At 55.2% G+C, this 115,343-nt stretch carries 106 protein-coding genes, 1 other RNA gene and 1 pseudogene (1 of these 108 running past the window's edge); 68 read left to right on the top strand and 40 right to left on the bottom strand.

Annotated elements, in window-relative coordinates:
- Both TH468_RS15890 and TH468_RS15895 read left to right on the top strand, forming a co-directional pair.
- Window positions 1–370 (top strand): annotated as a pseudogene (locus TH468_RS15890) (methyl-accepting chemotaxis protein); the annotation flags it as partial.
- Between the two features lie 354 nt (window positions 371–724).
- The gene (locus tag TH468_RS15895) at window positions 725–2,944 is read left to right on the top strand and encodes a methyl-accepting chemotaxis protein (protein ID WP_085645604.1); all 2,220 of its coding nucleotides are present in this window, start codon (window positions 725–727) and stop codon (window positions 2,942–2,944) included.
- Window positions 2,945–3,387: 443 nt separating this feature from the next.
- Here the strand turns inward: TH468_RS15895 and TH468_RS15900 are convergent, their stop codons facing one another.
- Both TH468_RS15900 and TH468_RS15905 read right to left on the bottom strand, forming a co-directional pair.
- On the bottom strand, window positions 3,388–4,266 hold the full coding sequence (locus TH468_RS15900) for a LysR family transcriptional regulator (RefSeq protein WP_085645605.1): 879 nt from the start codon (window positions 4,264–4,266) through the stop codon (window positions 3,388–3,390).
- 334 nt (window positions 4,267–4,600) lie between these two features.
- Entirely contained in the window at window positions 4,601–6,112 is a 1,512-nt protein-coding gene (locus TH468_RS15905; protein ID WP_210402254.1) for an aldehyde dehydrogenase family protein, read from the bottom strand.
- A gap of 529 nt (window positions 6,113–6,641) precedes the next feature.
- Between TH468_RS15905 and TH468_RS15910 the strand changes: the two genes are divergently transcribed.
- Together TH468_RS15910 and TH468_RS15915 are read left to right on the top strand one after the other, a co-directional pair.
- Window positions 6,642–7,523: a LysR family transcriptional regulator gene (locus TH468_RS15910; protein ID WP_210402255.1), complete on the top strand. Its 882-nt coding sequence runs from the start codon at window positions 6,642–6,644 to the stop codon at window positions 7,521–7,523.
- Window positions 7,524–7,844: 321 nt separating this feature from the next.
- Window positions 7,845–9,467, top strand: a complete 1,623-nt coding sequence (locus TH468_RS15915) for a GMC family oxidoreductase (protein WP_085645607.1) — start codon at window positions 7,845–7,847, stop codon at window positions 9,465–9,467.
- A 171-nt stretch (window positions 9,468–9,638) separates the two neighbouring features.
- Here the strand turns inward: TH468_RS15915 and TH468_RS15920 are convergent, their stop codons facing one another.
- The 4 genes from TH468_RS15920 to TH468_RS15935 all read right to left on the bottom strand — a co-directional run bounded on the left by TH468_RS15920 (window position 9,639) and on the right by TH468_RS15935 (window position 11,398).
- The gene (locus tag TH468_RS15920; protein WP_085645608.1) at window positions 9,639–10,454 is read right to left on the bottom strand and encodes a TIGR00282 family metallophosphoesterase; all 816 of its coding nucleotides are present in this window, start codon (window positions 10,452–10,454) and stop codon (window positions 9,639–9,641) included.
- Between the two features lie 110 nt (window positions 10,455–10,564).
- Window positions 10,565–10,725, bottom strand: a non-coding RNA gene (ssrS, locus tag TH468_RS15925) — 6S RNA.
- 59 nt (window positions 10,726–10,784) lie between these two features.
- The gene (locus tag TH468_RS15930) at window positions 10,785–11,126 is read right to left on the bottom strand and encodes a cell division protein ZapA (protein WP_085645609.1); all 342 of its coding nucleotides are present in this window, start codon (window positions 11,124–11,126) and stop codon (window positions 10,785–10,787) included.
- Window positions 11,127–11,131: 5 nt separating this feature from the next.
- Window positions 11,132–11,398, bottom strand: a complete 267-nt coding sequence (locus tag TH468_RS15935) for a DUF4164 family protein (protein WP_085645610.1) — start codon at window positions 11,396–11,398, stop codon at window positions 11,132–11,134.
- A gap of 478 nt (window positions 11,399–11,876) precedes the next feature.
- Between TH468_RS15935 and tkt the strand changes: the two genes are divergently transcribed.
- The 11 genes from tkt to TH468_RS15990 all read left to right on the top strand — a co-directional run bounded on the left by tkt (window position 11,877) and on the right by TH468_RS15990 (window position 23,805).
- Window positions 11,877–13,859, top strand: a complete 1,983-nt coding sequence (gene tkt / locus TH468_RS15940; RefSeq protein ID WP_085645611.1) for a transketolase — start codon at window positions 11,877–11,879, stop codon at window positions 13,857–13,859.
- Between the two features lie 112 nt (window positions 13,860–13,971).
- Window positions 13,972–14,979, top strand: coding sequence for a type I glyceraldehyde-3-phosphate dehydrogenase (gene gap, locus TH468_RS15945; protein ID WP_085645612.1), 1,008 nt, complete (start codon window positions 13,972–13,974; stop codon window positions 14,977–14,979).
- Between the two features lie 90 nt (window positions 14,980–15,069).
- Window positions 15,070–15,504: a hypothetical protein gene (locus TH468_RS15950; protein ID WP_085645613.1), complete on the top strand. Its 435-nt coding sequence runs from the start codon at window positions 15,070–15,072 to the stop codon at window positions 15,502–15,504.
- Between the two features lie 50 nt (window positions 15,505–15,554).
- A complete protein-coding gene (gene thiE, locus TH468_RS15955) occupies window positions 15,555–16,205 on the top strand; it encodes a thiamine phosphate synthase (RefSeq protein WP_085645614.1) in 651 nt (216 codons plus the stop codon).
- 195 nt (window positions 16,206–16,400) lie between these two features.
- The gene (gene efp, locus TH468_RS15960; RefSeq protein WP_037990860.1) at window positions 16,401–16,967 is read left to right on the top strand and encodes an elongation factor P; all 567 of its coding nucleotides are present in this window, start codon (window positions 16,401–16,403) and stop codon (window positions 16,965–16,967) included.
- 54 nt (window positions 16,968–17,021) lie between these two features.
- Window positions 17,022–17,831 carry an inositol monophosphatase family protein gene (locus TH468_RS15965; protein WP_210402256.1) on the top strand — a complete coding sequence of 270 codons (810 nt, stop codon included), beginning with the start codon at window positions 17,022–17,024 and terminating at the stop codon, window positions 17,829–17,831.
- A 264-nt stretch (window positions 17,832–18,095) separates the two neighbouring features.
- Window positions 18,096–19,355: an OmpA family protein gene (locus TH468_RS15970; protein WP_085645615.1), complete on the top strand. Its 1,260-nt coding sequence runs from the start codon at window positions 18,096–18,098 to the stop codon at window positions 19,353–19,355.
- 12 nt (window positions 19,356–19,367) lie between these two features.
- Window positions 19,368–20,552, top strand: coding sequence for a flagellar motor protein MotA (locus TH468_RS15975; RefSeq protein WP_085645616.1), 1,185 nt, complete (start codon window positions 19,368–19,370; stop codon window positions 20,550–20,552).
- Window positions 20,553–20,556: 4 nt separating this feature from the next.
- Window positions 20,557–21,720, top strand: a complete 1,164-nt coding sequence (locus tag TH468_RS15980) for a peptidoglycan -binding protein (RefSeq protein WP_085645617.1) — start codon at window positions 20,557–20,559, stop codon at window positions 21,718–21,720.
- Between the two features lie 151 nt (window positions 21,721–21,871).
- The gene (locus TH468_RS15985) at window positions 21,872–22,447 is read left to right on the top strand and encodes a hypothetical protein (protein WP_085645618.1); all 576 of its coding nucleotides are present in this window, start codon (window positions 21,872–21,874) and stop codon (window positions 22,445–22,447) included.
- 173 nt (window positions 22,448–22,620) lie between these two features.
- Window positions 22,621–23,805 (top strand): benzoate/H(+) symporter BenE family transporter, encoded by a 1,185-nt coding sequence (locus TH468_RS15990; RefSeq protein ID WP_085645619.1) that lies wholly within the window; start codon window positions 22,621–22,623, stop codon window positions 23,803–23,805.
- Window positions 23,806–23,860: 55 nt separating this feature from the next.
- On the opposite strand, the gene TH468_RS15995 is transcribed toward TH468_RS15990, so the two are convergent.
- Both TH468_RS15995 and TH468_RS16000 read right to left on the bottom strand, forming a co-directional pair.
- Window positions 23,861–24,301, bottom strand: coding sequence for a VOC family protein (locus tag TH468_RS15995; protein WP_085645620.1), 441 nt, complete (start codon window positions 24,299–24,301; stop codon window positions 23,861–23,863).
- 22 nt (window positions 24,302–24,323) lie between these two features.
- Complete coding sequence (locus TH468_RS16000) at window positions 24,324–25,082, bottom strand: hypothetical protein (RefSeq protein WP_085645621.1); 759 nt, start codon at window positions 25,080–25,082, stop codon at window positions 24,324–24,326.
- A 404-nt stretch (window positions 25,083–25,486) separates the two neighbouring features.
- Between TH468_RS16000 and TH468_RS16005 the strand changes: the two genes are divergently transcribed.
- Window positions 25,487–28,969, top strand: a complete 3,483-nt coding sequence (locus TH468_RS16005) for an indolepyruvate ferredoxin oxidoreductase family protein (protein WP_085645622.1) — start codon at window positions 25,487–25,489, stop codon at window positions 28,967–28,969.
- A 70-nt stretch (window positions 28,970–29,039) separates the two neighbouring features.
- Here TH468_RS16005 and TH468_RS16010 read toward each other — a convergent pair whose 3' ends face one another.
- The 8 genes from TH468_RS16010 to TH468_RS16045 form a co-directional block, all read right to left on the bottom strand.
- Window positions 29,040–30,230: a patatin-like phospholipase family protein gene (locus TH468_RS16010; protein WP_085645623.1), complete on the bottom strand. Its 1,191-nt coding sequence runs from the start codon at window positions 30,228–30,230 to the stop codon at window positions 29,040–29,042.
- A gap of 381 nt (window positions 30,231–30,611) precedes the next feature.
- Entirely contained in the window at window positions 30,612–31,076 is a 465-nt protein-coding gene (locus TH468_RS16015) for a cache domain-containing protein (RefSeq protein ID WP_085645624.1), read from the bottom strand.
- Between the two features lie 48 nt (window positions 31,077–31,124).
- The gene (locus TH468_RS16020; protein ID WP_085645625.1) at window positions 31,125–32,825 is read right to left on the bottom strand and encodes a methyl-accepting chemotaxis protein; all 1,701 of its coding nucleotides are present in this window, start codon (window positions 32,823–32,825) and stop codon (window positions 31,125–31,127) included.
- Between the two features lie 36 nt (window positions 32,826–32,861).
- Window positions 32,862–33,242: a hypothetical protein gene (locus TH468_RS16025; protein WP_085645626.1), complete on the bottom strand. Its 381-nt coding sequence runs from the start codon at window positions 33,240–33,242 to the stop codon at window positions 32,862–32,864.
- Window positions 33,243–33,498: 256 nt separating this feature from the next.
- A complete protein-coding gene (locus TH468_RS16030; protein ID WP_246832362.1) occupies window positions 33,499–33,972 on the bottom strand; it encodes an MmcB family DNA repair protein in 474 nt (157 codons plus the stop codon).
- A 55-nt stretch (window positions 33,973–34,027) separates the two neighbouring features.
- The gene (locus TH468_RS16035) at window positions 34,028–34,273 is read right to left on the bottom strand and encodes a DUF2312 domain-containing protein (protein ID WP_007090950.1); all 246 of its coding nucleotides are present in this window, start codon (window positions 34,271–34,273) and stop codon (window positions 34,028–34,030) included.
- A 125-nt stretch (window positions 34,274–34,398) separates the two neighbouring features.
- Window positions 34,399–35,568, bottom strand: coding sequence for a carboxylate-amine ligase (locus TH468_RS16040; RefSeq protein ID WP_085645628.1), 1,170 nt, complete (start codon window positions 35,566–35,568; stop codon window positions 34,399–34,401).
- Window position 35,569: 1 nt separating this feature from the next.
- Window positions 35,570–36,370 (bottom strand): N-formylglutamate amidohydrolase, encoded by an 801-nt coding sequence (locus tag TH468_RS16045; protein WP_085645629.1) that lies wholly within the window; start codon window positions 36,368–36,370, stop codon window positions 35,570–35,572.
- A 242-nt stretch (window positions 36,371–36,612) separates the two neighbouring features.
- Between TH468_RS16045 and TH468_RS16050 the strand changes: the two genes are divergently transcribed.
- From TH468_RS16050 to TH468_RS16070, 5 genes are all read left to right on the top strand, one after another.
- Window positions 36,613–37,362, top strand: a complete 750-nt coding sequence (locus TH468_RS16050) for a FadR/GntR family transcriptional regulator (protein WP_062952497.1) — start codon at window positions 36,613–36,615, stop codon at window positions 37,360–37,362.
- A 61-nt stretch (window positions 37,363–37,423) separates the two neighbouring features.
- A complete protein-coding gene (locus TH468_RS16055) occupies window positions 37,424–38,686 on the top strand; it encodes a glycerate kinase (protein ID WP_085645630.1) in 1,263 nt (420 codons plus the stop codon).
- A gap of 403 nt (window positions 38,687–39,089) precedes the next feature.
- Window positions 39,090–40,061 (top strand): XdhC family protein, encoded by a 972-nt coding sequence (locus TH468_RS16060; RefSeq protein ID WP_085645631.1) that lies wholly within the window; start codon window positions 39,090–39,092, stop codon window positions 40,059–40,061.
- Between the two features lie 62 nt (window positions 40,062–40,123).
- Window positions 40,124–40,576, top strand: a complete 453-nt coding sequence (locus TH468_RS16065; protein ID WP_085645632.1) for a (2Fe-2S)-binding protein — start codon at window positions 40,124–40,126, stop codon at window positions 40,574–40,576.
- Window positions 40,577–40,579: 3 nt separating this feature from the next.
- Window positions 40,580–42,808, top strand: coding sequence for a xanthine dehydrogenase family protein molybdopterin-binding subunit (locus tag TH468_RS16070; RefSeq protein WP_085645633.1), 2,229 nt, complete (start codon window positions 40,580–40,582; stop codon window positions 42,806–42,808).
- Between the two features lie 55 nt (window positions 42,809–42,863).
- Here TH468_RS16070 and TH468_RS16075 read toward each other — a convergent pair whose 3' ends face one another.
- The 3 genes from TH468_RS16075 to gcvA all read right to left on the bottom strand — a co-directional run bounded on the left by TH468_RS16075 (window position 42,864) and on the right by gcvA (window position 45,794).
- The gene (locus TH468_RS16075; protein WP_085645634.1) at window positions 42,864–43,775 is read right to left on the bottom strand and encodes an AraC family transcriptional regulator; all 912 of its coding nucleotides are present in this window, start codon (window positions 43,773–43,775) and stop codon (window positions 42,864–42,866) included.
- Between the two features lie 243 nt (window positions 43,776–44,018).
- Window positions 44,019–44,807 (bottom strand): 2-oxo-tetronate isomerase, encoded by a 789-nt coding sequence (otnI, locus tag TH468_RS16080; protein ID WP_085645635.1) that lies wholly within the window; start codon window positions 44,805–44,807, stop codon window positions 44,019–44,021.
- Between the two features lie 96 nt (window positions 44,808–44,903).
- On the bottom strand, window positions 44,904–45,794 hold the full coding sequence (gcvA, locus tag TH468_RS16085) for a transcriptional regulator GcvA (RefSeq protein WP_085645636.1): 891 nt from the start codon (window positions 45,792–45,794) through the stop codon (window positions 44,904–44,906).
- A 130-nt stretch (window positions 45,795–45,924) separates the two neighbouring features.
- Here gcvA and TH468_RS16090 point away from each other — a divergent pair, with 130 nt between their 5' ends.
- Window positions 45,925–46,626 carry an FMN-dependent NADH-azoreductase gene (locus TH468_RS16090; protein WP_085645637.1) on the top strand — a complete coding sequence of 234 codons (702 nt, stop codon included), beginning with the start codon at window positions 45,925–45,927 and terminating at the stop codon, window positions 46,624–46,626.
- Between the two features lie 17 nt (window positions 46,627–46,643).
- Here TH468_RS16090 and TH468_RS16095 read toward each other — a convergent pair whose 3' ends face one another.
- A complete protein-coding gene (locus tag TH468_RS16095) occupies window positions 46,644–48,002 on the bottom strand; it encodes an NAD(P)/FAD-dependent oxidoreductase (protein WP_246832364.1) in 1,359 nt (452 codons plus the stop codon).
- A gap of 194 nt (window positions 48,003–48,196) precedes the next feature.
- Here TH468_RS16095 and TH468_RS16100 point away from each other — a divergent pair, with 194 nt between their 5' ends.
- Window positions 48,197–48,625: an HIT domain-containing protein gene (locus TH468_RS16100; RefSeq protein ID WP_085645639.1), complete on the top strand. Its 429-nt coding sequence runs from the start codon at window positions 48,197–48,199 to the stop codon at window positions 48,623–48,625.
- A gap of 92 nt (window positions 48,626–48,717) precedes the next feature.
- Window positions 48,718–50,073, top strand: coding sequence for an oxygen-independent coproporphyrinogen III oxidase (gene hemN, locus TH468_RS16105; protein ID WP_085645763.1), 1,356 nt, complete (start codon window positions 48,718–48,720; stop codon window positions 50,071–50,073).
- Between the two features lie 1,039 nt (window positions 50,074–51,112).
- Here the strand turns inward: hemN and TH468_RS16115 are convergent.
- The 3 genes from TH468_RS16115 to TH468_RS16125 all read right to left on the bottom strand — a co-directional run bounded on the left by TH468_RS16115 (window position 51,113) and on the right by TH468_RS16125 (window position 54,248).
- Entirely contained in the window at window positions 51,113–51,937 is an 825-nt protein-coding gene (locus TH468_RS16115) for an aldo/keto reductase (protein WP_085645641.1), read from the bottom strand.
- Between the two features lie 76 nt (window positions 51,938–52,013).
- A complete protein-coding gene (locus tag TH468_RS16120; RefSeq protein WP_168177161.1) occupies window positions 52,014–52,949 on the bottom strand; it encodes a DMT family transporter in 936 nt (311 codons plus the stop codon).
- 117 nt (window positions 52,950–53,066) lie between these two features.
- The gene (locus tag TH468_RS16125; RefSeq protein WP_085645765.1) at window positions 53,067–54,248 is read right to left on the bottom strand and encodes an MFS transporter; all 1,182 of its coding nucleotides are present in this window, start codon (window positions 54,246–54,248) and stop codon (window positions 53,067–53,069) included.
- A gap of 160 nt (window positions 54,249–54,408) precedes the next feature.
- Between TH468_RS16125 and TH468_RS16130 the strand changes: the two genes are divergently transcribed.
- A complete protein-coding gene (locus tag TH468_RS16130) occupies window positions 54,409–55,332 on the top strand; it encodes a LysR family transcriptional regulator (RefSeq protein ID WP_085645766.1) in 924 nt (307 codons plus the stop codon).
- A 37-nt stretch (window positions 55,333–55,369) separates the two neighbouring features.
- On the opposite strand, the gene TH468_RS16135 is transcribed toward TH468_RS16130, so the two are convergent.
- On the bottom strand, window positions 55,370–56,365 hold the full coding sequence (locus TH468_RS16135) for a mitochondrial fission ELM1 family protein (RefSeq protein ID WP_085645642.1): 996 nt from the start codon (window positions 56,363–56,365) through the stop codon (window positions 55,370–55,372).
- Window positions 56,366–56,570: 205 nt separating this feature from the next.
- Here TH468_RS16135 and TH468_RS16140 point away from each other — a divergent pair, with 205 nt between their 5' ends.
- The 7 genes from TH468_RS16140 to TH468_RS16175 all read left to right on the top strand — a co-directional run bounded on the left by TH468_RS16140 (window position 56,571) and on the right by TH468_RS16175 (window position 65,638).
- Entirely contained in the window at window positions 56,571–58,610 is a 2,040-nt protein-coding gene (locus tag TH468_RS16140) for an ATP-binding protein (RefSeq protein WP_085645643.1), read from the top strand.
- 28 nt (window positions 58,611–58,638) lie between these two features.
- Window positions 58,639–59,994 (top strand): sigma-54 dependent transcriptional regulator, encoded by a 1,356-nt coding sequence (locus TH468_RS16145; RefSeq protein WP_085645644.1) that lies wholly within the window; start codon window positions 58,639–58,641, stop codon window positions 59,992–59,994.
- 411 nt (window positions 59,995–60,405) lie between these two features.
- A complete protein-coding gene (locus tag TH468_RS16150) occupies window positions 60,406–61,401 on the top strand; it encodes a TRAP transporter substrate-binding protein (protein ID WP_085645645.1) in 996 nt (331 codons plus the stop codon).
- 29 nt (window positions 61,402–61,430) lie between these two features.
- On the top strand, window positions 61,431–62,006 hold the full coding sequence (locus tag TH468_RS16155) for a TRAP transporter small permease (RefSeq protein WP_037989934.1): 576 nt from the start codon (window positions 61,431–61,433) through the stop codon (window positions 62,004–62,006).
- Between the two features lie 19 nt (window positions 62,007–62,025).
- A complete protein-coding gene (locus tag TH468_RS16160) occupies window positions 62,026–63,432 on the top strand; it encodes a TRAP transporter large permease (RefSeq protein ID WP_085645646.1) in 1,407 nt (468 codons plus the stop codon).
- Window positions 63,433–63,834: 402 nt separating this feature from the next.
- On the top strand, window positions 63,835–65,091 hold the full coding sequence (locus TH468_RS16170) for a multidrug effflux MFS transporter (RefSeq protein WP_085645648.1): 1,257 nt from the start codon (window positions 63,835–63,837) through the stop codon (window positions 65,089–65,091).
- 37 nt (window positions 65,092–65,128) lie between these two features.
- Window positions 65,129–65,638 carry a DinB family protein gene (locus TH468_RS16175; RefSeq protein ID WP_085645649.1) on the top strand — a complete coding sequence of 170 codons (510 nt, stop codon included), beginning with the start codon at window positions 65,129–65,131 and terminating at the stop codon, window positions 65,636–65,638.
- An 8-nt stretch (window positions 65,639–65,646) separates the two neighbouring features.
- Here the strand turns inward: TH468_RS16175 and TH468_RS16180 are convergent, their stop codons facing one another.
- The 3 genes from TH468_RS16180 to TH468_RS16190 all read right to left on the bottom strand — a co-directional run bounded on the left by TH468_RS16180 (window position 65,647) and on the right by TH468_RS16190 (window position 68,647).
- On the bottom strand, window positions 65,647–66,435 hold the full coding sequence (locus TH468_RS16180; RefSeq protein WP_085645650.1) for an enoyl-CoA hydratase/isomerase family protein: 789 nt from the start codon (window positions 66,433–66,435) through the stop codon (window positions 65,647–65,649).
- Window positions 66,436–66,547: 112 nt separating this feature from the next.
- Window positions 66,548–68,281 (bottom strand): SulP family inorganic anion transporter, encoded by a 1,734-nt coding sequence (locus TH468_RS16185; protein WP_085645651.1) that lies wholly within the window; start codon window positions 68,279–68,281, stop codon window positions 66,548–66,550.
- 78 nt (window positions 68,282–68,359) lie between these two features.
- Entirely contained in the window at window positions 68,360–68,647 is a 288-nt protein-coding gene (locus TH468_RS16190; RefSeq protein ID WP_085645767.1) for a helix-turn-helix domain-containing protein, read from the bottom strand.
- Between the two features lie 259 nt (window positions 68,648–68,906).
- Between TH468_RS16190 and TH468_RS16195 the strand changes: the two genes are divergently transcribed.
- Window positions 68,907–69,596, top strand: coding sequence for an orotate phosphoribosyltransferase (locus tag TH468_RS16195; protein ID WP_085645768.1), 690 nt, complete (start codon window positions 68,907–68,909; stop codon window positions 69,594–69,596).
- 82 nt (window positions 69,597–69,678) lie between these two features.
- Here TH468_RS16195 and TH468_RS16200 read toward each other — a convergent pair whose 3' ends face one another.
- A complete protein-coding gene (locus TH468_RS16200; protein ID WP_085645652.1) occupies window positions 69,679–70,299 on the bottom strand; it encodes an NAD(P)H-dependent oxidoreductase in 621 nt (206 codons plus the stop codon).
- Window positions 70,300–70,443: 144 nt separating this feature from the next.
- On the opposite strand from TH468_RS16200, the gene TH468_RS16205 reads away from it, so the two are divergent.
- The gene (locus TH468_RS16205; RefSeq protein ID WP_246832365.1) at window positions 70,444–71,010 is read left to right on the top strand and encodes a TetR/AcrR family transcriptional regulator; all 567 of its coding nucleotides are present in this window, start codon (window positions 70,444–70,446) and stop codon (window positions 71,008–71,010) included.
- 66 nt (window positions 71,011–71,076) lie between these two features.
- Here TH468_RS16205 and TH468_RS16210 read toward each other — a convergent pair whose 3' ends face one another.
- Both TH468_RS16210 and TH468_RS16215 read right to left on the bottom strand, forming a co-directional pair.
- Window positions 71,077–71,790 (bottom strand): glutathione S-transferase family protein, encoded by a 714-nt coding sequence (locus TH468_RS16210; protein ID WP_168177162.1) that lies wholly within the window; start codon window positions 71,788–71,790, stop codon window positions 71,077–71,079.
- A 55-nt stretch (window positions 71,791–71,845) separates the two neighbouring features.
- Complete coding sequence (locus TH468_RS16215) at window positions 71,846–72,316, bottom strand: VOC family protein (RefSeq protein WP_246832366.1); 471 nt, start codon at window positions 72,314–72,316, stop codon at window positions 71,846–71,848.
- A 15-nt stretch (window positions 72,317–72,331) separates the two neighbouring features.
- Here TH468_RS16215 and TH468_RS16220 point away from each other — a divergent pair, with 15 nt between their 5' ends.
- The 8 genes from TH468_RS16220 (at window position 72,332) to TH468_RS16260 (ending at window position 80,782) form a co-directional block, all read left to right on the top strand.
- On the top strand, window positions 72,332–73,225 hold the full coding sequence (locus tag TH468_RS16220) for a LysR family transcriptional regulator (RefSeq protein ID WP_085645656.1): 894 nt from the start codon (window positions 72,332–72,334) through the stop codon (window positions 73,223–73,225).
- Window positions 73,226–73,385: 160 nt separating this feature from the next.
- Window positions 73,386–73,931: a hypothetical protein gene (locus tag TH468_RS16225; RefSeq protein WP_085645657.1), complete on the top strand. Its 546-nt coding sequence runs from the start codon at window positions 73,386–73,388 to the stop codon at window positions 73,929–73,931.
- Between the two features lie 177 nt (window positions 73,932–74,108).
- Window positions 74,109–74,951, top strand: a complete 843-nt coding sequence (locus tag TH468_RS16230) for a universal stress protein (RefSeq protein ID WP_007090914.1) — start codon at window positions 74,109–74,111, stop codon at window positions 74,949–74,951.
- A gap of 209 nt (window positions 74,952–75,160) precedes the next feature.
- Entirely contained in the window at window positions 75,161–76,561 is a 1,401-nt protein-coding gene (locus TH468_RS16235) for an aspartate aminotransferase family protein (protein ID WP_085645658.1), read from the top strand.
- A 522-nt stretch (window positions 76,562–77,083) separates the two neighbouring features.
- Window positions 77,084–78,301 (top strand): 5-aminolevulinate synthase, encoded by a 1,218-nt coding sequence (gene hemA / locus TH468_RS16245; protein WP_007090912.1) that lies wholly within the window; start codon window positions 77,084–77,086, stop codon window positions 78,299–78,301.
- A gap of 785 nt (window positions 78,302–79,086) precedes the next feature.
- A complete protein-coding gene (rnk, locus tag TH468_RS16250; RefSeq protein ID WP_085645769.1) occupies window positions 79,087–79,506 on the top strand; it encodes a nucleoside diphosphate kinase regulator in 420 nt (139 codons plus the stop codon).
- 148 nt (window positions 79,507–79,654) lie between these two features.
- Window positions 79,655–80,194, top strand: a complete 540-nt coding sequence (locus tag TH468_RS16255; protein WP_007090909.1) for a hypothetical protein — start codon at window positions 79,655–79,657, stop codon at window positions 80,192–80,194.
- 75 nt (window positions 80,195–80,269) lie between these two features.
- Window positions 80,270–80,782, top strand: a complete 513-nt coding sequence (locus TH468_RS16260) for a GNAT family N-acetyltransferase (protein ID WP_085645659.1) — start codon at window positions 80,270–80,272, stop codon at window positions 80,780–80,782.
- Window positions 80,783–80,851: 69 nt separating this feature from the next.
- Here TH468_RS16260 and TH468_RS16265 read toward each other — a convergent pair whose 3' ends face one another.
- Window positions 80,852–81,565: an outer membrane beta-barrel protein gene (locus tag TH468_RS16265; RefSeq protein WP_139834739.1), complete on the bottom strand. Its 714-nt coding sequence runs from the start codon at window positions 81,563–81,565 to the stop codon at window positions 80,852–80,854.
- Between the two features lie 226 nt (window positions 81,566–81,791).
- Window positions 81,792–82,535 (bottom strand): SDR family NAD(P)-dependent oxidoreductase, encoded by a 744-nt coding sequence (locus TH468_RS16270; protein WP_085645660.1) that lies wholly within the window; start codon window positions 82,533–82,535, stop codon window positions 81,792–81,794.
- Window positions 82,536–82,719: 184 nt separating this feature from the next.
- Here TH468_RS16270 and TH468_RS16275 point away from each other — a divergent pair, with 184 nt between their 5' ends.
- A complete protein-coding gene (locus TH468_RS16275; RefSeq protein WP_085645661.1) occupies window positions 82,720–83,433 on the top strand; it encodes an SOS response-associated peptidase in 714 nt (237 codons plus the stop codon).
- A gap of 24 nt (window positions 83,434–83,457) precedes the next feature.
- Here TH468_RS16275 and TH468_RS21495 read toward each other — a convergent pair whose 3' ends face one another.
- Window positions 83,458–83,646, bottom strand: a complete 189-nt coding sequence (locus tag TH468_RS21495) for a hypothetical protein (protein ID WP_063095421.1) — start codon at window positions 83,644–83,646, stop codon at window positions 83,458–83,460.
- A 213-nt stretch (window positions 83,647–83,859) separates the two neighbouring features.
- On the bottom strand, window positions 83,860–84,717 hold the full coding sequence (locus tag TH468_RS16285) for a universal stress protein (protein ID WP_051682248.1): 858 nt from the start codon (window positions 84,715–84,717) through the stop codon (window positions 83,860–83,862).
- A 322-nt stretch (window positions 84,718–85,039) separates the two neighbouring features.
- Between TH468_RS16285 and TH468_RS16290 the strand changes: the two genes are divergently transcribed.
- Complete coding sequence (locus TH468_RS16290) at window positions 85,040–85,345, top strand: helix-turn-helix transcriptional regulator (RefSeq protein WP_085645662.1); 306 nt, start codon at window positions 85,040–85,042, stop codon at window positions 85,343–85,345.
- A 70-nt stretch (window positions 85,346–85,415) separates the two neighbouring features.
- Here TH468_RS16290 and pdxH read toward each other — a convergent pair whose 3' ends face one another.
- Window positions 85,416–86,036, bottom strand: coding sequence for a pyridoxamine 5'-phosphate oxidase (gene pdxH, locus TH468_RS16295; protein WP_085645663.1), 621 nt, complete (start codon window positions 86,034–86,036; stop codon window positions 85,416–85,418).
- 148 nt (window positions 86,037–86,184) lie between these two features.
- On the opposite strand from pdxH, the gene TH468_RS16300 reads away from it, so the two are divergent.
- The 4 genes from TH468_RS16300 (at window position 86,185) to TH468_RS16315 (ending at window position 88,547) form a co-directional block, all read left to right on the top strand.
- On the top strand, window positions 86,185–86,661 hold the full coding sequence (locus TH468_RS16300; protein ID WP_085645664.1) for an RT0821/Lpp0805 family surface protein: 477 nt from the start codon (window positions 86,185–86,187) through the stop codon (window positions 86,659–86,661).
- 169 nt (window positions 86,662–86,830) lie between these two features.
- A complete protein-coding gene (locus TH468_RS16305) occupies window positions 86,831–87,760 on the top strand; it encodes a DnaJ C-terminal domain-containing protein (RefSeq protein WP_085645665.1) in 930 nt (309 codons plus the stop codon).
- 107 nt (window positions 87,761–87,867) lie between these two features.
- Window positions 87,868–88,281: a DUF411 domain-containing protein gene (locus tag TH468_RS16310; RefSeq protein WP_139834740.1), complete on the top strand. Its 414-nt coding sequence runs from the start codon at window positions 87,868–87,870 to the stop codon at window positions 88,279–88,281.
- Window positions 88,281–88,547 (top strand): hypothetical protein, encoded by a 267-nt coding sequence (locus TH468_RS16315; RefSeq protein ID WP_085645667.1) that lies wholly within the window; start codon window positions 88,281–88,283, stop codon window positions 88,545–88,547. The genes TH468_RS16310 and TH468_RS16315 overlap by 1 nt, the downstream gene beginning before the upstream one ends.
- Window positions 88,548–88,569: 22 nt before the next feature.
- On the opposite strand, the gene slyA is transcribed toward TH468_RS16315, so the two are convergent.
- On the bottom strand, window positions 88,570–89,070 hold the full coding sequence (gene slyA / locus TH468_RS16320; protein ID WP_085645668.1) for a transcriptional regulator SlyA: 501 nt from the start codon (window positions 89,068–89,070) through the stop codon (window positions 88,570–88,572).
- A 214-nt stretch (window positions 89,071–89,284) separates the two neighbouring features.
- Between slyA and TH468_RS16325 the strand changes: the two genes are divergently transcribed.
- The 5 genes from TH468_RS16325 to TH468_RS16345 all read left to right on the top strand — a co-directional run bounded on the left by TH468_RS16325 (window position 89,285) and on the right by TH468_RS16345 (window position 94,887).
- Window positions 89,285–90,628: a mechanosensitive ion channel family protein gene (locus tag TH468_RS16325; protein WP_085645669.1), complete on the top strand. Its 1,344-nt coding sequence runs from the start codon at window positions 89,285–89,287 to the stop codon at window positions 90,626–90,628.
- A 99-nt stretch (window positions 90,629–90,727) separates the two neighbouring features.
- A complete protein-coding gene (locus TH468_RS16330) occupies window positions 90,728–91,426 on the top strand; it encodes a thermostable hemolysin (RefSeq protein WP_085645670.1) in 699 nt (232 codons plus the stop codon).
- Window positions 91,427–91,428: 2 nt separating this feature from the next.
- Complete coding sequence (locus TH468_RS16335) at window positions 91,429–93,447, top strand: AMP-binding protein (protein WP_085645671.1); 2,019 nt, start codon at window positions 91,429–91,431, stop codon at window positions 93,445–93,447.
- Entirely contained in the window at window positions 93,419–94,222 is an 804-nt protein-coding gene (locus TH468_RS16340; protein WP_246832367.1) for an SDR family NAD(P)-dependent oxidoreductase, read from the top strand. The genes TH468_RS16335 and TH468_RS16340 overlap by 29 nt, the downstream gene beginning before the upstream one ends.
- Window positions 94,219–94,887 carry a tetratricopeptide repeat protein gene (locus tag TH468_RS16345; RefSeq protein ID WP_085645673.1) on the top strand — a complete coding sequence of 223 codons (669 nt, stop codon included), beginning with the start codon at window positions 94,219–94,221 and terminating at the stop codon, window positions 94,885–94,887. Before TH468_RS16340 ends, TH468_RS16345 begins: the two co-directional genes overlap by 4 nt.
- 87 nt (window positions 94,888–94,974) lie before the next feature.
- On the opposite strand, the gene TH468_RS16350 is transcribed toward TH468_RS16345, so the two are convergent.
- A complete protein-coding gene (locus tag TH468_RS16350) occupies window positions 94,975–96,333 on the bottom strand; it encodes a YihY family inner membrane protein (protein WP_085645674.1) in 1,359 nt (452 codons plus the stop codon).
- Between the two features lie 201 nt (window positions 96,334–96,534).
- Here TH468_RS16350 and fabI point away from each other — a divergent pair, with 201 nt between their 5' ends.
- The 5 genes from fabI to TH468_RS16375 all read left to right on the top strand — a co-directional run bounded on the left by fabI (window position 96,535) and on the right by TH468_RS16375 (window position 101,107).
- Window positions 96,535–97,365 carry an enoyl-ACP reductase FabI gene (gene fabI / locus TH468_RS16355; protein WP_085645675.1) on the top strand — a complete coding sequence of 277 codons (831 nt, stop codon included), beginning with the start codon at window positions 96,535–96,537 and terminating at the stop codon, window positions 97,363–97,365.
- 80 nt (window positions 97,366–97,445) lie between these two features.
- Window positions 97,446–98,537 carry a chorismate synthase gene (gene aroC, locus TH468_RS16360; RefSeq protein WP_085645676.1) on the top strand — a complete coding sequence of 364 codons (1,092 nt, stop codon included), beginning with the start codon at window positions 97,446–97,448 and terminating at the stop codon, window positions 98,535–98,537.
- A gap of 162 nt (window positions 98,538–98,699) precedes the next feature.
- The gene (locus TH468_RS16365; protein WP_139834741.1) at window positions 98,700–99,824 is read left to right on the top strand and encodes a hypothetical protein; all 1,125 of its coding nucleotides are present in this window, start codon (window positions 98,700–98,702) and stop codon (window positions 99,822–99,824) included.
- A 162-nt stretch (window positions 99,825–99,986) separates the two neighbouring features.
- Window positions 99,987–100,592 carry a TetR/AcrR family transcriptional regulator gene (locus TH468_RS16370; RefSeq protein ID WP_085645678.1) on the top strand — a complete coding sequence of 202 codons (606 nt, stop codon included), beginning with the start codon at window positions 99,987–99,989 and terminating at the stop codon, window positions 100,590–100,592.
- A 47-nt stretch (window positions 100,593–100,639) separates the two neighbouring features.
- Window positions 100,640–101,107 carry a DUF2269 family protein gene (locus TH468_RS16375; RefSeq protein ID WP_085645679.1) on the top strand — a complete coding sequence of 156 codons (468 nt, stop codon included), beginning with the start codon at window positions 100,640–100,642 and terminating at the stop codon, window positions 101,105–101,107.
- A gap of 3 nt (window positions 101,108–101,110) precedes the next feature.
- Here TH468_RS16375 and TH468_RS21500 read toward each other — a convergent pair whose 3' ends face one another.
- Complete coding sequence (locus TH468_RS21500) at window positions 101,111–102,007, bottom strand: DMT family transporter (RefSeq protein ID WP_168177163.1); 897 nt, start codon at window positions 102,005–102,007, stop codon at window positions 101,111–101,113.
- A 232-nt stretch (window positions 102,008–102,239) separates the two neighbouring features.
- Here TH468_RS21500 and TH468_RS16390 point away from each other — a divergent pair, with 232 nt between their 5' ends.
- A complete protein-coding gene (locus TH468_RS16390) occupies window positions 102,240–103,169 on the top strand; it encodes a LysR family transcriptional regulator (RefSeq protein ID WP_085645681.1) in 930 nt (309 codons plus the stop codon).
- A gap of 96 nt (window positions 103,170–103,265) precedes the next feature.
- On the top strand, window positions 103,266–103,694 hold the full coding sequence (locus TH468_RS16395) for a heme-binding protein (RefSeq protein ID WP_085645682.1): 429 nt from the start codon (window positions 103,266–103,268) through the stop codon (window positions 103,692–103,694).
- Window positions 103,695–103,725: 31 nt separating this feature from the next.
- Here TH468_RS16395 and TH468_RS16400 read toward each other — a convergent pair whose 3' ends face one another.
- Both TH468_RS16400 and TH468_RS16405 read right to left on the bottom strand, forming a co-directional pair.
- Entirely contained in the window at window positions 103,726–104,466 is a 741-nt protein-coding gene (locus TH468_RS16400; RefSeq protein WP_085645683.1) for a TlyA family RNA methyltransferase, read from the bottom strand.
- A gap of 32 nt (window positions 104,467–104,498) precedes the next feature.
- Window positions 104,499–105,176 carry a GntR family transcriptional regulator gene (locus tag TH468_RS16405; RefSeq protein WP_085645684.1) on the bottom strand — a complete coding sequence of 226 codons (678 nt, stop codon included), beginning with the start codon at window positions 105,174–105,176 and terminating at the stop codon, window positions 104,499–104,501.
- Window positions 105,177–105,495: 319 nt separating this feature from the next.
- Between TH468_RS16405 and dctP the strand changes: the two genes are divergently transcribed.
- The 8 genes from dctP to TH468_RS16450 form a co-directional block, all read left to right on the top strand.
- Window positions 105,496–106,503, top strand: a complete 1,008-nt coding sequence (dctP, locus tag TH468_RS16410; protein ID WP_037990004.1) for a TRAP transporter substrate-binding protein DctP — start codon at window positions 105,496–105,498, stop codon at window positions 106,501–106,503.
- An 81-nt stretch (window positions 106,504–106,584) separates the two neighbouring features.
- Window positions 106,585–107,283, top strand: coding sequence for a TRAP transporter small permease (locus tag TH468_RS16415; RefSeq protein WP_037990007.1), 699 nt, complete (start codon window positions 106,585–106,587; stop codon window positions 107,281–107,283).
- Window positions 107,284–107,295: 12 nt separating this feature from the next.
- Window positions 107,296–108,612: a TRAP transporter large permease gene (locus tag TH468_RS16420; RefSeq protein ID WP_085645685.1), complete on the top strand. Its 1,317-nt coding sequence runs from the start codon at window positions 107,296–107,298 to the stop codon at window positions 108,610–108,612.
- 1 nt (window position 108,613) lies between these two features.
- Complete coding sequence (locus tag TH468_RS16425; protein WP_085645686.1) at window positions 108,614–109,930, top strand: malonyl-CoA decarboxylase; 1,317 nt, start codon at window positions 108,614–108,616, stop codon at window positions 109,928–109,930.
- 9 nt (window positions 109,931–109,939) lie between these two features.
- Window positions 109,940–111,481, top strand: coding sequence for a malonyl-CoA synthase (locus TH468_RS16430; RefSeq protein ID WP_085645687.1), 1,542 nt, complete (start codon window positions 109,940–109,942; stop codon window positions 111,479–111,481).
- A gap of 1,133 nt (window positions 111,482–112,614) precedes the next feature.
- Window positions 112,615–113,328: a YkgJ family cysteine cluster protein gene (locus TH468_RS16440; RefSeq protein ID WP_246832368.1), complete on the top strand. Its 714-nt coding sequence runs from the start codon at window positions 112,615–112,617 to the stop codon at window positions 113,326–113,328.
- 99 nt (window positions 113,329–113,427) lie between these two features.
- Window positions 113,428–114,210 carry a glucose 1-dehydrogenase gene (locus TH468_RS16445; protein WP_085645690.1) on the top strand — a complete coding sequence of 261 codons (783 nt, stop codon included), beginning with the start codon at window positions 113,428–113,430 and terminating at the stop codon, window positions 114,208–114,210.
- 262 nt (window positions 114,211–114,472) lie between these two features.
- Window positions 114,473–115,343: the beginning of a TonB-dependent siderophore receptor gene (locus TH468_RS16450; RefSeq protein ID WP_085645771.1), read on the top strand. It continues 1,391 nt past the right edge of the window; only the first 871 of its 2,262 coding nucleotides appear in the window; its start codon is at window positions 114,473–114,475; the stop codon falls past the right edge of the window.

Genomic DNA, 115,343 nt, shown 5'->3' on the forward strand with positions numbered 1-115,343 from the left:
AACCGAGGAAATTGCCGGTCAGATTTCCGGCATCCAGAAGGCGACCGGGGAATCCGTTACCGCCATCGAGGATATCGGTCGCATCATCGAAAACATCAACGAGATTGCCACCACCATTTCGGCTGCAGTCGAAGAACAGGGTGCGGCAACCGACGAGATCACGCGTAACGTCCGCAGTGCGGCTGATCGCACCCGCACCGTTTCGTCCTCGATCAATGATGTGGCAAGTGAAACCGGCAAAACCGGCGAACTTTCCGGTCAGGTTCTGGCAACCGCACAGACCGCATCCGAAAAGGTCGAAAATCTGCGCTCACGGATCAACGGCATCCTCGAAGACCTCCGTCAGCAGGCGCGTGATCGCGCCTCCTGATCAACAGGACTGCTTCTTGTGCAAAGGCCCGCCATATGGCGGGCCTTTTTTATTTGGCATAACAACCACAAGCTTTTGTACAAAAAGACTTATCCAGATGGACAAGGCTGGCAAATTAGCAGAACATTTAGGTTATTCCACACAGATGCCTGTGCTATAGAATTTCCCAACATAATAAGAATAACAGCTTCCGCCTTCAATTATCCGCATCCTTATCGTTCCTAACCGATATCGCGGATATCCCCGAATGCGGAAACCACAGGAAGGTTCCATCCAGGAAAATCAAACAGACGCGCGTTACCGGTATGACAGAAGCCGGTGCGCTGGTTATGCGCAATCGGGGTTAAGTGAGTAATGGGAAAGACTATCAAATCTGACAATCGCCAGAAGCTGGTCAGGAAGACCGCAAAGGGCTTCGGCGTTCAGGGGAAACTGGCAGCAGCATTTGCACTTGTCGGTCTGATGGCCGTCGTCGCGGCCACCGTTGCCGTGATATCATTTGGCAAATTCGGCACAGAACTTGCCAGCATCACGCATTCAAAGCTGCCGCCGATGTTTGCGGCACAACAGCTGGCGACCGACAGCGCAAAGATCGTGGCCATCGCGCCGCGTATTATAGCATCGAAAACCCCCGACGAAGAACAGATCGTCAAAGCTGAACTTGATACGCTGCTTGCCGGGCTTGATGACAATGTCGGGCAATTGCGCGAAACAAATCTTCAGCCAGAAATTCTCGATGGTATTGATACCAACAGTGCCAATCTGCGCGACGCCCTGGAAAATCTGCATTCAATGACCTTGAACCGGTTTGCCATCGCAGACGAGATCGCCGAGAAACTCAACAAGTTTCAGCAGCTAAGCGGGCGTTACAGCAGCATGATCACCCCGCTCCTGTCTTTCACCCAGACAACCATTGCCGGGATCAATGCCTCCGTCGAAGATCTGCGCAAATCAGGCGATCCCCTGCCCTACGAAGATCAGGTCCGCACGACCAAACTTCTTTATGACCTGAACGATGCCGTTGCCTCACGCAGCCCGGTTCTCGAACTCAGCCGGATGGGTGCTGATATCGTCAATACGATCCTGACATCAAGCTCGCTTGACGACCCGACCCGGCTTTCGGTCATCAGCGTGCAGGTCCGAGGCAACTTTAACTCGCTGCAGAAGCTGATCGAAGGGCTTGAGAACGAAAAACTCAAAAAGTTCTACACCAACATCGTCAATGACATGCTTGAACTCTCTATTGGCGATGGCAGTCTTCCTGACTTGCGGATCAAGTATCTTGAAACCGCCGCCGCCCAGCAGCAGATTGTCGATCAAAGCACCCAGTACGCCGCCGACATGGAAAGCAGCGTCAAGGCACTGGTCGAAAGCCTGCAATCGGATGTCGACGCGGCTGCCGGATCGGCCCAGACCCTGAACACGCAAAGCTCGCAGATCATGTATGCTGTTGCAGGTGCAGCCATCGTGATCTCGTTGATCATTTATGTGGTCTATGTCCGTGGCAACCTTCTGCGTCGTCTGGCCGGCCTTCAGACCACCATGGTCACATTGGCTGATGGCAACCTTGATATTGCAGTCCCAGTCAAGGGCAATGACGAAATCACCGCCATGGGTCGTGCCGTCGAAGTCTTCAAAGACAACGCCGTCAAGGTTCGTGAACTTCAGGCCGAAGAAGAACGCCTGAACCGTGAACGCAACGAAGCCCTTCGTGACGAGCTGCTTGGCCTTGCCGATACCCTGCAAAACGAAGTCGAAAGTGCGGTCGGTGAAATTGCTGCCCTCGCCGAACAGCTTCAGGGCGTGTCGGGTCAAATGAGCCAGAGTGCCGAACTGGTTTCCGGCCAGACCGAAGATGTCGCATCCTCGGCTCAGGAAGCCACCGGCAACGTTGAAACCGTTGCCGCCGCCACAGAACAGCTTTCGGCCTCGAATGCGGAAATCAACCGTCAGATGGCGGAATCGACCCGCATTTCCAGCAATGCCGCGGACCGCGCGCAGGAAACCAACCAGTTGGTGGTCAGCCTGTCGCAATCGGCAAACCGCATCGGCGAGGTCATCGCACTGATCACCGACATCGCCGAACAGACCAACCTTCTGGCCCTTAACGCCACCATCGAAGCGGCCCGTGCCGGCGATGCGGGCAAGGGCTTTGCGGTTGTCGCGGCCGAGGTCAAAAACCTCGCCAACCAGACCGAAAAGGCGACCGAAGAAATCGCCGGCCAGATTTCCGGCATCCAGAAGGCAACCGGCGAATCCGTTACCGCCATCGAGGATATCGGTCGCATCATCGAAAACATCAACGAGATTGCCACCACCATTTCGGCCGCGGTCGAAGAACAGGGTGCGGCAACCGACGAGATCACGCGTAACGTCCGCAGTGCGGCTGATCGCACCCGCACCGTTTCCGCCTCGATCAATGATGTGGCAAGTGAAACCGGCAAAACCGGCCAACTGTCGGGCGAAGTTCTGACCACCGCACAGGATGCCTCGCACAAGGTCGAAGCCTTGCGTGCCCGCATCAACGGCATCCTCGAAGACCTTCGCCAGCAGGCCCGCGACCGTGCTGCCTGATCTGCCAAACATCTCATTGCGCAAAGGCCCGCCATCCGGCGGGCCTTTTGTTTTTCCCGCCACATCAGATGCAAACGGGCAAGAATGACCCAACCCTTTTCCACGCATGGCCTCTAACATCAACATGTCTTTTTCCAGTATGCCCGGAGCAAAGCATGCGATTGAATGTAATATCCTCAACGCTGGTAACTGCGGTTTTTCTGTCTGGCGTCATCTCCACTGCCGCCAGATGCCGCAAAGATGAAACTTCCCGATAAACCGTTTGTAATTCCGCTGCCAATTACAGAACAAACGAAAGCGCAGGTACGACGCATAGAATTAGAATGAGCAGGTAATATTTTCTAAGTTAGACTCAGCTCTAAATAGATAAATTCTTATAATCTCGCGGCTTGGTACTCCGTACCAGTTTGCGGCCTGCAATCATCCCCTTCGAAATTTCTCTCTCAAAGACACCAATTTTGTTCAAGATACTCAATAAGTATTCCGGTAAGCACTTGAACTTTTCTTACAGGATGCTGGCTAGGTGGCCGGACAACATATACTGCTGCAGGTGGTGGGGGGTAATTTGCCATGACCGGAACCAGTGCTCCGGATTTCAAATATTCACAGACTAAACTCTCGGGAAGGTAAGCAACACCCAGCCCGGCTAATGCCGCAGCGGTGAGTGCGATACCGTTGTCAGATTTGAATCGCCCTTGTGGCTGGACAGTGATGATCTTGCCGCAATCCATAAATTTCCAGGACTCTGTCCCCTGCATAAGGGCCTGATGTTCCATGAGTGCTTCGGGGCTTTCCGGAGCACCATGAGCCTCGATGTAAGACGGGCTCGCAACAAGTTTCAAATAAACGGGGCTGATGCGCCTGGCGAGCAGGTTGGAATTTGGAAGGTACCCCACCCGGACCGCGCAATCAAAACCTTCGGCAATAAGGTCAACAAAGCGGTCACTATAGGAAGCGTGGAGCTGAAGCTGTGGGTAACGCTGTGCCATGTTCGCAAGCACAGGGGCAAAGTGTGTCGGCCCCAAGGAGAGTGGTAACGCAATTCGAAGGCGACCGCAGAGATCACCCGTTGGCATAATCCTGTCCCTTGCCAGTTCGATTTCTGCACTGATTCTTGCGGCGTGTTCTCGAAATGTAATGCCAGCTTCGGTGAGTGCGGCACCGCGTGTTGTTCGCGCAAGAAGCTGGACGCCAAGTGCTGCTTCAAGACGAAAGAGGCGCCGACTGACGATTGATTTGGATACACCGAACCGCCGTGCGGCGGAAGAAACGCCCCCCGCATCGGCAACTCCGACAAATGTTTCCAAGTCTTCTATATTCAATTTGGCACTCTCTATTTCACCACCGCCAACGGGTGTTTGTTTACCGCATACGAAACTGAGCGCGCCAACCTCACTGAGTTACAGCGGATGGCGGTTGTGATCTCAGAAAAAGACATTTTAAAATGAGCGTGAAAGCATGGTTAGATGTCCCTCTCAAACAACTGAATATGCGCATGAAGACAATTCACCAGAATGGTCTGTATTTCAGCATTGTGGCGAAGTACCGGAGGAGACGCGACACTTCAGATGCCATGCAGAAATAGAACAAAAACTCTGACGTTTATTGTTATGACATTGGGGCATACCCCAAATCATTGTCCAATCATGACGATAATCAGACCCTATAAAGCCCGGGTTTCAGAGCGATATGCTTGTATTCGATAAAGTCTTCGAGGGCGGCAAGACCGTTGAGACGCCCGAGGCCAGACTGCTTGAAACCACCTTCTTCGGTATTGTCATAGACTTTGGCCCAGTCATTGACCCATACGGTTCCTACCTCAAGCGCCTGCGCCACCTTGAAGGATCGGTCCACGTCACGGGTCCAGATGCTTGCGGCAAGACCAAATTCGCTATCATTCGCGAGACGTATTGCTTCTGCCTCGTCGCGAAACCGTTGTATTGTCAATACAGGTCCAAATGTTTCCTCCTGAAGGATCGACAGGCTGTTGTCGGTGACTTCCAGCAATGCAGGCCGGAAAAACGCACCTTTTGAAAGCGGCCCAGCGGAAATAGGACCGCCCCGCACAACAACATGCGCGCCTTCGGCAACGGCATTTTTGACCACCTGATCCACCCTCAACACATTTTCTCGATCAATCAGTGGCCCCATGTCACTCGAAGGATCACTTGCCGGACCAACTTTCACGTCGTTCAGTTGCTGGGCAAGCGTGTCGCGAACCCGATCAAAGATGCCGTCCTGAACAAGCAGGCGCGATCCGGTCATGCAGAATTGGCCGGAAAAGACCGTCAGTGCCTTCTCGATCACGGGTAAGGCAGCGTCGATATCGGCATCCTCGAACAGGATCATCGGCGTCTTGCCGCCAAGCTCCATACCGAAACGTTTCATCCGTTTGGCGCCAACGGCGCCGATGGCGCGGCCAGTGCCAGTGCTGCCAGTGAAACTAATCGCGGGAACATCCGGGCTTTCGACCAGATACGCAGATCCTTCCGGACCACTTTCAAAGAAAAGGTTGATGACGCCATTCGGTAGATCCTCGGCCTCGGCCATGATTTCCGCCATGACACTTGCAGTCTGCGCGATTTGTGCCGGAAGCTTGATCACAGCAGTACATCCAGCTGCGAGTGCTGGCGCCAGAGAGCGAATGGTCAGAACCGCAGGAGAGTTCCAGGGCGCAATAATGCCAGCGACACCCATCGGCTGTTTTAGAATTACAGACAGGCTTCCCGGTTTCGGTGTGACCGCCCGGCCGCTTTCCATCAGCGCTGTTGCCGCCGAATAGCGCAATTTGCTGGGGATCATATCGATTTCGAAAGCAGCTTCACCTTTCACCTTCCCGTTTTCAAGAGACAGGATTTTTATAAGGCGATCGCGGTTCCGCTCGAATGCAGCGGCAAGCTGATTTAGAACATGCGCCCGTAATTCGTGGTCATGCGCCCAAATTGTTTCCTTAAAGGCCTTTGAAGCTGCTGCAACCGCAGATTTCGCGGCCTCTATGCCATTTTCCGGGTAGTATCCAATGATATCGTAAGTGGCCGGATCAATGGACGGCTTTAATGTCCCGTTATTTTTTTGGACACCGTTGATCCAGTTAAATGCCGTTGCATGAACCGCCATGCTAGATTTTCCCGGCTCATTGATAGCGTCTTTGTCATCTTCGTTCGTCATTGAAGTTGTCCCTTCTAATTGTCTGATGGAGCGCAACGTTCAGTTGACGCGGTGTTGTTGACCAAAGGAGCGGTTTCGGAGTGAAGGTCCGGTTTGCGAAAGGTGCTCCCCAAATGGCAAAAGGCCTTTCCAACGAGGGGTTCAGTGACATTCGATACAATGATGACGACAACAAGTGTCGAGACGAGAACGCCCAGAGGAAACGGAAATTCTCTAAGCGCATCACCAAATACAGTTAAGAAAACAAGCACTGTTGGATAGACCGCGAACCATATCCGCGTGGTCTTTTTCAACCGCGCCATGAGGGAATGGTCAGGCTGGCTATACATTGAAGAAACTCCAATACGGATGGCCGTGACTGTGCAAATCTATTGATGCTGGAGGGGCAGCTAATGAGGTTCTCATCAATTTCCTCGTTGGCGACATAGATCTTGCGCCAACAACTATCCAACGAAGACCCCCTTGACGGAAGAGAGCTTTGTGTCTCATCATTGCGGACAATATGTCAGCAATAACTTCCTTGGAATCCTTGAGCGGTCTTGTGGCCTTTTCCGTCACGCTAGAGCTGGGAAGCTTTGCGGCGGCAGGGCGCAAGCTTGGTCTCTCAGCATCTGCAGTCGGCAAAGCGGTTGACCGGCTTGAGCAGAGGCTTGGCGTCAAATTGCTGACGCGAACGACACGGTCGCTCACTCTGACGGGCGAAGGAGAAATCCTTTACCGGTATGCCAGCCGTATCCTCAGCGACCTGCAGGAGGCGGAACTGGAGCTATTCAGCGCGCAAAACACGCCACAAGGTCGACTTAAGATCAGCGTCCCTACCGTCATGGGGCGGAGTATTGTCTTGCCTGCTCTGGGCGCATTCTCAGCCGACTATCCGGATGTAACGCTGGACATTTCGCTTGATGATATGAAAGTCGATCTGATTGAAGGTGGATATGATCTGGTGGTTCGTCTTGGAGAGCTTGAAGATTCCAACCTTCATGCCCGTCGGATCGGGCCGCACGCCTTCACCACCTGCGCCTCACCAAGCTATTTTGCGAAACGCGGCATGCCGCAAACGCCCGCAGACCTTGATCGTCACTGCTGCGTTTTATACCGCTTCCCGACAACGGGCCTCCCTGAAAAATGGGCATTTAAAGGCGAATATCGTGGGACAATCGTCAAGCCGGGGATTGTACTCAATGATGGGGGAGCTCTTGCCTCAGCCGCGCTGGCCGGGCTTGGAATAGTTCAGGCACCGCGTTACCTCGTTGCCGAGGATATCGAGGCTGGACGATTGGTATCCGTACTGGATGAATTCACAGACAATCGCGGCACTGTCTCGATCGTATGGCCTTCATCACGGACGAAAGTCGCTCGTGTGCGCGCGTTTGTTAATTTCATCTCTCAATGTCTGGCAGACAAGATTTAGATTATTTGCCACGCCTTACCGTGACCGCATTTGTTTGTCCATGCGCAATCCAGCGCTGGGTTGGGTCGCGGATAATCAACAATAGATTATCAATGCCATGGTGACAGCATACTGATCTCCTTGGCGAATTGTTGTTCTGTGGGGAACGCATAAATTCAAGACATATTGTCTGGAATGAAGCGACAGACAACCTTCTACAATACTCGCGTCAGTTGCAATATTTCTGAGGTGTCGGAAATTTATAACGCCGTCATTCGATAGGGATGCGCCTTTGGTCATGTCCTGCGAATTCGACAACGGTAAGGGCACGAGGATAAAATCATGAGCGACACTCAGGACAAGGCAGGTATTAATCGTCGGGAATTCATCATCGGGGCATCGAGCGCCGGTCTTGCAGCTGCGACTTACAGCGGTGCGTTTGCACAGACAAATGATAGCACGTATTCTTTTGATGTCATCATCGTCGGAGGAGGATCTGCTGGGGCTGTTTTGGCCAATCGTCTAAGCGAAGACTCTTCAAGACGTGTACTGCTTCTTGAAGCTGGCAAAGCATATGCGCCCGAAAGCTACCCGGACGCGGTTCGTCTGCAAAGCATCATTGGCGGGGATCCCGAACATGATTGGGGCTTTATCTCGGAACCGGGGTGGGCTGGTACGTCTTTGCCCGTACCGCGTGGAAAGGTTCTGGGCGGATCATCTGCAGTGAATGCAGGCGTTGCAATGCGCGCAACCTCCTCCGACTTTGACCGTTGGACAAAGGCCGGTCTTCCCAATTGGTCGGCTCCTGATGTCCTGCCATTTTATAAAAGAAGCGAACGCACGGTAAATGGTTCAGATGAATTTCACGGTCGCTCTGGTCCGTGGCCAATCCATCAGTTGCAGGACGATGAAATTTCAGACATGCAGCGTGCTTTTATAACATCGGCCCAGATGGCCGGTTTCCCCAAAGTCGATGACTTTAATGGGGACAAGCCCCTGGGTGTAGGCCCCTATCCAATGAACAATCGTATGGGACAGAGGCTTAATACCGGCATGACATATTTGTCGAAAGCGGTTCGGGCACGCACCAACTTGACCATCAGAAGCGAAGTACTTGTGGACCGGATAGACATCCAGAAAGGACGTGCCGAAGCCGTTATTCTCGAAAATGGTGAACGTATTGCCGGTAGTGAAATTGTCCTTTCGGCAGGTGCCTATGGGACACCGGCTATTCTGCTGCGATCCGGTGTCGGCCCTGCAAACGACCTGCACGCAATGGATATTCCTGTTATGGCCGATCTGCCGGTTGGACAACGGTTGCAAGATCATCCGTTTTTCTTCACGACTTGGGCGGCCAATCCTGAGCGTCTCGGGCTTCCTGTACCGCCTGTTGGTGCCATTCTCTGGGCGCAATCTTCAAAGGCAGCGCCCGGAGAAGGCGATTTTCATGTGAGCGCGGTGCATTATGGTGACCCGGCCTCTTCACCAACCGGTGCCATTTTCATGCTTGCATTGGCTTTAACACGCCCAAAATCCATCGGCACTGTAACCTTGCGAGACCGCAAGGCGACGACATCACCCCGTATCGACCTGAACGTTCTCGGTGAAGCCGAGGATCGGCAGAAAATGGTTGAAGGCATCGAGATGATCCGCCAAATTGCACGTCAGGGGCCGCTTTCTGATATTATTGTTCAGGAACTTGTTCCGGGGGCATCCCTTACTAGCTCCGCCGATCTGATGGCCGCGTTGCCAAAAGCTCTCGATATCTATCACCATCCAACATCGACGGCACCTATGGGTGGAAACAACTCACCACATGCGGTGACCGATTATCAAGGACGCGTGAACGGTGTTGGTAACCTAAGGGTTGCGGATGCATCCAGCTTCCCGGATATACCTTCGGTTGCCACAAATCCGACCGTTATCATGCTGGCAGAACGCATCAGTGCATGGATGCGGGCGTAAATTGATACAATCACCCTCCCGGCCCATCCAATCGCCTCCTTCCCATCATCGCTTGCCGATCTCACCGGCCCAAAACAGAAGAACAAATTTCAGGAAATTTGGAAATATCACGCCCAAAACAAAGCCCCGCCGGTACCGGCGGGGCTTTAAATCATTGAAAATATTCGGCTGTTACGCGCTAGGCCAGCTCCCCTTAAGCCGCCCGCCAATGCGAACCGGTTCGATCCGTTTGGCAAGGCCGGTGGCATCGTCGGTTTCGACATAAACACCACACACCGTTGCCGGTCCGTCTGCCGGTTCGAACCGGCCGGTCGGCATTTTGGTGATGAATTTACGGACCGAATTTTCCTTTTTCATCCCGATCACGGAATCAAAATCCCCGCACATGCCGACATCGGTCTGATAGGCCGTTCCACCCGGCAATATCTGGGCATCCGCCGTCGGCACATGGGTGTGGGTCCCCAGAACAAGCGATGCCCGCCCATCGCAATGATGGCCAAACGCCATCTTTTCCGACGTGGTTTCGGCATGGAAATCGATGATGATCGCATCGACATTCTTGCCCAGCTTATGCTTGGCAAAAAGTTTGTTTGCACCTTGGAAAGGGCACGAAAGCGGGTCCATGAATAGCCGCCCCATCATGTTAACAACACAAACTTTTTTGCCCGAACGGGTTTTGAAAACATAATCGCCCTTGCCCGGCGTGCCGTCGGGGAAGTTCCACGGGCGCAGCAGTTTTTCATCTTCATCGATATAGGCAATGATTTCGCGCTGGTCCCAGACATGGTTGCCCGTCGTCAGGACATCCGCACCGGCATCATAGAATTCCTTGCAGATTTTCGCCGTCACACCAAAACCGTGCGCCGAATTTTCCACGTTCACCACCGCGATATCGACCGAAAGACGGTCCCGCAGCATCGGTAACGCTTCAAGTGCTGCAGTACGGCCGGATTGGCCAAGAACGTCGCCGAGATGGAGTAAACGCATTGTATTTCCTGTTTCGTCGCACGCCCGAAATTCGGACATGACTGTAACCGATGCCCCTGTCAGACGCACCGTTTGATGCACAACATAAATGAGGTGGGGATATGAATTAAGTGGGAGCCACCGCTGCCGTTGGCCATGTGGTAATTCCTCGTGACCTGCGTGTGCAGGTGGGCGCCGTATAACGAGACCACGGCCTCGACAGGGACAGCTCCCTAGAGAAATGAGCATCGGCCCCGGGAATTAGCGAACCTGACGAACAGGGCAGCCCCCGAATTGCTGCTGCGCCCGATCGCCGCGAACGGCGCATCGAAAACAGTCAGCGTCCGGAACTTAGTCCTGCGAAAGCTTTTGCGCAATAGCTTCGATGCGAACAGCCATGCTTTCCATGTTTTCCGCAATCGCGTCACCTTCGGCGGCACTGACGCTGCCGGGCTCCGGTGCAACCATTGTCTGGCGACTGCGCAATTTTTCATGCACGTCGCCAAGCTCGTCGGCAATCAGAAGACTTGTCATCACCAAAAGGCGCTGTTCGCCAATCTGACCAACCGCTCCGGCAATCTCGCGAACACGCTCATCGACATATTGCGCAAGGTTCATCAGGCGCTCTTCCTGACCATCGTCGCAGGCAACATCATAGCTGCGCCCGTTAATTCGTACTGAAACCTGTGCCATGGAATTTATGCCTGCCTTTGTTCGCGATCATCATCAAGGACCAGACGCAACTGCCCCACCGCGCCATCAAGACGGGCAGAAACGGTCTGGGTTGCTGTTGCGAGCTTGTCATAATCCTGACGCAAGGCAGCCAGCTGGCTTTTCAGGGTTTCGACTTCACCGGCAGCATCGGACTGATTTCCGGTGTCCTTGGCCATACGCGACTCCACGGCAGCATCAAGACTGTCGATGGCCGCTTTTAGTCGGTTACTCGCTTCTAGCAAACGCGACATATTCAATATCCAGCTTTGTTAAACTACCCGGTCGGTACAGGTAAAACCTGTCCCTGATCGCAAGATTGGCCACCCTGCCAACCGACTTTGTCATGAAAAAGGCTGATTTGTTCCCGAACACACACGTGGCATCAAATATCTGCCCCACGGAATAATACCCGAAAACCGTATGGAAAAGCCCGTCATGACATGCGCAACGTTACCCGCCCCGTTCACCGAACCGAAAGGATACAGGGAACGCCGGGCCAAACGGCAACATAGGGGGCAGGATCAGGACGCGTCAACATGCACCTTGGCAACCCAGCATGTTTGTCATTTTCGTTAACCACAATTAGGACAATTGGCGCAGTTTTTCGACAGAAGCGGTTGACGGATGCCCCCCGTACGGGCATGTTCCGCGCGAATTCCGTTAACATGGAATACATGTATTAAAAGTGTTTTCATCGCCCGACCGCGAAACCCCCAGGAACCGCATCCAATGACGACGCAAACAGAACACAACCGCATGGCCAATGCCATCCGCTTTCTTTCGGCCGACGCCGTCGAAAAAGCCAATTCCGGACATCCCGGCATGCCGATGGGCATGGCAGACGTCGCGACTGTTCTTTATACCAAATTCCTGAAATTTGATCCGAAGCACCCGCACTGGCCCGATCGCGACCGTTTCATCCTGTCCGCTGGTCACGGCTCAATGCTGCTTTATTCGCTTCTGCACCTTACGGGTTACGAAGATTTCGATCTGGATCAGATCAAGAATTTCCGTCAGATGGGTTCGCGTACTGCCGGTCACCCGGAATTCGGCCATGGTGCCGGTATCGAAACCACCACTGGCCCGCTGGGTCAGGGCATTGCAACCTCGGTTGGTTTCGCGCTTGGCGAACGCATCATGAATGCGCGCTTTGGCAATGACGTTGTCGATCACTTCACTTACGTGATTGCCGGTGACGGTTGCCTCATGGAGGGCATCTCGCAGGAAGCCATTTCGATGGCCGGTCACATGAAACTGTCGAAACTGATCGTCCTGTTTGACGATAACGGCATTTCAATCGACGGCCCGACCTCGCTTTCGACGTCCGAAGATCACAAAAAACGTTTCGAAGCCGCCGGCTGGGACGTGCAGCAGATTGACGGCCATGATCCGGTCGCCATCGAAGCCGCCATTGCCAAGGCAAAAACCACCAGCACCCCCTCGATGATCGCCTGCAAAACCGTTATCGGTTTTGGCGCCCCGACCAAGGGTGGCACCTCGGCAACGCACGGATCCCCGCTTGGCGCGACCGAACTTGCCGGTGCGCGTGAAAAACTCGGCTGGACGTCTGAACCGTTCGACATTCCCGCCGACATTCTCGACGCATGGCGCAATGCCGGTGCACGCGGCAAGGCCGACTTCGATGCATGGGGTGCGCGTTTCGAAAATCTCGAAGCCTCCCTCAAAGACGAATTCGAACGCCGCGTCGAAGGCAAGCTGCCGGAAAACTGGGTCGATGCGTTTAACGACTACAAAAAGCAGATCACCGCTGAACTGCCGAAAGTCGCGACCCGCAAATCGTCCCAGAACGTTCTTGAAGTCCTCACCAAGGCAATCCCGGAAATGATCGGCGGTTCTGCCGACCTGACCGGTTCGAACAACACCAAAACCGGCGTTCAGGCCCCGATCACCGCTGATGGCGGCTATCATGGTGGCTATATCTATTACGGTATCCGTGAACACGGTATGGCTGCGGCCATGAATGGTCTCGCACTGCATGGCGGCGTTCTGCCGTATGGCGGCACCTTCCTGGTCTTCACCGACTATTGCCGCCCGGCAATCCGTCTGTCGGCCCTGATGAACCAGCGTGTTGTCTATGTCATGACCCATGATTCCATCGGTCTTGGCGAAGACGGCCCGACCCATCAGCCGGTCGAACATGTCGCATCGCTGCGCGCAATGCCGAACGTGACGGTCATCCGCCCGGCCGATGCGGTTGAAACCGCCGAAGCATGGGCAATGGCGATCACCAACGAAACCGGCCCGACCGTCATGGCGCTGACCCGTCAGAACCTGCCGACCCTGCGCACCGAATACCGCGAAGACAACCTTGTCGCGCGCGGCGGTTACGTGATTTCCGATTGCGACGGTGATCGTCAGGTCACCCTGATCGCGACCGGCTCCGAAGTCGAAATTGCCGTGAACGCACAGGCAAAACTCAAAGCCGACGGCATTAATGCTGCCGTCGTCTCCCTGCCAAGCTGGGAACTGTTCGACGCGCAGTCGCCGGAATACCGCAAGGAAGTCCTTGGCGACAAACCGCGTATCGCCATCGAAGCCCTGTCGGTCTTCGGCTGGGAAAAATACGTTGGCGACAACGGCAAAGTCATTGGCATGCACGGCTTTGGTGCCTCGGCACCGGCCGAAATCCTTTACGAGCATTTCGGCATCACCGCCGAGGCGCTGGTCAAGGCAGCCAAAGAACTCGTTTAATTCAAGGGGCCGGATCGGTAATATGCCGATCCGGCCTTTTTTCTATGGGGTTAAACCCCAAGCCGTGATTGATACTCCCCAGGTACCAATCATCATAATTTTGGAGGGATGAATGGCTATTCGCGTAGCGATTAATGGTTTTGGTCGTATTGGCCGTCTGGTTCTGCGTGCCATCGTTGAAAGCGGCCGTACCGATGTTGAAGTCGTGGCCATCAACGACCTGGGTGACGTCGCCACCAACGCACATCTTCTGAAATACGATTCCGTTCATGGCGTTCTTGCCAATGACGTCAAAGCCGAAGGCAACGACCTTGTCATCGACGGCAAGGCGATCAAGGTCTGCTCGGAACGCGATCCGGCGAACCTGCCGTGGGGCGCACTGAATGTCGATATCGCATTCGAATGCACCGGCATCTTCCTTGACGAAGCGGGTGCAGGCAAACACCTGACCGCCGGTGCCAAACGCGTTCTGATTTCCGCCCCGGCAAAGGGCGACATCAAAACCGTCGTTTACGGTGTCAACAGCGACAGCCTGACCGCATCCGACATCATCGTTTCGAACGCGTCCTGCACCACCAACTGCCTGGCACCGGTTGCAGACGTTCTGAACAAGACCGTTGGCATCACCAAGGGCTTCATGACCACCGTTCACGCCTTCACCGGTGACCAGAACACGGTCGACAGCCTGCACAAGGATCTGCGCCGCGCCCGTGCAGCATCGCTTTCGATGATCCCGACCTCGACCGGTGCAGCCAAGGCCGTTGGTCTGGTTCTTCCGGAACTCAAAGGCAAGCTTGACGGTACCGCCATCCGTGTCCCGACCCCGAACGTTTCGATGGTTGACCTGACCTTCGTTGCCGGTCGCGACACCACGGCTGATGAAATCAATGCCGCGATCAAGGACGCCGCAAACGGCCCGCTCAAAGGCGTTCTTGGCGTTTGCGATGCTCCGCTGGTCTCGATTGACTTCAACCACAACCCGAACAGCTCGACCTTTGACGTCACCCAGACCCAGGTTATCGGCGGCAACTTCGTCCGTATCCTGTCCTGGTACGACAACGAGTGGGGCTTCTCGAACCGTATGTCCGATACCGCCGTTGCAATGGCGAAGTTCCTTTAATCGGAACTTGAAACAACCTATTCGGATCAGGGCGGCCTTCGGGTCGCCCTTTCTGTTTGGCAAATCCCGACCCGGTGATATTTTGCCCCGATGAAAGACACCTCAAACCTTCTCATTCGCATCCATGGCATGGCAGGCGGCCAATCGGCCTGCCGCGTTGCAGGACGTGCGCGGATCAATCTGCTGTCGCCGGAAAATGCCGGGGCGTCGCTTGGTGCACAATGGTTTGCCACCCTGATCGCCAGATTACGAACCGACTTTCCTGATGCCCTAATCCACGGCATCCTTGATTGTCGCGGACGTCGCGCATCGGCCTTGGCCGCGATGGAGGCCGGAATTGATGCGGTCCTGATTGATGACGATCTGCCCGATGATCTGAAAGCCCGGCTTGAAAATCTCGGATCAAAGTCGGGATGCCGGATCATCACCACCCTGCCCGACCCGGATCGGATTTACGAAACCGGTGATGATCATCTGCCCGATGCGGAACTTGACCGTCGCCTTGCTGCGTTTTTGGCTGGGTGATTGCCAAAAGGGTGATGAAACGTTACATGATACTCAGTTTTTGATCAGGAATGACCATTGTGAACGCAGACGACCAAACCGGCCTTTATCTTCTGACACCGCCCAAAATCGATCTGGCCGTATTTCCGGACCGCCTGAAATCCGTGCTTGATACCGGTGCGATTGATTGTTTGCAGCTGCGTCTCAAAGACGTTTCCGATGATGAAATCCGCAAGGCAATTGATGCGATCCTGCCGCTGTGCTCGGACCGCGACATTCCCCTGATCCTTAATGACCGCCCTGATATTGCCAAAAAATCGGGCGCTGACGGTGTGCATGTCGGCGAAGAAGACGCCAGCTACGACGAAGCGCGTGCCATCATGGGCGAAGAACACATTGTCGGCGTGTCCTGCTATGACAGCCGCCATCGCGCCATGGAGCTTGGCGAAAAAGGGGCCGATTACGTGGCGTTTGGCGCGTTCTATCCGACCCAGACCAAAGAAGCCAAAACCAGCGTCACCCCCGAAATCATCGAAATCTGGACGACCTTTACCACGGTGCCCTGTGTCGCGATTGGCGGCATCACGGCCGATAACCTTGGCCCGATTGTCGAAGCCGGGGCCGATTTCATTGCCGTCACCGGCGGAGTCTGGAACCATCCGGACGGCGCTGAGGCCGGGGCAAAGGCGATCAAGGCCGCGATTGCCGCAGCTTCGGACTGAAATCCAGCCCGGTTTATCCCCTTTTTCCCACAGGGATTTCGCGACAGCCATGCGCGAATGACGGTTTGCCATGCACGCAAACCCTGATCAATCTGCTTGCAGCAAATTCGCCAAACTGGTAGTTAAGCCCGACTTTAATGGGACGGGTGTCCCGCTTACATCGTGAATCTGTGATCTGAAAGAACGGTTGGTGCCATGAAAATCAACGGCAACGAAATCCGTCCGGGTAACCTTATCGAACATAAAGGTGCCCTGTGGCGTGCGGTAAAATGCCAGGCTGTGAAGCCGGGTAAAGGCGGTGCGTTTAACCAGGTTGAACTCAAAGACATTCGTACCGGCACCAAGCTGAACGAACGTTTCCGGGCTTCGGAAACTGTCGAACGTGTTCGTCTGGAACAGAATGAATATACCTATCTGTTTGCCGATGGTGACATGATCACCTTCATGGACAGCGAAACTTTCGAACAGATCACAGTCAATGCAGAACTCGTCGGCGAACCGGCAGTATTCCTTCAGGATGGCATGGTTGTTACCATCGAATCCTTCGAAGGCGAACCGCTTGCCGTGACCCTGCCCGAACATGTTGTCTGCCAGATCGTCGAAGCCGACGCGGTTGTCAAAGGGCAGACCCAGTCTTCTTCCTTCAAGCCGGCCGTTCTTGATAATGGCGTTCGCATTCTCGTTCCGCCGCATATTGAATCGGGTACGCGCGTTGTCGTGAACACGACCGAATGCACCTATCTCGAGCGCGCCAAAGACTAAGGACATTCGTCCCTAGGCCTTCCTTTTTTACTTTCAAACACCGGGAGATGAGCCGTGCGTGGCGCCGCCCGTCGTTCAGCAAATATCAATGTCATGTTCAAGGCCGTCGAAAAGGCGGCCTATGGACTTAAACGCGACTTCGGTGAAGTCGAAAACCTTCAGGTATCGATGAAGGGCCCGGCAGATTTCGTATCTGCGGCCGATCATCGCGCCGAAAAACGCCTGCGCGAAGAACTTGAACGTTCCCGTCCGGGCTATGGTTTCCTTATGGAAGAAGGCGGCGAAATCAAGGGCTCCGATCCGGAGCACCGCTGGATCATCGATCCGCTTGATGGCACCACCAACTTCCTGCACGGCATTCCGCATTTTGCGATTTCCGTGGCCCTGCAAAAGGGTGACGAAATCATCGCTGGCATCATTTACGATGTCGCCAAGGATGAATTCTTCTGGGCCGAAAAAGGCGTTGGTGCCTATCTTGATAACCGTCGCCTGCGTGTTTCGGGCCGCCGTCGCCTGAATGAATGCGTTCTGGCATGTGGCGTTCCGCATATCGGACATGGCGATCATGCCGCGTTTGAAAAGCAGCTGCATTCTGTCATGGATCGTTGTGCCGGTGTGCGCCGTATGGGTGCCGCATCGCTTGATCTGGCCTATGTTGCCGCCGGTCGCTTTGACGGTTACTGGGAATCTCATCTTAACGCGTGGGATATCGCTGCGGGCCTTCTGATGATCACCGAAGCAGGCGGCTATGTCCGCGATGCCAAAGGTGGCACCAACATGCTTGGCACCGGCAGCGTCGTTGCAGCCAACGACTATATCCAGCCCGTGCTGGCCAAGACGCTTAAAAAAGTCGTTACCGAGTAAGTATCAGCTTTTATTACCGTTTTTTGAAAGGGCATCCCTGCTTTGGCACGGATGCCCTTTTTGCATTCACATGCATGTGCCGGTCAAAGCGGTTGTTCATCATCAAGCTCTAAGCTATGGTACTTGCCGTCTGATCATGGATTTATGCCTATGAGCAGACCGGGGTGGCACGCCAAACAAAACGATGTGCCAAAAGATCGACACAAAACTGTGCGTTATAAAAAAACGTGTTCAAACACAGGGTAACAAGGGGCCTGCGATTTGATGATGGGGTATTCCAAGATTTCGGTGCTGGCATTCATGGCCGCACTGGGCGGTAACGTGGTTGTCAGTGGCGGCGCATCCGCACAGCAATACACCCCCGTATCCGTTGACAGCAACGTACAGGTAAACTGGGATGTTGCCGACGGGTTTGGCGGACAACCGACCGTACCGAACTATCTTTCACCCTCGGTTCCGCGTGACCATATTTCGATTGCCGGCAGCGACCTGATCTATCCTGAAACCCGCCCGCATTCAGAATTCCTTGCCGCCGACCGCTTTGCGCAGGATACCGGTGGAGCAACCTATGGCGACGGATTTGAAACCATTGTCATCGACGGTTCGGGCAGCAACGACATCCCGACACAATCGCAGTTTTACGGCGTTCCCGGTGTCACCACCAGCCCGTCCTACGATGATGGCGCAAATCAGGTGATCGCCCTTAACCGGCCCCAACCCACCGCCGCACCACGCGCCAAACCGGCCAGCCCGGCCGCCGCACAGGCAGCCAGCGGCAGCGCACCGGTCCCGCTAGGCAAACCGACCCCGGCACCAAAACCGGCCCCCGCGCCAGTTGCGGAAATGGCCGAGGCCCCCAAGGCCGAACCGGCCCCGAAAGTCGAAACCAAACCGGCCGAGGTCGAACCACCAAAAGCCCCGCCGCTTCCGGCCGAGGAAACCAAACAGGCACCACCGCCGCCCGCACCTGAGCCGGTTGTACCGAACAAATCAAACGTCCCAGAGGCACCAAGCCCGGCACCTGATACCACAACCTCTCCGCAGGAAATGCTGGAACAGCGTTCAAGTAATGAACCCTCCACGCCTCCTGCACCGGCACCCGCACCTGTTGCATCGGCGCCAAGCACACCTGCACCCGCACCGAAACCGGCTGCGGAAACCGCGGCTGTTCCGCCTGCGGCCAAGGACCCGGTTGCATCCGCACCATCTGGTGCCGGTGAATACAGCCTTGCCTTCGGTTCCGGCAGTTTCGAGCTGAACAACGCCGCCCGCACCCAACTTGACAGCATCGTCAAGAACATGGGCAGCGATGAAAACATGCGCATCCAGCTTCAGGCCTATGCCGAAGGTGATTCCAACAACGCCAGCAAGGCACGCCGTCTGTCGCTTTCGCGTGCGCTGCAGGTCCGTTCCTACCTGATCGACAAAGGTGTGCGGTCCACGCGCATCGATGTCCGTGCGCTGGGCGCCAATGTGCCGTCCGGTCCGGCTGATCGTGTCGATATCAAAACCGTTCAACGCTAGGATTGATCCGTCATGAGCAATAATTCGGCCAACGGCATGGCAACCCTTCCTGTCGTGACCAAACCGGGAAGCTACCTGACGCGGATGGGGATTTTCATCGCTATCATCGCCGCCGTCGGTGCCTTGCTGTTTCCGGCACTTTCCGATGCGTTCATGGCCAACGCCGTTCTGAACGGTTTGATCCTTGGCGTGTTTGTTGTCGGTGTGATCTATACGTTCCGCATGGTTGCTGGCCTGTCGGCCGAAGTCACCTGGATCGAAGATTTCCGTCGCAACCGTCCGGGCCTGACGTCGCAGGTCCCGCCGAAACTGTTGCTGCCGATGGCCCGCATGATGGCCGAACAGCGCCGCGACCGTCCGCAACTTTCGACCATGGCGACCCGCACCATTCTGGACTCGATCCGCTCGCGTCTGGATGAAAGCCGCGAACTGTCGCGCTATGTGGTTGGCCTTCTCGTGTTCCTTGGCCTGCTTGGCACCTTCTGGGGCCTGCTTCAGACCGTCAACTCGGTTGCCAATGTCATCGGTGACGTCAATGTTGGTTCGGGCCAGAATATCGATCTGTGGTTCAACGAACTGAAACAGGGCCTTGCCGAGCCGCTTGGCGGCATGGGAACGGCGTTTTCGTCCTCGCTCTTCGGTCTTGCCGGATCGCTGGCCCTTGGCCTGATCGACATGCAGGCCGGTCAGGCTCAGAACCGCTTCTTTAACGAACTTGAAGAATGGCTTTCGGGCTTCACCCGCCTGTCTTCGGGCGGTCCGGTTTCGGATGGGGAACAGTCAGTTCCGGCCTATCTTTCTGCCCTGATCGAACAGATGGCGGATAATATGGAAGGGTTGCAAAACTCGATCCAGCGCTCCGAAAGCTCGCAGATCAAATCGCATAACACCCTGATCGATCTGGCCGACAAACTCTCGACCCTGACCGATCAGATGAAGGCCGAACAGCAGCTTATGGTCAAGCTGGCGGAAAACCAGATGCATCTGAAACCCGTGCTTGATCAGCTTTCCGATTCGATGAAAGTCGGAAGCTTCGGCATTGATGACAATACCCGCGCCCATATCCGGTCCCTCGATAACACCCTTGCCCGCGTTGGCGAAGAACTGACCATGGGCCGTCAGCAATCGACCCAGGAAATCAGAAGCGAGATCAAGCTTCTGGCCCGTACCATCGCCGCGATCGCCGAGGAGGGTTGATCGCATGACCGGGTTGTCACGCCGCCGAAATCGCGACGTCAACACCTGGCCTGGCTTTGTTGATGCCTTGGCCACCCTGTTGATGGTGATCATTTTCCTGCTGATGATTTTCGTCGTCGCGCAGGTCTATCTGGGCGCGGCCCTTTCGGGGCGTGATCAGGCGCTTAGCGACCTGACCGCACAGGTGAACGAGCTGACCAATCTCTTGTCGCTCGAACGCACCAACAATCAGCGCATGGAACTCGAACTGACACAGCTCACGACCGAGCTTTCCAATACCAGTGACCAGCGCGACGATTTGCGTGACCGCGCTGCCGCCCTCGCAAGCCAGCTTTCCGCCGCCGAATTGTCCGCTGACGAGATGGAAAAGAAACTTCTCGCAGCGCTTGCCAATCTTGAGGAAAAAGAGGCCGAGCTTAGCACCGCACGCGAAAAAGCCGACGAACAGATGGCCGATCAGGAAAGCCGCATCGCAGAACTTTCCGCACTGCTGGCCTCGCGCGCAGCCGAACTTGAAGACGAGAAAAAGCTCAGCACCGAGGCACAGGCTCAGGTCGCCGCCCTCAATCAGCAAATGCTGGCCCTGCGCCAGCAGCTTCAGAAAATCGAAGCAGCCCTCGAAGTCTCCGAACGCGAAAACGAAGACAAACAGGCCCAGATCGTCAATCTTGGACAACGCCTGAATGCCGCCCTTGCCACCAAGGTTGCCGAATTGCAGCGCTATCGTTCGGAATTCTTTGGCCGCCTGCGCGAAGTTCTGGGCGACCGTCAGGATATCCGCGTGGTTGGCGACCGCTTTGTCTTCCAGTCCGAAGTCCTGTTCACATCCGGCTCCGCCGATCTTGGCGAAGACGGTCAGGAACAGCTGGCAAAGCTTGGCGATACGCTGAAAACCATTTCGGCCGAAATCCCCGACGATATTGACTGGGTCATGCGTGTTGATGGCCACACGGATAAAGTTCCGATCCGTAACCTGAAATTCGCATCGAACTGGGAACTGTCGGCGGCACGTGCCATTTCGGTGGTCAAATTCCTGATCGAACGCGGCGTTCCGCCAAACCGGCTGGTTGCTGCGGGCTTTGGCGAATACCAGCCGCTTGATAACCGCGACGACGAAATCGCCTATCGCCGCAACCGTCGTATCGAATTCAAGATTACCGAACGGTAAGACCGGCATCATAAAGATCACCAACGGCACCCCTAGTGGGTGCCGTTGTCATTTCTGGCGCATTTCACTGGATCGGGAAAAATTCGGAACCAAGAACCACACCGGCACGTTGGTGGCTTTAGGGAGCCTTTCAATAAAAAGGAGGCCACAAATGTCCATCCTCAGGACCCGAAACGAAACCGTTGGTGTTTTTGATGACCTTCCCGCCCTGCAAAAAACCGCAGAGGATCTGGAAGAAGCCGGTTTCAAACATTCCGATCTAAGCCTGCTTGCGACCGAACGCACCATCGAAGACAAACTGGGCCATATCTATCGCAAGGTCGAAGATATCGATAACGATCCCGACATGCCCCCGCTCGCCTATACCGCGCCCACCCCGATTGGCAATGCCGAGGGCGTGCTGGTGGGCGCCCCCATGTATGCCGCTGCCTTTGGCGCTGCTGGCGTCATGATTGCCGCAGGCGGTCCGATTGCCCTGACCATCGCGGCCATTGTCGGTGCGGGCGGCGTTGGTGCCGCGGCGGGCGGTGTGGTCGCGGCCATGATCGGCAAACGATATTCCGGCGAATTGCAGGATGAACTGGATCATGGTGGTTTATTGCTTTGGGTACAGACACCCGACGAAACAAAGGAAAACCGCGCCAAAGACATCCTTGCCCGACATCAGGCCAAACTGATCGGCACCCACGAGGTGGCAAACCCGCACACCAAACGCGACATGCTTTGATCACTATCCCTGCCGCTATTGTCACCTGCCCTGAATAACCTTCTACCAAAGAAGCCCCCGGCAAATGCCTGAGGGGCTTCTTTTTTCTGGTCTGTATCGCGCCATGCCACTAAATTCACTGCGCTGCCACCGCATTTCCCATCCATCCGTTTTACCTGTTTGACGGAGCCACCATGCTGCGCGATATCTCGCCCCAAAATCTGTTCATGGGTATTCTTGCCGCCTTCGTCGGATCGGCAAGTTCCTTTGCCGTCGTCCTTCAGGGGCTTGGTGCCGTCGGTGCAACGCCCGATCAGGCGGCATCGGGCCTGATGGCGCTATCGGTCGCCATGGGGCTGTGCTCGATCTATCTGTCGCTACGCACCCGCATGCCGATCAGCATCGCATGGTCCACCCCCGGTGCGGCCTTGCTGGCAACATCCGGCGCGATTGACGGCGGTTTTGCCGTGGCCGTCGGGGCATTTATTGTTTGCGCGATCCTGATCATCATCTGCGGCATCTGGAAGCCGTTGGGCCGTGCGGTTGCCGCCATCCCCGCCCCGCTTGCCAATGCCATGCTGGCCGGTGTGTTGCTGGGCCTGTGTCTGGCACCGATCAAGGCGGTTGCCTTCAATCCGCTTCTTGGCCTGCCGATTGTCATTGCCTGGCTGGTGGTCGGGCGGATCAACCGCCTGTTTGCCGTGCCTGCGGCCTTGCTGGCCTTTATCATTGTCATGGTCGTCGGCGTCGAATTTCCCGAAAACACGCTTGGCAGCCTTGGCGGTGCCATTGTGCCGCCGGTCGAATTCGTCATGCCGGAATTCACATTGGCCGGTCTGGTCGGCATTGCCCTGCCGCTGTTTATCGTCACCATGGCATCGCAAAACATTCCCGGCACGGCCGTCCTGCGCGCCAATAATTACGACACCCCGCCCGGCCCGCTTTTTGCAACCACCGGCTTTTTCTCGTTACTTGCCGCCCCCTTTGGCGGGCATGCCGTCAACCTTGCTGCCATCATTGCCGCCCTGTGCGCGGGCGAAGACGCCCATCCCGATCCGAAAAAACGGTATTGGGCCGCGGCCTTTGGCGGGGTGTTTTACATCCTGTTCGGCTTGCTGGCCGGGCTTGTCACTGCCTTTGTCAGTCTCGCCCCCTCAATCCTGATCGAAGCGGTCGCAGGCCTTGCCCTGATCGGGGCGTTTTCCGGATCGGTGGTTGCCGCCTTCAAGGATGAAGACGCCCGCGAAGCCGCCGCCGTAACCTTCCTTGTCACCGCCGCCGGTCTATCCTTTTTCGGGGTTGCCGGGGCGTTCTGGGGATTGCTGGCCGGTGGGCTGATCCATTTCCTGACCCATCTGCGCAAAGATAAAGCCAGCTAAAACAAAAGGCCCTGCTGATTATCAGCAGGGCCTTTTTTAGTGGCGCAGTCAAAAATCATTCCGGCTGCGGGATTGTCAGGTTGCCGTTGGCATCGAGTTCCCAGAACGGGTTATACGCCACTTCCCAGGCATGCCCGTCCGGATCGCGGAAGTATCCCGAATACCCGCCCCAGAAGACCTTTTCCGCCGGTTTCTGAATGACGGCACCGGCTTTTTTCGCCTCTGCCATCACCGCATCGACCTCGGCCTCGTCGCGCGTGTTATAGGCAATCGTCAGACCGGCAAAACGGGCACCGGTATCATCCTCAAACTGCCCGTCCTTGATCAGGTCGTCCCGGCCAAACAGGCCAAGCGCAAGTCCGTTGGACAGCTGATAGAAAACCACCTGTCCCTCGACCATCTGGGTGACTTTCCAGCCAAGCCCGTCTTCGTAAAACCGCCGCGACCGGTCAAGGTCCGCAACACCAAGTGTAATCAGCGATACACGTTGATCCATTAAACCCTCCCCACAGAAAATGCTAATGTTGGCGCAAGTTTGATATATATTCCTCTTCTGGAAAATCACCCGATCGCCGGTAGACAGCAAAATCTAGAGAATTAATTTTGGGTTTCCGAAAAAAGAACGAATTTTTTAGCCGGTTACCTTTTTGCGATAGCTCCTCTACAAGCAAGTATGAGTAAGCTGCACAACTAATTACAGCTATTTCCATCTGCTGAACAAAATCTACGTGCCGGGTGTCCGTATAGCCGGATTGCAAATGTCTGCCTAAAAAACGATACGCCGAATCTTCATGGTCGTTGGATTGGTTGCTAATCCACCCGTCAATCAGGTTGTTATAGTTCTCTAGCGTGGCTTCCAATACCTTGAAAGCTCTAACAATCGCATAGAAATATAAAAGCATACTTCCTGATGCGTCCAAATCCTTATGAAGGATCGCGGATAATTCTTCGATTGGCGGAGAAATACGCGGAAGATTAATATATTCAAGCTCTATATGAATTTGATCCACATCACCATTTATTTCACTTCTTTCTAAGAGTTCATCAAGTTTTTCGTTTTCTCTGCTTATAAAAGATTGAATTTTATTCAGATGCTGAACTTTTAATTGGAGAACGGAATCGCATACGGCTGCCGAAGCGGCGAGAGCGCCATTTATCGCCCTTACTTGCCGACGCCTATAAGCTAAATCCTCTTTTACAAGTAAGAACAGTTGTGTGCTAGCCGCGCCAATAACTGCCCCAAGAACCGAACTGGCCGTTACTATGTTTGGCTCCATATATCCCCCTCGTACTTTCACGTGAAAATTTATCCGACTCTATTGATATTAGACATTGTTGTTCGGAACTCCATCTACGACGCATCGCAGCACACTCGCAATAAAATTGCGCGTAAATCGGTACCGGAATAAGTAAATATTAAGTTGACCCAACGTCAACCTATGCAATCAAGCGTTTTGCACATTGCAATGCGAGTTGATTTGAAAAAAGGTCAGCATTCATTACCATTATCCTGTCAGACAGCGATCCGTCCCGACCAAACGCCAAAACCGGAACGCCAATGACAGCAAAGAGAATTTTACGGGCCATACCAAAACGCTGCGCGTAAACTTATATCAATAAAAGCAGCGCAACTGGCCCACACGACCCCGCAATCAGAGAGAGATCCCGAGGGAGACTGGTCATGGCACAATTGGCGGCAATTAGCCTTGATGACAAATATACGCTTGAAGAAGGCCGGGTCTATTTGACCGGTATCCAGGCGTTGGTTCGATTGCCCCTGATGCAGCGCCAGCTTGACGCGCGCGCAGGCCTGAACACTGCCGGATGTATTTCCGGTTATCGCGGGTCACCACTGGGCGGCCTTGATCAGCAGCTTTGGCGCGCCAAAAAATTCCTGACCCGACAGCAGATCGAATTTCAGGCCGGTGTGAACGAAGACCTTGCCGCCACCGTCGTCTGGGGCAGCCAGCAGGTCAATATGTACAAGGACGCCAAATATGATGGCGTCTTTGGCATGTGGTATGGCAAGGGGCCGGGTGTTGACCGGTCGGGCGATGTTTTCAAACACGCCAACTATGCCGGTACGTCCAAACATGGCGGCGTTCTGGTTCTGGCCGGTGATGACCATTCCTGCAAATCATCCACCCTGCCCCATCAGACCGAATATGCCTTTATCGATGCGCAAATCCCGGTTCTGAACCCGTCGGGGGTTCAGGATATCCTTGATTTCGGGATCCATGGCTGGGCCATGAGCCGCTATTCCGGCTGCTGGGTTGCGATGAAAACCATCGCCGAAACGGTTGAAAGTTCGGCCGCGGTCGATGTCGCGCCCGATCGCATCACGCCGGTCATCCCCGATAATTTCGACATGCCCGAAGGCGGGCTCCATATCCGTTGGCCCGACACGCCAAAGGATCAGGAACACCGCCTGATGAAATACAAGCTCTATGCCGCCCTTGCCTATGCGCGCGCCAACAAGCTGAACAAAACCGTCATCGACAGCCCGAATGCACGGCTTGGCATCATTACGACCGGCAAGGCATATCTCGATGTCATGCAGGCATTTGATGACCTTGGCATATCCGAGGCCGATGCCGCCAAGATCGGTATTCGTGTGCTGAAGGTCGGTATGAGCTGGCCGCTCAACCGCGACGATGTGCGCGAATTTGCCATGGGGCTTGAGGAAATCATCGTCGTCGAGGAAAAACGCGCGGTGATGGAAAATCAGGTCAAGGAACAGCTTTATAACTGGCGCGAAGATGTCCGCCCGACCGTGATCGGCAAATTCGATGAAAAGGGCGAATGGATTCTGCCCTCGATGGATGAACTGACCCCGGCGCGTATCGCCGTTGTGCTGGCACAGCGCATCAAGCGTTTCTATGACAGCCCGAAAATCCACGAACGCATCGACTGGCTGGAACAGAAAGAACGCGAAATCGCCGAACCGCGCCCGGATGTCGCGCGCATTCCGTGGTTCTGTCCGGGTTGCCCGCATAACAGCTCGACCAAGGTGCCCGAAGGCAGCCGCGCCATGGCCGGGATCGGGTGCCATTACATGGTCAACTGGATGGACCGTTCGACCGAAACCTTTACCCATATGGGCGGCGAAGGTGTCACCTGGATCGGGCAGGCCCCGTTCACCAATGAAAAGCACGTTTTCCAGAACCTTGGCGATGGCACCTATTACCATTCCGGGTCGCTTGCGGTGCGCGCCGCCGTCGCGGCCGGTGTCAACATCACCTATAAAATCCTGTTTAACGATGCGGTCGCCATGACCGGGGGCCAGCCGGTTGACGGTCCGCTGACCGTACCGCAAATCACCCGTCAGATGGCCGATGAAGGCGTGAAACGCATCATCGTTCTATCCGATGAACCCGATAAATATCCGGTCGCATCGCATTTCGCCGATGGTGTTGATATCCGCCATCGCGACGAACTGGAAAACACCCAGAAAGAACTGCGTGAAATCGAAGGTGTGACCATCCTGATCTTTGATCAGACCTGTGCCGCCGAAAAACGCCGTCGTCGCAAACGCAAACTGATGGTCGATCCGCCCAAACGGGTCTTCATCAATGATCTGGTGTGCGAGGGCTGCGGCGATTGCGGTGAAAAATCCAACTGTCTTGCGGTTGTGCCGGTCGAAACCGAATTTGGCCGCAAGCGCGCCATTGACCAGTCGGCCTGTAACAAGGATTTCTCCTGCCTGAATGGCTTCTGCCCAAGCTTTGTCACCATCGAAGGTGGATCGCTGCGCAAACCCGAAGCCGCCGCCAAAAGCGGTAATGCAGGCGATGCCATCTTCGCCAGCCTGCCGCGCCCGCCCCTGCCCGATATCACCGATCCGTGGTCGGTTCTGATCACGGGTGTTGGCGGCACGGGTGTCGTGACCATCGGGGCCCTGCTTGGCATGGCCGCCCATATCGAGGGCAAGGGCATTGTCGGCCTTGATATGGCGGGCTTGGCGCAAAAAGGCGGTGCGGTCGTAAGCCACATCCGTTTTGCCGATACGCAGGAAAAACTCCATGCCGCACGCATTCCGGCGGGCGAGGCCAATGTGGTGCTGGGCTGTGATCTTCTGGTCGCGGCAAGCTTCGAAGGCCTTGCCAAGATGCGCCGCAACTTTACCCAGGCCGTGATCAACACCCACGAAACCGTCACCGGTGCCTTTACCCGCAACCCCGATTTCCAGCTGAAATCGAACGAGCATATGAAGGTCATATCCGATGCCTGTGGCACGGATGCGGTGAATTTCGTCGAAGGCAGTGATATCGCCACCCGCCTGATGGGCAATTCGATTGCCACCAACCTGTTCATGCTGGGTGTCGCATGGCAACGCGGTCTGATCCCGATCACCGAAGAAGCCCTGATGCAGGCGATTGATCTCAACGGTGTCGCGATTGATATGAACAAACAGTCCTTCTATTGGGGCCGCCTGTTTGCCCATGATCCGAAACGCGTGCTTGATGTCATCGGCCCGAACGAGGCGGAGGCACACCCGATTGCCACCACGCTTTCCGACATGGTTGCCAAACGCAAGGCCTTCCTGACCGATTATCAGAACGCATCCTATGCCAACCGGTTTGTCGCACTGGTCGACAGGGTCGCGGCGGCTGAAAAACGCCTTGATGGCGGTGATGATCTGGCCCGGACGGTGGCGAAATATTACTTCAAACTGCTCGCCTACAAGGACGAGTATGAAGTCGCCCGTCTTTATACCGATCCGGCCTTCAGGGCCAAACTCGCCAAGAACTTCACCGGCGATTACAAAATCCGGTTCCATCTGGCCCCACCGGCCCTTGCAGACAGGGACCCGGAAACCGGCCACCTGAAAAAGCAGGCCTTTGGCCCCTGGATGATGAGTGCCTTTGGCATTCTTGCGAAATTCAAGTTCCTGCGCGGCACGGCACTAGATCCGTTCGGTCGTACCCATGAGCGCAAAATGGAACGTCAATTGATCGCCGATTACGAGGCACTGGTGAACGAGGTCATCACTGGCCTTAACCATGACAATGCCCGGATTGCAAATGCCCTTCTGGCCCTGCCCGAACAGATCCGTGGTTATGGCCATATCAAGGATGGCAATATCGACAAGGTCAAAACCCGCGAGGCCGAACTGCTGGAACAGTTCCGCAACCCGCCGGAACATCTGAAAGCTGCGGAATAACGCGGCCTTCCAAAAATCTGGCAAAAATCAAAGGGGCCGCATGATCAGCGGCCCCTTTTTTATGTTGATGTTACGCCAGTCGCGGCCGTGGCCCGCCCAGCGGGAAATGCAGATCGGGCAGAACCCGTGCCGCGCGACGGCGCAGATCACGCACCGGATGTTCGCGAAGCTGCCGGCTGCGGTAACTTGCAATCATGTCATCGGTCGCCTGATAGCCGTCATCAATCCCGCGATCAAGGTTCTCCCACGTCCAGTCGTAATTGATATGGGGTGAAACCGGGATTTCGATGATGTCGATCTTGCGCCCGCTTTCGGCGACTTCACGCTTGAAGGCCTTGACGGCATCCTCGCTTGCCGATGCGGCAAACAGCATGATCAGGTTATTCAGCGCGTCATAAAGATTTTCCGGCTGACGCACCTGCTTAAGGTCCAGAATACGGCTGACCCAGACTTCCTCGACATCGGGATGATGGTGCAGGAAGTCAAAGAAATTGACCGTATCAACCGTCGCCCCCTCGCAATAGGTATCGCCGTTTATTTCAACCGGTTCCTCGATAAACGGCAGGGCCGAACAGGCACACAGCGTCTGCGCATTCATCTGCGGCAGATTGTAATGATCGGGCTTGTTGGTAAACAGCTCTAACCGCTGCTGTGTCAGGTTATAGGCATTGTGGAAAAGGGCCGGTTTATCGGGCTGATACAACCGGTCGAAATCAAGCCGATCCAGGAACATGCTGTCGGGCGAATATATTTTCGCCAATCCCTTGGTCTTGGTCTGGTACATCGCACCGATCATGAAGCGCGACAGCGGATTGACCGCCAGAATACCGTTCAACAGCACATCGTTAAGGTTATGGGGCGTCCAGTATTTCGGATTGCCCATGAAATGGCGGACATGCTCGGCGGCCTCACCGATGGCTTCGGGGACGATCAGCCCCTGATAGCTGCCCGGGTTAAAGAAATAGGAAAGCCGGTTGGCGAAATCGGAAAAGAAATCCGGCGCAAAGGCCGATGCAATTGGAAAGCGTTCATAAACGCTTGCCGGGCGGAATATCTTGCGGAAAAACCCGATCGTCTGATCAAGTTCCTGTCCTTCGTCCGCCTGATGCCAGGCCACCGAAAGCCACGCACCGATGCAGGCAGATGACCAGATATCGAACGTGATATCGGGTTCCTGCTGAAGTCGTTTCAGAACCCCGATACTTAATCCGACGGCAGGTCCACCGCCGGACAAAAAGATCGCCCGCTTGATTTTTCTCACAGCTATCTCCCACTCATTTGTCGTTAAACGACTGAACACCCGAACGCTGCGTTGGAATAACGCCGCAGTTGCCAGCGCTTCCACCCAGGAGATATCGGCCCGTCTTGCGCGGACCTATGAAGCTAAGAACGATTATAACCTATTCAATATTTAAGATAATTTACCATTCGACATCAAACTTATGAAAGTTTGGAACAAATATAGACTATCGAATAGTGTGACATCCCAAATATCTATACCAGTAAAATGCTTCGTAACTTTTATTTCACTATTTATGTGATGACCGTCACAGGAAAAAATATACTTCCATGATTGCCAAGATCATAAATAAAGAAGGCCGCCACGTGGGCGACCTTCTGTAATTCCACGATTCGGCACCGATTATTCGTAATAACCGACCATAAAGATTTTGCCGTCATGCGGCTTTACCCAGGTTTTCTTTTCGGCAAGTTTCTTGGTTTCCGGGTGGGTCCAGGTATAGTTGGACCAGCCGCCATCCGGGTTCGTCTTGCCGGTTTCCACCATGTCGCGAATGATGAAATTGCTGTTCACATCCTGAAGATCCCAGATTTTCGGATTGTTGATCAGCTTCGGATTGATCGCATGGGTCAGGAACGTGCCCTTTTCGCCGTCGGCGACAATCACATAATATTCGTCAAAAACATATTCGCCGTCCTTGTCATTGAACGCGGCAAAGGACTGGTCCTGTCCGACCTGATCGTAGAGTGCGATGGCCTTATCAACCAGCCCCTGTGCGGTTGCCGCCTTGTCCTGGGCCTGTGCAAGGCCGGTGGTCAGGCAAAGTGCGGTCACGGCAGATACAAAAAGACGCATAAGTGTTTTCATCAGGTAATCCCCTTTGATGAACCTGTTGGAAGTAAAATGGAAAATGGATCAGACCGCCCGCAAACGGGCGACAAGCCCGTCCACGGAAGAACTCAGACCGGTCATCTGGCGACCAAGCTCGCCGGTTGCCTGCCCGACGGAATCCGCGGACTCGCGGGTGGCACGGGCGATTTCACGCACATCGCCAATCCCGCCCGATACGGTTTCGGCGTAACCGGCGGCTTCGGAAATGCTGTTGCTGATCTGGCCGGTGGCCGTCCCCTGCTCCAGCACCGCATCGGCGATGGCTTTAAGGATACCGTTGACGTCATTGACACTGGCAACAATCGTCTGGATCGCCTCGACCGCAAGAACGGTTTCGGTACGGACATTGGCGATTTCGGATGCGATTTCCTCGGTCGACCGTGCCGTCTGGCTGGCAAGGTTCTTGACCTCGTTGGCCACAACCGCAAAGCCCTTTCCGGCATCCCCGGCACGGGCCGATTCAATCGTCGCGTTAAGTGCCAGAAGGTTGGTCTGCTCAGCAATATTGCCAATCAGTGCCGCCACATCCTCGATCCGGACACTGGCTTCTTCAAGCTTGCGGATTTTGGCATCCGCATCCAGTGCCTGCTCGCTTGCCGCCTGTGCGCGGCGGCTGCTTTCCTGGATTTCATTGCTGATCTGGGAAATCGCGGCGGCAAGGCTGTTGGCCGCTTCGGAAATCTCGCCCATATTGCGGCTGGATTTGCCCGACGCATCATAGGCATTCTCGCTTTGCTGATCGGTGCGTTCGGCATTGGTCAGCATCGCCGTGGCCGATGCACCGATCTGCTCGATCGCGGCACTGACCGCAGTTGCCGTACCCTTGACCGATGTTTCGATCTCGGCCGCCAGTTCCTGCATGATCTGGCGCTTTTCCTCGGCGGCCTTTGCCTCGTCCTCAAGACGGGTGCGTTCGGCTTCCTGAAGGCTTTGCGCATTCTGGCGGAAAATTTCAACCGCGCCTGCCATGCTGCCCATTTCATCGGTCCGCCCGGTAAAGGGCACATCGATATCGGCCCGACCATCGGCAAGTTCGCGCATCACCGCCGTCAACCGTTTGACCGGCACGCCGATCACGCGCGTGATGGCAAAACTGATCAGCACCATCGCAAGGACGGCGACAACCGATGCAATGATTGTCTGATTCTGGGCTGCCATGCCGGCTGCCATCGCATCCGAACTGGCAACATCCATACGGCTTTCCGCCGTTTCACGAAGCTCGGCCAATGTCGCCATCAGGCTTTCGTAATCCGACTGTGCCGACCATGAAAAACTCAGCGCCCCGGTATACTCGATATCAAGCATCCCCAGAACCTGATCGATCTTGGCAAGGTAATCTTCGTAAAGCTTGGCCGCACCTTCCGCGATCTCGCGTTCCGGCCCCGGCAGGTTCTGATCACCCAGCATCTGGGTAAAGGCATCGCGCGCCGCCGTAATCTGTGACTGCAATTCCGCATTCACGCTGCTCATGCGGTCTTCGTCAACGCCTGCGGCCGACCATGACAGCAGGCGATAAACCGTCTGATGAACCTTGGTGACATTACGGTCGATATTGCCGATATCGCGGACCTCCGGATAGGCCTCCGAAACGGCAAATTCCAGACCGTTGCTAAGTGATACGATCGCGCGTCCCCCGATGACGCCCACAATGGCAATGGCGATAACCCCGATCAGCGGCAGGACCGCCAACTTGGTACCGATATTCAGATTGACGAAAGTTTTCATTCTGTAACGTTCTAACCAATTGTAACTACAAGGATATCAGGCAACTGCCCCAACAGCTTCCCGGAAGATGGTGACTATGGTGTCACCCTTGTTTTTGCGATGTCCCTTAACCAGCTCATTGGCGACACAACGATCATTCACCGGCCCCATTTCACCAGATGCGAAATGCGTGCGCAGCAAATGCCGATTGTTTGTTTTTATTGAAAATCTGAAGACATGCCGGGCGTGAATGGCCACAAGCAGGTGCGCAGTTCCGCACCGGATAAAGTTCGGACCGGCATACCGGATGTAACGCCCCCGCGCCCCGATGCCATCCCCCGATACAAGCCCAAGGCTTGCAGCCGCTCTCGCAGCACGTCCCATCCCCGCCATCGTACCCCCACGATCCGACAGGCGCGCAAAAATGCACCCCGTCATACAGGTTTCCGCGGCATAAACCGATCTTGATCGTTTCCAGGGATATTTTCTTCTATCACCTGACCGCGCGGCAGAGTGTAGTCAGCGACCACTAGCGCAACCAAGTGACATGTTTGTTAGGATATTAGTTCAAAAATGAGACAAGAAATACTACCCTAAGGTATCCGTTTCCTATCGGGGTATCGTATAAGTATTACATAGCAAAGACTTATACATTCACAGATTTATATCGTTCTCTAATTTAGTTTTTAATTATTTACAGAACGAAGATTTCACTGTCCGCTTCCGGAGTCATCCGGCCTGCTGCCGTCCTTCCGAATGAAATCAGTAATTTCTTTCTGCGCGCTGCTGACAGTTTCCGGTCCGGCGCCGGCGCGGGGCGGACAATGGCCGCCTCGAACCGGTCGGCGACGATCAATCCGACATCGACCGGGATCAGGTCACGCGGAAATTCCATCGGCACGGCAAAGAAAAACCGGTCGCAATAATCAAGATAGCTTTCCCACTTCTGATCAACGCGAAAATCCTCGACCGATGATTTTACCTCAACCGCCCAAAGATCACCCTTTTCCCCAAGGGCCAGAACGTCAAGCCTCCGCCCGTTGCCAAGCCTAAGCTCGGTCAGGCACGCCATGCGATGATGATACAAAAGACGGCAAACGCCTTCTGTGACTTCGCTTGTGATTTGAGGGCGATTGCGGTCATTCATCGCCACAGGATACAAAAACAAAAGCCCGCTCGAAAGCGGACTTTGCGTCTTGGCGCGACACTCCTGACAAAGCAGATCAGCTCATGCCAAGCGCACGTTTGTAGACCTCAAGGATTTCTTCCTGTTCGGTGCGTTCGTGATCTTCCATTTTGCGCAGACGGATAATCTGGCGCAGGATTTTCACGTCGTAACCAAGCGCCTTGGCTTCACCGTAAACTTCCTTGATATCAGCCATCAGGTTGGCTTTTTCTTCTTCAAGGCGTTCAATGCGTTCGACATAGCTCGCAAGCTGATCGGCTGCGATTCCACCGACTTCGGTCATTCCTGATATTCTCCGATCATGTTTGCGCAGCGGAAACCGGTGCGCTGAATTTCAATGCGGCGCGACGATACTCAATGCGCTTTGCCATGACAAGACCCGTTCGCCCGGCAAATTTCAGACAGCTTTCAAACTGCCGATTTTTCGCCGGGCACCGTATGCGCAATCAGGTGATCGGCCACCGCAAGCAACGCATCACGCGGGCTGGCCCCGTTTTCCACCGCATCGGTATAAATCTCGCGCTGGCGGCGTGCGCTTGTGCCGCGTTTGATAATGGTGCGCGCATGTTCGACTTCCGCGACACAGCCGAAATGCTCGGCATCCGGGCGGATCAGTTCGATGATTTCTTCCAGCAGATCGGCATAGGGCACGATCTCCGCCCGGCCAAAATCGATCAGCCCGGTTTTATCCCCGGCGTCGCTGCCATACCGGCACGCCCGCCAGCGGTTTTCACGTACCAGCATGTTCGAATAAATCCGCCAGCGCTGGTTATTACGCCGCAAACGATACAGCATCCGCATCAGGCATCGCGTGATCGACGCCACACAGATCGCGTCTTCCAGATCGGTACAGACATCGGCAATCCGCATTTCAAGCGTCGGCCAACGATCACTGGGGCGCAAATCCCACCAAAGCTTGGTGCCATCCTCGATCACCCCGGCCTGGATCAGCATATCGACATGACGGCGATATTCCGCCCACGATCCGAACACTTCGGGCAAACCGGTACGCGGCAGGTTATCAAACACCGAAAGCCGGAAGGTCTGAAGCCCGGTATCACGCCCCCGCCAGAACGGCGAACTGGTCGTCAGTGCCAGAAGATGCGGCAGAAAATAGCTCGCCTGCGCCATCAGTTCGATCCGCAGGTCGTCATCCTCGATCCCGACATGCACATGCATGCCGCAAATCAGAAGCCGGTCAACAACCGTGCGAAGGTCCCGCGCAATCGTGCTGTAACGCTCGCCCTCGGTGTGTTTCTGGCTGTCCCATTGCGCAAACGGATGGGTCGATGCCGCCAGCAATGCCATGTCATAACGTGCGGCAATATCGGCAACCGTGCTGCGCATATGCGTCAACTGGTCGCGGGCCTCGGCCGCACTGTTGCAAACCTTGGTGCCGGTTTCGACCTGGCATCGCATGAACTCGCTTGATACCTGATCGCCCAGTTCGGCCTTGCAGTCTTTCAGAAAATCCGCTGCCGGGTCCGTCGCCAGATCGCGACTTTCGCGGTCCACCAGCCAGAATTCTTCCTCGATCCCGATGGAAAAGCCCGGTTCGCGCGAATGGGACACCGCCAAATCAGTCTCTCCTGATTTTATAAAGGTTCGGGTCGGCCAGGATGTCGACAAACGCATCGCCAAGGATTTTGGCCCATTTCTCACATCCCGCATCAGTATCAATCAGATCCTGGCGGATTTCAATCGACACACAGGGCAGCCCACCGGCTTCGCCGTGATGATCGATGGTGTAATCGGCCATATGCTGCCCGGAATAGGGTTCGTTATCACCAATCGTCAGATCGGGATTCTGTTCACGAAGTTTTGCCAGCAACGGTACGGGAATACGGTCATCCTGATCCCAAAGCACGCCGATCTCCCACGGGCGTTCAAATCCCTGAAACACCGGGGTAAAGCTGTGAATGGCGATCAGGGCCGGGACGATTTTATGCGCGTGGAAATTGGCAATCCGTTCCTCGATGGCCCCGTGATAGGGCAGGAAAATCTCGCGGATGCGTTTCATATGATCAGAAGGGGAAACGTTTTTATTGCCCGGCACCACCGTCTGATCGGCGATTTCGGGCATTCCGGTCGGGTCCCAAAGCTGCCGGTTGCAATCAATCACCAGCCGCGAAAATCCGCCCAAAACCGCCGGGCAATCAAACCGTTCAACCAGAATTTCGGTCACCTTGCGCGCCCCGATATCCCAACCGATATGGCGTTTGCGTTCTTCTTCCGGCAGGCCCAGCGTACCAAGGCTTTTGGGGATTTCGCGCGAAGCATGGTCACAGACAAAAAGCGAATGCCCCTTGCCGTTCTCGTTCAAAACCTCAAACGGTGCGGGATCATCATGGCCCAGCAGCGACCCGGTATGGTGGCTCACGCGAATTCTCCTGAAATTGGGGCAGCTTGAAATTTTCGGCTCCGGAACCGGCACGAACCGGCACATCGGACCCTGTTGAACTATCAATTTATTGCAGGACTGACAAGGTCGCCCGCACGTCCCTTTTACAACAGTTCAACGGACACTTTGCAGCAACGCCAAACATCCCGTAAAGTGGTATGACCAATAAAACCAAACGCGTTTGTCGGCTGGAGTACAGTCGCTGCTGGAGTGTTCAGAACATGCCGCCTGTCAAACCTGTACCGTCTTCGGACACGGTTGATGCCAACCGGCCCAAAAGGATTGCCGATCAGGTTGCCGACAAGCTTCTCGACATGATCACTGCGGGCATGTTCCTGCCCGGTGACCGTCTGCCGGGCGAACGACAGCTTGCCGAGGACATGAAAGTCAGCCGCGTTTCGGTCCGTGCCGCCCTGCAAAAGCTTAAAACCCGTGGTTACCTGCGCGCGGTTCAGGGGGGCGGTACCGAAGTCCTGTCTTCGACCGGCGTCGAAATGGATACCGCGATGACCGATCTTGTCCGGGACTCGCTTAACAATCTGCGCGACCTGCAGGAAATCCGCTGCACGCTCGAAACATGGGCCGCACGTCGGGCTGCCATCAATGCCAGTGACGAGGATATCGAACTTCTGCGCATCGCCTACCGGCAGGCTCACGATCCGCGTCGCGCGCCAAAATACCGTGCCGATGATGACCATCGCCTGCATATGATGATCGGCCGTGCCAGCGGATCAATCATCTATTACCACGTCATGAAAATGCTGCACGATGTCCTGCAGGCCGCCCTGACCGAAATCCGCTTTAACAATCTGTCCGGCCCGTCCTTTGACCGGATGGTGCAGGAACATCATTATGCGATTGTCGAAGCCATCGCCGCCCGCGACCCGGACGCCTCGGAAAAAGCCATGTCCGAACATTTGCAGGCGGTCATCGAATATTTCAAACTGGCCGCGGTGAACAAACCGAACTGAGCCGCAAATACAAAGACAATTACAAGAACGATAAAAATACGACCATTCAGGGAAACCAGACATGACGACATCGCGCGACACGCTTTTGCAGTTGATGGATGCCGCCCTTAAGGCCGCCGATCCTGCGGTCCAGATTCCGCGCAACCTGCCGACAAAGCCCAAGGGCAAAACCATCGTCATCGGTGCGGGCAAGGCATCGGCCAATATGGCGCAGGCGTTTGAAAAGGCATGGGATGGCGATATTTCCGGTCTGGTCGTCACCCGCTATGGTCATGCCGTCCCGTGCGAGAAAATCGAAATTGTCGAAGCCTCCCACCCGGTCCCCGATGCCGCCGGGCAAAAGGCCGCCCAGCGTATTCTCGATATCGTCAAATCCGCTGGTCCCGATGATCTGGTGGTCTGCATGATTTCGGGCGGCGGATCGGCCCTGCTGGCCCTGCCCGGTCCGGGCCTGACACTCGAAGACAAACAGGCAATCAGCAAGGCCCTGCTTCATAGCGGTGCAACCATTTCCGAAATGAACTGTGTGCGCAAACACCTGTCCGCGATCAAGGGCGGCAGGCTGGCCGCCGCCTGTGCCCCCGCACGCATGGTGACCTATCTGGTATCCGATGTGCCGGGCGACGATCCGGCGATCATCGCATCCGGTCCCACGGTTGCCGATCCGACAACCGGGCAGGATGCGCTTGATATCATCCGCCGTTACCGGATCGAAATCCCGCTCGCCGCGACCGAACTTCTAAATAACGACATCCATGAAACCGTCAAACCGGGCGACAAGTGCCTTGACGGGCATGAAGTGATCATGCTGTCACGCCCGCAGGACAGTCTGGAGGCCGCAGCCAAAGTCGCCCGCGACCTTGGCATCAATCCGGTCATTCTGGGCGATGCCATCGAAGGCGAAGCCCGCGAGGTCGCCATCGTCCATGCCGGGATCGCCCATCAGGTCGCCAGTCACGGCCAACCCGCCGCCAGACCCTGCGTGCTGCTATCGGGCGGGGAAACAACCGTCACGGTCCGCGCCAAGGGGGGCCGTGGTGGCCGCAACAGCGAATTTCTGCTCTCCCTCCTGATCCAGTTCCGCGATCACGCCGGGTTCAGCGCGCTTGCGATTGATACCGACGGTATTGACGGCAGCGAAGATAACGCCGGTGCCATCATCGACCCGACAAGCTGGCAAAAGGCGATTTCAGCCGGTATCGATCTGCGGGAATATCTGGCCAATAACGACGCCTATAGCGCATTCGCCAAAATCGACGATCTCCTGATCACCGGCCCGACGCTGACCAACGTGAACGACTTCCGCGCCATCCTGATCGAATAACCGGGACCTGCACCCCCACCAACCCTGCTTTTACAATGGCTCGTTGTAAAAGCAGGCATGCCCTTTCACGCCCGATAACATCGGGCGGCTCAACCGGCAATGATGTCCCGAACTGGTGGATGTTAACCGGTTCACCCTGTTTCATACGCTGGCGAACAAACTCCATACGCTGACTTATGGAAAGCTCTCCCAAGTCCGGACATAGTCTTTTTCATAGCAGAAAAGCCAAGCTGACAAGCTGCTACGTGTTGAAGAGATGCCTGAAGCCGGATTGCATCATGTCGAGTTGAACCACGCTCTGACGGTCGTGATCCCGAACAAGGCTGCGTTGTCCGGGTGATGTCTATCAAGTCCCCCAACTGTCACCCGGACAGCATTCCTTTGTGGGAAGCAAGAGCAAGCCATGAGCAATCAACTTTCCGCTTTACTGGCCCTATGGCGACAGCACAGGGACGAAACCGAATGGGTCCTCGGTACCGTTTATCGTACCGAAGGCTCCGCCTACAGCAAGGCCGGGACAATGATGCTGATAAATGGAAAAGGTCAGCAATTCGGGCTGCTCAGTGGTGGCTGTATTCAGGCCGACATTGCCCGGAATGCCCGCAAGGCAATCGTCACCGGCCAAACTGTCATGCTTGTCTACGATGGCAGTGACGAGGACGATTTGTCTTTCAGGCTTGGTATCGGATGTGGCGGCACGGTCTATATAATGCTCCAGCCCGTCATACCCGCCAATGACCTTGACCTAAGCAGCCTTCACACAGCACTTTCCCTACGTCAAAGCGGTTTCTACCGGCAGAAAATCGGCGACGTGATCAGTCGCTTCGAACCGGACCATGTATCCGGGCAGTCGGCGTCGTGGATTGAAAATCACGAAGATGGCGACTGGTTGGTGACGCCGGTTTTGCCAGAACCCCACATACTGGTTGTGGGTGGCGGTGTCGATGCTCGCCCGGTGGTGAATATCGCTCTGGAAATGGGGTGGCAGGTAACTCTCGTTGATCCTCGTAGCGCCAATGCAAGACGTGAACATTTTCCGCCTGCTTCCAATATCCTTCGAACCATTGATCACAGTCTCGCAACCTATGTGCAGGACAAGAGGATCGAAGCCGCCATCCTGATGGCACATAGCGTCACCATTGATGCTCGGGCACTCGCAATTCTGAGCCATGCACCACTTCGTTATCTGGCTGCACTCGGCCCAAAACACCGCTTTGCCGATATCCTTCAGCACGCAGGCATTCGTACCAGTGATCTGCCGTTCACAGTAGCAAGCCCCGCCGGACTGCCTATTGGCGGACGCCTTCCCGAAAGCATCGCTCTTTCGATACTGGCAGGCGTGCACTCAGCTCTTTTTGCCAGTCATTCGACCTGAACTGGCAGTTTTTCTACCGGCAGCCTTATCGCAGATAGCCAACCCTCATAAAGGAATAAACCATGACAGCGTTTAAGCTAAATGGACGTGCAGTAGATGTCGATGCAGCACCAGATACGCCACTGCTATGGGTCATACGTGAACACCTTAAACTTACGGGCACCAAGTTCGGTTGCGGTGTCGCACAATGCGGCGCATGCACGGTTCATATTGACGGGGAAGCAACACGCTCCTGCGTCACCTGGCTTGAAGACGTGGAAGGCAGCGAAGTCACCACCATCGAGGGCCTGTCGCCGGATGCCAGTCATCCGCTACAGAAGGCCTGGATCGCCGAGCAGGTGCCGCAATGCGGTTACTGTCAGTCAGGACAGATCATGCAGGCAGCAACCCTCCTTGAAAACACCCCCAACCCCACCCGCGAGGAAATCATCGAACATATGGATGGCAATATCTGCCGCTGCGGCACGTATGTCCGGATCATTGCCGCCATCCAGCGCGCCGCAAAGGAGGTTTGAAAAATGACCAGAACAACAGAACCGGTAAACCTTCGCTGCCGGGCGATCTCGCGGCGCAGCTTTCTGATTTCAGCAGGTAGCGTCGGTGTCGCGGTTGCCTTCGGCAGCCTGCCGGGTCAGGCATTTGGTGCGATGATGGCATCGTCGGTCGACGGCAATTATCTTCCGAATGCCTGGGTGTCCATTTCGCCTGACGGGACCGTTACGATCATGTCTCCCGCCTCCGAGATGGGGCAAGGCATCATGACAACACTGCCGCTCCTGATCGCCGAGGAAATGGATGCCAATTGGGATGATGTGAAAATTGTGCAAGCGCCCTCTGACGCTGAAACATTCGGGAACCCTGGTTTTTACGGCGTTCAATTGACAGGTGGCAGCGAATCCACGCGCGGTTATTTTACCCCGTTACGATTGATCGGTGCGCAAACACGCCAGGTAATACTGGCAAGCTGCGCAACCCTTTTGAACGTCCCGCAAAGCGAGCTTTCCACCGAACCCGGCAAGGTCGTCCACTCGCTCTCGGGCCACTCCCTTGGGTTTGGTGATATCGCTGCGAAGGGTGTTCTTCCCGATATCCTGCCACAGGTCACCGAAGCGGACCTCAAGACACCGGAACAGTGGCGTTATATTGGCAGGCGCGATATCCCGCGCATCGATGTCCCGGCAAAAGTCAATGGAAGCGGGATATATGGTATCGATGTCCAGCTTTCAGACATGCTCTATGGCGCGGTATTGCGTCCGCCCGTACAGGGTGAAAAGCCGGAAACCATTGATGACGAAGCGGCATGGGCGGTACCGGGTATCACACATATCGTTCCGCTATCCTATGGTGTCGGGATTATTGGTGAAACGGTCGAAGCGACAAAGCGCGCAAAGGACCTTTTGCAGGTAAGCTGGACCACATCATCAAGGGTGCGAAACTACACAAGCGACCAGTTACTCGAACAGTATCGCAAGGTGGGGAATGACCTGTCTCAGGCGGGTGTCGAAGCCCATGCGCAAGGCGATACCGAAACCGCCATGCGCAATGCCACAACCGTAATTGAGGTCGATTACATGAGCGACCTTATCTATCACGCAACGATGGAACCGATGAATGCCACAGCACAGGTGACCGGCGATACAGTGGAAGTCTGGGCACCGACACAAGGCCCGACAGGCACCCAACGCTTTGCCGCCAATGTCATCGGCACAACGCCCGACAAGGTCAAAGTGAACACCACTCTGCTTGGTGGCGGGTTTGGCCGCAAGGCAGAAGCAGACTTCATTATCGATGCGGTGTCATTGGCCAAAGAATCCGGGGGACGGCCGGTCAAAGTCATCTGGAGCCGCGAAGACGATGTGAGACATGACAAGTTTCGCCCGCTTGAAGCACAACACATTCAGGTCGGACTTGACGCTGATGGTAACATTACCGGTTGGCGGCACAGAATTGTTGCCGACTCTATTTTCGCACGCACAATGCCCGAATTATTCAAAGACATGGGTGGTCACGACGATGTCGTAACCGAAGGCGCACATTTCAATTATGCCGTTCCCGCGCACCGGATCGATTATATCCGTCAGGATAATGGTCTGGACATCGGTTTCTGGTTCGCTGTCGGGGTCGGCTACACCCGGTTCGGCATCGAATGCGTCATTGACGAAATCGCTGCTGTCAAAGGCAGTGATCCCGTGGAACTAAGACTAGAGCTTCTTAAAGACCAGCCCCGCGCCAGAAACGTCATCGAAACCGTTGCCCGTATGGCGGACTGGGACCGTCCCCGCGATGATCGCGCACTGGGCATTGCCTATGCTGATGCGTTCGGCTCACATTGCGCCCAAGTGGCCGAAGTATCCCTCAACCGGGAAACGGGCGAAATCCGGGTGCACAAGGTCTGGTGTGCGATTGATACCGGCGTCGCGGTCCAGCCACGCCATCTTGAGGGAATGATGATCGTCGGCATCACGAACGGCATAAGCCAGACATTGTTCGAGCAGATAAACATCGTCGACGGCGAAGTACAGGAAGGAAACTTCGACACCTACAGGGTCATACGCATGTCGGATGCACCGGAAATCGAGGTCTCTGTTGTGCCGACACCGGGCAGCCCGGTCGGCGGCGCAGGTCAGGCAGGCCTTCCGCCCGTCGGTCCCGCGATTGCCAATGCAGTCGCCCGGCTAACCGGTGGTGTCAGGCTTCGGCATTATCCGTTCCTTCCTGAACGGGTACTGGAAGCATTGAACGCCTGATGATCCGGCGATTTTTCCAGCATCATCAAGCCGCCTGCACAACGCAGGCGGCTATTTATTTGCCAACACCATATTGTCGTGGCGAACAGCCCATGACCCTTTTGAACGCCGTGCTGAATGCACTTTCAGCTTCGTAACCGACCGATAGCGCGATGACGGAAACCGGCTCATTGGAAGTTTCAAGTTGATCGACAGCCAGAAGCATACGCCAGCGCGTGAGATACTCGATCGGAGTTTCCCCAACCTTCTCCCTGAATCTCTGCGCAAAGATTGAACGCGACATTCCGGCATACTCGGCTAATTCCTGCAGCGTCCAACGTCGCGCCGGGCTTTCATGCATCGCCTGAATTGCCTGCGCCAGTCGTTTATCGGCAAGGGCTGAAAACCATCCCACATCACCGGAATCAACCATTTCCGTCAAATACAGCCGCAACGCCTGCACCAGCATCATATGCGCAAGATGCTGCGCAATCAAAGAACCTCCCGGCTCTCTCTGACGCAGTTCCTCCATCATCCTCTCGACAGACCATCGCAAAGCTTCTCGTTCTGACTTTTTACGAATATGGACGATAGGCGGCAGCATTTTCATAAGAAGCGGCGCGCCACCGCCGCTTACGCCGAAACGACTACCCGCAAGAAAAAAATCGCCGCCGCCGTTATAGGTAACGACACCACCATCCCGTGCTGGCGGGAAAATCGTACTGGCACAAACCGATGGCACCGACATCTCGCTTGCAAGACGGAAAGGTTTACCACTCGGCAACACAAAACAGTCGCCTTCCTGCAGACGCACGGGATCAGAAACACCCTCGACAGAAAGCCACCCGTTTCCGGAAATGACCGAGTAACATTTTATGCGGTCCTGCTGGCCGGAAAACTGTATCGACCAGTCCCCACCCGCATCAAAGCCTGCGGATACATAACTGCGCGGCTTCAGAAGCGCCAAAACGTCCGAAAGTGGATCCATAAGACATTCCTCAAAATTTAACGACAGTCCGCCTCTGAATGCTTTTGGCGTTCACGCTGGGGTCAACGAATTTTACTCTGACGTTATCTTCATATTTCGGCGTGGAAATTATGGCACTTGCTCGGAATTCTCCATGCTGCAACGTCCAGATTCCTGTCGAGAACGTCCGAACCCGGCAATTATCCCGCTACCAGATACAAGTTGAAAACATCCTTTCTTCTGCGTCCAAAGGCCACCGAGAACCTATGAGGCCGCGGGCATCCACGTGCGGATCCACTCCAGCCCGGCATCAGTATCGCCATGCGGCCTGTATTCGCAGCCGATCCAGCCGTCATAACCGACCCGATCCAGCATATAGAACAGGAACGGGTAATTAAGCTCGCCGCTATCGGGTTCGTGCCGCCCCGGCACACCGGCAATCTGGATATGGGCGGTTTTGTCCAGATGCTTGTCCAGACGGGCCGCGATATTCCCGCCGACAATCTGCGCATGGTAAATATCGAATTGCAGCGCCAGATTGGGATGATCAAGCTGATCCAGGATCACGGCGGCCTGTTCGACGGAATTAAGCAGATAACCCGGCATATCAATCGGATTGATCGGCTCGATCAGGATTTTGACCCCGGCCTGTTCGGCCAGATCGGCGGCATAAAGCAGATTGTCGCAATAAAGCCGCGCCAGTTCCCCGGCGTCCTCGCCCTTTCCCATCAGGCCCGCCATGCAATGCACCATCTGGCATCCGGTCGCAGCCGCGTAATCCAGCGCCTTGACCACGGAATCGCGAAATGCATCCTCACGCCCCGGTCGGCAGGCAAGCCCGCGTTCGCCCTTTTCCCAATCGCCGGTCGGCATATTGAACAAAACCTGTTCAAGCCCGTTGTCACTCAGCAGCGATTTGACGCTTGCCATCGGCATGTCATAGGCGCCGACATATTCAACCCCGCCAAACCCGGCCGCCGCCGCCGCCGCAAAACGTTTTTCAAACGGCAGATCGGCAAAAAGGAATGAAAGATTGGCGCTGAAACGGGGCATTGGACACCTGATCGAAGCATGGGTTCGGGTCGTCATGGTTTCGCATCACCGCCGCCGCGTCAATGCCAAAGCAGGACGGCATCCCGGACACCTTCATCACACGGCACCATCTTTGGCGATTTCGTCCGCAAGCCACCCGCCGAATGCCTCGATTTCCTTGATATTGGCACTCTTGCCGGTATGGATCAGATGATAATGATGCCCTTCCATCACCGGGCCAAACGGCTGCACCAGAAGCCCTGCGGCGATTTCCGAACGCACCATTTCCGAACTGGCCAGAACAACGCCCTGGCCTGCGATGGCCGCCTGAATGGCATGGGTATCGTCACTGAAACTAAGCCCGCTTGATAAATCGACATCATCCAACCCGGCCCGCTTGCACCACCGCGCCCAGGTCGGCGTCACCTCGTCCGGGCGCAGCCATTCCAGATGCAAAAAGGTCTGTCCGCGCAGGTCGTTGGGCTGTTGGATATTCAGCATCGGGCTGCAAACCGGCGCGAACCGGTCCGCAAACAGGGTTTGCACCACCATCCCGGCAAAAGGCCCCCTTCCATATCGAACCGCGGCATCGGCCATCCCGGAATTAAGGTCAACCACCTCGGCCGAGGTATGCAGCCGCAGATGAATATCGGGATGTGCTGCCTGAAAACCGCCAAGGCGCGGCAACAGCCATTTGGCCGCAAACGACGCCAGCACCGATACCGTCAGGCTGCGCTGCTGCTTGCGCGCCTTGACCCGATCAATGGCAACGGCAAAACCGGCAAAGCCATCGCGCAATGTGGGATAAAGCTCCTGCCCGGCGGCGGTCAGTGTCACCTGCCTTGGCTTGCGGTCAAACAATCGCACACCAAGGGTTTCTTCAAGCAATCGCACCTGATGGCTGATCGCGGTCGGTGTTACGGCAAGTTCGGACGCCGCCCGCTTGAAACTAAGGTGCCGGGCGGCGGCTTCAAAGGCGCGCAGGGTCGCAAGCGGGGGCAAGGGCATATGGATGAACTCAATTCATCTATTGGCTGAGATATTCGATTTTGATCAAAACCTGTATCCAAGTCAAATATGGGGTAATGCAAATCGAAACAGATGAACAAAGATCATCACCAACGATCAAAGGTGCCCCATGACAACCATTCTTCATATCGACAGCAGCGCCCGCCCCGGCCGATCCGACACCCGCGCCCATGGCTCCCACTCCCGACGCCTTACCGCCAAATTCATCGAACAATGGCGCGCCACCCGCCCGGATGACGAAATCATCTATCGCGATGTCGGGGCCAATCCCCCCAATCCGGTAACCGGTGACTGGGTTCATGCGGCCTTCACCAAACCGGCCCAGCGCGAAGACTGGATGCATCAGGCGCTGGCCGAAAGCGACGAACTGCTCTCCGAATTGCTGCGTGCCGATGTGATTGTTGCCGGGGTGCCGATGTATAATTTCGGCATGCCCGCCCAGATGAAGGCATGGATCGAAAACATCGTCCGCGTCGGCGTCACCTTCGGCTTTGACCGGTCGCGCGATGGCGAACCGTACTGGCCGATGCTGACCGGTGGCAAATCGGTGGTGGTCTTATCCTCGCGCGGCGATTTCGGATATGATCCGGGTGGACGTGTTGCCCATCTTAACCATGTCGAAGGCGGCGTCTTTGCCCCGCTGGAATATATCGGCATCACCGATCAATACAGCTCCGCCATCGAATATGACGAATTCGGCGATGAACGCACCCAGAAATCCATCGCTGATGCCGAGGCAAAGGTCACCGATATCGTCATGCAACTACAGGCACGCCATACACAGGTTTCCGATATCGCCATGACGGCATGAAAAGCCTGATGGCACCATCACCGGGGAATGGATCGGCCCCTCATTCCCCCGGTGGTGTTCTTGTCGTTTTTCCGCCCCGGGCTTGATGCTGCGCTTTGGGCGGGGCTTGCCTGATCCGACACCTCGCCCGCCATCTGTCCGGTGATCAGACGCGCGCCTTTTTTGCGGAACAGATAACTCCACACCCACTGCACCATCACAAGGGCGGGCGCGCGCAGACCGATCAGGAAATAGATATGCGCAAGCCCCCAGAACCACCACGCCAGCCAGCCGCGCAGCTTCAATCCGTTCAGGTCGATCACCGCCCGATGGCGGCCAATCGTCGCCAGATTTCCGGCATGGCGATAGGCAAATGGCGGTGTTTCACGGCTTGCCATATGATCAAGGATACGCCCGCCAACATATTTGCCCTGCTGCTTGGCTGCCGGGGCAATCCCCGGCACCGTCATACCATCGCGCCACGGCACATGCGCCGCATCACCGATGACAAAAACATCCTCATAACCCGGCACCGACAGATCGGTATTGACCATCACCCGGCCACCCCGATCACATTCCCGCCCGGTCCAGTCGGCCAGATGATCAACCCGAACCCCCGCACCCCAGATCACATTGGCGCTCGGAATGAACTCATCGTCGATCTGCGCACCCATCGCGGTAATGTCGGAAACCTGCTGATTGACCCGGACCTCGACCCCGATTTTTTCAAGCGATTTTCGGGTATAGTCTGATAGATCTTCCGGGAACGCACCCAGCAATCTGGGGCCACCTTCGGCAAGGATGATGCGTGCATCACGCGGATCGATCCGGCGGAAATCATGGGACAATGCCTGTTTGGCAAGCTCGGCAATCGCCCCGGCCATCTCAACCCCGGTCGGCCCGCCGCCAACCACGACAAAGTTCAGCAACCGACGCCGTTCTTCAGGATCTTCGCTGTTTTCCGCGCGCTCAAACGCCAGAAGCAGGCTTTTGCGGATATCAGTCGCCTCGGTAATGTTTTTAAGGCCCGGTGCGACCATCGCCCAGTGATCATTCCCGAAATAGGATGTCACCGCCCCGGTCGCGATCACCAGATAATCATATGAAAGGTCGCGATCCCCCGCGATGATCCGCTTGCCCGGCAAATCAAGCCCGGTGACCTCGCCCATGAAGACGGAAACATTGGGATAGCGGCTGAAAATACTGCGGATCGGCCAGGCGATTTCGGCCGGCGACAGATCGGCCGTCGCCACCTGATAAAGCAGCGGCTGAAACAGATGATGATTGCGCTTGTCGATCAGGATGACATCAACATCATCCTTGCCCGCAAGTTTCTTGGCGGCACTCATGCCCCCGAAACCCGCGCCAACAATTACCACCCGTTTTCTGTCCGTCATGCCGGTCATGCTCCTGTATCGCATTTGTCCGACCCCGGCTCTAGCTAGTCAGGAACGGGGTGATTTGCAAGTTATTCAAAAAGAACAATTGGATGGACAATTTTGTCCGCCTTTGCTGGAACGCGCGACAAGCTGATGCGTTCCGATTATAAGATTTTGCATTCATCCGCCCCAAGCCCCAAAAGAGGCCCACCATGATCCAGCAATTCGCCCTTCATCCACAGCTTGCCGCCGACACCTCCATCGTGACCGATGGCCCGCTATCCCATATCCTGCTGATGAATGACGCCCGCTATCCCTGGCTGATTTTGGTCCCCAAACGCGCTAATCTGGTCGATTATGACGATCTGACTGCGGATGAACGCAAATTGCTGGGCGATGAATGCGCCGCTGTTTCAGCAACGCTGAAACGTCGCTTCGACGCACATAAAACCAATGTCGCGATGCTGGGCAACATGGTTCCGCAACTGCATTGCCACGTCGTCGCCCGGTTCAAAAATGATGCCGCATGGCCCGGCCCGATCTGGGGTGTCGGCAAGGCCGAACCGTATGACGAGGAAACCGGCAATGAACGGCTGGCGATCCTGCGTGCCGATCTGATTTCAGCTTTCAAGCATCTGTAGTTTCCCGCTTTGCCGCTCCTTGACGCATATCAAGGAAGATGAATTTGGAATAATGCAAAAGACGGACAGAACGAATTTTCGGGATGTCCGTCATGCAACTCGCCCTTTACGAAAAATACGACCTGCGTCTGCCGCGCTATACCAGCTATCCGACCGCACCGCATTTCAGTGCATCGGTGAATGGCAGGGTTTTCGAAAGCTGGCTGGGTGACCTTGATCCCGCACAACCCTTATCGCTTTATCTGCATATTCCGTGGTGCCGGGAAATGTGCTGGTTCTGTGGGTGCAACACCAAAATCACCAAACAATATGACCCGGTCGGCAATTTTGTTGTCGCCCTTCGGGCTGAAATCGCAAGCCTTCTGTCAAAGCTTGACCCCGCGCATCGTTTCAAGGTGTCGCACATTCATTTTGGCGGCGGCAGCCCGACGGCACTGAAACCCGAAGACCTGCGCGCGATCATGGCCGACCTGACGGATCGCATCGACATCCTTGACGATGCCGAAGTCGCCCTTGAAATGGATCCGCGCACGGCCACCCCGGAATTTATCGATGCCATGGCCGATTGCGGTTTTACCCGTGCCAGCATCGGCATTCAGGATTTCAACCCGTTTGTGCAACGTGCGGTCAACCGCGTGCAATCGTTTGAGCTGGTCGAAGATGTCATTGCCCGTCTGCGGGCGCACAAAATTTCGGGCATCAATGTCGATCTGATGTATGGCCTGCCGTTCCAGACCGTGGACAGCATCATCGAAACCGTTGATCAGACCGTCACGCTGAACCCCGACCGCCTGTCGGTATTCGGTTATGCCCATGTGCCATGGATGAAAAAGCACCAGAACCTGATCCCGACCGAAGCCCTGCCCGATACGCCACAACGCTGGGCGCAATACGAAGCTATCCAGACCCGGCTGACCTCGCATCGGTACAGCGCCATCGGCCTTGACCATTTCGCACGCGATGACGACGCCATGGCCATCGCGCAGAAAAGCGGCCTGTTACATCGTAATTTTCAGGGCTACACCACCGACCGCGCCGAAGCATTGATCGGCTTTGGCCCCTCGGCCATTTCATCGCTGCCACAGGGCTATGCCCAGAACGACCCGGCCCTTGCCCGCTGGCAACGCGCGGTCGAGGCCGGCGAATGCGCCATTGAAAAGGGTATCGCGATTAGCAACGAGGATCGCATCCGGCGCGACATCATCAACGAACTGATGTGCAACCTGACGGTTGATGTCGCCGCCATCTGTGCCGATCACGGCATTTCCGCCGACCGTTTCACATGGGAGATCGAGCGGGTCCGCGCCATGACACAGGATGGCATTGTCGAAGTTAACGGCACACAGATCCACCTTACCGAAAGCGGCCGCCCGCTTGTCCGGGCGGTTTGCGCGGCGTTTGACACCTATCTTGATCACGCCCACGGACGGCATTCACAGGCGGTCTAAGCCACAGGAGGGCCGGATAGATTGCTGACAAAGCCCTCCCAATCCGATCGTCATTCCCAACCTCATCGTCATTCCCGCGAAGGCGGGAATCCAGTCTCTTTCAATAGGGCACGGTTACCGGGTCTGCGCTCTGCTTCGCCCGGAATGACGATTTTGATCCATCGCCAAACCAATCCAGCCAACCAGCCCTGCTGCCCCTCGGCATCACCAAACGCCACCGACCAGGTGGACTGGACGGACAGGACTGGACTGAACCTGATTGCACCACACCGACCTCGCCCCAGGCCCTGCTGCCCCGAACAAGCACCCATCGCCCTCGGTTGACGCCGCAAACGCACCTCACCCCAAGGGCCACAGCGTTGCCGCATGGCAGGCACACGTCCCCCGCCATCAATGACCAGCCTTTCGGCATCTCCGAACGCACCACCAGCCCGCTGACGACCGATCCTGCCTGCCAATCCCGGTCAGACGATCCCGTGCCGATCCAGTGCAGACGCAATTCGGGCCCGCTGATTCTCGACATTTTCACGCTTCACCGACCGGACTGGCCCCGGACTGAACCGGCCCGGGCCAACTTGGCCCCGGCTCTCGCTGCCCCGAACAAACGCCCTTACCCCAAGAGCACAACTCTCCCGTCATGATAAACACCCGTTTTCGTAAATTTCCGACGGCCTCACGGCCCGGACGCACCACCACCGTAATGACTTTTCCATGCGCCCATGATGGCCCTTTGGCGATGCCGCCCCCGCCATTTCATCCCGCCAGATCGCTGTCGCGTCATCGTCTCATTCCTGTTTTTGCCGCCCGAAACGCAAAAAACCCGCAAAAGCGGATCACGTTTTGCGGGTTTTGTCTCCGGACCCATTTGTCCTGTTGACTTTATCTTTATGCCACAAGACAAAGAACAAATCAAGAACAATTTTCCAGAAAACCGGAAAAAGCTCCCAACGAAAATTCACCTCGATATAAAAGATATATTTCTCAATACCTTAACCAAGTAAATCAGCTTCGTCGGTCTTGTTGTTCCCTCACAGCAGGATCAGTCCCAATCAGGTGCCAGCCCGTCGGGGCTGACGATCCGGCCATTTTTATCGGCCAGACCATGAATGGCCTGCATTTCCTCACCGCTCAGTTCGAAATCAAAGATGTCGAAGTTTTCCGCAACCCGGCTTTCGGTTGCCGTTTTCGAAAGGGCGATGACGTCATTCTGCTGCAACAGCCAGCGCAGAACCACCTGCGCGACCGACCTGTCATGCGATTTGGCGATCTCGCCAAGTTCCGCGTTATCAAGCACCTTGCCATCGGCCATCGCATAATAGGCGGTCAGCGCCATGCCATGCTTGCGCGCGCCATCCATGACCTTGGTCTGATCAATGAAGGGATGATATTCGACCTGATTGGTCACAAGCGGCGCATCCGACAGGGCAACGGCTTCATCCATCAGGGCAATATTGAAATTGCTCACCCCGATATGGCGCACCTTGCCGGCCTGCTTGACCTCGTTTAACGCCCCGATCTGATCGGCAAGCGACACATCATTGTTCGGCCAATGCAAAAGCAGCAGATCGGCATAATCGGTTTTAAGCTTTTCAAGGCTTTCATCGACCGATTTGACAAAGGCATCATGCCTGTAATTGCTGACCCAGACCTTGGTGGTCAGGAAAATGTCCTTGCGCGGGACGCCGCTATCGATAATGGCCTGCCCGACGGCGGCTTCGTTGTCGTAAATCTGGGCGGTATCGATATGGCGAAAGCCGGTCTGGATCGCCTTGGGCACGATACGCAGAACGTCGGCTTCGGGCATGCGAAACGTGCCAAAGCCAAGGGCGGGGATCACCGCACCATTTGCAGATACATCAAACATCTGAATTCCTCATTGGAAATGTCGCGACTGTCTTCGCAACGGCTGCCAAACCCGAAGGTTCCGATAATTCCGGCACTCAGGCCGATTTGCGCACCGTCAGGATGACAATCCCGGTAATCACGACCAACCCGCCCAGCATCTGGGCCGGGCTGATCATCTGTTCCAGCACCACCCAGCCAAACAGCAGGGTGGCAATCGGTTCCATATTCATCACCGGCGCATTGCGCGCCATGTTCAGGCGCGGCACCGAAATGAACAGGACGGAAAAGGCACCACCATAAAGCAGCACCAATGCACCAAGCCCGAACCAGCCCGGTGTTGCGGATGGCAATGCCATTCCGCCCGGCACCAGTTCGGCGAAACCGGCAATGATCATCGATGCAAACACGATCACCATGGTGAACATGCTGCGCACCGATCCGCGCAACGCCGATAATTTGTGATCGGTCACCCAAAGGGCCACGGCAAAGGAAGTCGCCGCCCCCAGTGCAAAAACAATTCCCTGCCACCAGTTCGCACCAACATCCCCATCCATCGCAAGAACACCTGGCACATCAAGTGCTAAAACAAGCCCCGACAGGATGAACAGCATCAGGGCCGCCGATTTGAGCGTCGGCCTTGCCCCGCCCAACGCCCAGGTCAGCAACGCCAGAATGATCGGGAAACTGTTGGCCGTCAGAAGTGCAAGTGCGACCGGAATGCGCGCCACCGCCGAATACAGGCACAGGCTTTGGATCGTGACCAGAAGCCCCAGCAGCAATTGCCATCTGCGCGTCCCGACCGGAAGCCGGATCGTCTGGCGTTGCCAGATCACAAGCGTAATCAGGATCGCCAATGCCACACCCGACCGGCACAGGATCGCCAGAAGCAACCCGGTACCGTTTTCAAACGCCAGCCTTGCCGCCACATGGTTCCCGGCAAAGGAACAGGCAACAACGACAAGGATCAGAACCGCAATCTGGCGGGGGAAATGTGCAGGAACGGCAGCAGGCAGCGCAGTCGAAATGGACATATCAAAACCGGTTTTGTGGGGCGAACAATCAGAAAACGCCAGAAAGACCATTAAAACAAGCCTTTCCGGCAAAGGGTGCCACATCCGGTGCACAGGACGTGGCAACCCCGATATCGGTTATGCGGTCTGAAGGGCGTTATCGGACCGGCGGTCCAGCACACCGCTGATCATCGTCAGACCAACCGCAAACGCGACCAGAAGGGCCGCAACCCACGGCGTTGCCGACAGACCAAGCGACGAGGACACAACAATTCCGCCAACCCACGCCCCGATCGCAATGCCAAGGTTAAAGGCCGCGATATTCAGCGCGGATGCAACATCCACCCCGCCCGGACGGTGCAGCTTTGCCAGTTGCACGACATAAAGCTGAAGCCCCGGCACATTGGCAAATTGCAGGAAACCAAGGGCCGCCAGTGTGACAATGGCAAGGATCGGCGAAACGGCGGTAAAGGTAAAGATCACAAGTGTGACGGCCTGCAAGGCAAACAGGATGGTCAGCGCCCGGACCGGGTTCCGATCCGCAATGCGTCCCCCGGCAAGGTTGCCAACCGCAATCGCAAGCCCATAAGCAACGAGGATCAGACTGACACTGGATTCACGGAAACCCGTAATATCCTGAAGCACGGCAGACAGATAGGTAAAGGTGACAAACGTGCCGCCATAACCAAATGCGGTCATGCCAAACACGATCAACAACCGGCCACTGCCAAGCACGCGCACCTGATCAAGCAGGCGTGCGGGCGCCGCCCGGCTGAGGTTCGGGGGCAGCAAAGCCGCAATCCCGACAAAGGCAATCACGCCAAGAAGCGAAACACCCCAAAAAGTCGCCCGCCAGCCAAACATCTGACCGATATAGGTGCCAAGCGGCACACCGGTCACAATCGCAACCGTCAACCCCATGAACATCATCGCAATCGCCGATGCCCGGCGGTTTTCCGGCACCAGATCGGCGGCAATCGTCGCCCCGATGGAGAAAAACACACCATGCGCAAAGGCCGAAATCACCCGCGCAACCAGAAGCATTTCATAACTCGGGCTAAGGGCGGCGGCACTGTTGCCGACCACAAACACCCCCATCAGCCCCAGCATCAGGGTCTTGCGGTGCATGCGCCCGGTCAGGGCGGTTAAAACCGGCGCACCGAACGTAACGCCAAGGGCATAGACACTGACAATCAACCCGGCCATCGGCAGGGTCACCGAAAGATCGTTTGCCACGGTCGGCAAAAGGCCGACGACGACAAACTCCGTCGTGCCAATCGCATAGGCCGCGATCGTCAACGCAAATAAAGCAAGCGGCATTTCAATTCTCCGGCCCGCGCGCCATGCGCTTGCGGGCACAAATGGTTGGTGGGGCATCCCGCCCCGTTCATTGCCGCCCACTATGCCGATGGAATGCTTGCACGATAATCCGGATTGCGCGACAAATGCTTTTGAATTGAATTCAAAGCCGGAGGATCAGTTGGATAATCGCGCAGGGGAAATGGAAGTCTTTATCCGGGTTGCGGAACTCAGAAGCTTTTCCGAAGCCGGGCGAAAGCTGCATCTGTCGCCATCGGCTGTCAGCAAGCTTGTCACACGGATCGAAGACCGGCTGGCAACCCGCCTTCTGGTTCGATCCACACGCGGATTGCAATTAACTCCCGAAGGCGAAATGTATCTGGTCCGCGCCCAGCGTGTTCTCGATGAAATCGACGATGCCGAACGTGCGGTCGCAAGCGGCGGCAAGGCGGCACCGCGTGGCCGGTTGCGCGTCAATGCCTCCATCGCGTTTGGTGTGATGTATGTTCAGCCGCTGATCCCGGCCTTTCTCGAACGCTATCCCGAGGTTGAACTGGACTTTTCCCTGACCGACGGAATCATTGATCTGCTCGAGGAACGGGCCGATATTGCCATCCGATCCGGATCATTGCCCGACTCATCGTTAAAGGCCCGCAAACTGATCGAAAGCAGCCGCACCATCGTCGCATCACCGGAATATATAGCCAAACGCGGCCTACCCGGCCATCCGGACGAACTGGAAAGTCACAATTGCCTGCGGTTCAACTTCCCGATCCCGATGAATGAATGGCCATTCATCAATCCCGATACCGGCGAACGTTTCGGCCGGATCGTATCGGGTAATTTCCAGTGCGACAGCGGCCCGGCCATGCGCCGCCTTTGCCTTTCGGGACTTGGTATGGCGCGGTTGGGGCGGTTTCATGTTCAGGGCGATCTGAAGACCGGAACATTGGTTGAAATCCTGCCCGACTGGAACCCGAATGACGAACAGCTGATCCATGCGATCTTTGCCGGGCATGAACATCTTGCCGCACGCATCCGGGCCTTCATCGATTTTCTGGTCAATCATATTGATCCGCACGGAAACGGTATCCGACTTCCGTAACGATCACGATAAAAATAAAATCGCGGATTCTGGCAGATCAGGAAACAGGTGCGCTTAGCAGTTCAAGGCACCGCTGCGCTACCGTTCGGGCCGGTTGCAGGGATGGATGCCTAAACGGCACAATTTCAGTATTGGGAAGCAACGGGCGGGCATATCCACCGTCATAAAGTGACTGATGCAAACGTTGATGGCGCGGGCCTGCGATGCCATCGGGGGCATAGATATAAACCCCGCCCGGTGCGGCAGCCGCTTCGCAACACATCGAAACCGAATCTCCGGTAACAAGGATGATATCGGCCAGCGCCAGATACCCGAAATACGGATTTTCCGCCTTCGAGCTCCAATCATGCAGATGATAGGCAAGCCCGGAATTGCCGAGCATTTCGGCAATGATTTCTTCGTTCTCCGGCCCCGTGCGGCGACTGGTCGTGACCAGCAGGCTACCATCAATGGCCATGGTCGCCTCAATCGCCCGACCAACCAGTTCCCCGGCCATATCCGCGGTAAAGACGGTACTTTTGGTGCTGCCGCCGATGATCAGTGCCACACGCGGGTTTGGCAGGCCCTTGAAATGCGGCCGCCACAGATCGGCTTCGATCAGAAGCCGCGTTTCGGTTACCCGATGCGGGGCACCGGGGATTTCAACAACATTGTCACGCGCTGGCATCCGGTCATGGGCTGGCACGGCAATCAGGTCAAACGTCCCCTCGCCCCCGTCGGGCCGCATGATCTGGCATATGCGTGTATGGCCGTTACTTTGCTTTTTGATCCAGCGGGCAATCGGTGCAGTCCGCCGTCCTGCGGCAATCACCAGATCGGGCCAGGGGGCGACAAGGCGCGCCCGCGATCCGGTATCAACCCCCAAAAGACTGGCACGTCGGATGACATTGGGCAACCGTGCCAGATTGGTATAACCGATATCGATCCGCTTGAAGGGCTGCGCCAGTGCTTCTGCCACGCCGACGGCCTGATTGACGTTTCCGGCGCGATCATCGGCCAGAACCCAGATCAGGTGTGCATCATCATCGGTCATTCAGGGTCGCATCCTTGTCGGACTATTGATTTCCCGTGCAGGCAGGAAGTGCTGGGTCAACGCAGGCACCGGTCACTTTCTGATTGGTACAGACAGTGCGCACTTTTATCAAGCGCCTGACACGCGAAGCCTTTTTCGGCTATGCATTGTTACCAATATGTCATCATAATACCCCGGCATAATTCTTGAAACGGTCTGGCGGGAAATGCTCAAGACATCAATATCCGCAAAGCGAAGTGCGCGGCTTGTTCTGGCCGGAATGCTGATATTGCTGCCTGTTACCGTCTGGCTGACCACGGAACTGTGGCGCGAAACCCGTCTTGTCGAAATCACTGAAGACGGCCGTAACAAGCTGGAACTTTACCGTTCCAACCTTCAGGGCGCGATCAAGGAACACGAATATCTTCCGATCACGCTTGCCAGTGACAAACGTATCCTCGACCTTGCCCTGCATTCCAGCCCGTCAGACGCGGCCGAAGTCAATGTCTATCTGGAAAAACTCGCCGCTGACAGTGGCGCATCCGACATCTATTTCATGGATCGCACCGGGACAACAATTGCGGCCAGCAACTGGAACAGCGATGCATCCTTTGTCGGGCGAAATTTTGCGTTCCGCCCCTATTTCAAACAAGCCGAAGCCGGACTGACCGGGCATTACTTTGCCTTTGGCATCACGTCGAATGTCCCGGGTTATTATATCTCGCATCCGGTCCGCCCCAACGGGGCGGCATTCGAAGGCGTGATGGTGGTCAAGACCCATCTTGAAACCCTTGTCCAACGCTGGGCACGCGGGAACGAGAATGTTCTGGTAACCGATGAAAACGGCATCGTCATCATTACATCACGGCCGGAATGGCGGTTCCGCGCCCTGACAGGCATTCCGCCCGAAGACCGGCCGGAACTGATGCTTTCGCGCAAATATGGTGAATACCCACTCGATCCGATGCCCGTTCATCAGGGCGAATGGCCCGGCGATGACGGGATTGGCATTCTGTCGCTTGAACCGGTACAGGTCATCACCCCCGAAGCCCTTCAATCAGGGCAAGCTGCAAACGCAAAACCAGACGCCGAAGCCAGTGGAAAAGCCAAAAGCGATGCCAAACCCTACCTTGTGATCCGAAGCCCGCTCCCCAAACAGGGCTGGAATATTTATCTGCTGACCGACAAGGCGGTTCTGGATCAATCGATTCTGACAGCGGGCTTCATTGGCGGGGCGATGCATATCATCATCATGGGAACGATATTTGTTCTGTTGCAACGCCGTCGTGCGATGCTGGAACAAATCGAAATCCGCGACTGGTCGCAACGCGAACTGGAACGTCAGGTGCGACTGCGCACCGCCGACCTCATGAGCACCAACCTCCGCCTTGCCGAGGAAATCAGCGAACGCCGCCGCACCGAAGACGCCCTACGCACAGCACAGGCAGAACTGGTACAGGCGGGCAAGCTTGCCGCCCTTGGCCAGATGTCGGCTGGCATCGCGCATGAAATCAATCAGCCGCTGACTGCCATTCGAAGCTATGCCGAAAATGCGTTGAAATTCATTGCGCGTGGCAATGATGAAACAGCCAGCCGCAATCTGGGCCGGATTTCTGAACTGACCGAACGCATGGGCCGGATCACCAACCATCTGAAAACCTTTGCCCGCCGCCCAAAACATGACACCCATCCGGTGCAATTGGCCGAACCGCTGGAAAAAGCCATTGATCTGCTGCGTGAAACCGGCCGGGCCGGATTGGCCGACATCCACTATCAGACCGCGGAAAACCTGCCAAAGGTAACTGCCGAGGAAAACCAGCTTGAACAGGTGTTCCTCAATATCCTGAGCAACGCCGCCGATGCCTGCCGCGATGAAGAATTCCCACAGATAGGGATTATGCTTGAAGAAAAGGATGGCCGCGTTCTGGTCGCGATTACCGATAACGGCCCCGGCATCCTGCCCGAAAATTTGCCCAAACTGTTCGACCCGTTCTTCACCACCAAACCGTTTGGTGACGGACTGGGGCTGGGGCTTTCGATCTGTTATGGCATAATGCGCAGCTTTGGCGGCACGATACGTGCGGAAAACCGCCCGATAGGCGGGGCCTGTTTCACGATTGAATTGCGATGCATAGAACAGGTGGCCGGGCATGATGGCACATCAACCTCGACGTCATCGCCGATGCCTGATACAACACCCAGCCAAACCGCCGAAACAGAAGGCGCGGAAACGGATCTGCTGGTACATCGTATGATCGCCCCGTGATCCGGAACGGATTAAAAGGGGAAGGCATTTGAATAACTCGGCCCATTGCGTTCTGTTTGTCGATGACGACGAAGATGTGCGGGAAGCCGCACAGCAAACGCTGGAGCTTGCCGACATCCTTGTCGAATGCCACAGCGACGCCGGTTCGGCACTGGAACGTGTTCGCCGCGGCTGGCCCGGAATCCTGATTACCGATATCCGCATGCCGCGTATGGACGGCATGGAATTGCTGTCTCAGGTGCGCAAGATTGAGCCGGAAATGCCGGTGATCCTTGTCACCGGACATGGTGACGTTGCCACCGCGGTGCGTGCGATGCGCGAAGGCGCGTTTGATTTCATCGAAAAACCGTTCGACCCGGATCATTTCATCGATGTCGCACGCCGGGCCATGGCTCATCGGCAGCTGGTTCTTGAAAACAGGACGCTCAAGGCCGAACTGGCTCGCCACAGCAAAGAAGTATCGGGCCTGATCGGTCGTACGCCTGCCATGGAAAAGCTGCGCACGCTGATTGGCAATATCGCCGCGACCGATGCCCATGTCCTGATCAATGGCGAAACAGGTGCGGGCAAGGAAGTGGTTGCGCGCACCCTGCACGAGGCATCAGGCCGCACCGGCCAGTTTGTCGCGGTCAATTGCGGCGCAATGCCTGAAAACCTTATTGAATCCGAACTTTTCGGCCACGAAGCGGGTGCCTTCACCGGGGCGGAGAACAAGCGTATCGGCAAATTCGAATTTGCCGACAAGGGCACCATGTTCCTTGATGAAATCGAAAGCATGCCGTTATCACTTCAGGTCAAACTACTGCGGGTTCTGCAGGAACGCGCGCTGGAACGGCTGGGCTCGAACAAGTTGCAACCTATTGATTTGCGCGTGGTGGCCGCAACCAAGATTGATCTGCGCGAGGCATCATCACGCGGGGCATTCCGCGAGGATTTGTATTACCGGCTGAATGTCGTGCAACTGCACACACCGCCATTGCGTGATCGAAAGGATGACATCCCCCTTCTTTTCCAGCATTTCATGAAAGAGGCGCAAGGAAGGTTTGGCCGGGAATTTGCCCCGTTGAACGGCACGGAAATCGCCCGCCTGACTGCCCATGACTGGCCGGGGAATGTCCGCGAATTGCGCAACGCCGCCGAACGCCGGGTTCTGGGCCTTGATCCGTTTGCCGGTGACAGCGCACAGGCAAACGAAAATGTCCTGTCCCTGCCCCAGCAAGTCGAAGCATTTGAAAAAGGCGTAATCTGCGAGGCCCTGCGCCAGCATGGCGGCCATGTAACGGCAACGGTCAATGCATTGGGCGTTCCGCGCAAAACCTTCTATGACAAACTTGCCAAATACGGCATCGTCCCGGCAGAGTTTCGCAATAAATCAGACGGTTAGGAACGATCAAGGCAAATCGCCCCGCAATACGGCCCGTAATCTGGCAAAGCGACTGGCGGGATAAGCCTTTGCCGCACGTTTTGCAATTGGTCCTACCAATCACCCGTCCCGACTGCGTCAAAAATCCTGCAATCGATAAAAAATTTGCATTTTCAACTTGAGATATTGTGCGGAAGACCGCACATTGCGAAGAAGGGATGTGCGGGAAAGACAACAAAAAGAAGAACTTACGCTGCACCGCACCATTGCGAAACACACTGCAAACCGCTGATATTACTTATCGTAATGACAGATATGCAGAACTGGCCCGGCAATTGCAGTGTTGCACCCCAGCGCCAAACGGCGACCTGAACGACGCCGATAATTGGCGCGCTACTGGGAAAACGCACAAAGCTTATAGGGAGACTATTGATGCGTCCGATTACCAAAAAACTTCTCGCAACCAGCGTTGCAATGGCAGCCGTTCTTGGCATGACCAGCGCGGCATCCGCACAGGTTGTTGTCAAATACGCCCATGTGGTTGCCCCGAACACCCCGAAGGGCCAGGGCGCTGAATTCTTCAAAAAGCGCGCCGAAGAAATCCTTGGTGACAAGGTTAAAGTCGAAATTTACCCGAACTCGCAGCTGTTCGATGACGACAAGGTTCTGCCGGCAATGCTGCGTGGTGACGTCCAGCTTGCAGCACCGTCGCTTGCGAAATTCGGCAAATGGACCTCGAAGCTCGGCCTGTTCGATCTTCCGTTCCTGTTCAACGACATGGAAGCTGTTGAATGCTTCCAGAAAGGTGAAAAAGGCCAGGAATTGCTGCTGTCGATGGCAGACAAGGGTCTTACCGGTCTGGGTTACTGGCATAACGGCCTGAAACAGCTTTCGGCCAACAAGCCGCTTTTGACCCCGGCCGATGCTGCGGGCCTGAAATTCCGTATTCAGAGCTCGGACGTACTTGCTGCACAGTTCGAAGCTGTTGATGCCGTTCCTCAGAAAATGGCATTCGCCGAGACCTATTCGGCACTTCAGACCGGCGTTGTTGACGGTCAGGAAAACACCTGGTCGAACATCTATTCCCAGAAGTTCTTTGAAGTTCAGGATTACATCACTGAATCCAACCACGGTCTTCTCGACTATCTCGTCGTGACCTCGACCAAATGGTGGGACGGTCTTGATCCAGAAATCCAGGCTGGCCTGAAACAGGCCATGGACGAAGCAACCGAATATGCCAACGGCCTGTCGGGCAAACTGGCAGACGAACAGCGCCAGCTGATCGTTGATTCGGGTGAAACCGAAATCGTCAAACCGTCTGCTGACGATGTCAAAGCATGGCGCGAAGCCATGAAGCCTGTCTGGGCGCAGTTCGAAGGTGATATCGGTGCCGATCTGATCGAAGCCGCTGCCGCCTGCAACAAGTAATTCCTCGAACCTAGAGGACCGTTACCGCTATGATTAAAACGGTCGTTGACCGGCTGGAGGAGGGCATTATTGCCCTCCTTCTCGCCGCCATGACGATGCTGACCTTCGTCAATGTCGTCCTTCGTTACGGCTTCAATTCCGGCATGACCTGGTCGATGGAAATCACCGAATTTCTGTTTGCCTGGCTTGTGCTTTTCGGCATGTCTTATGGTGTCAAGGTCGGATCCCATATCGGGGTTGATGCCCTTGTTCAACTGTTTGCAAAACCCGCCCAGCGCATTACCGGTATCTTTGTTGCTTTGGTCTGCATGTCCTATGCCGCACTTATTCTTTATGGCGGCTGGGAAAGCATGACCTTCTATCACATGATCGGTATCGAGGCCGAAGATTCCCCGATCCCGATGTGGGTCGTCTATCTGATCCTGCCGCTTGGCGGTGCGTTGCTGCTGTTCCGTCTCGGACAGGTCCTGTGGCGTATTCTTTCGGGTCAGCAAAACGGATTCTCGCTTGCCGATGAAGCACGCGAGGCGATCGAAACCATTGGCGAAGGCGACAAAGCCGACGTCATGGCCGACGGCATCGTCCGTCGCGACAACGATAAATGATCGCGGGGGAACGCCTTAAATGACAATCGCATATCTGTTCATCACGCTGTTTGCGTTGATGGCGCTTGGCACCCCGATCGGCGTGGCGCTGGGCCTGTCATCCATCACCACCATCCTGTTTTTCGGATCAGACTCGCTTGCGACCCTGATCGAAAAGCTGTTCAACGGGATGGAACATTACACGCTGCTGGCCATTCCGTTCTTTATCCTTGCCTCGACCTTCCTGTCGACTGGCGGGGTGGCACGCCGCCTGATCCGATTTGCCGTCGATACGGTGGGCTGGTTCCATGGTGGTCTTGCCATGGCGTCGGTTCTGGCCTGTATGCTGTTTGCCGCTGTTTCGGGTTCAAGCCCGGCCACGGTTGTTGCCATCGGTTCCGTCGTGATTGCCGGTATGATCAAATCGGGTTATCCGCGCAATTTCGCCGCCGGTGTGATTTGTAACGCCGGGACGCTGGGCATTCTGATCCCGCCGTCGATCGTGATGGTGGTTTATGCCGCAGCAACCCAGGTTTCCGTTGGCCGCATGTTCCTGGCAGGTGTTATTCCCGGTCTGATTGCCGGCATCATGCTGATGACCGTGATCTATATCGTGGCCCGGATCAAGAAACTGCCAAAACAGGATCGTCCGAGCATTACCGAATGGCTTGAAGGCCTGTTTTCAGCATCGGGTGGCCTGCTTCTGGTTGTTGTGATCATGGGCGGCATTTATGGCGGGATATTTACCCCGACCGAGGCCGCGGCAGTTGCATCCGTCTATGCCATGCTGGTTGCCATCGTGTTCTATCGCGATATGGGGCCGATAAAAGGCGTTGCATGGGTTCCGGAAAAGGGCATGAGCTTTTCGGCCATTCTTGGCCATAACCTGCCGAAGATCGGCAAGGCCATTGCCATGATCCCGTTCGACAAGGATATCCGCCACGTGCTGCTTGAGGCAGGCAAAGTGACCATCATGCTGATGTTCATCATTGCCAACGCCATGCTGTTTGCCCATGTTCTGACATCCGAACGCATTCCACACACCATTGCTGAAACCATCATCAACTGGGGTCTGGAGCCCTGGGCCTTCCTGATTGTGGTCAACATCATCCTGCTGATTGCCGGGAACTTCATGGAGCCGTCGGCGATCCTTCTGATCATGGCGCCGATCCTTTTCCCGATCGCGATAAAGCTCGGTATCGATCCGATCCATCTGGGTATCATCATGGTTGTGAACATGGAAATCGGCCTGATCACACCGCCGGTTGGGCTTAACTTGTTCGTGACGTCGGGTATCACCGGCATGTCGCTGGTTCAGGTGGTTCGTGCAGCCCTGCCTTGGCTGATGATCCTTCTGGTCTTCCTGATCATCGTGACATACATCCCGGCAATTTCGACATGGCTTCCGACCATGTTGATGGGCCCGGAAAAGGTCATGAACTATTAGATCACGCGAGAACTGAAAACCTTGCAAACGGCACCCCATCGCGGGTGCCGTTTTCTTTTGCGGCCTGTATTCTTTTGCCGCGTCAAACGGTTATATGCATAGCTGATATTCAGCCCGCAAAAATCGCCGGGCTGGATAAAACAGAATTTACGTGGATAATAGCATGACTTGAATCGTTTCAGGTTGCGATCCAACCGGCCCCGTCACTCGTAACGGCGCGGCCTTCCTGATGCCACTGCCATATCTGACCGGAATTTTAGCACCTCCCGTTATCCGGGGGTCGGCGAATTTGCCCCATTCCCTGTCGTTATGGCTGGCCTTAAGGGAGCCCGTTAAAGACCGATACTGGAAACCGGACGGATCACACCCCACCTGCCACCAGAAGAAACGGATACGGAAGTCATGGCGAATACAGATGCCAGCACCCCGATCAATACCAAGCGCCTTGCGATCCTACTTGCCGCCCTGATCGCGACCGCGCCCTTTGCGATTGATACCTACCTGCCCGCCATCCCGGCTATGGCGGTCGATTTTGGTGCGCCGACGCATAATGTCGAAGTATCAATCAGCATGTTCCTGATTGGTTTTGCTCTGGGGCAGCTGATTGGCGGGCCACTCTCGGATCGCGTTGGCCGTCGTCCGGTCGCACTGGTCGGGCTGGTGATTTACATCATCACCAGTGCGATCATCATCTTTGTCGACAGTTCTTTCTCGCTCAACGTTATGCGCTTTATCCAAGCGATTGGCGGTGGCTTTGCTCTTGTCATCGTCGGTGCGTCGGTCCGCGACCTGTTTGACGGCAAAGATGCGGCGCGTATGTTTGCCCTGATCGCGGTAATCATGATGATTGCACCGCTGGTCGCGCCCACGGTCGGCTCGGCCCTGTTGGTTTATTTCCAGTGGCAGGCAATTTTCGTTCTGCTGGTAATCTATGGCAGCATCATGCTGGTGGTTGTCTGGTTCAAGCTGCCTGAAACCACCAAGCTGCGCCCACGCTATGCCGGACCGGCCCGACGGGTCTTGTGGACCTATCTGGAAGTTCTGCGTACCCGCAAGGCGGTTGGTTTCATGCTGGCCCATACCGGTGCCAGTGCGGTGATGTTCAGTTTCCTGACCGACAGCCCGTTCATGTACATTGATTATTTTGGCGTGTCACCCAGCCAGTTCCCTTATCTGTTCGGAGCCAATGTCATTGTCATCGTGATCTGCAATCGACTGAACAATCCGTTGCTGAAACGGCTTGAATGTCATCAGATACTGGCGATCGGCACCGGCCTTCAACTGGCTGCTGTGATCGGATTGTTCATTGCGGTGAATGTGTTCGAACCATCCCTTTATGCGGTTGTGCCACTTGTGATGGTCGCCGTTGGCATGATCGGGCTGACAGCGCCAAACGCAACTGCGGCCTTCATGCAGTATTTCCCGCATATCGGCGGGACGGCAACCGCCTTGATGGGCACCATCCAGTTTGCCACTGGCGCTTTGGCAGGCACCATCATCGGACAGGTTCATGACGGCAGCCTTCTACCCGCGACCGCATCAATGCTTGCCTTTGGCATTTTCGCCAATGTCATGGTGCATTTCGTGGCCGAGGCAAAACAGATCGAACAACCCGCCCCGGCGCAAAGCGACGATACTGTTATCGTTGCCGCCGACTAAACACAGTCAATTAACGCCAGATAGGAGCCCCACCAAAATGGCAAAGATGAATTTCAACGATTATGGCCGTGCCATGGCCAAATACAACATCTGGCAGAATGGCGTTCTGTACGAACTTTGCGAACAGATCGGCGACGAGGAACGCCGCCGTGACCGCGGCATGTTTTTTGGCTCCATCCATGCGACGCTTAATCATCTGCTCTATATCGACCACCGAATCCTCGGCATCCTGCAAACCGGACAGGCCGAACCGTTTGATGCGCGCACGATCATGGCCGATGATTTCGAAACGCTTGGGAAAATGCGCATTGAAACCGACGCCGCGATTGCCGCATTCGTCGATTCCAATGATCACAGCTGGCAGGATGACATTCGCGAATTGATGGGGCTGGATGGTGTAACCCGCAAATTGCCGCGCCAGCTTTTCCTGATGCAGCTTTTCAACCACCAAAGCCATCACAGATCGCAAATCACAAGCGAGCTGCACAAGATGGGCCTTGATTACGGCATTACCGATGTTCCGCTGACGCCGGATTTGCCGTTGTGATCTGACCGTTACCTGCCTTCGAACACCGCTTTTCTTTTTTCCAGAAAGGCGGTGTAGCCTTCCTTAAAATCCGCACTGTCAAAGGCGCGGTATCCTTCGTCAAATTCCTTGGCACCGATGGCACCACCTTCTTTGAGGCGGTTGATCATTTTCTTATGCAGGCGTTGGGTGATGGGTGCGCCGCTTGCGATACGGGCGGCGGTTGATGCGATTTCCGCATCGAACGCCTCAATCGCCACATGGCGGGCGACAAAGCCGATTTCGCGCGCGCGTTCGGCATCAAACACCTGGCCTTCAAGCAGGATTTCAAACAACGCCGCCTCGCCCAGCAGATCGAGCATGATCTGCAATTCCGGATAGCCCAGCGTCGCACCAAGCTTCATCGGGGGCACGGCAAATTTTGCGTTATCCGCAGCAATCCGCAAATCGCACGCAGCAGCCAACACAAATGATGCCCCGATGCAAGGCCCGTCAATCGCGGCAATGACCGGATGCTGACAGACCCGAAGCGCCTGCAAGGCCTCGGCATGGAGCATTCCATAATCACGCGCCTTTCCGAACCCGTCGCGTTCGCGTACAAATTCATGGATATCCGCCCCGGCACCAAACCCGGCCCCGCTGCCGCCGCGAATAACGATACAGCGCAGGTTATTATCCCCGCCAAGATCATCGGCAATCCGGGCAAGCCCTCCCCACATCGGCTTGGTCAGCGCGTTTTTGCGCTCCGGCTGCGAAATGGTGATGGTTGCAATGCCGCCGTCATTGATATCGACGGCAAGTCCGGTTTCCTGCGACATGGCAGTGCCTTTCAGCTTAATTCGGTAAGGCTATACCAAATAAACCCAAAACCGTATTTTGCCAATGCCTGACAAAGGCTTGGATCATTATCACTGTCTTTGCGGTCGCAACTTAGGATGCCGTGACGTTACGCAATCCGTGCGCGCGAAGGCGCCCGACCACCTTCTCGATATCGATTTCATAATGAACCAGCGGCGGCTTGATGCCATGTGCAAACAGTTCCCGTCGAAGGTCATGTGATGTGCCGGTCAGAATCACCTCGATCCCGCGCCCTCGCGTTTTGCGCGCAAGTCCCGCTATTGTATTGGCTGCAGTTGAATCAAGAAACGGCACGGCGGCAAAATCAATGATCAAAGCCCGGTGCGTATCGCCAATCCTGTCCAGAACCGATCCAATGGATGCTGCAGCCCCGAAAAAGAACACGCCGGTAATCCGGTAAATCATGATGTCGGGGTCGGTTGTCGATGAAATATCCGATGCCCCGCCACCGCCGGTCGTACCGTCGGCCCGGTCTTCGGATACGAACGGGCTGTGGGTGGCAATCGCGGTTGTTTTCGACATGCGTTGAATGAACAGAACCGAGCCAAGGGCAAATCCAACAACGATTGCTTCGAGAAGATCGCGGAAAATCGTCAGTAAAAATGTTACCAGCAATACTGCCGCATCGCCACGCGATGCGCGCAACAAGGTCGCTATCGCGTGCTTTTCGATCATGTTCCATGCCACAATCGCCAGCACCCCGGCCAAGCTTGCCAGCGGAATGAAACTGGCTAGCGGCGCAGCAACCAATATGAACAGCAACAAAAACAGCGCGTGCAAAACGCCCGAAACCGGCCCATGCGCACCGGCCCGGATATTGGTGGCCGTTCTTGCAATCGTGCCGGTCACGCAAATGCCACCAAACAGACCCGACGCCATATTTGCCACCCCCTGGGCCACCAGCTCACAGTTCGATCTGTGATGTCGGCCGGTCATACCATCGGCCACCACGGCTGATAAAAGCGACTCAATCGCCCCCAAAAGCGCAAAGGCAATTGCATTGGGCAAAACCGCCTGGACTTTGGCAAGGGTGAATTCCGGCAAGACAGGCATGGGGAAATCACCGGGAATACCGCCAAAGACGCTGCCGATGGTCGATACCGGCAGACTGAACAACGCGGTCGCCAATGCGGCCCCGGCCACCGCAATCAGCATGCCCGGCCAATGCGGGCGCAGCCGTTTGGTGCCGACAATCACAAGGATTGTCGCGCCGGACAACGCAACCGTCACCGGATCAATCCCCGGTAATGCCGCCCAGATCACCGGGAGCTTTTCCAAAAGCGGCCCCGGCTCTTTGCCTGGCAAAGTCAGCCCCAGCAAATCCTTGATCTGGCTTGCGAAAATGATCACCGCAATCCCGGCAGTAAAGCCAACCGTCACCGGATAGGGAATGAACTTGATATAGGTACCAAGCTTCAGCGCCCCGATGGCGAGCAACATCAATCCCGACAGGATAGTGGCAATGATCAAGCCATCAAGGCCATGCGTCTGAACCGTACCTGCGACCAGAACGATGAAAGCCCCTGCTGGTCCTCCAATCTGAAAGCGACTGCCCCCCAGGAGCGACACCAGAATCCCCCCGACAATCGCGGTATAAAGCCCCTGTGCGGGGGAAACGCCCGACGCAATCGCAATCGCCATCGATAACGGCAAGGCGACAATCGCCACCGTCAAACCGGCAATCGCATCAGCCCGCAACTGCGCAAACCCGTAACCTTCGCGAAGGACGGTTACAAGCTTTGGGGTAAACAGGTCGGCATATCCGGGTTCGGGCGCCTGATTGGTTTTCGAGGTTCTGGTTTCCATAGTCTCCGGCAGCCTTGCAAAAGGCGGCGGGATCGTCGGCATAAGTCGGCGGTCGCCGTCGCAAAATTGTTGTGGTCGTTATTGTTCGCCCTGCTCGTCTGGCAGTTTCGGTTTTATTTCCGGTTCTTTCAGACGCACACCGCGCCCGGTTGCCATGCTGGACACGTTATCCCCGATCAATTCGATCCCGGCGCGGTCAAGTGCTTCGACGACCTTGGTCAGCGTATCAACCACACCACGCACATTACCCTTGCTGGACTCCATCCGCTGGATGGTTGGCACCGAAATCCCGGCCATTTCGGCCAGCTTTTTCTGATCAATGCCCAGCAACGCACGAGCCGCACGCATTTGTCCCGCGGTAATCATAAAGCGCATCCTTCATTCACACATGATCGAAGTCTAACAAAACGCATTTAAAACTTCAATTATGATATTTTAGATATCAATAATGCCATTTCAAATCGGCATTGCCTTATTCGCATACGGTCCTGCTGCCCGCAAATTTACCCCCGATATCGCCGGGCACCTGATCCTGACCAGCCGGACAGCGGCTTTTCTTTGCGCTTTGCGTCCAAAAACGCTAAGACGTGCGCAAATATTCGATCCGGAAAAGGGTATAGTCGCCATGACCAACGAAACTTCGACCGCGCATTGCTCGTATGCAGCCAAAACCGCCGCAAAGATTTTGCTTGATATCGGGGCTGTAAATTTCCGCCCGGAAGAGGCCTATATCCTGACATCGGGCTGGGCAAGCCCGGTTTATATCGATTGCCGCAAACTGATTTCCTTCCCGCGCGCACGACGCAAGGTCATGGAACTTGCCGCCCGTCAGGTTTCCGACAAGGCCGGTTACGAGGCATTTGATGCGGTCGCTGGCGGCGAAACCGCTGGCATCCCCTATTCCGCATGGCTGGCCGATGTTCTGGACCTGCCGATGCAGTATGTCCGCAAAAAGCCAAAGGGCTTTGGCCGCAAGGCGCGCATCGAAGGTGACATCCACGAAGGCCAGCGGGTTCTTCTGGTAGAGGACCTTGCCACAGACGGTGCGTCGAAGGTCAATTTCGTCAATGCGATCCGCGAAACCGGCGCCGAATGCAAACACGCCTTTGTCGTGTTCTTCTATGGTGTGTTCCCCAATGCGCTTGAAGAACTGAAAAAAGATGATATCGAACTGCATTATCTGGCAACCTGGGCCGATATTCTGGCGGTTGCCGAAGAAGGCGAATATTTCCCCAAAGAAGCCATCGAAGGCGTCCGGGCCTTTCTTGCCGACCCGATTGGCTGGTCCAAAGCCAATGGGGGCAAGCACGACTAAGCCAGCAGCACATTACCAAATAAAAACGCCCGCAGATTTTCCCCTGCGGGCGTTTTACTTGTGATGGTCGGTCTGTCGGTATTTACCCCGCCATTTCTAGTTCCGGCCTTGTTACCTTTGCCGGGATTGCGGCCCCGATATTGCGTGCCTTTTTAAGGTGTTCCGCCGGATCATTCCCATCGGCCAGCAACATCAATTCCGATGTCGCGACCTGTATGCCGCAATAATCAAAAATACCATGATGGATTTGCAGCTTCATCGCCCCGAAATATCCATGCCGGGCAAAGGTGCCAAGCCCTGCCCCACCAATCGCGACAAGATGAACCTTCAGATGGTTCAGCTTTTTGATCACCTTTTCACCGTCAATATCCTCATAGGCCCAGCCATTTGAAAACACCCGATCAATCCAGCCTTTCAGGATTGCAGGCATCGACCACCAGTAGATCGGAAAAACCAGTACCAGCGTATCGGCGGCATCAATCCGCTTCTGTTCGGCAAGCACATCATCCGGGAACGGTGACCTCATCTCGAAGGCCGCAATATCGTCCTGATTGAAGCGCGGATCAAATCCCTCGGCCGAAAGATCAGCAAACTCGAAACTGTGTTCAGGTCCGGCATCCTCAATCCCCTTGCCAATTTGATTGGCGACCGCATGACTGAACGAACCGGAATTTGGATGGGCGACAACAACAAGCGCGCGCATGGCTTATCTCCTTGCTAAGTGATTGCCTCTCAACGGTAATCACTATATACTATAAGTAAGTTACTATCTGTAAGTTACGTTTGGTATATAAAGATGTCAAGCAGCGGTGCAAAAAAGTCCCCCTCACATACTCCACGCAAACGGATGGCACGCGAAGATCGCAATCGGCAACTTCTCGACGTTGCATGGAAGATGATCCATGACGATGGGACCGAGGCACTAAGCCTTGGCAGTCTTGCCGAACAGGCCGAGGTCACCAAGCCGGTGGTCTATGATCATTTCGGAACACGATCGGGTTTGCTGATTGCGCTGTATCAGGATTACGATCGACGTCAGACAACATTGATGGACTCTACCCTTGCGCAAAGCAGCCATACCCTGCACGACAAGGCATCGGTGATCGCATCGGCCTATATTGATTGCGTGCTGTCACAGGGGCGCGAAATTTCGGGTGTCATAGCATCACTTGCCGGATCGCCGGAGCTGGAGCAGGTCAAACGCGACTATCACATTCTGTTCATTGATAAATGCCGCGATACACTGTCCCCTTTCAGCCGGACCGGTAAAATACCAATGCCCCGCCTTTGGGGCTTTCTGGGCGCAGCCGAATCCCTCTCTTACGCAGCGGCAACCGGCGAAATCACCGCCGATCAGGCAAAGCAGGAACTTTTTGAAACCATCATCGCCATGGTGTCGCGAGACAGAGCATAAAAAGCCATCAACAGTCTAAATACACTATTGATGGCTTTTCAGTCCGTTATTTGTAATCTGACAAAGCTATTGGGAAGCAGATAAGGCGGGCTTTTGCGACACCGGAAGCATCGATAGCCTTTTGGCCAGATAGCTTTGTCTTGATGCGATAAAATGATGAAGTTCCCCATGATACGTTTGGGGGACTACCGTCTGCACGATATCGTTTTTTAACAATCGTTCGCTCCAGCCACGAACATGTTCAAACCCCGCAAACAAATCCCGGTTAAGCCCGTATACCAATACCGGAAATGCCCGAAACGCGGTCGCATAGGCCATATCGACCATGCATAGCCCAACCTCGCGAAAGGGTCCGGCGGCTTCAAACTTCTTGTTGAGTATGGCCAAGATCAGGCCGATCCTGTGCAATGTCAGATCGCAGTCATGCTCATTATGAGCCCGATACACAAGATCTGCAGTTAGCGACAATATCCGCTCTGCTCGTAAAATCCAGATACTGTGTTCGGCACTCTCAATCAGATCGACCGGATAAAGCGCACGACCATTAATCCTGTCGAGATAATCGCAAATAACCGCAGCCTCGGTTAGCGGTCGCGTTTGGTCAAGAAGCAAGACCGGCACTTGCCTTTCCGAACTGAACTTTTCAAGCCAGGCTGGCTTGTCTTCCAAACGAATATCTTCCCTTTCATGATCAATCGCGTAGTGCCCCATAACCATTGCAACCCGTTGCACATACGGGCACAGCCGGTGGCCTATCAGCTTAAAATGCGGATGTTCCACCCCCACCTCCTTTTAGCCGTCTTTTTTCCCAAAAAAGCGCCAAGTTTCAGGCAAATCACGACATGTAATGAATGTTGATTTTATTGCCATCCGGATCGCGAAAATAGGCTGCATAAAAACCGCTATCATCACCGCCGCGCGCGCCCGGTTCCCCTTCCGATTCTGCCCCGACACTGATCGCCTTGCTGTATACGGCGTCAACCTCGTCCTTTGATTTTCCCTGCAGGGCGATCATTACACCATTCCCAACGGTCGCCCGCCTGCCGTCAAAAGGCAGATGAATCGAAAAATTGGCTTCTCCTTCCGCGCGTGACCAGACAATGAAATCTTCCATCTCCATCACCCGCTTGGCTCCCATCATGCCAAGAATGACGTCGTAAAATGCCCCGGACGTGGCAAGGTTGTTTGTCCCGATCGATGTATAACCAATCATTTTGCTCTCTCTTGGTTGTCTCGTTTGATCGGCTTCACCGTATGAATTTGCAAATTTACAATAAATAGGCAATTTTGAAGAAATATATTGCAAATCTGAAAGATCAAAATGGATTGGAATTATGTGAAATCGTTTCTTGCCGTTGTCGACGCCGGGTCACTTGAAAAAGCAGCCGAACGTCTGAATGTCAGCAATACAACGGTATTTCGCCATATCCATGCATTGGAAAAAGAAACCGGAACACGCCTATTCGAACGGATCAAAGGCCGTTACAGCCTGACCGAAGCAGGTGAAGAGATGCTTGGTCACGCCCGGCAAATCCTGAACAATTTCGAAGCTATCAATCTAAGTGTTTCCGGGCGCGATATTGCCGCTGCTGGGACGGTCCGAATTACCGCACCGACAAGCTTTGCCTATTTCATTCTGCCTGATTATTTCGCTCGCTTACAGACGGCCTACCCAGACATCAGCCTTGAACTTCTGGCAAGTAATCAGGAATTCAACATGGCCGAACGCCATGCTGATATCGCGATACGGGTCGCGGAATTGCCGCCCGAATATCTTGTCGGTCGCGAAATTCGCAAGATAGATTGGGGACTTTACGCAAATCACGATATGGCAAAAAAAACCGAGCAGAATTTCAATGCCCTGAAATTCCCGGATCGCTTGCCCGGTGATTTTATCGGTGCCAGCGGAGCTCTAAGAAATCACCCTGTATTTAAATGGCTCGACGAAAACCACGCTGACCGGATCATCCATCGTAGCGACGATTTTGTTGCAATGGCAGGCCTTGCTGGCGCCGGAATTGGATATGCTTGCCTGCCTGCTGATCTGGCGATCCCCGATCTTGAACGCGTTACGTCTCTGCATCAATTTGCACCAAACAGGCTTTGGGTGCTTACTCATCCAGAACTCAAACGCATTGAACGCATCAAGCTGGTTCTGCAATGGCTCGGAAATGCGCTTAAAAACGACCCCCGCTTGATATCGCCAGCTCGGTAACAAAGCCTGGGTCAATAAGCTGTCACGCGCCCTTTTCTGGACATCACGCGTAACTGGGTCCAATATATTCGCAAGCAAAAGCAAGGCCGTACAATAAATGGCACTGTAAGGTAAAGGGAACGGCCCGGCGCACATCGCCTTGCGGCCAAAGGAGCAAGTCATGAAGATCAGAAGCGCTGGCCTCCTGTCCGGTCTTGTTGTTTCTGCGGCACTGCTGTCGGGCTGCGTGCAGCCCACCGCACAAAGCAATTCCCCCACCAATACCACGGCGGAAATCGTAACCCCGTGGGGTGGCACGACCACGTCAACATTCGCAAATGCGCCAGCCAATACTGCAAATGACAAATTTGTCATGGCGCCAGATCCGAAAAAGGCCGCAATCACCGATATGCAGCGCCAGCAAATCGACGAGGCGCGTATCGCCCTTGGTATACTTGATCGCATGGCGCAACGCTGTGTTCAGCAAAACGACCCGGCAGCCTGCAACACGCTGCAGACCAACTGGTCAACCCTGTCACAGCAATTGCGCAAAAGCCTTGCGATCATTTCGGGCGACAGCATGGGAACAATGCCGTCTGCCGGTGCACCAATGATGGCCGATCCAACAACGGGAACGTCAACACCTGGTCCGGCCACGATGCCCAATGACAGTGTCCCGACCATGGAAAGGACCATTCCGATGATGTCACGTCCTGCCGACGGCTGAGCCAATTTCACGGACAGTCATTTTCTCGCCACAGGGTTACGCGATACTCTATACACGCGGTAAGTGTAATTTGAGATAGAACAAAGAACGCCAGCACTGATCGCATTAGACTGCTTCTCATAACCACGCTAGCCGCCTTGATCGAAGGCGGGGCTGCCCGGAAAAGGAGACTGGCAGATGTATCGGGATATCCTTGTTCATATCGACAATTCGGCCCCTTGCGCCCAACGGCTTTCGGTTGCCCTGAAAGTTGCCAAAGCGCACAAAGCCCATCTGACCGGGCTGTTTCTTCTGCCCTATGCGGAAATTCCGCGTTTCATGGAAGTTCAGATTTCCCAGGAAATCATCAATCAGCAGCGTGCTGCAATGGCCGAAACTGCCAAGGAAGCCAAGCGCGATTTCGCCAAAGCCTGCGAAGATGCCGGTGTAACCTTCAGCTGGCAGGAAACACCATGTTCTGCCGCCGAGATTGCCGACACGGTTGCCATGTATGCGCGCCATCACGACCTGACGGTTCTGGGCCAGTATGATCCGGACAGTGCCGACCCGTCTTCGACCTCGGAAATGCCCGACAAGGCTATTCTGACCGCAGGCACCCCGGTTCTGGTCGTGCCTTATGCCGGTCGGTTCGAAACGATTGGCGAACGCGTCATGGTTGCATGGAAACCCTATCGCGAAGCCGTCCGTGCGGTGAATGACGGCATGGCGTTTCTTGAAAATGCAAAATCGGCTCTCGTACTCTGCGCAGACCCGAACAAGGGGGCACGTGATTCTATTCCGGTGCCGGGTGTCGATATCGGATCGCGGCTTGAACGCCACGGTGTCAATGTTCGCAAGGAAAGCATGAATGCCAGCGGAATAAGTGTTGGCGATCTTTTACTGTCACGTGCGGCAGATGAAAGTATCGATTTGATCCTTTGCGGCGCATATGGCCGCCCGCGTCTGCGCGAACTGATGCTGGGAGGGGTAACTCAGCACCTTCTACGTCACATGACGGTGCCGGTTCTGATGTCGCACTAAGTTACGACCGACGACAGCGTTACCAAACCGGCCGGTGCCCCTTGCCCGGCCGGTTTTGCTTTGGGCTTTTATTTTGATGTTTCCTGTTTTGACGAACCGCCAAAGGAGCACCGCCGGAACAAGGCCCAACTAATGATTTCCAACCCGCAGAATGCTGACTAAAGTGCCTGAAAGCATCAGGAACTTTCCTGCACGAAACAGAGGTTATCATGACCACAAACGCCACCATCACCCCAACTGCCCCATCGACCAAAGGCAATTCCGCAGCCAGCCGCGATATCGCAAGCTATCTGCATCCCTATACCAACCTTGCTGCGCACGAAAAAACCGGGCCGCATATCATTTCAAAGGGCCACGGGATTTACGTGACCGACGACAATGGCCGCGATTTCATCGAAGGCATGGCAGGTCTTTGGTGTGCATCGCTTGGTTTTGGCGAAAAGCGCCTTGTTGAAGCCGCAACAAAGCAGCTTGAAACCCTGCCCTATTATCACACATTCGCATCGCGCAGCACCAACCCGGCGATTGATCTGGCCGAGAAGCTTCTGGAACTTGTACCCGTCCCGATGTCCAAGGTGTTCTTTGCCAATAGCGGTTCAGAAGCAACTGATTCTGCGGTGAAGATGGTCTGGTATTATCACAATGCCATCGGCCAGCCGGAAAAGAAAAAGATCATCTCGCGCAAGAAGGGTTATCACGGGGTGACGGTGGCTGCGGCCTCGATGACCGGGCTTCCGGGCAATCACAAAATGTTTGATCTGCCGATTGATCGCATCATCCATACCGAAACCCCGCATTACTGGCGCGAAGCCCAGCCCGGCGAGGAAGAAGAAGATTTCGCGACCCGTCTGGCCGAACAGCTTGAAGACCTGATCCAGGCCGAAGGTCCGGAAACCGTCGGCGCATTTATTGCAGAGCCTATCATGGGGGCCGGTGGCGTCATCGTGCCGCCGCGCACCTATTTCGAAAAGGTGCAGGAAGTTCTGGATCGTTACAATATCCTGTTCATTGCCGACGAGGTCATTTGCGGTTTTGGGCGGACGGGGCGGATGTTTGCCACCGAAACCTTCCGGCTTCAACCCGACATGATCACGGTCGCCAAGCAGCTTTCATCGGCCTATCAGCCGATTTCGGCCCTGTTCATCAATGACAAGATTTATCAGGCGGCGAAAAAGGCATCCGATGAAGTTGGTACCTTTGGCCATGGCTTTACCTATTCCGGCCATCCGGTCGCGGCTGCGGTCGCCCTTGAAACGCTGCGCATCTACGAAGAGGACGGTATTGTAGAACATGTCCGCAATGTCATGTCGCCGTTCCAGAAACGCCTAAAGGACCTGAACAAATTTGAACATATTGGCGAAACCCGCGGACGCGGGCTGATTGGCGCATTTGAACTGGTCGCTGATAAATGCCTGAAAACACCAATGCAGCCTGTCGGTGCTGCCGGTAAGGCCGTTGTTGCAAAATGTATGGACCACGGTGTGATCTTGCGTGCACTTGGTGACAGCGTTGCCTTTTGCCCACCACTGATCATTACCGAAGAACAGGTTCATGACATGTTCGACAAGGTCGAAGCGGCCCTTGCGGACTGGCATGAAAGCCTCGGCTAAATCCATAACATTCCAGAAAACATATTAAAAACAAACACCTGCCGCCGCACTCCAGCGAATACGGCGGCAGGTGAGTAGCCTTGAACTTCTGAAATGGAACAATCGATAGATTTTGCCGCTTGTTTAAATTGATTTAATTGTGGGTCGGAAGTCCTTTCAAAACCTTGCCAAATGCGATCAATAGCGCCAAATTGGAAAGTGAATGGGGAACCGCCCAACGCCACGAGATGGCGTGATCGACACACAATGAATGGACGCCTTCTTTGACAGCGTGGTTCGCAGTGAAGCTTTGCTGAAAAGTTTTAGCTGAAACTGGAATCGCTTTAAAATTTTTGACAAGGGTCAATGCCAAGTCGGAAGCCATGTCCGATAAGGAAGTTATCAAGACCCGGTCAGACGGGACCATGCTGATCCGGAGATGTACGCATATCCGGCCAGGACCAGAGCTTTACCAAGGGAGAGAGAACGGGATGAGACACAAGCCCGTACCCGCGGTAAAGAGACAGGCGAAAGACACAAAAGATGAATTATAACACCTTCTTTAAAGACGCGTTGTCCGGCCTCAAGGCTGAAGGCCGTTACCGCGTATTCGCCAATCTTGAACGTATTGTCGGTGAATTTCCCAAGGCCATGTATCACCCCGATAACGGTGATACACCGCGCAAAATTACGGTCTGGTGCTCAAACGACTATCTCGGCATGGGGCAACATCCCACGGTTCTTGAAGCCATGCAAAACGCCGTCACCGGTCAGGGTGGCGGGGCGGGTGGAACACGAAATATTTCCGGCTCCAACCATCTGCATGTCGCGCTTGAGAATGAACTCGCCGATCTGCATGGCAAGGAAGCAGCCCTTCTGATGACATCGGGCTATGTCGCCAACTGGACGACGCTTTCGACCCTTGGCTCGAAGCTGCCGGATTGTGTGATCATTTCCGACTCGTTCAATCACAATTCCATGATCGAAGGCATGCGCCATTCAAAGGCGGAACGCCGGATATGGAAACATAACGACGTCGAACATCTTGAAGAAATCCTGCGCGATCTGGGGCCGAACCGCGCCAAGATCGTTGCGTTCGAGTCCGTTTATTCAATGGATGGCGACATCGCACCGATCGCCGAAATCCTTGATCTGTGCGAAAAATACAACGCGATTTCGTATCTCGACGAAGTCCATGCGGTTGGCATGTATGGTCCGCGCGGCGGCGGCGTCGCCGAACGCGACGGCGTGATGGACCGCGTTGATATCGTCCAAGGCACGCTTGCCAAGGCCTTTGGCGTTATTGGCGGCTATATCGCTGGTAAAACCGAAATCGTCGATTTCGTGCGCAGCTTTGGCAACGGCTTTATCTTTACCAGCTCCCATCCGCCCAGCATCGCGGCTGGTGCACTGGCATCGGTTCGCCACCTCAAAGACAGCAATGTAGAACGCGAAGCGCAGAAAGAACGTGCCGAAACGCTGCGTGAACGTATGCGTGCCGCCGGTCTTCCGGTCATGGATGCGCCAAGTCATATCGTGCCGCTGATGGTGGGCGACGCCAGCATGTGCAAGGAAGCCAGCGACCGGTTACTGTTTGATCACGACATCTATGTCCAGCCGATCAACTATCCGACCGTACCGCGCGGCACAGAACGGCTGCGCTTTACCCCCGGCCCCCTTCACAATGATGAACTGATCGATCACCTGATCGATTCACTTCTGACCGTCTGGGGCCAGCTGGGCATCGCAAAAGCGGCATAAGGCGGAAAATCACGCAATCCGCGACAGAATACATAAGACCGGCACAGACATGACCATGTGCCGGTCTTGCTTTTTATGCACCAATAAGATCATTCAATTTCAAGACCGATATGTTAGATTGATCCAGTCATGTTGAAGCAGCAATTAAACATTCGTTTTGTAATCAATGCGGGTTCCCTTCTCGCAGGAGCCTTACCCCGAGTGGGGTGAGGAATGTATTCCTATACCTGCACTCGGGGTTTTGAAGTCAAACCTTCAATGACCTTCGATGAACATCCAACCGGATCGTTCGACAGGCAGGATTACAATGACAGCGTTGAAATACCATGCATTGGGTGGCATCCCCCCAAACAGCATTACATGCACGCAAACACAAGATGTGCGCATGTGTCCTATCGGTCGCCCTCAGCAATTCAAACGACTTGAAACTTTGCGCCCTCTGACAAGCTGGCTCTGCCCGGGCGATTTCATCTGCTTTTCGATTAATGATCAGCTGCCACAGCCATCGTTCCTGAGCCTGAGCCTAACCAAACCTCAAAGCCATGACTGGCAATATCAATGATCACTCAACCAAGACTGGTGGCAACAGTCGCGATCCAAGCGTCGTTGATTTGCGCAGTTTTATCGGCCTGACCGTTATCGGCATGAAACCACGACAACGCAACCCGACGCCACAGTCAGAAGGCTCCTCCTTCAGGGGGGGCGGCCTTTGGTCCCGTTCGACTGAATCCTGTTTGCGACCTTATGTGTCGCAACATCACATCCCATCCAAAGGACTTTTCGAAATGCAAACCACTACCAAAACCTTCACTGAAACCCAGTCCCATGATCCGGCCGTTTTCATCGATCAGACCATCGCCGATCAGCTTGAAAACCTTGCACGGGCCAATATTGGCCGGAACCCGATTGTCGCCAACCGCCTGCTTGATGAAATCGACAGGGCCGTGATTGCCACACGATCCGAACTGCCCCCTGATGCCATCACCATCGGATCGGAAGTCACATTCCGCGACAATGCGACCGGTGGCATGCAAACCATAATTCTTGTCATGCCCACCGAAGCAGACATATCCACCCACCGGATTTCGGTCATGACACCGGTTGGAGCAGCCCTGATCGGTATCAGAAAGGGTGAAACCATCTGGTGGCAAACGCCCGATGGTGAAGTCCGGGAACTGACCGTTCATGACGTCGTTGCCCCCTGAACGGGAACGATATGTCTTTGACAGTCTGTTTGCGGAATCATGATTGTGATCTATATTCACCGGTGCCGGGGTTTCTCCGGCATCGACACCTTGCAATTAAGAACCGTTCGCGTTAACATAGGTACCTGCAACATGACAGGGACCGTTTATGTATTCGGATAGAACATTGCTGCCCAAAGAATGTCTGCGCCTCTGCGCACTTGGTACCCTTGCCCTTTCGGACAAACCGATCAGCTATGCCGATCTGGCCAATTCAGTGCGTCATTTTACCGCCCATATCATGGGGCCATCGCTTGATATGATGGGAAGCTCGCTTCAGCTTCTGAAGCTTGAAGGGCTGGTGCGCGAGGATTGCAATAGCGGGTCCTATTCAGATGCACAATTGTCGCTGACCAAGGCCGGGCACGATAAATTTCAGGAACTGATGCAGGGCACGCTTCGAGATACGTCGGGCGAACTTTCGCGGCTTGTCATGGCGCTTAAAATGCGGTTCTTGCATCTGCTTGATGATGAAACCCGTCGCGACCAGATCGAAATCCTGCATGACGTTTGCGAACTGGAACTTGATCGCGTTCTGGCACTGCGTGAAGACCACGCAAACGAAGCCGCCCCGTTCACCGGATGGCTTGATATGGAAGCCCGTCGGCTGGAGCAAAAGCGCGACTGGCTTAAAAGCCTGTTGGTCTAATTGATTTTCCCGTTATAGTCGTGTGACAGACCTGCAGGTAGCAGGCGTGAAGTCACAGGATGGGACGGGACGATCATGCTTATACGCGATGAGACAAAGTCCGATATTCCGGCAATCCATGCGTTGCTGGCTAGCGCATTTGCAACAGCCCCTCATAGTCAGCAAACTGAGCATCTGATTGTCGATGCCTTGCGCAAAAAGGGCAAGCTCAGCATTTCGCTTGTCGCGATTGAAGATAACGGACTTGTCGGGTGCGTAGCCTTCTCGCCGATTACCATCGATGACAAAAATATCGACTGGTTCGGCCTTGGGCCGGTGGCGGTGTGCCCCGACCGACAGGGTTTTGGCATCGGATCGGAACTGATCCAGGCAGGCATTGCACGCTTGCGGGTCAATGATGCGGCGGGGTGCGTGGTGCTGGGCGAACCTGATTATTACAGCCGGTTCGGCTTTGCTCCCCTGCCCGACTTGAAACTGGACGGCGTTCCGGACCAGTATTTCATGGCCCGCCCGCTGATGGATGATATTCCGGCGGGCAAGGCTGAATATGATTCGGCATTTTACATTTCCCCGAACGACCACTCATAGAAAAACAGCCGGAATTTGACCGGCTGTTTTTGCATTTTGCCTCAGATGCGATGGCAATAACTATCGTCTTCAGAACGCCAAGTTCAGCGAAATACCGATATTCGCACGCCAAACGTCTTCAATCTGATAAGGTTTGATTTCTGTGACCCCCAGATTTCCACGGCGCGTATTTCCGGTTTCAAACCCTCCGGAATAGGCAACCAATGCATCCAAGCCCAATTTGGTGCCCGGTGCGAATTCATAGTTAACCCCAGCACCAATCTGAGCAATCGGGCTGATCTCGGTATGCTCTTCCACATCGGAGAGAAACGATCCAGAACCCAAGTCTGTTTCAGTTACATCCGACAGCGTATTAAAGGTGACCCCAAGCCCGGCAGTGGTTCTGAAGGTCGTCACATCCGACAGGGGAAAATCATAAGCTAAATTGGCCATAACCGCGTCGCTGCTTGCCGTCCCCTCAAAATCCGACGCAGCGCTGATGGCAGGGAAATTTGCATTCCAGCTAATGTCTCCACTGACATGCTGATAGCTTAAAAAGGCAGAGAGCGACGGATTGAACCTATAGCCGACATGTCCACCAACACCCACGGTATTCCCGAAATCGACGTTGGTGACGACCCCGCCACCGCCAACTGCAGCGCCTCCGTCGGTTGTACTGGAAGAGCCTCGCGCCATTCCGCCCAGAATATCAATCCCACCGAAGACATTTGAATCACCTGCCAGTACCGGAACAGGCAACAAAGCTGGAACGATGCCAGCAAGGAGAAAAAACCTCGATATCAATGCCCCAATCCTTGAATTATGATTGTGCTTTATTTGAACACCCCACAAACCACAACTACAGGATTTTTTATAATCAATCCATTATTACCAAAAGGGGAATTTCCTGAATAGTCGAAGAAAACTGTTCGATTTTTCTGCCAGACCCGAGACGCACTAAACTGTCCCCTTCCTCTGGTTGAGGAGGAAAGAAAGCACAAATTAGCTCATGCGGCCCTAAAAACGCAGTTTAGTAGAGATGCTGCCCACCGGTTACAAAAATTTCCGTGCCGGTAACATAGCTGCTGTCTTCGCCAACCAGATAATGAACGGCAGCAGCGACGTCTTCGGGGGTGCCCATGCGGTTCATCGGGATGCGGGGTACCAGTGCCTCGTATTCCGGAGAAATCATTGCGGTTTTGATCTCGCCGGGTGCCACGGCATTGACCCGCACGCCCAGTTCAGCAAACTCCACTGCCATTTCACGTGTCAGCCCCGAAAGGGCGGCCTTGGACGTGGAATAAGCCGATCCGGCAAACGGATGAACATAATGGCCCGCGATTGAGGTGATATTACAAATCGCCCCCTTACCCCGATGCAGGGCGGCAGCAAAGCCACGCGACAAAGTCAACGGGGTAAAGAAGTTCAGTTCGAAGACATCACGCCATGCCTCGATATCGCCATTCAGGCAGCCGAGCCGTTCTTTATACGGCGTCTTGGGCGATACCCCGGCATTATTGACCAATGCATGCAGCGGATCGTCGCCAAGAACTTCGTTGGCCTGCTTGATGAAAAGCTCGACATCTTCGGGTTTGGAAAGATCGGCAGCAATATGAATGCCCTGTGCCGGATCACGCGGGCAACTGGGCGGCGGGGCTTCACGTGAACAGCAAATCACCCGCCAGCCGCGTGCGGCAAAATAACCGACCGTAACATGGCCGATCCCCCGGCTTGCACCGGTCAGGACAACGGTTCTCGGGGCATTGGCATTCATTGAGTGGCTCTTTCAAATCCCGCGCGCCGAAGTGGCGCGTTATATCGCATCGTCATCTTCTTATAGCATTACGGTTCGTCGCAAGCACGCATCGCAACACGCGTTCCTATATAGGACGAAGGTTGTGTCAAAACCAGTCAAACGGCTATGATCATTGTCAATTAAGGAACAGGCAGACAATCCGATGTGCAGCCAATACCAGCTTATCAACGACATGAACGCGTTTCAGATACAACTGGCCATCGACCTTAGCGATATCATTCGCAAGGAAGCATCGGATTTTGCAGACGACCGAGATGTAGGCGGGTGGGATGCAGATGGGCGAGATACCGAAAAGCCATTGGAAGACGCGGACCAAGCCGCATTTGAAAGCCTGTCTGGCATTCGACGCCCGACCGATCCGGTGATTGTGATCCTGCCGGGTCAAAAGGCTGCTTCGCGCCGTTGGGGGTTAAGCGTTTCAACGCTGAATGCGCCACTGATCAATGCCCGTGCCGAAACCCTTGATCAGAAACCGACCTTTCGCCCCTTGCTGGACCGGCGTTGCCTGATACCGGCGACAAGCTGGTTTGAATGGCGCAAGGATGGCACAGCGAAGCACAAAACCCGCATTACCCTGCCAGATCATCAGCCAGTGCTGTTTGCCGGGCTTGAAAACGGACGCGAGGCGGTCATCATCACCTGCGCCCCCGCACAGGCAATTTCACATATCCATGACCGCATGCCCGCCGTGATCGGGCCAAACCATATCGCCGGATGGCTTGATCCAGTCAACGGATTTGACGTCGTGCGTCACATGCTGGGCCCGGTGCCCAATCATGTTCTGGATTGGTGCGAAGAAGATGTCTTTGAAAAAAAGAATTCGCGAAAGCGAAAAGACCAGATCAACCTGTTCTGATCGGGACATCAGGGACTTTGTAAGTTATTCGCCATCCACATCGTTGGCGGCACATGGTGCTTCATTGCAATTGCTAACAGGGCCAGCAGCAACACCGGAATAGCTTGCAACCAAAGCGCCAAGATCGGGCAAGCCGACATTCTGACGGGTAAGCTCCCGGCTCAGATCCTCGGACATGGATGCGAAATCAATGACATCGCGAAGTGATAACATGGGATTTTCCCCTGCCAGACGTTTCTTCCACTGTTCTTTTATCGGGCGAAGGCCTCGTTGATCGGGCCGTCGTCTTTGTAAGATTTCAGTAACGGTGGCGGGTTTTGTTCGCAGACGCAACAAAAAAGGCGCAAAGGACTGCGCCTTTTTTGTCATATACCAATGATCATACAAATAATCATCCGGATTTCAGGATGTTACGTGACCCATGGGTCAATGCATTATCCAAAGCGGCAAAGTGCATTTTGCCAGCATATCCTGTGTAACACCACCAAGGATCATTTCCTTGAACCGCGAATGGCTGTAAGCGCCAAGTACGATGCTATCGGCACCGACCTTTTCTGCCTCGGATATCAAGGCATTAGCAACGTGCGACTGTTCGGGCAATTCGGACACCCGCGCCTCGACTCCGTGCCAAAGGAACTGTTCGGCCAATGCTTTGGCACAGGCGCGCCCATGGGGGACTTCGCCGACACTAACGATGGTGACTTCCTTGGCCGTACGCAAAAGTGGCATGGCCGATGTCACGGCACGGGCGGCTTCCACTCCGCCATTCCAGGCAATCACGACTTTTTCGCCAACGGTTTCGGGTGTTTTTTCTGGCGCAACGAGCAACGGACGACCGGTTTCCATCAGGGCGGCATCAAAAGTAAGCGATGCGGCAGCTTCGCGCGGTTCGCGGCCAATAACCACAAGATCAAACAGACGACCACGTCGGGCAACGGTTTCGTCTTCACGACCATTGTCGCGCCGCCATGCACAGGTCGCCTGAAGATCGGCCATCGGAACGGCGGCCTCGGCAACGGCGGCGGCGTCACGCGCCGCATCATAGGCAGCACGCCCGCGGGTTTCACGGCGCTGGGTTTCGTTTTCAGCAGCCCGCATCATTTCTTCGATGATCAGGCCCGACATGCCTTCGCCGACAATCGGGATCGCATCTTGTGGTTCAGCGGCAACAAACAATGCCTCAAGATGTGCATCAAATCTTTTGGCCGTCCGGAACGCCAGATCCAGTACACGCTGATCAATGTTCGAACCCGCCACCGGGGCCAGAATTGTTCTTACTGCCATCGCACTCACTCCCGAGAATTGATGTGTCTTCCGACACGTGTGCCTTGTTGCGATCACTAGAATGCGTCAAGACGTCAGAAAGGGACAGTCTGCAACCAGAAAACGCATCTTTCCTTGTTCAAGATCAAAACTTTTATAAAAGATCCCGTCCATGCATTGAAAAGGGGCTTTCCCCTACGAAATGCTTAGGCTGAGAAAGAAACCAGTGTAACATCAAACCAATGCGTTGCCGAATGCCGAAGATTAATCATCCTATACGGTTTATTGGTCTTAACGTGCCAGAAAATAGCCGCACTGACTTCGAGAATGGATACTGCCTGCGATGCCCTATAAAAACTTGCATGAAAACGCTCGCGAGGCTGCCGAGTTCCTGAAAACATTGGGAAACGAGTGGCGTCTGATGGTTTTATGTTCGCTTGGAACAACAGAAAAATCAGTCAGCGCGCTTGAAGGTGAACTAGGTATTAAACAATCCGCCCTGTCGCAACATCTTGCCCGTTTGCGCCGCGAGGGACTGGTCAAGACACGCCGGGAATCGCAAACCATCTATTATTCACTGGCCAATCCCGAGATCATGAAAATCATCGTCGTGTTACAGGAAGTCTTCTGCCCGTCAGAAGAATACTGATCAAACCAGCCAAACAAAAACGCGCGAACCGACATTCGCGCGTTTTGCATTTTCAGAACAGCCTTCCACATCACGGGAAAAGCTTTTGCAGGTTCCAGCCCTTATCCTCGGCATCGCGGGTGTAAAGCTGGCGATCATGCAGGCGGAACTTGCCTTCGGACCAGAATTCGATGCGATCAGGGATCAGGCGGAAGCCGCCCCAATGCTCCGGGCGAGGTACTTTGCCCAGCCCGAATTTGGCGGTGAATTCGGCAACCCGTTTTTCCAGATCGAACCGGCCACTCATCGGGCGGGACTGGGTTGACGCCCACGCACCAAGCTGGCTGCCGCGCGGTCGGGATGCGAAATACTCGTCGGACTCCACAGTGTCGACCTTGATCACCGCCCCCTCGATGCGAACGCATTTTTCAAGCGACTTCCAGTGAAAGCACAATGCGGCGAAACTGTTTTCGGCAAGCTGATCGCCCTTGCGGCTTTCATAGTTGGTGTAAAAAACAAAACCGCGCAGATCAAAGTCCTTAAGCAGTACAATTCGCGCCGAAGGCCGCCCGCGCGCATCTGCTGTCGCCAGCGTCATCGCATCCGGATACGGTTTCTCCTTGTTTTTCGCCTCTTTAAACCACACGTCAAAAAGATCGAACGGTACGGCATGATCTTCATGCCCCATTTTTGGCGTATTTTTTTCGTCCATTGGGGTCAGGATTCCTTTGATAGTTCAAAATCCGCACCAAATTCGAAAGATACGGGTTTTGGATATACGTGAAACGACGCAATCAAGATCGTTCCGTAGATACAGAACATATCGGTTGGGACAGGAAAGACAAGGTAGGCAAAAAAATATGAAATTTCGTCATATCGTAATCCCCGTCATAATGACCGCATTCATTACCGGTTGTGCACAGGATCAAGGCCAGAAACAAACCGCAGGCACCCTTTTGGGCGCGGTTGGTGGTGCGGTTGCCGGTGCGCAGTTCGGCAAAGGATCGGGACAGCTTGTCGGTGTGGCACTTGGTACACTGGCTGGCGCCTTTATCGGCAGTGAAGTCGGCAAGTCACTGGACAATGCCGACCGCGCGATCATGGCACAAAGCACGCAGCGCACCCTTGAAAGTGCGCCGACGGGCCAGACATCGACCTGGAACAACCCCGATACCGGGGTTCGTGGTACGGTAACCCCGACCCGGACCTATCAGGAACCGAAAACCCAGGAATATTGCCGTGAATACCAGCAGACCGTCACCATCGGCGGCAAGCAGGAAGAAGCGTACGGCACCGCATGCCGCAAGCCGGATGGAAGCTGGGAAGTTGTAAACTGACCGTCGCGAAACGACATTAAAAAAAGCGGCGCGTTCCTTGCGAACAGCGCCGCTTTTTCATATCTGAGCCGTGTCAAGGACAGCAATAAAAACAAATGCCTTCCTTGCAACAGCCAATACAGGCCTATAATACATTTATAGCGTTTCCCATTTTCCAACCGGTCAGGCGATGCAGGATCCCTACAAGACTTTGGGCGTTGCCAAAAACGCCACCCAGGACGAAATCAAAAAAGCCTATCGCAAACTTGCGCGCGAATTGCACCCGGACGTCAATCCCGGTGACACCAAGATCGAAGAGCGGTTTAAGAAAGTTTCGGCCGCCTATCATCTTTTGGGGGATGCCGAACGTCGCAAAAAATATGACGCGGGCGAAATTGATGCCGATGGCCGTGAAACCGGGCCGTTTGGCCGTGGTGGCGGTGCGCGTTATAGCGGCCAGGCTGGCGGTGATCCGTTTGGTTTTTCCGGTGCCAATGCCGAGGATATCTTTGACGAGATTTTCGGCAAGGCTGGCCGTAGCGGCGGGGGCGGGGGCGGCTTCGGTGGTTTTGGTGGGCGCAGACAGGCAGAAAAGGTCAAAGGACCCAATATTTCCTATGAGCTTAGCCTTGATCTGGCCGAAGCCATTATCGGCACGACCAAGCGCATCAATCTTGCCAGCGGTAAAAGCCTTGAAGTCCGCATCCCTGCCGGAAGCGAAGATGGCCAGACCCTTCGCCTGAAAGGCCAGGGAATGACCGGCATGAATGGCGGGGAAGCTGGTGATGCGCTGATCAAGCTGCATGTCCACCCGGACAAGGTTTTCCGTCGCGAAGGCAATGACCTGCATTGCGATCTTGCGATCAGCCTGGCCGAAGCAATCCTTGGCGGGTCTATCGAAGTCCCTACGATCAATGGCAAGGTCAGCATGAAACTCCCCGCCAACGCCAATAGCGGCACGAAATTGCGGCTACGTGGCAAGGGTGCGGCATATGACCGGGGTGACAAACGCGGCGATCAATATGTACATCTGACCGTAAAGCTGCCCGAAGATCGCGACGATGAACTGATCGATTTCGTACGAGAATGGTCGGAAAAACATCCTTACAAGGCACGTTAACACGGGTAGCCCGGCCACGCCCGATTGCGGCTTGACCGGGCTCAAGACTCGCACCTGCTCTAACAGGCATTCTGCCTTTGCAGTTTTATCTGACAAAGGCAGAAGTCATGAAACCCATTGCTCTTTCTACGATTCTTGCCGGTATCGCCCTGATCGGGTTGACCGCATTTGTCGGCACGTCGCGCCCGACGCTTGAACTTTCATACACGAATGATTGCCAAGACAGCACCGATTGGCAAAGCCGCCTTGTGGCCGAAGGTTTTGACGTTCGCGCCGCACAGGTCAGCAACCTGTCCCTTTCAGAACAACAGGCAATGATGATCACCCCTGCCCCGATGCGCGATTGCAAGATCGGGCGGGTTGCGGGTTATAGCGTGATCGGCGAGGTCCCGTCTGGCGATATCGTTACACTTTTGCGGCGCAAACCGGCGGATGTTATCGCGCTTGCCCTTGATGGCCCGGCACAGGAAACCGTAGCGATCCATTCTGATGGAGCAGTCGAGCGGCGCAGGTCAGAATAATGAAATATCTTTCGCGCTTGCGGCTTGCCTTTACCGGGATCGGAATGGTTGCGGTTGGCATTTTATGGGGCAGTGCTGCAATGGTCTGGTTGTCATTGCCCGGCGGCTCGCCGACATTCATGCCCGCAAACAGTTTACTGCCCGCACTTGTGATCAGTCTTGCGATCTTTGGCGGGCTCGGCTTTGGGGCCGCAGTTCTGACCGAACGATGGGAGCGCGAAACCCTGCGGAACCGATCATCCGACCAAGCCCTGCCTCACAGGTAGATATAAGACGGTGGAAACGGTTTTAGGTTTTCACCCGTCCAACCATGATGATGTCCTTGTCCTGTTCACTTCCGGCAAAGGCATCGAACTGTCGGCCGATCTTTTTGAACACGGTCAGACAATGTTCAAGTTCTTCATCGGTAACATCGGCAAAAATCTGAGCGCGGACACCTTGTATGACCGCCTGAATCTGTCGCAGCGCCGGTTCGGCCTTTTCGGTCAGGTGAACCGTTTTTGCCCGTCGGTCATCGGGGACTTCGCGCCGTTCGATCAATCCCTTTTCCTCCAGCCAGTCCAATGTCCGCACCAATGTCGGCCCCTGAACCCCGGCAATACGCGCCAGTTCCTTTTGCGTCAGGTCATGATCGGTCGTGCTGAGCCGAAACAGGATGATCCAGCGCGCCTCGGTCAGGATAAAGGGCGATAAACGCCGATCGACTTCCGCGCGCCATTGCCGGGCAAGCATGCCCAGCCAGAAACCGAACTGTTCACGCGATGCATTGCTATCTTTGGAAATTGTCATGGGGGAGATACCTGCAGGAGGTTTTTGATCCTAGAGATTTAGATAGATAGCTATCTAACGTCAAGGAAACCAAAGCCAAAAGACGCATCTTTCGCAGAACCAACCAGAACACGAAGAATTAGCCCCCTATCTCTCGCAGGCGGTTTCGCGTTACCATATGAAATATAATGCTTTCCATTCACCAATCGTAATACAGGGCAAAATCAGGGGACGTATGGAGCCATTCTGGAATCCCGACCAGCTCGTGATCTGGTTTGAACAGGCCGCCGCATGGGTGGACAACAATATCTTGCTGGTTCCGATCCTGTTACAGATCGGGGCATGTTTGCTGTCGGTGATCCCTGCCCTGTTGCTGCGCAGGCCGCTTTCGCGCCAACTGGCGCGCTTGCAGAACTGGCGGGCGCTTTTGCACTATGCCGGGTTCCGTCGGTTGCTGGCGGTTTTACCTGATCTGGCATTTCCGATCATTCTGGTTCTGCTGATCTGGTTTATTGATGCGGTCGCGATACAGGCGGGGCTGCGGCACAATATCCTGCGCCTTGTCGCAAGCCTTCTGAATGCGTGGATTTTCATCCGTCTGGGCACAGCGGTGGTGAATGATCCCGTCTGGGCCCGCAGTATCGCTATCATTGCATGGGGGCTGGCCGCCCTTAACATTGTCGGCTGGCTTGATCCGGCAATTGATCTGCTGGACAGCCTTGCCCTTCATATCGGGCAGTTTCGAATATCGGTATTTGGCATCCTCAAGGCAATGCTGTCTTTGGCGATCCTGCTTTGGGTCGCGTCATTTGCCTCGCGCATTTTCGAACAACGCATCCAGAAGGTTCATCGCCTGACGCCATCGGTTCAGGTGCTTATGTCCAAGCTTCTGAAACTTGTGCTGCTGTCGATTGCGGTTTTGTTTGCGCTTTCGACCATCGGTGTCGATCTGACCGCGCTTGCTGTCTTCGGTGGTGCCATCGGTGTCGGCATCGGGTTTGGTCTGCAACGGATTGTCGCCAACCTGATCAGCGGCGTGATCCTGTTGCTGGACCGGTCGATCAAGCCGGGCGACGTGATTGCGATTGGCGATACATTTGGCTGGATTCAGTCGCTTGGCGCGCGTTACACCGCCGTCCGCACCCGGGACGGCACCGAATTCCTGATCCCCAACGAAGACCTTATCACCAATCAGGTGGAAAACTGGAGCCACTCGGACGTCAAATTGCGCCTGAAGGTTCCGGTCGGCATTGCCTATCGTTGCGATCCACATTTCGCGATCAAACTTTGTAACGAGGCTGCTGCAAAATGCGCTCGCGTTCTGGATAATCCCGGCCCGAACACACTGCTACGCGGCTTTGGCGATAATTCGGTCGATCTTGAAATCCGCTTCTGGATCACGGACCCACAAAACGGACGTGGTAATATCATCAGCGAGGTATTGCTCAATGTCTGGGATAGCTTCAAGGAAAACGAGATCGAAATTCCGTTCCCGCAACGCGACCTGCATCTGCGCAGTTCCGATGGTACGGTAAAGATCGAAATCCCCGGCAATACCCCAGAAAACACTGCCCGCTAAAGTAACATTTCCAAGGTTTTGCTTTAATAATCCCTCATTCAGGTTGCTGTCAGGTTCCTGGCCAAGAATGCGCTATCAACGCAGTCGAAGGCCAATGGCATGCTTCACCTGAATTATAATGAAAACGGTTTTCCCACCGCCAAGCTCAGTTTCCAGAAACGCGGTTTTCTGGATCATCTGCAGATGCGTGCCTGTGCCATTTCGGTGCTGACACTTCTGGCGACAGAACGCCCCGAAGTCGAAACATTCATCGCCAATATCTATGCCGACGCCTATGACGCCGCGATCCGCGTGCAATATGGCAGCCTGATGAGTGTCCGCGACGATGCCGGACGGATCGTCGCCGCCCTTGGTTTCCGGTCAGCCGGGCATGGGCCGCTGTTTCTTGAACAATATCTGCCCGCGCCAATCGAAGTGATCCTTGGTGTGCCGCGCCATCAGATTGTCGAGATCGGAAATCTGGCGTCCTCGGGCGGTGGGGCGTCGTCCTTCCTGTTTGCGGCACTGTCGGCCTATCTGCACCATAACGGCTTTAAACAGGCGGTTGTGACCGGCACCGACAGTATTGAAAAACGCCTGCGTAAAATGGGCCTCAAGCCCGTTCGCCACGCCCATGCCGATCCAACACGGCTGACGGAAAACGAAATCGACTGGGGCCGGTATTACGACACGTGCCCGCATGTTCTGTCTGGTTCGGTCGAACATGGTTATCGCCGCCTTCAGACATTGCTGGGTGCAGAATACACCCACATGCGCCCGCACCTTTACCCCCATCTGCAACATAACGGCGAGAAATAATCATGCTGTTCGAATGCATCCGCACCCATAACGCCGATCAAGTCGCACTCCGCGAAGGCGATGATAGCGTAACCTATGGCGACCTCTCCGACCTGATCGACGCACGTTGTCTAGAACTTGCAGATGTCGATGTACTGGGTATAGCACTTGATAACGGGATCGACTGGCTGGTCTGGGACCTTGCCGCCCTATCGGCCGGTATTGTATGCGTCCCGATCCCGCCATTTTTCACCCGCGATCAGATCAATCACACCATTGTTACCGCGGGCATCACCCACATGCTGACGGCTAATGGGATCGCGGAAACAGGGCAGTCGCGTTCGCCCGACATCCCCGATGGCACGGCAAAAATCACCTTCACGTCCGGCACCACCGGTACGCCAAAGGGCGTTTGCCTGCCCGCATCGGCGATGATCACTGTTGCATCTTCGATCCACGCGATGCTGGGCGATGATTTTGCTGGCACCCATGCCTGTGTGCTGCCACTTGCAGTACTTCTGGAAAATGTCGCGGGGGTTTATGCCGGTCTTCTGGCCGGGTGTACCATTACCCTGACACCGCTTGGCCAGTTCGGGCCGCAATATCAGGGCCTGCACGAAATCCTTAAGGATACCCGTGCGACATCGGGCATTCTGGTGCCTGAAATCCTGCGTGCGCTGATGATGCAGGTCATCCGCAAAGGTCCCCTTCCTGACCTTAAATTCATTGCGGTTGGTGGATCGCGTGTTGATCCGGCCCTGATTGACAAGGCCCGCCATATCGGTCTTCCGGTTTACGAAGGATATGGTCTTTCGGAATGCGCATCGGTCGTTTCAATGAATGTTCCGGGCAAAGATAAGCCCGGCACCACCGGGACGCTTTTGCCTCATGTAAAGGCCGAGATTTCCAACGATGAAATCATCATCGAAAATCCCGGTTTCCTTGGCTATGTCGGCGCATCAGCACCGGCCTTTCTTGCAACCGGCGATCTGGGGCAGATTGATGACGATGGTTTCGTCTGTGTGACAGGACGACGCAAAAACGTCCTGATCACATCGTTTGGGCGCAACATTTCCCCCGAATGGCCTGAAGCCGCCATTTTGGCCCAGCCAGGCATCTATCAGGCCATGGTCTTTGGCGATGGGGAACCGGCACTAAGCGCCCTGATCGTTCCGACCGGTCCAACCGCCGATATCAGTGCCGCGATTGCCGAGGCCAATGCTGGCCTGCCCGATTACGTACACATCAAATATACCCGCATCGTTGCCCCCTTTACGGTCGAAAACGGCTGCCTGACAGGCACCGGACGCCCGCGCCGCGATGCGATTGCCAAACTTTACACATCCCCCTTGTCCGTCCCGGAGAAAACCATGAATTTTTATGATCGCCTTGTTGCCGAAACCGCCGAAGCCCGTGCGTCACTTTATCACGTTCCCCAGCTTGTTGATGGCCTGCAAGGTCGCATTTCACGGTCAACCTATGTCGCCTACCTGACGGAAGCATATCACCATGTCAAACACACCGTTCCCTTCCTGATGGCGATGGGATCGCGCCTGCCAGATGAAAAACGCTGGCTGCACAAGGCGATCATTGAATATCTCGAAGAAGAAGAAGGCCACGAAGAATGGATTCTCAATGATATCGAAGCCGCCGGTGGCAACCGCGAAGCCGCCCGCCACGCGATACCAAACCTCGAAACCCAGGTGATGGTTGCCTATAACTACGACTATATCAGCCGTAAGAACCCGGTCGGTTTCCTTGGTATGGTCTTCATGCTTGAAAGCACATCCACCCAAATCGCCAGTCAGGGTGCGGATGCCGTCATGACCGGCCTTGATTTGCCGAAATCAGCATTCAGCTATCTGTTTTCGCACGGCACCCTTGATCTTGAACACATGAAATTCTTCGAAAAGACCGTCAATCAGGTCACCGACCCGGCTGATCAGGCCGCCATCATCGAAGTCGCGCAAAACACCTTCCGGCTGTTTGCCAATCTGTTTGCGGCGATACCGCATGAAGGACAACGTAAAAATGTTGCTTGATGGAAAATCCGTTTTCCTGACGGGGGCGACTGGCGGCATTGGCATGCCACTGGTCAACCTGCTGATCGAACGCGGGACAAATGTCGTTGCCTATGACCGCACGACGCAGGGCAACCTGATGGAAAGCATTGATACAACATGCAAGGCATTGCGTGAACACACACCCGACATCCTGATCAATCTGGCTGGGATCAATGATTTCAATCATGCCGAAGATCAGGATTACGACGCGCTTGTGACGTTGAACCTTTTGGTGCCAATGCGCCTGTGCCAGGCCGTTCTCCCAGCCATGCGCAAACGCGGTAGCGGTCAGATCGTCAATATCGGATCAATGACCGGATTGATCCCGTTGCCCCATATGACCGGCTATGTCGCCGCCAAATCCGGGCTTAAGGGATATAGTGATGCGCTGCGTCGTGAACTGACCGGCACGGGCATCACCATAAGTCACATCGCCCCGCGTGCGGTTCGTACCACCATGAACAGTGGCAAGGCAGGGCTACTTAACCGTCGCACAAATGTCATCGAAGATGATCCGCGTTACGTTGCCCGTCAGATCGTCAATGCAATTGAACACGATAAAACCGATGTTCGGATCGGCTGGCCGGAACGGCTTTTTGCCCTGATCAATGCCGTCATACCGGGCATCGTCGACAGGGGACTTCGTAAAAACACCGCAATCGGCGAAGAAATCCTCAAAGCCGATCAGATGGCTGCCCCCATCCCCCTGATCGCCAAAAAACCGGATGCCAGCCCAAGGAGCCACCCGGCATGAAAATCACCCATTTTGCCATGATATGCGCCTTTGCACTCAGCCTGCCTTTGGCTGTCAATGCTGGCACAGCCTATAACGAAGCAATGAGTGGCGTTGCCCGCCTGCAAGAAGAATGGGCCCGCATCAAGTACCAGATGACGGATGAAAAACAGCAGCTTGATGCCATTCATCAACTTGAAACCGAGGGCGAAAGTCTACTGAACCTCTATCCGGATAGTCCCGAAGTCATGATATGGCAGGGTATTGTCCTATCGACCGATGCCGGGATCGTGCGCGGCATTTCCGCCCTTGGCAAAGTAAACGACGCGCGCGATTTGTTTGAAAAGTCGATTGCCCTCGATCCAACGGCACTTGATGGATCGGCCTATACGTCACTGGGATCGCTTTATTATCAGGTGCCCCCATGGCCGCTTGCCTTTGGCAGTGACAGCAAGGCCGAAGAATTCCTGAAAAAGGCGCTGGAACTTAATCCTGACGGGATTGACCCCAACTATTTCTATGGCGATTTCCTGCTTCAGAACGATCATTACGCCGAAGCCCGGGTTTATCTGGAAAAAGCATTAAACGCCCCCGACCGCCCCAGCCGCGCATCGGCTGATGCCGGACGCCGGGCAGAAATCGCCAAAGCATTGAATGCAATAGCGCAGGAAGTTTCCAAAAACTAACGTTTGCGAACCGCACAATCACCCCAAAAGAAACAAGGCCGGGAAACACCTATCCGGCCTTGTTTCTTTTGGGGTGATTGTAACGCTTTAATCGACGATTTCGGTCATGTCTTTGGGCCCGATTTCGTCTTTCTTTTCGTCTTCAGGCTTTGTTTCAACCTGCTTGGGGGCTGTATCATCGGGTTTTGGCAAATCAAGCAGGGCAGCAATTTCAACATCCAGAACGGATTTTCGCGTTTTTTCCAGTTCCACCAGACGTTCGCGCATGGCACCTGGCCAACCGCCATCGGCATTAACCAGAAGCAACCGGTCATAATCCAGAAACAGCCCCAGCCTGGACATCAGATCCACCAGCGTGATCCGCGACAGATCGCCTGATAAAAGCCAGCGGTGGCTTTCGGACCGTTCAATCAGCTTTTCACGCCGAAGTGCTGCCAAGGCCCAGTTAAGATCCCGCCCACCCAGCTTGGTTTCACGCAACATCCGGCGATAGGTTGGCGGTTTGGTGGCTTCGCGGAAACCGTGTTGCAGATATTCCAAAACCCGCAATACCGCGATAATGCGTTCCATGTGACCGGGCACCGCCCCTCGCGGATCGGGAACGAGCCCTGCCGCACGTGCGGCCCGCCATTCAGACCGGGCGGCGGCCACCTGCGCGCCCAGCAGGACAACAATCCATGTCAGATACATCCACAACAGAAAGATCGGCACAATCGCGACCGCGCCATAGATCGTCTGATAGGTCGGAAAATTAATGACGTAATACCCGAACCCTTTTTTGAGGGCCTCGAACAAACCGGCCGCCACCAAGCCGCCCAAAATACCGTCAATAATCACAACAGAACGGTTCGGCATGCCGATAAACAGAAGCGAGAACGCAACAGCCGACAGCAGGAACGGTGCAAGAAACGTCAACTGCCCAATATGTTCACCCAGCCCATCGGCCCCAAACATATAGCGCATGGCAAAAATATAGGATGCCAGCGAAAGGCTAAGACCCAGCAACATCGGCCCGACCGTCAGCAAGGTCCAGAACACCACAAGCTTCGCCAGGAGTTTGCGCGGCGTCGACACCCGGAAAACATCATTCATCGCGCCTTCGATTGCACCCAGCAACATCACGGCTGTCAGGCCGAGGACAATCGTGCCAATCGCGGTCATCTGACCGGTATTCTGAAGAAAATTGCCGAGGTAGTCGGTCACCTGTTCGCCGGTTTCAGGCAGGAAATTGTTCAGGACCACGCCCATAATCTGATCCTTCCACTGTTCGAAAACGGGGAAGGCAGACAATACCGTAAGCGCAACAGCAAGAAACGGAACCATGGCAAGAAGGGTTGTATAAGACAGCCCCGCAGCACGTTGGACGGATTTGTCATGCACAAATCGCATAATGGCGTAGCGCCAAAACCCGGTGCGGTCCTTAAGTAATTGCCCGATTGGAACCATTAAACACTTATCCCTGCGCGATTTCCGGTTATAGTGTAATTGATCAACAGGATAGCGCGCCCGCACAAGATAAAACAGGCCAGATTGACCTTGGCTTCGCTTTGTGTAGGATGCGCCCAATGTCAAATGCCTCCTGTGTGGGTCACAGCTTTGTTCCGCGCTGCCCCGCACCAGAGAGAGATCGTGGGAACGAGAGGGAAAATGAGCTTTTCCGCCGAAAACATTTCTGGCCTGATGGCTGGCAAGCGTGGCCTGATCATGGGCGTCGCGAACGATAAATCCATTGCCTGGGGTATTGCACGCACTGTGGCTGCCGCTGGCGCCGAGGTTGCCTTCACCTATCAGGGCGAAGCACTCGAAAAGCGTGTCCGCCCGTTGGCGGAGTCTGTCGGCAGCGACATCGTCCTGCCATGCGACGTGACCGACGCAGCAAGCATGGATGCCGTTTTTGAAACGTTAAAAGAAAAATGGGGCAAGCTGGACTTCGTCGTGCATGCCATCGGTTTTTCCGACAAAAACGAACTTCGTGGCCGCTATGTCGATACATCGCCTGAAAACTTCGCGCTTTCAATGAACATCTCGGTCTATTCCTTTACCGCAATCGCCCAGCGCGCGGAAAAGCTGATGACCGATGGTGGTTCGCTTCTGACCCTGTCCTATTACGGGGCAGAAAAGGTGATGCCGCATTACAACGTAATGGGCGTTGCCAAGGCGGCTCTTGAAGCCAGTGTGAAATATCTTGCCAATGACCTTGGTCCGGATCGCATCCGTGTGAATGCCATTTCGGCAGGCCCGATGAAGACCCTTGCCGCGTCAGGGATTGGCGATTTCCGCTACATCCTGAAATGGAATGAATATAATTCGCCGATGCGCCGCAACGTCACGCTTGATGATGTTGGCGGATCGGGCCTGTACTTCCTGTCGGATCTTTCAACCGGCGTTACCGGGGAAACCCATCATGTCGATTGCGGTTATCACACCGTTGGCATGAAACAGGCAGACGCACCGGATATCAATGTTCAGAAATCCTGATCCGAACATGATATGATCTTGCGGGCTGCCTTACTGGCAGCCTGTATTGTCTTCAAACACCTGAATTCTGGATATCGGAAATGGCTGGCAACAGTTTTGGCTCTCTGTTTCGCTTCACCACATTTGGCGAAAGCCACGGCCCGGCGATTGGCTGCGTCGTTGACGGGGTGCCGCCGCTTCTTGACCTGACCGAAGAAGACATCCAGCAGTTTCTTGAAAAACGCAAACCGGGCCAGTCGCGCTTTACCACCCAGCGCCGCGAACCCGATCAGGTCAAAATCCTGTCAGGCGTGTTCGAAGGCAAAACCACCGGCACCCCTATCGGACTTCTGATCGAAAACGTTGATCAGCGCTCCAAGGATTACGGCGAAATCAAAAACCAGTTCCGCCCGGGCCATGCCGATTACACCTATTGGGAAAAATACGGTATCCGTGATTACCGCGGTGGCGGACGATCATCGGCGCGCGAAACCGCGATGCGGGTTGCCGCCGGGGCGATTGCGCGCAAAGTCCTTGGCGAGGATATCAAAATTCGCGGCGCCCTGATCAAGATGGGCACCAAGGAAATCAATCGCGACAACTGGAACTGGGACGAAGTTGATAACAACCCGTTCTTCTGTCCCGATGCAGCCGCCGTTCCGGTGTTCGAAGAATATCTTGATGGCCTGCGCAAGGACGGATCATCGGTCGGTGCAGTAATAGAAGTTGTCTGTTCGGGCGTTCCGGTCGGGCTGGGTGACCCGGTCTATGACAAACTTGATGCTGATCTGGCCAAGGCGATGATGACCATCAATGCCGTCAAGGGTGTTGAAATTGGCAACGGATTTGAGGCCGCCGAACTGACAGGTATCGAAAATGCCGATGAAATGCGCATGGGCGAAGACGGCAAGCCGGTCTTTGGCTCCAACCACGCGGGCGGCATTCTGGGCGGGATTTCATCCGGGCAGGATGTTGTTGTGCGCTTTGCCGTCAAACCGACCAGCTCGATCCTGACACCGCGCAAAAGTGTCGATATTTACGGCAAGGATGTCGATGTCGTCACCAAGGGCCGCCATGATCCGTGTGTTGGCATTCGTGCCGTTCCGGTTGGCGAGGCCATGGCAGCCATCGTTCTGGCCGATCATCTTTTGCGCCATCGCGGCCAGTGCGACGGCTGGAACCGCAACAAGTAATCAACAACTAATTCCTACGTCAAATCGCACAAATAGTCTGTCACAAGCAGCCTGTTGCACCGTCATCGGTGTATGAACCCGACATTGTACAAAGCCCTGATTCTGCTTGCATCCGCGAACAAACCGGCCCCGGCCTCCAAGGCAGCCGGTCGGGATGCTGGCTTGGGCAACAGAACAGTTCTTTATCCTGATGAGCCGGTCGATCTGCCCGATTGGGGCATTGCGGCCCTGCCCGCCATGATCCTTGGCGCGGCGCCGCAAAGCTGCCTTTTCGTCAGCGATCTGACCATCGAACAACCCGAAGGCGACGGCGATACCAACGCCGGTTCCTCTGATGACGAAGAAGACGAAAGCGTGGGCAGCGTTTCCTTCTCGCTCACGGTCGACAGTGCCCCTGATCCAACCGCCAAAATCACTCAACGCCAGATCACTTGGCGATTGGCCATGCCGGTGACCGCCTTCCGACAGGTTACCACCAACGCCAACAGCACACCGGTGCGTGCGCCTGTAATCAGAACGAAACTGATCCTGCGCGATGTCGTCTGTGATGTCGAGCTTGGCCTGCTTGAAATGGCGGGCATCACCCAACCGCTTCTGGTCGGACGCGATATTCTGTCCAATCGCTTCCTGATCCGCCCGGATCATGACAAGACATCATCAAACCCACCTTCACCCTCGGCAACGCTTGCCCCGGCGCCTGAGGACAAACCTGCCGAAACGGCGTCTTCTGCGCCATTGGCATCAGATACAGGCACCAGCAACCAACAATCCGCTACAACCACGCCAGACATGCCGGCGAGCCCGACCGATACTGGCAATGCGACAACCGCAGCCGATGAACCACAAAAAGCCCCTGCACCTTCTGCAACAGGCGACAGCACCAATACCGTAACGGATGGCGGCACCAACAGTTCGGCCACGCAGCCTGCCGGTCAAACCGGTGCGGACGCAGGAAGCACGTCCGACTCATCCGCAGCAGGTTCGATATCAACAGATGACACAACGGCATCTTCTACGCCCGACGCCACCACTGGCGCACTTGCCGACACCACGGCGGCAGAGGCACCAACGGGCAATAATGCGCCAACCGAAAACGGAACAGAAGCCGCAGCCACCGCGATAACTGCGCCCAAAAGTGACGCTGCAACCGATGACAACAAAGCCGACGATAACAGCGAGGCCCCTGCCGTAACCTCAACGGCAACCGTTAGCGATGACGCATCCTCAATATCTGCGGTCCAGAATGAAGATGATGAATCCACATCATCGCCACCTCCGGCAACCTAGCGTTCAGGATTTTAGCGGTGCTTTAAGCCCGGCTCCATAATTCCATAATCCCCGACAGCGCCAAACTGGACCGTCACATTGACGGTCCTTTTTTGCTTGTGTCATGGCCTATCGATTGTTAAAGTTAACAAAGTTAACATAAGAAAATCGAGATACGAGTTTATGGGGAAATACCATCACGGCGACGTCCGTAATGTCCTTCTACAGCAAGCTGAAAACATCCTGACCGAAGAAGGCCCAAGTGGCCTGTCGTTGCGACGTCTGGCGCGGCTTACCGGTGTTTCGGAAGCAGCGCCCTATCGCCATTTTGACGGTAAGGATGGCATTTTGGCGGCAGTAGCGATTGATGCGTTTGAACGCTTTGCCGAACGGCTTGAAGATGTTGCTGCAAATATCAAAAAACACGAAGAGCGCATCATGGCGCTTGGTGCGGCCTATGTGCATTTCGCGGTCGATTTCCCGCAACATTTCCGCCTGATCTTTGGCCGGGAACGCCCGCCATTGGATCAATATCCCGAACTTCGCGAAGCAGCCGATAATGCGTTTGACGTATTGCAGCGCGCCGTAACATCGGTTGATCGCCGTGCCGACATGACCCTGAACGAGGCTGCCACCGCCTATAACCGCGCGCTGGCCGCATGGAGCCGCGCACACGGCATCGCCATGCTGGTGATTGACGGCATGATTGTTCCGCCTGCCGATCAGGAACTCGATGATTTTGTGTTGGGGCTTCTTGCCGAAGACCTGACCGCACCGGACAATACCTGATCTGAAATCCCCGATTCCGATTTCCCAAAATTCGAAGGCTGTTCGCGATGGAATACACCACCGTTAAATTCATTCACCTTCTGGGTGCCGTGCTGTTTCTGGGTAATATAATCGTTACGGCAGTATGGAAAAGCCTGGCCGACCGCACCAGAAACCCGGTGATCATCGCCTTTGCCTGCCGGTTGGTGAATGTCACCGATCTGGTCTTTACCGCCTTTGGCGCAGCTCTGGTCGTGATTGGTGGGGTTGGTCTTTTTCATGCCGGGGGCATTTCGCTTTCCGATAGCCCGCATCTGACGATTGGCATCAGTCTGTTTGCCATGGCGGCAACCCTTTGGCTGGTCGGGCTTTTACCCTTGCAGCTCTATATGTCGCGGATTGCCGCCAAGACGGTGGCGGCGGGTGAAACCATCATGCCAGATGCCTATGATAAATGTGTAAGGCTTTGGACGATGCTGGGCATTGCCGCAACCCTGATGCCGGTTGGCACCCTTTGGTTCATGATTGCCAGATAGTGCTCAGAGCGTACGGCGACGACGGGTCGCGATCAGAAGGGCCACAACCACCGCCGCACTGCCCATGATGTGCCACTGATTGAGCATCTCGCCGAGGATGACAGCCCCAAGGATCGAGGCGACAAAGGGCTGCAACAGCAGAATCATTGATCCGGTCGCCTCGTCCACGCGCTTCAACCCGACCGACACCATCCCCTGCCCCAAAACATGCACCAGCATCGCAAGACCGATCAGCGCCAGCCAGCCTGTCATATGTGGCAGCAGGACGAAATTGCCTTTGATCACCATCATCACGCCCAAGCCAATCATGGTGGTCAGGGTGCTCCAGAACATGATTGATGCGGCACTGTGATTGCGGCGCAACCGGCTGATGACAATCAGATATCCGGCATAGAAAAAGGCCGCCAGAACGGCAAAGGTATCACCGCGCATGGATCCGGCCCCGGTTTCACTGGCGCGAAACAGGAAATAGCCGCCAATAACGGCAAACGGTACCCCGCACCAGAACATCACGCCGGGTTTGCGCGCAATGCCAAACAGACCAAGGAACCCGATAATCACGGGGGCAAGGTTGTTAAGCAAAATCGCATTGCCGACCGTCGTCATTTCGATCGCCATATGGCAGGCGACCAGATCGGCGGCAAATAAAAGACCGGCAAGGATCATCAAACCCGTATTACCATGCTTGCGCGCGGAAACGTCATTTCCGTTGGCTGGTTTTGATGATCCTGCCGGCATCAAAAAGACGGTCGCGCCCAACACGGGGGCTGCGAGCGCGACACGCCAGAAAGCCGAGGCATCGGGTGACACACCGCTATAACGCACAAAAATCGGACCGAGCCCCATCAGGATTGCGGCCACAACAAGGGTCGCAATAGCCCAGAATGATGACTGAGCCATCAACTTTAATCCTTCTTCTTGCTGCGCAATGTCCGTGGTGGCGGAGGGAGTAACAGATGTACTTCCGGCATTGCGAAGGATGTCAGGTAAGGCACGGGACATGGTCTGGTCTTTCGAAACGATAGCGAGGTGCAGGTTGTGCAAAATGCGCCCTGGCTGATAGCGCTTATCTTGCAGCGGTGCTATATCGATGTGAAATTGCTTCGCCTTATTGTCGGGATAAATTGCGCTTATGGCTCTTCTGAATGTCGATATTGATCTGCTCAGAACGTTTCTGACCGTGCTGGATACCCAAAGTTTCACACGCACGGCCGAACGCCTTTTGCGCACGCAACCCGCCATCAGCCAGCAGATCAAAAAGCTTGAAGATACCGTTGGCGCACCGCTGATTACGCGCGACCGCAACGCCATCACCCCGACCACAACCGGACTTGTCGTCAAATCCTATGCCGAGGGGATTATCGGCCTGAACGACAAGATGCTGGCCGATCTTCTTGATGCGGCACCGGCCGTGCTGCGCATCGGGCTTCCCGACGACTATGCAGCAATCTATCTGCCGGAAATCCTGCGGATTGCGGCCCTCCGCCTGCCAGAAACAGAAATCAGTTGCCATGCGGATATCAGTCGCAATCTCGGCAAACGGGTCGCCAATGGCGATCTTGATCTGGCGATCCTGACGGCAGATCCCGAAACCCCCAGCCTGCATGTGACATCCGAACCGCTGGTCTGGGTGGCGGATGCCGGGTTTGACCATCAGGCACGTCCGCTTCGCCTGTCGATGTTCCATGATGGCTGCGTGATCCGCCGTTCCGTGACCGAAGTTCTGTCACAACAGAACATCGCCTTTCGCATCAGTCACAGCAGCGACTCCAATTCCATGATTATCACGGCAATTGATGGCGGCCATGCGCTAGGGGCGATGCCACGCTGTACAGCGGAATATGCCGGAATGCAGATTATTGATGATCCATCCCTACCGCCATTGCCAAAGATCGACATCGCCCTTCTGGTACGCGAACAGGCCAATCCTGCGGTTCGGGAACTCGCCCTTGGTGCGATTGCGGCCCTTGCACCGTCAACACCAGCAGATAGCAACGAAGACAATCACAGCATGACCGGCACAATTGTGCCTGCCACGGCACCGGCTTCTTCCACCATATGAAAAGACTTTTTATGCGGTTGATCGCCCGATAACGCCGCCCATAAGATGCCCCGGCAAGAAACAACCGTTTCAATAACATCCTGCCGGAGACGCCCGATGCTGACCATCAAACGCCTGTCGATCGATGACGCCAAAATACTGATCGAAGGCGCACGCAATCGCGCCACCGAAATCGGTATTCCCATGTGCATCGCCATCACCGATGAATCCGGTGTCCTGATTGCCTTTGAACGCATGGATGGCGGCAAGGTCACCAGCACGACGATTGCCCAGGATAAGGCATTCACCGCCGCGGGTGCGCGCAAGGCGACGCATGAATATGCCGCCTCGGCCCAGCCGGGCATGCCGGCATTCGGCATCGATTCCGAAGTCGGCGGTCGTCTTTCGATTGTCGCCGGTGGATTGCCGGTATCGGTTGATGGGGATGTTGTCGGCGGAATCGGCGTCAGTTCAGGCACTCCGCCGCAGGATCAGGATTGCGCCCAGGCCGGGATTGATCATTTCCTGAAAGTGATCGGTAAATAAGCCCATCACTATTGGCGGAAATCGGCGCTGATTACGCCGATTTCCGCCCGCCGATCAGAAATTCGACATTGCCTTCGGGCCCCGTGATCGGGCTTGTCGCGATGCCAAGCACCTCCCAGCCCGGAAGATTTGCCAGCCAGCTGGAAATGGTGTCGCAGACTTCCTGATGCAGTTCCGGTTCACGGACCACGCCCTTTTTACCCACGCGTTCCTTGCCGACTTCGAATTGCGGCTTGATCAGCGCGATCAGCCAGCCGCCCGGTTTGACCAGATCAAGGCTTGCCGGAAGCACCGTACGAAGGCCGATGAAGCTGGCGTCGCAGACAACGATATCAATGGGATCGGGAATTTGTTCGGACGTGATGTGACGCGCATTGGTCTTTTCCATCACGACAACCCGGTCGTCATTGCGCAGTTTCCAGTCAAGCTGCCCCTGCCCGACATCGACCGCAAAGACCTTGGCCGCACCGTTTTGCAAAAGCACATCGGTAAAACCGCCGGTCGAGGAACCGACATCGATGCCGGTAAAGCCGGTGACATCAACCCCGAACTCGGCCAGACCCTTTTCAAGCTTGAGCCCGCCGCGCGATACCCACGGATGGGGTTGCCCGCGCAGGGTCAGCGAAATGTCTTCCTTGCATTGCAGCCCCGGCTTATCGAGCCGTTGCTCGCCGCTAAAGACATTGCCTGCCATGATGAAAGCCTGTGCCTTGGACCGGGTTTCCACCAATCCGCGTTCAACAAGCAACTGATCCAAACGTTTCTTTGCCATGCGCGGGTTTTAGCGCAAAGTTCCGAAGAAATCTAGCTCGCCAGCGGCTCAAGGTAACCACGCGGCACAATGGCCAGAAGATCGTTTAACGCCTCGCCCTGAACCGCGACATGCTGATGCATCAGTCGGCCCGCCCGTTCGGCATCGCCGGTCGAAATCGCATCAAGGATTTCGGAATGTTCGGCATTGGATTTTTTCACCCGCCCCGGCCGGTGCAACTGCAAACGGCGATAGGGTGCGAGGCGGTTGCGCACATTCTTGGTCTGACGTTCAAGGAAACTGTTGCGGCATCCGGCGTAAATCACTTCGTGGAAATTGACGTTGGCCTCGTAATAGGCATCGGCGTCTGCATGTTCCTGAAGCGTGCCGCATTCATTGCCAAGTGCGATCAGCTTTTCAATGTCGGTGCGCGCCATCCGGCGCGCGGCAAGCCGGGCACACATTGCCTCAAGCTCCGCCATGACTTCGAACATTTCAATCAGATCGGCCACGGTGATCGAGGCAACGATGGTGCCGCGCCGAGGCATGGTCGCCACCAGCCCCGACCCCGCCAGCGTTTGTAACGCTTCGCGGACCGGGGTGCGTGAAACACCAAACCGTTCCGACAGGCTGCGCTCGTCCAGCTTGTCGCCGGGTTTAAGAACACCGGTGACAATATCGCGTTCAAGTTTCTGAACCAGATCGGTGGCGAGCTTGCCGTTCCGTGACATGAGAAGCCTCATCCTTGCGCTGCAATCGTGGTATACCAGAACATAGAAAATGGTACCACGCAAAGCCTTTTACGTGCTGCTTTGCATCGAAATTCTGCTGCATCGCAAAAGTTATCTGGCAAAAAACGGCTAAAATGGCTGCAATCCTTGAGCGCACATCTGTGGCACCGCAATACACATTTCTGGTATACAAAAATCCATAGACAGGATGCCAGAAATCTGTAACGCTTTTTGATATTGCGAAATCCGCACCAATAAAAAGACGTGTCAACACGTCACAAATGCATCCAGAAACGCATGCTTCATCCGGGAGGAAAAGATGAAGATTTTCAAACGTACCCTTACGGCGTCCGTCGCCGCTATTACCCTGTCCATTGCTGCTTTTGGCATGTCCTCGAACGCTGATGCGGAAACGCTCAAGCTGTCTCACCAGTGGTCGACCGGCGATGTCCGCCACAAGGTCGCCCAGATCATTGCCGACGAAGTCAAAGCGGCCAATGTCGATCTGGAAATCCAGATTTTCCCGTCCGGCTCGCTGTTCAAGGCGAACGAACAGTGGACGCCGATGGAACGCGGTCAGCTTGACATGATCGTCTATCCGCTGGCCTATGCCGGTGGCCGCATTCCGGCAACCAACCTGACGCTGATGCCCGCACTGGTTAAAAACCATGACCACGCTGAACGCCTGAACAACTCGCCCTTCATGGCAAAGATGGAAGAACTCCTGAATGAAAACGGGGTTGTTACCATTGCCAAGGGTTGGCTGGCCGGTGGCTTTGCCTCGACCAAGGGCTGCATCCGGGTTCCGGATGACGTCAAAGGCCTGCAGATCCGCGCCGCTGGCAAATCGTTCGAACAGATGCTTCAGGGTGCCGGTGCATCCATCGCCGCAATGCCGAGCTCGGAGATCTATCCGGCCATGCAGACCGGCGTCCTTGATGCCACCAACACCAGTTCTGCCAGCTTCGTTTCATACCGCATTTATGAACAGGTCAAATGCTACACCCCGGCGGGTGCCAACGCGCTGTGGTTCATGTATCAGCCGGTTCTGATGTCGAAGAAAACCTATGACGGTCTGAACGACGCCCAGAAAGATGCCCTTGCCGCGGCAGCCAAAAAGGCCGAGGCGTTCTATTCCGAAGAAGCCCGTAACGAAGATGCCAACAGCGTCAAGGTCTTCAAGGATGCCGGTGTTGAAATCGCCGATCTGACCGACGCCGACTTCAAGGCATGGCAGGAACTTGCCAAACAGACGTCCTATGCGAAGTTTGTTGAAGAAACCCCGGGCGGTCAGGAACTGCTCGATATGGCTCTTGCCGTAGAATAATGGTCTCGTGGCGCCGGATGCATGCCGGCGCCACTTCTTTTCCGCTTTTTTGCGACGAGCTTGATCTTCAGGAGTCCCAGCGTGGCGAACGCAGTTTTTCCCAATTCCCTTCCGGTCGACCTGCCTGACGAAGGCGATGGCGCACCGCGCGCGCGGTCGAACCATAACAGTTTCCCGCCGCCACCCGATGTCGAACCGCTGCCTGAAAAAACCGGCAGCACCGGCACAGGGACGCGCCCTGATCCGATGAAACCGCGTGGCCCGCTTGATCACGCAGTCAATGTCGTTCACTTCCTGTCAAAGACCTGTGGTGTTGTCGCGGCATCGATGTTCTTCATTGCCATGCTGCTGATCTGCCAGTTGGTCTTCATCCGCTATATCCTGAATTCCTCGACCGTCTGGCAGACAGAAGCCGTGATTTACCTGATGATCGGCGGCACCCTGATCGGTCTGCCTTATGTGCAGCTGCTGCGCGGGCATGTGAATGTCGATCTTCTGCCGATGTATCTGAAACGCGGGGCGCGCAAACTGCTTGCGGTTGCGACCCTGCTGTGCGGCCTTGCCATCAGTGCGATGTTTGCCTTTTACGGCATCGAACTGGTGATCGAAGCCTATCAGGGTGGGTGGAAATCACCGTCGATCTGGGCCCCTGCATTGTGGAAGCCCTATCTGATGCTGCCGGTCGGTTTTGGCCTGCTGTTCCTGCAATTCCTCGCCGATCTGATGTGCCTTCTGACCAACCGGTCGAAAGCCTTCCATATCGAAGACAACCCGTTTTAAGGAGCCGGTGCAATGGATCCGCTTTCTCTTGCCGCGCTCGTTGGCATTGTCACCACCCTGATCCTGTTTTCCGGTATTCCGGTCGGTATCGGTCTTTTGATGGTCGGTGTCGGGTTTATCTGGATTTTCGATGGCGCAAGCGCGCTGCCGCTGCTGCCTGAAATCCTGTTTTCCAAACTTGAAAGTTTCGAAGTTCTCGCCATCCCCATGTTCATCCTGATGGGGGCGGTTGTCGCATCATCCCGTGCGGGTGGTGATCTGTATTCCGTGCTGGATCGCTGGTTAACGCGTGTGCCGGGGGGATTGGTCATTTCCAACCTGGGGGCATGCGCGATCTTTTCTGCCCTGTCGGGATCGTCACCGGCGACCTGTGCCGCGATTGGCAAGATGGGCATTCCCGCCATGCGTGAACGCGGTTTCCCGAGTTCGGTTGCGGCTGGTTCGATCGCAGCAGGCGGTACACTTGGCATTCTGATCCCGCCCAGCGTCACGATGATTGTTTACGGCATTTCGACCGACACATCGATCGGGCGCCTGTTCCTTGCCGGTCTTCTGCCGGGTCTGATGCTGACCGCGCTGTTCATGGCTTGGTCGCTTTATTCGACCTGGCGTCAGGGCAATGCATCGGTTGCACTGGCATCGGTGACCTATAGCTGGAAGGAAAAGTTTGAAATCCTTCCACGTGTTCTGCCCTTCATCGTCATTATCTGTGCGGTTCTGTTCGCACTATATGGCGGGGTGGCAACGCCGTCCGAAACGGCGGGTGTTGGCGCTCTGTTCTGCCTGATTGTCGCGATGATCATCTATCGCATGTGGCAGCCGGGCAAGCTTTGGAACATCATGCGCGACACGACCCGTGAATCGGTGATGATCCTTTTGATCATCGGCGCGGCCGGTCTGTTCAGCTATATGCTGTCCTCGCTGTTCATTACCCAATCCATCGCACAGTGGATTTCCGCCCTTGACGTCAACCGCTGGGTTCTGATGGGCTTCATCAACGTGTTCTTGCTGATCAGCGGTTTCTTCCTGCCGCCGGTTGCCGTGATCCTGATGTCGGCCCCGATCCTTTTGCCGGTGATCGTCAATGCCGGTTTTGATCCCTACTGGTTTGCGGTGATCCTGACGATCAACATGGAAATCGGCCTGATCACGCCACCGGTTGGACTTAACCTTTATGTCATCAATGGGATTGCACCCGACATCCGCCTGCAAACCATCCTGAAAGGGGCGATGCCCTATGTACTGTGCATGGTGGTTGCCATCGTGATCCTGTGCTTCTTCCCGCAAATCGCCACATGGCTTCCCGAAACGGTCATAGGAGGACGTTAAAATGTCCGGAATTTCCGTCAGAAGCTGGATATCGAGCATTGCCGATCGCGGCCGCGAGCTTCTTGACCTGCCGCTTTCGACACCGCAGGACCCGTTTGCCCAGCTAAAGGCAATGTGCAAGGACCTTGTGTCGCAAAAGGGCGAAGCCCGCGGCACCGCGGTTGCGCGCGAAGTGGTGCGCCTTTGGGAAACCCTGCCCAAAGAAGATCATCTGCGCTTTTTTGAAATGATGCAGAACGATTTCAGCGCCAATCGCACCGAAGTCAAAAAGGCTGCCGAAGCCTTTGCCAATGATCCGTCCGAAGCCAATCTGGCGGTTCTGACCCATGCGTCGGAACCCACCCGGCAGGAGCTTCTGCGCCGGATCAATATGGCACCGGGCGGCACGCGCGCGATTGTCGATATGCGTGAAACTCTTCTGGGCCTGATCAAGGAAAACCGCCATCTTGAACCGCTTGATGCCGACATGCAGCACCTGCTGACGAGCTGGTTTAACCGGGGCTTCCTTGAACTGCGTCATATCGATTGGGATACGTCGGCCTCCATCCTTGAAAAACTGATCCGCTACGAAGCGGTTCATGAAATTCAGGGTTGGGACGATTTGCGCCGTCGTCTGGCAACGGATCGCAAATGCTTTGCCTTCTTCCATCCGGCGATCCCCGATGATCCGCTGATCTTTGTTGAAGTTGCCCTAGTTCACGGGCTTGCCGACAGCGTTCAGGCCCTTCTGGCACCGGAAATCGATGAAACCGCCCCGGAAAAAGCCAATACTGCGATCTTCTATTCGATCAGCAACTGCCAATCGGGGCTTAAGGGCATTTCGTTTGGCAACTTCCTGATCAAGCAGGTGGTCGAGGAACTTAAACGCGAGTTCCCCAAACTCAAACAATTCGCCACCCTGTCGCCCATTCCGGGCTTCATGGGCTGGCTGCGCACCCGTCAGAAAAGCAAGTCGGACGACGCCGATATCGCCGCCACCGTTCTTGCAGCAATGGAAGACGACAGCTGGATCGAGGATGCGGAAAAAACCGCCGAACTGAAAAAACCGGCAATGATGCTGTGTGCGCGCTATCTTGCGACCTGCAAGCGCGGCAAATCGCCGCTTGATCCCACCGCACGGTTCCATCTTGGCAATGGGGCGCAGCTTGAGCGCCTGAACTGGCTTGGCGATACATCGTCCAAGGGACTGCGTCAGGCGGGCGGGATGATGGTCAATTACGCCTATCACCTTGACGATATTGAACGAAACCACGAAGCGCTGATGAATGACGGCAAGATCGCCGTTTCGAAATCGGTCATGCAGCTTACGGGAAACTAGGACAGAACCATGTCGGATAATCTTTTCAACGAATTTACCAAACGTTTCCCGGCGGATCGCGCGCGTACCTTCCTGATCGAACGTGATGGCACCGAGCGCAGCTTTGCCTGGTTGCTGGATCGCACCGCGCGTTATGCCACGGTTCTTGCCGATCATGGCGTGGTCAAGGGTGACCGTGTTGCCGCCCAGATCGACAAATCATCCGATGTGATCGCGCTTTATCTGGCGTGCCTTCAGCTTGGTGCGATTCACCTGCCGCTGAACACGGCCTATACCGGTGATGAAATCGCCTATTTCCTTGGCGATGCCGCACCGCGCGTTTTTGTCTGCCGCCCGGCCCATATTGATGCCGCCAAAACCCTTGGCGCGCAGAACAATGTCGGTGCGGTCCTATCGCTTGGCGACAAGGGCGATGGCAGCCTCAATGACCTTGCCGCCAATGCCAAACCGCATGGCGACGTCGCCGATGTGACCAAGGATGACATTGCCGCCATTCTGTATACGTCGGGCACAACGGGCCGGTCCAAGGGGGCGATGCTGACGCATGGCAATCTGGGGTCCAACGCGTTAACCCTGCATAAGGCATGGGGCTTCAAGCCGGGTGATACGCTTTTGCATGCCCTGCCGCTGTTCCATACACATGGGCTGTTTGTTGCGATCAACATCATGCTGGTCAATGGCGGCAAGGTGATCCTGCTTCCGAAATTCGATGCCGATGACGTGGTTGAACGCCTGCCGAATGCCACCGTTATGATGGGGGTTCCAACCTTTTATACCCGCCTTCTGGCCCATCCGAAGTTCGATAAGGATCTGGTGGCCAATATGCGCCTGTTCGTGTCGGGTTCGGCACCGCTTCTGGCGGAAACCCACGATGCGTTCTTTGAACGGACCGGGCATAAGATCCTTGAACGGTATGGCATGACCGAAACCTGCATGAACACCTCAAACCCGCTCGATGGGGAACGTCGTCCGGGGGCGGTTGGCCCAACCCTTCCGGGGATCGAGGCACGTGTTTGCGACAAGGATGGCAATGTTTTGCCGGTTGGTGAAATCGGTGTGCTTGAAGTTCGCGGGCCCAACGTTTTCAAGGGTTACTGGCAGATGCCGGAAAAAACCGCATCGGAATTCCGCACGGACGGGTTCTTTATCACCGGCGACCTCGCAACCATCGGCGCAGACGGTTATGTCACCATTGTCGGACGCGACAAGGACCTGATCATTTCGGGTGGTTTCAACGTCTATCCCAAGGAAGTCGAGGAAATCATCGCCGAATATGACGAGGTCGAGGAAGTCGCGATTTTTGGCCTGCCGCATCCCGATTTCGGCGAAGCGGTTGCCGGGGTGATCGTCCCGGCCAAGGGTGCCAAACCCGATGCCGAGGCCATCATCAAACGCACCCAGGACAAGCTTGCAAAATTCAAGGTGCCGAAACGCATCTGGATGCTCGACGAATTGCCGCGCAATACCATGGGCAAAATCCAGAAGGCCCAGCTGCGCAAGGATTATGCCGATACCTTTGCCACCCCGTCGGGCAAATCTGCCAACGGATAACTGCACACTCTGTTTCGTTTTCCCGTGTCTCCCTGCTGTCTTGCAGACAGCCAAACTCCTTCACCGGTCGGAAATTCTGGCCGGTGATTTTTTACGCGGATTCTCAAAAAGTTCTTGATTTGTTCTTTTTGTTATGCTAGAAAAGAAAAGTCAACGGGATAAAAGCGCCCGAACGAAAACCCGCAAAGCGTGATTCGCTTTGCGGGTTTTTACGTTTGGGGCCAGATGAAAGTGATGATGATGCAGCGGCACAAAGACAGACCGATCCGGCGGCAACATCGCCGGATGATGACCGGCGGGTGGAAAAGCCATTACGGAGGTTTTGCGCCCGTGTCCTAACCCACCCCAAGGTCACCCAAAGGTCAAGACGGGAGAAGTGCACCTTGTTGGCAAGGCAACCGGTAAAATTGTGATCGACAGCGGCTGGGCTGCGCCGGGCAGCATCAGGCAAGCGGTGGCTGATGATGAGCCATGACGGGAGAGGTGCGCCTTGTTCGCGGAGTGGCTGCAAGATTGCAATCGGCAGCGCCCGGGCTGCGTCGGGCAGCATTTGGCAAACAGCGGCTGGTGATGGGGCCGTTGGCGATAGGTCAGGACGGGAGAGGTCCCCCTTGGTAGCGAGGTAGCCAGCAAGATTGTAATCGGCAGCGGCTGGCAGAATTGGGCAGCAGGTGGCAAACAGCGGCGGGAGATGGGTCTACTGGAGGGGGCGGTCCGGGGCGACTGGTGCGACTGACTGGGGTCCGTCGGCTGTTTGGATTTCCGCGTTCGCCAAACGGGGGATATCCGTCGAAGGAGCCAGAGTAGCAAAGGCTGGCGGAACCACGTGTCGGAGGCAGCATGGGAGGACCGCGCCAAGTTTGCCGGTCATCGGGCGGCGGGGAGATCAGGGTGATTGCTTGGAGCGGTGTGGTGTGGGAATTGGTTGGCCTGGATTGGTTTGGCCGCGCCGTCTGGCGAAACCGCCATAGGCCGAAAATTCTGGCGGGTGATTTTTTGCTGAAATGCCGGTTCCAAGGATGCACTTGGAAAACAGTGCCAAAATCAGCATGATGGGATGAAGGTCCCCACGCTCTGTCATATCAGCCTGCCCGTTTTGCGGACAGGATCGGGATAAAGGCAATCGCATGGTCATGGCAAAACTTGACGACGCAATCGACCGGATCACGAGTGATATTTCCCAAACCGGTGCACTGACCGCAGAAGCGTCGCGCCGATACGAGGAAATGTTTCCCGGCTTCCGCGCCGAACTGGCCCGTGTGCTTGAACAGGCCCCGACGATGGCCGATGCCGCGAAGGCGGCCATGATGCTGGTCGATGCGGCGTCGCGAAGCCTTCGGGACAGTTTCCCCCATCAGCCTCATTGCGACTGCCGCGATGGATGCAGCGCGTGCTGCCACCTGTTTGTTGCGGTGCCGCCCGGTGTCACAAGCCTGATTGCCGGACATATCCGCGAGGCGTTTACGCTAGACGAACAGCAGGCATTGCGTGAACGGCTTGTCGATGCTGCACGAATCATTGAACAGGCAAAAACCACATCCGAAGTGCGCGCACGCTGCCCGCTTCTAGGCGCAGATGAAAGATGCACGATCTATGACGTCCGGCCATTGACCTGCCGGGCCTTTACATCATCGAGCGCACCGCGCTGCCAGAGCATGGTCTTTGGGGATGAACAGCAACGCGGGGACCGGATTGATCAGAATCCCGCGCATTTTCGCCTGCATATCGAAGCCACCGAAGCCTTGCAGGATGCCGCCAAAGCCCGCGGGCTTGACGGCCGGCAAATGGGGTTCGTTCATTCGCTGCTTGATCAACTGGAAACGGCGGGAGACGAGATACAAGATTAAATTTCGGCTGATGCGTTGCACCGGGCCGGAACAGGTCCATTTTCAATGCGTTGATAAAATTCACCAGTTCCTTCCATCTTGATACGGGCAAAGCAGCACATGAACAACTTCCCTGATCCCAAGGTCGCCTTCGTCACCGGTGCTGCGCAGGGTTTGGGGCTGGGGATTATGCAGCATCTTCTGTCGACAGGATGGAAGGTCATGCTGTTTGATCTGGATGCGGACGCCGGGGACGAAGCCATCACGGCCCTGCCCGAAGAACAGCAGGAACGTGCCCTGTTTTTCAAGGGCGACATTGCCAATGAACATGATGTGGCGATTGCGGTTCAGCAGACCGTTGACCGGTTCGGGCGCATTGACGGACTGGTCAATAATGCCGGTATTGCCGACCCGCATTCGGGATCGTTCGAGCATCTGGATTGGGAAAGCTGGCAAAGGGTGATCAATGTCAATCTGGGCGGGGCGTTTCTGGCGGCCAAACATGCGACACAGCATTTGCGCAAGACCCGCGGCGCAATCGTCAATATCGCCTCCACCCGCGCCTTTCAGTCCGAGCCCAATACCGAGGCCTATGCCGCGTCAAAGGGTGGCATGGTTGCCCTGACCCATGCCATGGCGGTCAGCCTTTCGGGAGCGGTTCGGGTCAATGCCATTGCGCCGGGCTGGATCGAAGTTGGTGACTGGCAAAAATTATCCGCCCGCGAAGAACCGCAACATCGGGATATCGACCGGCAGCAACACCCGGCGGGCCGCATCGGCACGCCGGATGATATCGCCAAGATGGTCGCCTTCCTGCTTGATCATGACCAGTCGGGCTTCATGACTGGCGAAACCATCCGCATTGATGGCGGCATGACGCATAAAATGATCTATGCCGATTGACCGGAGGCCTTGGTCGGGGGGGGCATTCTTCCCAGCCCCTTCCTTCTGCGGATTTGCGGTTTCATGCGAGCGGGTTTACCCCGTTAACATCCCCCAGCCCATCCCACTTGGACGTCACTGAACGTCAGGTTGAGTTTCTGAACAATTACATCACAATTGATAATAATAATCATTTATATTGAGATTGATTATCAATAGTGATAATGAACCCCATATGCAAACCGCCGGGGGCGGTGATCAATCCGACTATGGGGCTCCTTTCATGTACATCTCGTCGACCACAAAACGCCGTACATTCAGTACGCTGTTGCTGGCTTCTGTGAGTATTTTCGCCGTGATGGCGACACCGGCTTATGCGCAGGACACATCGCCACAGCAAAACGCGCAATCAGCCGATACCGGCGATGGCGCAACGACCGAAAATGACAGCGACATCAATCTTGCCCCGATCCGGGTCGAGGGTGAAGCCAATGCCAAGGCAGGTGATCCCACCCCGCCGGTTTACGCGGGTGGTCAGGTCGCAACCGGTGGCCGGGCCGGTGTTTTGGGCAACAAGGACAATCTGGATATTCCGGTCAGCATCACCAGCTATACCAGCGAAGTGATCAAAAACCAGCAGGCCGATACGCTTGCCGATGTGGTTGATAACGATCCGGGTGTGCTGACATCCTATAGCTATGGCGGTTCGGGTGACCGCTTCATGATCCGCGGCTTCGTTCTTGACGGTGATGACGTGATGCTGGACGGCCTTTATGGCACGGCACCGCGCCAGTTGATCGATATGTCGATGTATGACCGGGTTGAAGTCGTCAAAGGCGCATCGGCATTCATCAATGGCATGTCACCGGGCGGCAGCGGCATTGGCGGCGGAATCAACCTGATTCCCAAGCGCGCGACAGATGATCCGATCACCAGTGTCACGACATTCTATGAAATGAACAGCCAGACCGGCGGGCATGTCGATTTCGGACGGCGTTTTGGCAAAGACAACCAGTTCGGCATTCGTGCCAATCTGAAATATAGCGACGGTGAAACCGCCATTGATGACGAAGACCGCAATAGCCAGATCGGGTCACTGTCATTCGATTATCGCGGCGAAGATACCCGGATCACGGTGGATGCCGGGCATAATG

Source organism: Thalassospira sp. MCCC 1A03138, assembly GCF_002115785.1.
GTDB lineage: Bacteria > Pseudomonadota > Alphaproteobacteria > Rhodospirillales > Thalassospiraceae > Thalassospira.

What these genes read in the sequence shown, in the direction of transcription:
- TH468_RS15895 (WP_085645604.1), top strand. Translation starts at nt 725, where the DNA reads ATGGGAAAGACTATCAAATCTGACAATCGCCAGAAGCTGGTCAGGAAG.
- TH468_RS15905 (WP_210402254.1), bottom strand. Translation starts at nt 6,112, where the DNA reads ATGACGAACGAAGATGACAAAGACGCTATCAATGAGCCGGGAAAATCT.
- TH468_RS15915 (WP_085645607.1), top strand. Translation starts at nt 7,845, where the DNA reads ATGAGCGACACTCAGGACAAGGCAGGTATTAATCGTCGGGAATTCATC.
- TH468_RS15920 (WP_085645608.1), bottom strand. Translation starts at nt 10,454, where the DNA reads ATGCGTTTACTCCATCTCGGCGACGTTCTTGGCCAATCCGGCCGTACT.
- TH468_RS15930 (WP_085645609.1), bottom strand. Translation starts at nt 11,126, where the DNA reads ATGGCACAGGTTTCAGTACGAATTAACGGGCGCAGCTATGATGTTGCC.
- TH468_RS15935 (WP_085645610.1), bottom strand. Translation starts at nt 11,398, where the DNA reads ATGTCGCGTTTGCTAGAAGCGAGTAACCGACTAAAAGCGGCCATCGAC.
- tkt (WP_085645611.1), top strand. Translation starts at nt 11,877, where the DNA reads ATGACGACGCAAACAGAACACAACCGCATGGCCAATGCCATCCGCTTT.
- gap (WP_085645612.1), top strand. Translation starts at nt 13,972, where the DNA reads ATGGCTATTCGCGTAGCGATTAATGGTTTTGGTCGTATTGGCCGTCTG.
- TH468_RS15950 (WP_085645613.1), top strand. Translation starts at nt 15,070, where the DNA reads ATGAAAGACACCTCAAACCTTCTCATTCGCATCCATGGCATGGCAGGC.
- thiE (WP_085645614.1), top strand. Translation starts at nt 15,555, where the DNA reads ATGACCATTGTGAACGCAGACGACCAAACCGGCCTTTATCTTCTGACA.
- efp (WP_037990860.1), top strand. Translation starts at nt 16,401, where the DNA reads ATGAAAATCAACGGCAACGAAATCCGTCCGGGTAACCTTATCGAACAT.
- TH468_RS15970 (WP_085645615.1), top strand. Translation starts at nt 18,096, where the DNA reads ATGATGGGGTATTCCAAGATTTCGGTGCTGGCATTCATGGCCGCACTG.
- TH468_RS15975 (WP_085645616.1), top strand. Translation starts at nt 19,368, where the DNA reads ATGAGCAATAATTCGGCCAACGGCATGGCAACCCTTCCTGTCGTGACC.
- TH468_RS15980 (WP_085645617.1), top strand. Translation starts at nt 20,557, where the DNA reads ATGACCGGGTTGTCACGCCGCCGAAATCGCGACGTCAACACCTGGCCT.
- TH468_RS15985 (WP_085645618.1), top strand. Translation starts at nt 21,872, where the DNA reads ATGTCCATCCTCAGGACCCGAAACGAAACCGTTGGTGTTTTTGATGAC.
- TH468_RS15990 (WP_085645619.1), top strand. Translation starts at nt 22,621, where the DNA reads ATGCTGCGCGATATCTCGCCCCAAAATCTGTTCATGGGTATTCTTGCC.
- TH468_RS15995 (WP_085645620.1), bottom strand. Translation starts at nt 24,301, where the DNA reads ATGGATCAACGTGTATCGCTGATTACACTTGGTGTTGCGGACCTTGAC.
- TH468_RS16000 (WP_085645621.1), bottom strand. Translation starts at nt 25,082, where the DNA reads ATGGAGCCAAACATAGTAACGGCCAGTTCGGTTCTTGGGGCAGTTATT.
- TH468_RS16005 (WP_085645622.1), top strand. Translation starts at nt 25,487, where the DNA reads ATGGCACAATTGGCGGCAATTAGCCTTGATGACAAATATACGCTTGAA.
- TH468_RS16015 (WP_085645624.1), bottom strand. Translation starts at nt 31,076, where the DNA reads ATGAAAACACTTATGCGTCTTTTTGTATCTGCCGTGACCGCACTTTGC.
- TH468_RS16020 (WP_085645625.1), bottom strand. Translation starts at nt 32,825, where the DNA reads ATGAAAACTTTCGTCAATCTGAATATCGGTACCAAGTTGGCGGTCCTG.
- TH468_RS16025 (WP_085645626.1), bottom strand. Translation starts at nt 33,242, where the DNA reads ATGACGGGGTGCATTTTTGCGCGCCTGTCGGATCGTGGGGGTACGATG.
- TH468_RS16035 (WP_007090950.1), bottom strand. Translation starts at nt 34,273, where the DNA reads ATGACCGAAGTCGGTGGAATCGCAGCCGATCAGCTTGCGAGCTATGTC.
- TH468_RS16050 (WP_062952497.1), top strand. Translation starts at nt 36,613, where the DNA reads ATGCCGCCTGTCAAACCTGTACCGTCTTCGGACACGGTTGATGCCAAC.
- TH468_RS16055 (WP_085645630.1), top strand. Translation starts at nt 37,424, where the DNA reads ATGACGACATCGCGCGACACGCTTTTGCAGTTGATGGATGCCGCCCTT.
- TH468_RS16060 (WP_085645631.1), top strand. Translation starts at nt 39,090, where the DNA reads ATGAGCAATCAACTTTCCGCTTTACTGGCCCTATGGCGACAGCACAGG.
- TH468_RS16065 (WP_085645632.1), top strand. Translation starts at nt 40,124, where the DNA reads ATGACAGCGTTTAAGCTAAATGGACGTGCAGTAGATGTCGATGCAGCA.
- TH468_RS16070 (WP_085645633.1), top strand. Translation starts at nt 40,580, where the DNA reads ATGACCAGAACAACAGAACCGGTAAACCTTCGCTGCCGGGCGATCTCG.
- TH468_RS16075 (WP_085645634.1), bottom strand. Translation starts at nt 43,775, where the DNA reads ATGGATCCACTTTCGGACGTTTTGGCGCTTCTGAAGCCGCGCAGTTAT.
- otnI (WP_085645635.1), bottom strand. Translation starts at nt 44,807, where the DNA reads ATGCCCCGTTTCAGCGCCAATCTTTCATTCCTTTTTGCCGATCTGCCG.
- gcvA (WP_085645636.1), bottom strand. Translation starts at nt 45,794, where the DNA reads ATGCCCTTGCCCCCGCTTGCGACCCTGCGCGCCTTTGAAGCCGCCGCC.
- TH468_RS16090 (WP_085645637.1), top strand. Translation starts at nt 45,925, where the DNA reads ATGACAACCATTCTTCATATCGACAGCAGCGCCCGCCCCGGCCGATCC.
- TH468_RS16095 (WP_246832364.1), bottom strand. Translation starts at nt 48,002, where the DNA reads ATGACGGACAGAAAACGGGTGGTAATTGTTGGCGCGGGTTTCGGGGGC.
- TH468_RS16100 (WP_085645639.1), top strand. Translation starts at nt 48,197, where the DNA reads ATGATCCAGCAATTCGCCCTTCATCCACAGCTTGCCGCCGACACCTCC.
- hemN (WP_085645763.1), top strand. Translation starts at nt 48,718, where the DNA reads ATGCAACTCGCCCTTTACGAAAAATACGACCTGCGTCTGCCGCGCTAT.
- TH468_RS16115 (WP_085645641.1), bottom strand. Translation starts at nt 51,937, where the DNA reads ATGTTTGATGTATCTGCAAATGGTGCGGTGATCCCCGCCCTTGGCTTT.
- TH468_RS16120 (WP_168177161.1), bottom strand. Translation starts at nt 52,949, where the DNA reads ATGTCCATTTCGACTGCGCTGCCTGCTGCCGTTCCTGCACATTTCCCC.
- TH468_RS16125 (WP_085645765.1), bottom strand. Translation starts at nt 54,248, where the DNA reads ATGCCGCTTGCTTTATTTGCGTTGACGATCGCGGCCTATGCGATTGGC.
- TH468_RS16135 (WP_085645642.1), bottom strand. Translation starts at nt 56,365, where the DNA reads ATGACCGATGATGATGCACACCTGATCTGGGTTCTGGCCGATGATCGC.
- TH468_RS16140 (WP_085645643.1), top strand. Translation starts at nt 56,571, where the DNA reads ATGCTCAAGACATCAATATCCGCAAAGCGAAGTGCGCGGCTTGTTCTG.
- TH468_RS16150 (WP_085645645.1), top strand. Translation starts at nt 60,406, where the DNA reads ATGCGTCCGATTACCAAAAAACTTCTCGCAACCAGCGTTGCAATGGCA.
- TH468_RS16155 (WP_037989934.1), top strand. Translation starts at nt 61,431, where the DNA reads ATGATTAAAACGGTCGTTGACCGGCTGGAGGAGGGCATTATTGCCCTC.
- TH468_RS16160 (WP_085645646.1), top strand. Translation starts at nt 62,026, where the DNA reads ATGACAATCGCATATCTGTTCATCACGCTGTTTGCGTTGATGGCGCTT.
- TH468_RS16170 (WP_085645648.1), top strand. Translation starts at nt 63,835, where the DNA reads ATGGCGAATACAGATGCCAGCACCCCGATCAATACCAAGCGCCTTGCG.
- TH468_RS16175 (WP_085645649.1), top strand. Translation starts at nt 65,129, where the DNA reads ATGGCAAAGATGAATTTCAACGATTATGGCCGTGCCATGGCCAAATAC.
- TH468_RS16180 (WP_085645650.1), bottom strand. Translation starts at nt 66,435, where the DNA reads ATGTCGCAGGAAACCGGACTTGCCGTCGATATCAATGACGGCGGCATT.
- TH468_RS16185 (WP_085645651.1), bottom strand. Translation starts at nt 68,281, where the DNA reads ATGGAAACCAGAACCTCGAAAACCAATCAGGCGCCCGAACCCGGATAT.
- TH468_RS16190 (WP_085645767.1), bottom strand. Translation starts at nt 68,647, where the DNA reads ATGATTACCGCGGGACAAATGCGTGCGGCTCGTGCGTTGCTGGGCATT.
- TH468_RS16195 (WP_085645768.1), top strand. Translation starts at nt 68,907, where the DNA reads ATGACCAACGAAACTTCGACCGCGCATTGCTCGTATGCAGCCAAAACC.
- TH468_RS16200 (WP_085645652.1), bottom strand. Translation starts at nt 70,299, where the DNA reads ATGCGCGCGCTTGTTGTTGTCGCCCATCCAAATTCCGGTTCGTTCAGT.
- TH468_RS16205 (WP_246832365.1), top strand. Translation starts at nt 70,444, where the DNA reads ATGGCACGCGAAGATCGCAATCGGCAACTTCTCGACGTTGCATGGAAG.
- TH468_RS16220 (WP_085645656.1), top strand. Translation starts at nt 72,332, where the DNA reads ATGGATTGGAATTATGTGAAATCGTTTCTTGCCGTTGTCGACGCCGGG.
- TH468_RS16225 (WP_085645657.1), top strand. Translation starts at nt 73,386, where the DNA reads ATGAAGATCAGAAGCGCTGGCCTCCTGTCCGGTCTTGTTGTTTCTGCG.
- TH468_RS16230 (WP_007090914.1), top strand. Translation starts at nt 74,109, where the DNA reads ATGTATCGGGATATCCTTGTTCATATCGACAATTCGGCCCCTTGCGCC.
- TH468_RS16235 (WP_085645658.1), top strand. Translation starts at nt 75,161, where the DNA reads ATGACCACAAACGCCACCATCACCCCAACTGCCCCATCGACCAAAGGC.
- hemA (WP_007090912.1), top strand. Translation starts at nt 77,084, where the DNA reads ATGAATTATAACACCTTCTTTAAAGACGCGTTGTCCGGCCTCAAGGCT.
- rnk (WP_085645769.1), top strand. Translation starts at nt 79,087, where the DNA reads ATGCAAACCACTACCAAAACCTTCACTGAAACCCAGTCCCATGATCCG.
- TH468_RS16255 (WP_007090909.1), top strand. Translation starts at nt 79,655, where the DNA reads ATGTATTCGGATAGAACATTGCTGCCCAAAGAATGTCTGCGCCTCTGC.
- TH468_RS16260 (WP_085645659.1), top strand. Translation starts at nt 80,270, where the DNA reads ATGCTTATACGCGATGAGACAAAGTCCGATATTCCGGCAATCCATGCG.
- TH468_RS16270 (WP_085645660.1), bottom strand. Translation starts at nt 82,535, where the DNA reads ATGAATGCCAATGCCCCGAGAACCGTTGTCCTGACCGGTGCAAGCCGG.
- TH468_RS16275 (WP_085645661.1), top strand. Translation starts at nt 82,720, where the DNA reads ATGTGCAGCCAATACCAGCTTATCAACGACATGAACGCGTTTCAGATA.
- TH468_RS21495 (WP_063095421.1), bottom strand. Translation starts at nt 83,646, where the DNA reads ATGTTATCACTTCGCGATGTCATTGATTTCGCATCCATGTCCGAGGAT.
- TH468_RS16285 (WP_051682248.1), bottom strand. Translation starts at nt 84,717, where the DNA reads ATGGCAGTAAGAACAATTCTGGCCCCGGTGGCGGGTTCGAACATTGAT.
- TH468_RS16290 (WP_085645662.1), top strand. Translation starts at nt 85,040, where the DNA reads ATGCCCTATAAAAACTTGCATGAAAACGCTCGCGAGGCTGCCGAGTTC.
- pdxH (WP_085645663.1), bottom strand. Translation starts at nt 86,036, where the DNA reads ATGGACGAAAAAAATACGCCAAAAATGGGGCATGAAGATCATGCCGTA.
- TH468_RS16300 (WP_085645664.1), top strand. Translation starts at nt 86,185, where the DNA reads ATGAAATTTCGTCATATCGTAATCCCCGTCATAATGACCGCATTCATT.
- TH468_RS16305 (WP_085645665.1), top strand. Translation starts at nt 86,831, where the DNA reads ATGCAGGATCCCTACAAGACTTTGGGCGTTGCCAAAAACGCCACCCAG.
- TH468_RS16310 (WP_139834740.1), top strand. Translation starts at nt 87,868, where the DNA reads ATGAAACCCATTGCTCTTTCTACGATTCTTGCCGGTATCGCCCTGATC.
- TH468_RS16315 (WP_085645667.1), top strand. Translation starts at nt 88,281, where the DNA reads ATGAAATATCTTTCGCGCTTGCGGCTTGCCTTTACCGGGATCGGAATG.
- slyA (WP_085645668.1), bottom strand. Translation starts at nt 89,070, where the DNA reads ATGACAATTTCCAAAGATAGCAATGCATCGCGTGAACAGTTCGGTTTC.
- TH468_RS16325 (WP_085645669.1), top strand. Translation starts at nt 89,285, where the DNA reads ATGGAGCCATTCTGGAATCCCGACCAGCTCGTGATCTGGTTTGAACAG.
- TH468_RS16330 (WP_085645670.1), top strand. Translation starts at nt 90,728, where the DNA reads ATGCTTCACCTGAATTATAATGAAAACGGTTTTCCCACCGCCAAGCTC.
- TH468_RS16335 (WP_085645671.1), top strand. Translation starts at nt 91,429, where the DNA reads ATGCTGTTCGAATGCATCCGCACCCATAACGCCGATCAAGTCGCACTC.
- TH468_RS16340 (WP_246832367.1), top strand. Translation starts at nt 93,419, where the DNA reads ATGAAGGACAACGTAAAAATGTTGCTTGATGGAAAATCCGTTTTCCTG.
- TH468_RS16345 (WP_085645673.1), top strand. Translation starts at nt 94,219, where the DNA reads ATGAAAATCACCCATTTTGCCATGATATGCGCCTTTGCACTCAGCCTG.
- TH468_RS16350 (WP_085645674.1), bottom strand. Translation starts at nt 96,333, where the DNA reads ATGGTTCCAATCGGGCAATTACTTAAGGACCGCACCGGGTTTTGGCGC.
- fabI (WP_085645675.1), top strand. Translation starts at nt 96,535, where the DNA reads ATGAGCTTTTCCGCCGAAAACATTTCTGGCCTGATGGCTGGCAAGCGT.
- aroC (WP_085645676.1), top strand. Translation starts at nt 97,446, where the DNA reads ATGGCTGGCAACAGTTTTGGCTCTCTGTTTCGCTTCACCACATTTGGC.
- TH468_RS16370 (WP_085645678.1), top strand. Translation starts at nt 99,987, where the DNA reads ATGGGGAAATACCATCACGGCGACGTCCGTAATGTCCTTCTACAGCAA.
- TH468_RS16375 (WP_085645679.1), top strand. Translation starts at nt 100,640, where the DNA reads ATGGAATACACCACCGTTAAATTCATTCACCTTCTGGGTGCCGTGCTG.
- TH468_RS21500 (WP_168177163.1), bottom strand. Translation starts at nt 102,007, where the DNA reads ATGGCTCAGTCATCATTCTGGGCTATTGCGACCCTTGTTGTGGCCGCA.
- TH468_RS16390 (WP_085645681.1), top strand. Translation starts at nt 102,240, where the DNA reads ATGGCTCTTCTGAATGTCGATATTGATCTGCTCAGAACGTTTCTGACC.
- TH468_RS16395 (WP_085645682.1), top strand. Translation starts at nt 103,266, where the DNA reads ATGCTGACCATCAAACGCCTGTCGATCGATGACGCCAAAATACTGATC.
- TH468_RS16400 (WP_085645683.1), bottom strand. Translation starts at nt 104,466, where the DNA reads ATGGCAAAGAAACGTTTGGATCAGTTGCTTGTTGAACGCGGATTGGTG.
- TH468_RS16405 (WP_085645684.1), bottom strand. Translation starts at nt 105,176, where the DNA reads ATGTCACGGAACGGCAAGCTCGCCACCGATCTGGTTCAGAAACTTGAA.
- dctP (WP_037990004.1), top strand. Translation starts at nt 105,496, where the DNA reads ATGAAGATTTTCAAACGTACCCTTACGGCGTCCGTCGCCGCTATTACC.
- TH468_RS16420 (WP_085645685.1), top strand. Translation starts at nt 107,296, where the DNA reads ATGGATCCGCTTTCTCTTGCCGCGCTCGTTGGCATTGTCACCACCCTG.
- TH468_RS16425 (WP_085645686.1), top strand. Translation starts at nt 108,614, where the DNA reads ATGTCCGGAATTTCCGTCAGAAGCTGGATATCGAGCATTGCCGATCGC.
- TH468_RS16430 (WP_085645687.1), top strand. Translation starts at nt 109,940, where the DNA reads ATGTCGGATAATCTTTTCAACGAATTTACCAAACGTTTCCCGGCGGAT.
- TH468_RS16440 (WP_246832368.1), top strand. Translation starts at nt 112,615, where the DNA reads ATGGCAAAACTTGACGACGCAATCGACCGGATCACGAGTGATATTTCC.
- TH468_RS16445 (WP_085645690.1), top strand. Translation starts at nt 113,428, where the DNA reads ATGAACAACTTCCCTGATCCCAAGGTCGCCTTCGTCACCGGTGCTGCG.